Source organism: Streptomyces griseus subsp. griseus (assembly GCF_000720255.1).
In the GTDB taxonomy this organism is placed as follows: domain Bacteria; phylum Actinomycetota; class Actinomycetes; order Streptomycetales; family Streptomycetaceae; genus Streptomyces; species Streptomyces griseus_I.
In genome coordinates this window covers 172,282-286,960 of record NZ_JOJE01000005.1, presented here as the reverse complement: position 1 = coordinate 286,960, position 114,679 = coordinate 172,282, and the positions used below count along the sequence as shown (strand labels likewise).

General features: G+C 70.6%; 99 protein-coding genes and 1 pseudogene (2 of these 100 running past the window's edge). 43 read left to right on the top strand and 57 right to left on the bottom strand.

Translation table 11 applies throughout. The annotated features are described in order from the left end of the window. From IG99_RS09590 to IG99_RS09580, 3 genes are all read right to left on the bottom strand, one after another. A protein-coding gene (locus tag IG99_RS09590; RefSeq protein WP_037671878.1) for a thiolase family protein crosses the window boundary here: on the bottom strand, window positions 1–619 show its 5' portion. The gene continues 602 nt to the left of window position 1, outside the view; the window shows 619 of its 1,221 coding nt (coding positions 1–619); the start codon lies at window positions 617–619; the stop codon falls past the left edge of the window. Window positions 620–742: 123 nt separating this feature from the next. Then, window positions 743–1,771 carry a LacI family DNA-binding transcriptional regulator gene (locus IG99_RS09585; protein WP_037671876.1) on the bottom strand — a complete coding sequence of 343 codons (1,029 nt, stop codon included), beginning with the start codon at window positions 1,769–1,771 and terminating at the stop codon, window positions 743–745. Continuing rightward, window positions 1,768–4,140 carry a glycoside hydrolase family 2 protein gene (locus IG99_RS09580; RefSeq protein WP_037671874.1) on the bottom strand — a complete coding sequence of 791 codons (2,373 nt, stop codon included), beginning with the start codon at window positions 4,138–4,140 and terminating at the stop codon, window positions 1,768–1,770. Before IG99_RS09580 ends, IG99_RS09585 begins: the two co-directional genes overlap by 4 nt. 157 nt (window positions 4,141–4,297) lie before the next feature. Here IG99_RS09580 and IG99_RS09575 point away from each other — a divergent pair, with 157 nt between their 5' ends. Genes IG99_RS09575 through IG99_RS09565 form a run of 3 tightly spaced genes read left to right on the top strand, consistent with a single transcriptional unit; the run spans window position 4,298 to window position 7,385 of the window. After that, the gene (locus IG99_RS09575; protein WP_037671872.1) at window positions 4,298–5,611 is read left to right on the top strand and encodes an ABC transporter substrate-binding protein; all 1,314 of its coding nucleotides are present in this window, start codon (window positions 4,298–4,300) and stop codon (window positions 5,609–5,611) included. Beyond that, the gene (locus tag IG99_RS09570) at window positions 5,611–6,558 is read left to right on the top strand and encodes a carbohydrate ABC transporter permease (RefSeq protein WP_037671870.1); all 948 of its coding nucleotides are present in this window, start codon (window positions 5,611–5,613) and stop codon (window positions 6,556–6,558) included. The genes IG99_RS09575 and IG99_RS09570 overlap by 1 nt, the downstream gene beginning before the upstream one ends. Further along, window positions 6,555–7,385 carry a carbohydrate ABC transporter permease gene (locus IG99_RS09565; RefSeq protein WP_037671869.1) on the top strand — a complete coding sequence of 277 codons (831 nt, stop codon included), beginning with the start codon at window positions 6,555–6,557 and terminating at the stop codon, window positions 7,383–7,385. The genes IG99_RS09570 and IG99_RS09565 overlap by 4 nt, the downstream gene beginning before the upstream one ends. Window positions 7,386–7,491: 106 nt before the next feature. On the opposite strand, the gene IG99_RS09560 is transcribed toward IG99_RS09565, so the two are convergent. Continuing rightward, a complete protein-coding gene (locus IG99_RS09560; protein WP_078947597.1) occupies window positions 7,492–8,793 on the bottom strand; it encodes a ribonuclease D in 1,302 nt (433 codons plus the stop codon). Window positions 8,794–9,017: 224 nt separating this feature from the next. On the opposite strand from IG99_RS09560, the gene IG99_RS09555 reads away from it, so the two are divergent. Next, the gene (locus IG99_RS09555; protein ID WP_037671865.1) at window positions 9,018–10,292 is read left to right on the top strand and encodes a carboxylate--amine ligase; all 1,275 of its coding nucleotides are present in this window, start codon (window positions 9,018–9,020) and stop codon (window positions 10,290–10,292) included. 164 nt (window positions 10,293–10,456) lie between these two features. Here IG99_RS09555 and IG99_RS09550 read toward each other — a convergent pair whose 3' ends face one another. Both IG99_RS09550 and IG99_RS09545 read right to left on the bottom strand, forming a co-directional pair. After that, the gene (locus tag IG99_RS09550) at window positions 10,457–11,119 is read right to left on the bottom strand and encodes a response regulator transcription factor (protein ID WP_037671863.1); all 663 of its coding nucleotides are present in this window, start codon (window positions 11,117–11,119) and stop codon (window positions 10,457–10,459) included. A gap of 354 nt (window positions 11,120–11,473) precedes the next feature. Next, window positions 11,474–12,151, bottom strand: coding sequence for a DUF3000 domain-containing protein (locus IG99_RS09545; protein ID WP_078947596.1), 678 nt, complete (start codon window positions 12,149–12,151; stop codon window positions 11,474–11,476). A 107-nt stretch (window positions 12,152–12,258) separates the two neighbouring features. Here IG99_RS09545 and hemE point away from each other — a divergent pair, with 107 nt between their 5' ends. After that, window positions 12,259–13,326, top strand: coding sequence for a uroporphyrinogen decarboxylase (gene hemE / locus IG99_RS09540; RefSeq protein WP_037671859.1), 1,068 nt, complete (start codon window positions 12,259–12,261; stop codon window positions 13,324–13,326). A 221-nt stretch (window positions 13,327–13,547) separates the two neighbouring features. Here the strand turns inward: hemE and rfbB are convergent, their stop codons facing one another. Both rfbB and IG99_RS09530 read right to left on the bottom strand, forming a co-directional pair. Beyond that, complete coding sequence (gene rfbB / locus IG99_RS09535) at window positions 13,548–14,534, bottom strand: dTDP-glucose 4,6-dehydratase (protein WP_037672251.1); 987 nt, start codon at window positions 14,532–14,534, stop codon at window positions 13,548–13,550. Window positions 14,535–14,551: 17 nt separating this feature from the next. After that, window positions 14,552–14,986 carry an ester cyclase gene (locus IG99_RS09530; RefSeq protein WP_078947595.1) on the bottom strand — a complete coding sequence of 145 codons (435 nt, stop codon included), beginning with the start codon at window positions 14,984–14,986 and terminating at the stop codon, window positions 14,552–14,554. Window positions 14,987–15,174: 188 nt separating this feature from the next. On the opposite strand from IG99_RS09530, the gene IG99_RS09525 reads away from it, so the two are divergent. From IG99_RS09525 to IG99_RS09485, 9 genes are all read left to right on the top strand, one after another. Continuing rightward, window positions 15,175–15,543, top strand: coding sequence for an antibiotic biosynthesis monooxygenase family protein (locus IG99_RS09525; protein WP_051865078.1), 369 nt, complete (start codon window positions 15,175–15,177; stop codon window positions 15,541–15,543). Continuing rightward, window positions 15,528–16,796, top strand: a complete 1,269-nt coding sequence (locus tag IG99_RS09520) for a beta-ketoacyl-[acyl-carrier-protein] synthase family protein (protein ID WP_037671855.1) — start codon at window positions 15,528–15,530, stop codon at window positions 16,794–16,796. The genes IG99_RS09525 and IG99_RS09520 overlap by 16 nt, the downstream gene beginning before the upstream one ends. Beyond that, the gene (locus IG99_RS09515) at window positions 16,793–18,046 is read left to right on the top strand and encodes a ketosynthase chain-length factor (RefSeq protein ID WP_037671854.1); all 1,254 of its coding nucleotides are present in this window, start codon (window positions 16,793–16,795) and stop codon (window positions 18,044–18,046) included. Before IG99_RS09520 ends, IG99_RS09515 begins: the two co-directional genes overlap by 4 nt. Further along, on the top strand, window positions 18,039–18,314 hold the full coding sequence (locus IG99_RS09510) for an acyl carrier protein (protein ID WP_037671851.1): 276 nt from the start codon (window positions 18,039–18,041) through the stop codon (window positions 18,312–18,314). Before IG99_RS09515 ends, IG99_RS09510 begins: the two co-directional genes overlap by 8 nt. 25 nt (window positions 18,315–18,339) lie before the next feature. Then, window positions 18,340–19,125, top strand: a complete 786-nt coding sequence (gene fabG / locus IG99_RS09505; RefSeq protein ID WP_037671849.1) for a 3-oxoacyl-ACP reductase FabG — start codon at window positions 18,340–18,342, stop codon at window positions 19,123–19,125. 31 nt (window positions 19,126–19,156) lie between these two features. Beyond that, entirely contained in the window at window positions 19,157–20,110 is a 954-nt protein-coding gene (locus IG99_RS09500; RefSeq protein WP_037671847.1) for an aromatase/cyclase, read from the top strand. 18 nt (window positions 20,111–20,128) lie between these two features. Further along, on the top strand, window positions 20,129–21,445 hold the full coding sequence (rfbH, locus tag IG99_RS09495) for a lipopolysaccharide biosynthesis protein RfbH (RefSeq protein WP_037671845.1): 1,317 nt from the start codon (window positions 20,129–20,131) through the stop codon (window positions 21,443–21,445). Between the two features lie 136 nt (window positions 21,446–21,581). Continuing rightward, window positions 21,582–22,667: a nucleotide disphospho-sugar-binding domain-containing protein gene (locus IG99_RS09490; protein WP_199815473.1), complete on the top strand. Its 1,086-nt coding sequence runs from the start codon at window positions 21,582–21,584 to the stop codon at window positions 22,665–22,667. 25 nt (window positions 22,668–22,692) lie between these two features. Then, window positions 22,693–23,130 carry a nitroreductase family deazaflavin-dependent oxidoreductase gene (locus IG99_RS09485; RefSeq protein ID WP_037671842.1) on the top strand — a complete coding sequence of 146 codons (438 nt, stop codon included), beginning with the start codon at window positions 22,693–22,695 and terminating at the stop codon, window positions 23,128–23,130. Here IG99_RS09485 and IG99_RS09480 read toward each other — a convergent pair. From IG99_RS09480 to IG99_RS09470, 3 genes are all read right to left on the bottom strand, one after another. After that, window positions 23,111–24,010, bottom strand: a complete 900-nt coding sequence (locus IG99_RS09480) for an SDR family oxidoreductase (protein ID WP_051865075.1) — start codon at window positions 24,008–24,010, stop codon at window positions 23,111–23,113. The genes IG99_RS09485 and IG99_RS09480 overlap by 20 nt on opposite strands. 66 nt (window positions 24,011–24,076) lie before the next feature. Beyond that, window positions 24,077–25,342 (bottom strand): activator-dependent family glycosyltransferase, encoded by a 1,266-nt coding sequence (locus IG99_RS09475; protein ID WP_037671841.1) that lies wholly within the window; start codon window positions 25,340–25,342, stop codon window positions 24,077–24,079. A 35-nt stretch (window positions 25,343–25,377) separates the two neighbouring features. Continuing rightward, window positions 25,378–26,640, bottom strand: coding sequence for a cytochrome P450 family protein (locus IG99_RS09470; RefSeq protein ID WP_158973164.1), 1,263 nt, complete (start codon window positions 26,638–26,640; stop codon window positions 25,378–25,380). A 140-nt stretch (window positions 26,641–26,780) separates the two neighbouring features. Between IG99_RS09470 and IG99_RS09465 the strand changes: the two genes are divergently transcribed. Beyond that, a complete protein-coding gene (locus tag IG99_RS09465) occupies window positions 26,781–27,632 on the top strand; it encodes a class I SAM-dependent methyltransferase (RefSeq protein WP_037671839.1) in 852 nt (283 codons plus the stop codon). Window positions 27,633–27,647: 15 nt separating this feature from the next. Here the strand turns inward: IG99_RS09465 and IG99_RS09460 are convergent, their stop codons facing one another. Both IG99_RS09460 and IG99_RS09455 read right to left on the bottom strand, forming a co-directional pair. Continuing rightward, entirely contained in the window at window positions 27,648–28,409 is a 762-nt protein-coding gene (locus IG99_RS09460; protein ID WP_199815472.1) for an SDR family NAD(P)-dependent oxidoreductase, read from the bottom strand. A 61-nt stretch (window positions 28,410–28,470) separates the two neighbouring features. Then, window positions 28,471–28,923 (bottom strand): nuclear transport factor 2 family protein, encoded by a 453-nt coding sequence (locus IG99_RS09455; protein ID WP_037671835.1) that lies wholly within the window; start codon window positions 28,921–28,923, stop codon window positions 28,471–28,473. Window positions 28,924–29,113: 190 nt separating this feature from the next. Here IG99_RS09455 and IG99_RS09450 point away from each other — a divergent pair, with 190 nt between their 5' ends. Both IG99_RS09450 and IG99_RS09445 read left to right on the top strand, forming a co-directional pair. Then, entirely contained in the window at window positions 29,114–29,899 is a 786-nt protein-coding gene (locus tag IG99_RS09450; protein WP_037671833.1) for a cyclase family protein, read from the top strand. Beyond that, window positions 29,899–30,609, top strand: a complete 711-nt coding sequence (locus IG99_RS09445; protein WP_037671832.1) for a class I SAM-dependent methyltransferase — start codon at window positions 29,899–29,901, stop codon at window positions 30,607–30,609. The genes IG99_RS09450 and IG99_RS09445 overlap by 1 nt, the downstream gene beginning before the upstream one ends. A 9-nt stretch (window positions 30,610–30,618) precedes the next feature. On the opposite strand, the gene rfbA is transcribed toward IG99_RS09445, so the two are convergent. Further along, a complete protein-coding gene (gene rfbA / locus IG99_RS09440; RefSeq protein WP_063768296.1) occupies window positions 30,619–31,503 on the bottom strand; it encodes a glucose-1-phosphate thymidylyltransferase RfbA in 885 nt (294 codons plus the stop codon). A 164-nt stretch (window positions 31,504–31,667) separates the two neighbouring features. Between rfbA and IG99_RS09435 the strand changes: the two genes are divergently transcribed. Beyond that, complete coding sequence (locus IG99_RS09435) at window positions 31,668–32,777, top strand: DegT/DnrJ/EryC1/StrS family aminotransferase (RefSeq protein ID WP_037671831.1); 1,110 nt, start codon at window positions 31,668–31,670, stop codon at window positions 32,775–32,777. On the opposite strand, the gene IG99_RS09430 is transcribed toward IG99_RS09435, so the two are convergent. From IG99_RS09430 to IG99_RS09400, 7 genes are all read right to left on the bottom strand, one after another. Continuing rightward, window positions 32,743–34,194 (bottom strand): NDP-hexose 2,3-dehydratase family protein, encoded by a 1,452-nt coding sequence (locus IG99_RS09430; protein WP_037671829.1) that lies wholly within the window; start codon window positions 34,192–34,194, stop codon window positions 32,743–32,745. The two genes, IG99_RS09435 and IG99_RS09430, sit on opposite strands and share 35 nt — an antisense overlap. A 12-nt stretch (window positions 34,195–34,206) precedes the next feature. Beyond that, a complete protein-coding gene (locus tag IG99_RS09425) occupies window positions 34,207–35,139 on the bottom strand; it encodes an NAD-dependent epimerase/dehydratase family protein (RefSeq protein WP_037671827.1) in 933 nt (310 codons plus the stop codon). Beyond that, a complete protein-coding gene (locus tag IG99_RS09420; RefSeq protein ID WP_037671825.1) occupies window positions 35,136–35,756 on the bottom strand; it encodes a dTDP-4-dehydrorhamnose 3,5-epimerase family protein in 621 nt (206 codons plus the stop codon). Before IG99_RS09420 ends, IG99_RS09425 begins: the two co-directional genes overlap by 4 nt. A gap of 52 nt (window positions 35,757–35,808) precedes the next feature. Then, a complete protein-coding gene (locus IG99_RS09415; RefSeq protein WP_037671824.1) occupies window positions 35,809–37,155 on the bottom strand; it encodes an activator-dependent family glycosyltransferase in 1,347 nt (448 codons plus the stop codon). A gap of 167 nt (window positions 37,156–37,322) precedes the next feature. After that, window positions 37,323–38,174, bottom strand: a complete 852-nt coding sequence (locus tag IG99_RS09410; protein ID WP_037671823.1) for an ABC transporter permease — start codon at window positions 38,172–38,174, stop codon at window positions 37,323–37,325. After that, the gene (locus IG99_RS09405) at window positions 38,171–39,115 is read right to left on the bottom strand and encodes an ATP-binding cassette domain-containing protein (protein ID WP_107055864.1); all 945 of its coding nucleotides are present in this window, start codon (window positions 39,113–39,115) and stop codon (window positions 38,171–38,173) included. Before IG99_RS09405 ends, IG99_RS09410 begins: the two co-directional genes overlap by 4 nt. Window positions 39,116–39,316: 201 nt before the next feature. Next, a complete protein-coding gene (locus IG99_RS09400; RefSeq protein WP_037671819.1) occupies window positions 39,317–39,880 on the bottom strand; it encodes a PadR family transcriptional regulator in 564 nt (187 codons plus the stop codon). 358 nt (window positions 39,881–40,238) lie between these two features. Between IG99_RS09400 and IG99_RS09395 the strand changes: the two genes are divergently transcribed. Beyond that, window positions 40,239–41,861, top strand: a complete 1,623-nt coding sequence (locus tag IG99_RS09395; protein WP_234311784.1) for an FAD-binding oxidoreductase — start codon at window positions 40,239–40,241, stop codon at window positions 41,859–41,861. Between the two features lie 70 nt (window positions 41,862–41,931). Here the strand turns inward: IG99_RS09395 and IG99_RS09390 are convergent, their stop codons facing one another. Genes IG99_RS09390 through IG99_RS09380 form a run of 3 tightly spaced genes read right to left on the bottom strand, consistent with a single transcriptional unit; the run spans window position 41,932 to window position 44,841 of the window. Further along, the gene (locus IG99_RS09390; protein WP_037671818.1) at window positions 41,932–42,759 is read right to left on the bottom strand and encodes an NAD(P)H-binding protein; all 828 of its coding nucleotides are present in this window, start codon (window positions 42,757–42,759) and stop codon (window positions 41,932–41,934) included. A gap of 56 nt (window positions 42,760–42,815) precedes the next feature. Further along, on the bottom strand, window positions 42,816–44,087 hold the full coding sequence (locus tag IG99_RS09385) for an activator-dependent family glycosyltransferase (RefSeq protein WP_037671815.1): 1,272 nt from the start codon (window positions 44,085–44,087) through the stop codon (window positions 42,816–42,818). A 43-nt stretch (window positions 44,088–44,130) separates the two neighbouring features. Next, window positions 44,131–44,841, bottom strand: coding sequence for a class I SAM-dependent DNA methyltransferase (locus IG99_RS09380; protein WP_051865161.1), 711 nt, complete (start codon window positions 44,839–44,841; stop codon window positions 44,131–44,133). 169 nt (window positions 44,842–45,010) lie between these two features. Between IG99_RS09380 and IG99_RS09375 the strand changes: the two genes are divergently transcribed. Continuing rightward, the gene (locus IG99_RS09375; protein ID WP_234311783.1) at window positions 45,011–45,430 is read left to right on the top strand and encodes an ester cyclase; all 420 of its coding nucleotides are present in this window, start codon (window positions 45,011–45,013) and stop codon (window positions 45,428–45,430) included. A gap of 87 nt (window positions 45,431–45,517) precedes the next feature. On the opposite strand, the gene IG99_RS09370 is transcribed toward IG99_RS09375, so the two are convergent. Together IG99_RS09370 and IG99_RS09365 are read right to left on the bottom strand one after the other, a co-directional pair. After that, complete coding sequence (locus IG99_RS09370) at window positions 45,518–46,510, bottom strand: Gfo/Idh/MocA family protein (RefSeq protein ID WP_234311782.1); 993 nt, start codon at window positions 46,508–46,510, stop codon at window positions 45,518–45,520. Window positions 46,511–46,561: 51 nt separating this feature from the next. Beyond that, window positions 46,562–48,550 carry an AfsR/SARP family transcriptional regulator gene (locus tag IG99_RS09365; protein ID WP_158973163.1) on the bottom strand — a complete coding sequence of 663 codons (1,989 nt, stop codon included), beginning with the start codon at window positions 48,548–48,550 and terminating at the stop codon, window positions 46,562–46,564. 521 nt (window positions 48,551–49,071) lie between these two features. Between IG99_RS09365 and IG99_RS09360 the strand changes: the two genes are divergently transcribed. Next, window positions 49,072–49,374 carry a hypothetical protein gene (locus IG99_RS09360; RefSeq protein WP_078947592.1) on the top strand — a complete coding sequence of 101 codons (303 nt, stop codon included), beginning with the start codon at window positions 49,072–49,074 and terminating at the stop codon, window positions 49,372–49,374. 78 nt (window positions 49,375–49,452) lie between these two features. Here IG99_RS09360 and IG99_RS09355 read toward each other — a convergent pair whose 3' ends face one another. Both IG99_RS09355 and IG99_RS09350 read right to left on the bottom strand, forming a co-directional pair. Next, window positions 49,453–50,865, bottom strand: coding sequence for an FAD-dependent oxidoreductase (locus IG99_RS09355; protein WP_037671809.1), 1,413 nt, complete (start codon window positions 50,863–50,865; stop codon window positions 49,453–49,455). A gap of 66 nt (window positions 50,866–50,931) precedes the next feature. Beyond that, window positions 50,932–51,978 (bottom strand): DUF4349 domain-containing protein, encoded by a 1,047-nt coding sequence (locus IG99_RS09350; RefSeq protein ID WP_037671808.1) that lies wholly within the window; start codon window positions 51,976–51,978, stop codon window positions 50,932–50,934. Between the two features lie 199 nt (window positions 51,979–52,177). Here IG99_RS09350 and hemG point away from each other — a divergent pair, with 199 nt between their 5' ends. Both hemG and hemQ read left to right on the top strand, forming a co-directional pair. Next, window positions 52,178–53,632, top strand: a complete 1,455-nt coding sequence (hemG, locus tag IG99_RS09345; protein WP_037671806.1) for a protoporphyrinogen oxidase — start codon at window positions 52,178–52,180, stop codon at window positions 53,630–53,632. 5 nt (window positions 53,633–53,637) lie between these two features. Continuing rightward, on the top strand, window positions 53,638–54,369 hold the full coding sequence (gene hemQ, locus IG99_RS09340; RefSeq protein WP_037671804.1) for a hydrogen peroxide-dependent heme synthase: 732 nt from the start codon (window positions 53,638–53,640) through the stop codon (window positions 54,367–54,369). Between the two features lie 66 nt (window positions 54,370–54,435). Here the strand turns inward: hemQ and IG99_RS09335 are convergent, their stop codons facing one another. The 5 genes from IG99_RS09335 to IG99_RS09315 all read right to left on the bottom strand — a co-directional run bounded on the left by IG99_RS09335 (window position 54,436) and on the right by IG99_RS09315 (window position 60,899). Beyond that, the gene (locus IG99_RS09335) at window positions 54,436–56,022 is read right to left on the bottom strand and encodes an alpha/beta hydrolase (protein ID WP_037671802.1); all 1,587 of its coding nucleotides are present in this window, start codon (window positions 56,020–56,022) and stop codon (window positions 54,436–54,438) included. A 117-nt stretch (window positions 56,023–56,139) separates the two neighbouring features. Then, on the bottom strand, window positions 56,140–56,919 hold the full coding sequence (locus tag IG99_RS09330) for a TIGR04222 domain-containing membrane protein (protein WP_037671801.1): 780 nt from the start codon (window positions 56,917–56,919) through the stop codon (window positions 56,140–56,142). A gap of 98 nt (window positions 56,920–57,017) precedes the next feature. Continuing rightward, window positions 57,018–57,803, bottom strand: a complete 786-nt coding sequence (locus tag IG99_RS09325) for a DUF4142 domain-containing protein (protein WP_037671799.1) — start codon at window positions 57,801–57,803, stop codon at window positions 57,018–57,020. A 250-nt stretch (window positions 57,804–58,053) separates the two neighbouring features. Further along, the gene (locus IG99_RS44090) at window positions 58,054–59,934 is read right to left on the bottom strand and encodes an MbnB/TglH/ChrH family RiPP precursor modification enzyme (protein ID WP_051865069.1); all 1,881 of its coding nucleotides are present in this window, start codon (window positions 59,932–59,934) and stop codon (window positions 58,054–58,056) included. Window positions 59,935–60,104: 170 nt separating this feature from the next. Then, entirely contained in the window at window positions 60,105–60,899 is a 795-nt protein-coding gene (locus tag IG99_RS09315; protein ID WP_037671797.1) for an SAM-dependent methyltransferase, read from the bottom strand. A gap of 289 nt (window positions 60,900–61,188) precedes the next feature. Here IG99_RS09315 and IG99_RS09310 point away from each other — a divergent pair, with 289 nt between their 5' ends. After that, window positions 61,189–62,151: a YihY/virulence factor BrkB family protein gene (locus IG99_RS09310; protein ID WP_037671794.1), complete on the top strand. Its 963-nt coding sequence runs from the start codon at window positions 61,189–61,191 to the stop codon at window positions 62,149–62,151. Between the two features lie 57 nt (window positions 62,152–62,208). Here IG99_RS09310 and IG99_RS09305 read toward each other — a convergent pair whose 3' ends face one another. Further along, complete coding sequence (locus tag IG99_RS09305; protein WP_051865067.1) at window positions 62,209–62,949, bottom strand: peptidyl-tRNA hydrolase; 741 nt, start codon at window positions 62,947–62,949, stop codon at window positions 62,209–62,211. Here IG99_RS09305 and IG99_RS09300 point away from each other — a divergent pair. Both IG99_RS09300 and IG99_RS09295 read left to right on the top strand, forming a co-directional pair. Next, a complete protein-coding gene (locus tag IG99_RS09300) occupies window positions 62,944–63,819 on the top strand; it encodes an ABC transporter ATP-binding protein (RefSeq protein WP_037671792.1) in 876 nt (291 codons plus the stop codon). The genes IG99_RS09305 and IG99_RS09300 overlap by 6 nt on opposite strands. Before the next feature lie 70 nt (window positions 63,820–63,889). After that, entirely contained in the window at window positions 63,890–64,561 is a 672-nt protein-coding gene (locus tag IG99_RS09295; protein ID WP_037671790.1) for a hypothetical protein, read from the top strand. On the opposite strand, the gene IG99_RS09290 is transcribed toward IG99_RS09295, so the two are convergent. From IG99_RS09290 to zapE, 10 genes are all read right to left on the bottom strand, one after another. Further along, entirely contained in the window at window positions 64,553–64,741 is a 189-nt protein-coding gene (locus tag IG99_RS09290) for a hypothetical protein (protein WP_037671787.1), read from the bottom strand. The two genes, IG99_RS09295 and IG99_RS09290, sit on opposite strands and share 9 nt — an antisense overlap. 18 nt (window positions 64,742–64,759) lie before the next feature. After that, on the bottom strand, window positions 64,760–65,632 hold the full coding sequence (locus IG99_RS09285) for a polysaccharide deacetylase family protein (protein WP_037671785.1): 873 nt from the start codon (window positions 65,630–65,632) through the stop codon (window positions 64,760–64,762). A 106-nt stretch (window positions 65,633–65,738) separates the two neighbouring features. Further along, a complete protein-coding gene (locus IG99_RS09280) occupies window positions 65,739–67,259 on the bottom strand; it encodes an FAD-dependent oxidoreductase (protein WP_037671783.1) in 1,521 nt (506 codons plus the stop codon). Between the two features lie 17 nt (window positions 67,260–67,276). After that, a complete protein-coding gene (locus tag IG99_RS09275; protein ID WP_037671782.1) occupies window positions 67,277–68,146 on the bottom strand; it encodes a PPK2 family polyphosphate kinase in 870 nt (289 codons plus the stop codon). Window positions 68,147–68,176: 30 nt separating this feature from the next. Beyond that, window positions 68,177–69,565: an alkaline phosphatase PhoX gene (locus tag IG99_RS09270; protein WP_037671781.1), complete on the bottom strand. Its 1,389-nt coding sequence runs from the start codon at window positions 69,563–69,565 to the stop codon at window positions 68,177–68,179. A gap of 89 nt (window positions 69,566–69,654) precedes the next feature. Beyond that, window positions 69,655–70,536, bottom strand: a complete 882-nt coding sequence (locus IG99_RS09265; RefSeq protein ID WP_037671778.1) for a slipin family protein — start codon at window positions 70,534–70,536, stop codon at window positions 69,655–69,657. A 112-nt stretch (window positions 70,537–70,648) separates the two neighbouring features. After that, window positions 70,649–72,139, bottom strand: coding sequence for a SulP family inorganic anion transporter (locus tag IG99_RS09260; RefSeq protein WP_051865064.1), 1,491 nt, complete (start codon window positions 72,137–72,139; stop codon window positions 70,649–70,651). An 8-nt stretch (window positions 72,140–72,147) separates the two neighbouring features. After that, complete coding sequence (locus tag IG99_RS09255; protein WP_037671777.1) at window positions 72,148–72,729, bottom strand: carbonic anhydrase; 582 nt, start codon at window positions 72,727–72,729, stop codon at window positions 72,148–72,150. Window positions 72,730–72,808: 79 nt separating this feature from the next. Continuing rightward, window positions 72,809–73,210, bottom strand: coding sequence for a hypothetical protein (locus IG99_RS09250; protein ID WP_037671776.1), 402 nt, complete (start codon window positions 73,208–73,210; stop codon window positions 72,809–72,811). A 209-nt stretch (window positions 73,211–73,419) separates the two neighbouring features. Then, a complete protein-coding gene (zapE, locus tag IG99_RS09245) occupies window positions 73,420–74,541 on the bottom strand; it encodes a cell division protein ZapE (protein WP_037671775.1) in 1,122 nt (373 codons plus the stop codon). Between the two features lie 36 nt (window positions 74,542–74,577). On the opposite strand from zapE, the gene IG99_RS09240 reads away from it, so the two are divergent. The 5 genes from IG99_RS09240 (at window position 74,578) to IG99_RS09220 (ending at window position 79,669) form a co-directional block, all read left to right on the top strand. Continuing rightward, window positions 74,578–75,486, top strand: coding sequence for a pyrimidine reductase family protein (locus IG99_RS09240; protein WP_037671774.1), 909 nt, complete (start codon window positions 74,578–74,580; stop codon window positions 75,484–75,486). Between the two features lie 104 nt (window positions 75,487–75,590). Further along, on the top strand, window positions 75,591–76,046 hold the full coding sequence (locus IG99_RS09235; RefSeq protein WP_037671773.1) for a hypothetical protein: 456 nt from the start codon (window positions 75,591–75,593) through the stop codon (window positions 76,044–76,046). A 155-nt stretch (window positions 76,047–76,201) separates the two neighbouring features. After that, complete coding sequence (gene murC / locus IG99_RS09230) at window positions 76,202–77,590, top strand: UDP-N-acetylmuramate--L-alanine ligase (protein ID WP_037671771.1); 1,389 nt, start codon at window positions 76,202–76,204, stop codon at window positions 77,588–77,590. Window positions 77,591–77,612: 22 nt separating this feature from the next. Further along, window positions 77,613–78,020 carry a peptide-methionine (R)-S-oxide reductase MsrB gene (gene msrB / locus IG99_RS09225; RefSeq protein ID WP_037672235.1) on the top strand — a complete coding sequence of 136 codons (408 nt, stop codon included), beginning with the start codon at window positions 77,613–77,615 and terminating at the stop codon, window positions 78,018–78,020. Between the two features lie 56 nt (window positions 78,021–78,076). Further along, entirely contained in the window at window positions 78,077–79,669 is a 1,593-nt protein-coding gene (locus IG99_RS09220) for a glycoside hydrolase family 3 N-terminal domain-containing protein (RefSeq protein ID WP_037671769.1), read from the top strand. Window positions 79,670–79,683: 14 nt separating this feature from the next. Here IG99_RS09220 and IG99_RS09215 read toward each other — a convergent pair whose 3' ends face one another. Next, the gene (locus tag IG99_RS09215) at window positions 79,684–80,934 is read right to left on the bottom strand and encodes a glycoside hydrolase 5 family protein (protein ID WP_037671767.1); all 1,251 of its coding nucleotides are present in this window, start codon (window positions 80,932–80,934) and stop codon (window positions 79,684–79,686) included. Between the two features lie 58 nt (window positions 80,935–80,992). Between IG99_RS09215 and IG99_RS09210 the strand changes: the two genes are divergently transcribed. Together IG99_RS09210 and IG99_RS09205 are read left to right on the top strand one after the other, a co-directional pair. Beyond that, entirely contained in the window at window positions 80,993–82,135 is a 1,143-nt protein-coding gene (locus IG99_RS09210) for an N-acetylglucosamine kinase (protein ID WP_051865062.1), read from the top strand. Window positions 82,136–82,177: 42 nt separating this feature from the next. Further along, the gene (locus tag IG99_RS09205) at window positions 82,178–84,457 is read left to right on the top strand and encodes a glycoside hydrolase family 3 N-terminal domain-containing protein (RefSeq protein ID WP_107055863.1); all 2,280 of its coding nucleotides are present in this window, start codon (window positions 82,178–82,180) and stop codon (window positions 84,455–84,457) included. Here IG99_RS09205 and IG99_RS09200 read toward each other — a convergent pair. The 6 genes from IG99_RS09200 to IG99_RS09175 form a co-directional block, all read right to left on the bottom strand. Beyond that, window positions 84,447–85,325 carry a carbohydrate ABC transporter permease gene (locus IG99_RS09200; protein WP_037671761.1) on the bottom strand — a complete coding sequence of 293 codons (879 nt, stop codon included), beginning with the start codon at window positions 85,323–85,325 and terminating at the stop codon, window positions 84,447–84,449. The genes IG99_RS09205 and IG99_RS09200 overlap by 11 nt on opposite strands. Next, window positions 85,322–86,341 (bottom strand): carbohydrate ABC transporter permease, encoded by a 1,020-nt coding sequence (locus IG99_RS09195; RefSeq protein WP_037671759.1) that lies wholly within the window; start codon window positions 86,339–86,341, stop codon window positions 85,322–85,324. Before IG99_RS09195 ends, IG99_RS09200 begins: the two co-directional genes overlap by 4 nt. Window positions 86,342–86,343: 2 nt before the next feature. After that, complete coding sequence (locus IG99_RS09190; RefSeq protein ID WP_037671757.1) at window positions 86,344–87,720, bottom strand: ABC transporter substrate-binding protein; 1,377 nt, start codon at window positions 87,718–87,720, stop codon at window positions 86,344–86,346. Between the two features lie 141 nt (window positions 87,721–87,861). Further along, window positions 87,862–88,518, bottom strand: coding sequence for a hypothetical protein (locus IG99_RS09185; protein WP_051865059.1), 657 nt, complete (start codon window positions 88,516–88,518; stop codon window positions 87,862–87,864). Next, window positions 88,515–92,780, bottom strand: a complete 4,266-nt coding sequence (locus IG99_RS09180; protein ID WP_037671754.1) for a glycoside hydrolase family 38 N-terminal domain-containing protein — start codon at window positions 92,778–92,780, stop codon at window positions 88,515–88,517. Before IG99_RS09180 ends, IG99_RS09185 begins: the two co-directional genes overlap by 4 nt. A 109-nt stretch (window positions 92,781–92,889) precedes the next feature. Continuing rightward, complete coding sequence (locus IG99_RS09175; protein WP_037671752.1) at window positions 92,890–93,774, bottom strand: MurR/RpiR family transcriptional regulator; 885 nt, start codon at window positions 93,772–93,774, stop codon at window positions 92,890–92,892. 163 nt (window positions 93,775–93,937) lie between these two features. Here IG99_RS09175 and IG99_RS09170 point away from each other — a divergent pair, with 163 nt between their 5' ends. Next, a complete protein-coding gene (locus IG99_RS09170) occupies window positions 93,938–94,720 on the top strand; it encodes a sugar isomerase domain-containing protein (protein ID WP_037671751.1) in 783 nt (260 codons plus the stop codon). A 46-nt stretch (window positions 94,721–94,766) separates the two neighbouring features. On the opposite strand, the gene IG99_RS09165 is transcribed toward IG99_RS09170, so the two are convergent. Further along, a complete protein-coding gene (locus tag IG99_RS09165) occupies window positions 94,767–95,087 on the bottom strand; it encodes a GYD domain-containing protein (protein ID WP_037671749.1) in 321 nt (106 codons plus the stop codon). A 292-nt stretch (window positions 95,088–95,379) separates the two neighbouring features. Between IG99_RS09165 and IG99_RS09160 the strand changes: the two genes are divergently transcribed. The 3 genes from IG99_RS09160 to IG99_RS48645 all read left to right on the top strand — a co-directional run bounded on the left by IG99_RS09160 (window position 95,380) and on the right by IG99_RS48645 (window position 97,757). Then, window positions 95,380–96,177 carry a bestrophin-like domain gene (locus IG99_RS09160; RefSeq protein WP_037671746.1) on the top strand — a complete coding sequence of 266 codons (798 nt, stop codon included), beginning with the start codon at window positions 95,380–95,382 and terminating at the stop codon, window positions 96,175–96,177. 288 nt (window positions 96,178–96,465) lie between these two features. Next, entirely contained in the window at window positions 96,466–97,581 is a 1,116-nt protein-coding gene (locus IG99_RS09155; RefSeq protein ID WP_037671745.1) for a radical SAM protein, read from the top strand. After that, complete coding sequence (locus IG99_RS48645; RefSeq protein ID WP_158973161.1) at window positions 97,569–97,757, top strand: hypothetical protein; 189 nt, start codon at window positions 97,569–97,571, stop codon at window positions 97,755–97,757. The genes IG99_RS09155 and IG99_RS48645 overlap by 13 nt, the downstream gene beginning before the upstream one ends. Here the strand turns inward: IG99_RS48645 and IG99_RS09150 are convergent, their stop codons facing one another. Further along, window positions 97,758–98,624: a hypothetical protein gene (locus IG99_RS09150; protein ID WP_158973158.1), complete on the bottom strand. Its 867-nt coding sequence runs from the start codon at window positions 98,622–98,624 to the stop codon at window positions 97,758–97,760. Window positions 98,625–98,986: 362 nt separating this feature from the next. Here IG99_RS09150 and IG99_RS09145 point away from each other — a divergent pair, with 362 nt between their 5' ends. Beyond that, window positions 98,987–99,823, top strand: coding sequence for an AAC(3) family N-acetyltransferase (locus tag IG99_RS09145; protein ID WP_051865057.1), 837 nt, complete (start codon window positions 98,987–98,989; stop codon window positions 99,821–99,823). Window positions 99,824–100,051: 228 nt separating this feature from the next. On the opposite strand, the gene IG99_RS09140 is transcribed toward IG99_RS09145, so the two are convergent. After that, window positions 100,052–102,571, bottom strand: coding sequence for a tetratricopeptide repeat protein (locus tag IG99_RS09140; RefSeq protein WP_037671739.1), 2,520 nt, complete (start codon window positions 102,569–102,571; stop codon window positions 100,052–100,054). 178 nt (window positions 102,572–102,749) lie between these two features. Further along, entirely contained in the window at window positions 102,750–106,736 is a 3,987-nt protein-coding gene (fxsT, locus tag IG99_RS09135; protein WP_037671737.1) for an FxSxx-COOH system tetratricopeptide repeat protein, read from the bottom strand. Between the two features lie 202 nt (window positions 106,737–106,938). On the opposite strand from fxsT, the pseudogene IG99_RS52350 reads away from it, so the two are divergent. The 4 genes and pseudogenes from IG99_RS52350 to IG99_RS09120 all read left to right on the top strand — a co-directional run. Beyond that, a pseudogene (locus tag IG99_RS52350) lies at window positions 106,939–107,114 on the top strand (transposase); the annotation flags it as partial. Between the two features lie 96 nt (window positions 107,115–107,210). Continuing rightward, window positions 107,211–107,897 carry a hypothetical protein gene (locus tag IG99_RS09130; protein ID WP_324606129.1) on the top strand — a complete coding sequence of 229 codons (687 nt, stop codon included), beginning with the start codon at window positions 107,211–107,213 and terminating at the stop codon, window positions 107,895–107,897. A 402-nt stretch (window positions 107,898–108,299) separates the two neighbouring features. After that, window positions 108,300–109,514, top strand: coding sequence for a serine hydrolase domain-containing protein (locus IG99_RS09125; protein ID WP_037671733.1), 1,215 nt, complete (start codon window positions 108,300–108,302; stop codon window positions 109,512–109,514). A gap of 402 nt (window positions 109,515–109,916) precedes the next feature. Further along, window positions 109,917–110,639, top strand: a complete 723-nt coding sequence (locus IG99_RS09120) for a hypothetical protein (RefSeq protein WP_234311780.1) — start codon at window positions 109,917–109,919, stop codon at window positions 110,637–110,639. 34 nt (window positions 110,640–110,673) lie between these two features. Here IG99_RS09120 and IG99_RS09115 read toward each other — a convergent pair whose 3' ends face one another. Further along, a complete protein-coding gene (locus IG99_RS09115; RefSeq protein WP_037671731.1) occupies window positions 110,674–111,627 on the bottom strand; it encodes a helix-turn-helix domain-containing protein in 954 nt (317 codons plus the stop codon). 248 nt (window positions 111,628–111,875) lie between these two features. Here IG99_RS09115 and IG99_RS09110 point away from each other — a divergent pair, with 248 nt between their 5' ends. Next, window positions 111,876–113,366 carry an MFS transporter gene (locus tag IG99_RS09110; protein WP_078947590.1) on the top strand — a complete coding sequence of 497 codons (1,491 nt, stop codon included), beginning with the start codon at window positions 111,876–111,878 and terminating at the stop codon, window positions 113,364–113,366. 441 nt (window positions 113,367–113,807) lie between these two features. Here IG99_RS09110 and IG99_RS09105 read toward each other — a convergent pair whose 3' ends face one another. Beyond that, window positions 113,808–114,679, bottom strand: partial view of a sensor histidine kinase gene (locus IG99_RS09105; protein ID WP_037671727.1) — the 3' portion only. Its footprint extends 574 nt past the window's final position; 872 of the gene's 1,446 nt are visible here — the last part of the coding sequence; the start codon falls outside the window, past its right edge; the stop codon is at window positions 113,808–113,810.

Here is a 114,679-nt window from a genome sequence, read left to right as displayed (position 1 = left end):
GGTTGGTGCGGCGCACGGAGATCGGCACCAGGTCGGCCTGGATCTTGCCGTTGGCGTACGCCTTGGCGGCCTTCTCCTGCGAGCGCACGGCGTATTCGTCGGCGCGCAGCTTGGTGATGTGCGGGTAGCGGTCGTGCAGGTTCTCCGCGGTCATGCCCATGAACAGGGCCGACTCGTCGACCAGCTTCTCGCTGACGAACCGCGGGTTGGGGTCGACGCCCTCGCCCATCGGGTGGCGGCCCATGTGCTCGACACCGCCGGCGACGGCGATGTCGTAGGCGCCGAAGGCGACGGAGCCGGCGACCGTGGTGACGGCGGTCAGGGCACCGGCGCACATGCGGTCGATGGAGTAGCCGGGGACCGACTGGGGGAGACCGGCCAGGATCCCGGCCGTGCGGCCGATGGTCAGGCCCTGGTCACCGATCTGCGTGGTCGCGGCGATGGCGACCTCGTCGATCTTCGCCGGGTCGAGACCGGGGTTGCGGCGCAGCAGCTCCCGGATCGCCTTCACGACGAGGTCGTCGGCACGGGTCTCGTGGTAGATGCCCTTCGGGCCCGCCTTGCCGAACGGGGTGCGGACGCCGTCGACGAAGACGACGTCCCTGACGGTACGAGGCACGATGGCTCTCCTCCAGGGTGCGGGAATCTGCACTGCTGCTGCGATGCGCTGAGCGCGCGCTCAGGACCCATGCTACTTATGGGTAACGTAGCTGCCCAGTCCTGCCCCGTACAGCGGCGAACGTCACACCGATGGCGGAGCCGTGGACCCCCGCGGAGTCAGCACGGGCGTGGGCACCGGATGCGACCCCGGTCCCTTTCTCATGATCACCCCGAACAGCGTCCGCGCGGCCTCCGCCCCGAAGCCGTGCACGTCATGGCTCATGGCGGACAGAGGCGGATGGGTGATGCGGCACAGCTGCGAGTCGTCCCAGGCCAGCAGGGAGACGTCGTCCGGGACCTTCAGGCCCATCTCCGCGGCCACCGCGAGACCGGCCACCGCCATGATGTCGTTGTCGTAGACGATCGCCGTGGGCCGGTCCGGCGGTGCGGTCGCGAGCAGCGACCGGGTGGCCCGGGCACCGGCCTCCCCGGAGTAGTCCGTGGCGACCTGCCAGGCCCCCGCCAGCCCCACCGAACGAGCCGCCCCGTCGAACGCGGCGGTCCGCATCACCGTGTGCCCGAGCCCCGCCGCGCCGCCCACCCGCGCGATCCTGCGGTGCCCGAGCGCCGCCAGATAGCGCACGGCCTCCCGCACGGCCGTGGCGTCGTCCGTCCACACCGAGGTCAGCCCGCCGGTCAGCGACGGATGCCCCACGGCGACCACGGGCATCCCCAGCCGCTCCACGGCCGCCACCCGCGGATCGTCCGCGCGGAAGTCCACGAGTATCGAGCCGCCGACCTGCCGCCCCCGCCACCACGACTCCTGCAGCCCGATCTCTTCCTCCAGGTTCCGCACCAGCCGCAGCAGCAGCGAGCAGGAGTGCTCGGTCAGCACGCTCTCCACGCCCGAGACGAACTCCATGTAGAACGGCTCCAGGCCCAGCATCCGGGCCGGCCGACAGATCGCGAGCCCCACCACGTCCACCCGCGAGCTCGACAGCGACCGGGCCGTCAGGTTCGGCGACCAGCCCAGCTCCCGCGCCGCCGCGAAGATCCGCTCCCGGGTCGCCTGCGACAGCCCCGGCTTGTGGTTGAAGGCGAGCGACACGGCACCCTTGGACACGCCGGCGCGCGCGGCGACGTCCTTGATGGTGACGCGGGGTGTCGTCATCCGGTGGGCTCCACGCAGTACAGGGCGGCACGGGCGGCGGCCGCGTCCGGAGTCTTCCAGCCACCGACCCCGATGGTCACCCACTCCCCGGGAAGCAGGGTCACCAGCCCCCGGTCGGCCCGCGCCTCAGGGCCCAGCCGGTCGGCCTGCAGCAGCAGATCCCGTACCAGGGTCCGCGCCGTCACCGTGACCTCGCCGGGCGCCACGGTCACCTCGAACTCGGGCCGGGGGTAGGGGATGTCCCGGTCCGGCGCCGGGAAGTGCAGGGCCCGCAGGCGGTCCGCGTCGGCGACCAGGAACTCCTTCGGCCCGGCCGGCACCAGCTCCCCGGGCACGCGCACCTCGGCCACGGCCCGTCGCCCCGCGGTGAAGCCGGTGCTCGCGTGGCCGATCACCTCACCGTCGACGGACATCCGGCGCAGGACCAGCGCACCCGTCCACTCCTCACCCGTCTGGTTCACGGCCGCCAGCACCAGGTCCCCGCCGCGGGACTGGACGGTGAGCAACCGGTCCGCGTACAGCCGCCGCAGCTCGTGGTACAGCGGCTTCTCACGTCCTTCACCGTCGATCGCCGCCCAGGACGTCACCGGCCAGCAGTCGTTCAGCTGCCAGACGACCGTGCCCGCGCACACCGGCCAGTGCGACCGCCAGTGCTCGATCCCGGCGGCCACCGCCCGGGCCTGGTTGACCTGCGTCAGGTAGTGCCAGCGGTCGAAGTCCCCCTCGGGGAACGTGAAATGCCGTTCCAGACCCCGTCGGAGCTTGCCGTTGCCGTCCTCGGCCTTCTGGTGGTGCAGCATGCCGGGGGAGTCCGCCGCGAGCTCCTCACCCGGCAGGGCGCGCCGCAGGGTGGAGTACGCGGGCGGCGCCTGCCAGCCGAACTCCGCCACGAACCGCGGCACGTTCGCCCGGTACTCGGCGTAGTCCTCCCGGTTCCACACCTCCCAGGAGTGGTGCGTGCCGTGGGCCGGGTCGTTCGGGTGATGGTCCCAGGACCCCGACCAGGGACTGCCCGGCGTGTACGGCCGCGTCGGGTCCGACTCGGCCACCACCCGCGGCAGTACGCCCAGGTAGTACCCCTCGCCCCAGGAGTCCGAGCCGAGCCCTTCCTCCCAATCCCAGTCCCGGAAGCCCCACAGGTTCTCGTTGTTGCCGTTCCACAGCACCAGCGACGGATGCGGCATCAGCCGTACGACGTTCTCCCGGGCCTCCGCCTCCACCTCGCCCCGCAGCGGCTGTTCCTCCGGGTAGGCCGCGCACGCGAACGGGAAGTCCTGCCAGACCAGCAGCCCAAGCTCGTCGCAGGCGTCGTAGAAGTCCTCGCTCTCGTAGATCCCGCCGCCCCAGACCCGCACCAGGTCCACCCCGGCATCGGTCGCCTGCCGCAGCCGTTCCCGGTAGCGCTCGCGGCTGATCCGGGACGGGAACACGTCGTCCGGGATCCAGTTGACGCCCCGCGCGAAGAGCCGCTCGCCGTTGACGACGAGGGTGAAGCCGGTGCCGTACGCATCGGGCGAGGTGTCCAGTCCCACGGTCCTGAAGCCGACGCGCCGCCGCCAGGAGTCGAGCGGACCGTCACCGTTCACCAACGTCAACTCGACGTCGTACAGCGGCTGTTCTCCGTATCCGCGCGGCCACCACAGTGCCGCGTCCGGTACTTCGAGACGTACGACCCCGTGTGTGCGGTCGATCTCCGCGCGCGCCCGCACCCCGGCGACCCGGGCCTCGACGGCGAGTTCGGCCTCGACGCGGCTGCGTTCGACGTCGACGTGCAACTCGACGGTCCCGGTGGTGCCTTCCACGGTGACGAGGGGGCGCACCCGGGCGATCCGGGCCGTCGACCAGTGCTCAAGACGGACCGGCCGCCAGATCCCCGCCGTCACCAGGGTGGGCCCCCAGTCCCAGCCGAACGAGCAGGCCATCTTGCGGATGTACTGGAACGGCTCGGCGTAGGCGGCCGGGCGCTCGCCCAGCCGCTCGCGGACCGCCGCCGCCTCGGCGTACGCGGAGGCGAACCGCACCGACAGCCGCCCGCTCAGCCCCGTCACGTCGAAGCGGTAGGAGCGGTGCATGTTCCGCACCCGGCCCAGGAGCCGGCCGTCGAGCAGGATCTCCGCCGCCGTGTCCAGCCCGTCGAAGACGAGATCGGTCTGCTCGTGCCCGTTCGGCACGGACCGCAGCTCCGTCTCGTACGTCCACTCCCGCCGCCCCACCCAGGCGACGTCGGTCTCGTTCCGGTCGAGGAAGGGGTCCGGGATCACGCCCGCCGCCAGCAGATCGGTGTGCACACAGCCCGGCACCACGGCCGGGAGCGCGTCCCGCCCGTGCCGCAGGGTCCATCCCTCGGTGAGCGGTGTGGCCTCCAGCATGCGCACTCCCTAAACCGGTCAAGGGGCAGTATTCAGCGCCATCGCTGCATCGTTGGCGGGAATCGGACTTTACCGGTTGAGGAAAGCGCTGTCAGAGTGCCGAATCAGCCATCCCGCAAGTGCTCGTCCGTCCCTCCCGTGAACGGAGCTGATGCACATGAACCGCCGTACAGTCCTCGCCCTGGCCGTCGGAGCCGCCCTGTTGCTCCCCGGCTGCACCGGTACCGGAGGCACCTCGAAGGGCGCGGACGCCAAGGCGCCCGACGACCCGGCGAAGGTGAGCGGAAACATCACGGTCCTCACCGTGCGGACCGACCTCGTGCAGGACGGCACGATGAAGAAGTACGCCGCCGAGTTCAACAAGATCTACCCCAAGGTGAAGGTCGAGTTCCAGGCCCTCACCAACTACGAGGCCGAGATCAAGATCCGGATGAACACGGAGGACTACGGCGACGTCCTGCTGATCCCGGGCGTCATCAAGAAGAGCGACTACCCGAAGTTCTTCGCCTCCCTGGGCACCCAGGCCGAGCGCAGCAAGAAGTACCGCTTCACCGACTTCACCACCGTCGACGGCAAGGTCTACGGGCAGACCCCGGTCGGCGTCATGCCCGGCTTCGTCTACAACAAGAGAGTCTGGAAGGAGGCCGGGGTCACCAAGTGGCCCACCACCCCGGCCGAGTTCCTCGCCGGCCTCAAGGCGATCAAGTCGAAGACCGACGCGATCCCCTACTACACCAACTTCGCAGCCCAGTGGCCGCTGACCTCCTGGACCTTCGTCAACGGCTCCGTCCACTGCGACCCGCAGGCCACCACGAAGATCGCCGAGGGCGACCCGTGGGCGAAGGGCTCCGACCTGCGCGTCGGTGACACGCTGCTCTACGACATCGTCAAGCAGGGCCTCGCCGAGAAGGACCCCACGACCAGCAACTGGGAGGAGTCCAAGCCCCGTACGGCCAAGGGGGAGATCGCCACGCAGTGGCTCGGCACCTGGGCGATCGTCCAGTTCCAGGACGCCGCGAAGAAGGCCGGGGTGAACCCGGACGACATCGGCTTCATGCCCTTCCCGGCCCAGACGGACGGAAAGTACTGCTCGACCATCGGCCCCGACTACAACCAGGCCGTCAACGTCCACTCCAAGCACAAGGAGGCGGCCCGCGCCTGGATCGACTGGTTCACCGACAAGTCCGGCTACGACAAGGACAACCTGGCCATCTCCCCGCTCAAGGACGCCGCCATGCCGGAGGTCCTCGAGCCGTACGAGGAGGAGGGCGTGAAGCTGATCGAGTTGGACGACTCGGCGGGCGCCAAGGTCAAGCTGATCGACGACGAGTCCGAGGTCGGCATCAACAAGCCCGAGTACCGCCAGGACCTCGTCGACCTCGCGCGCGGCGCCAAGAAGGGCAGCCTGGACGACTTCCTCGCCGGCCTCGGCAACAAGTGGACCGAGACGCAGAAGACCGTGGGCGACTGATGACGGACACCACCGAGAAGGCGACCCTCGGGGCCACCCCGGCCACGAAGGTCGCCGCCCCCGCACCGGCCCCGCGCGGCGCCCGCGTGTGGCGTCTGCTCACCCCCTGGCTGTTCCTGCTCGCCCCGCTCGCCCTCCTGATCACCTTCACCTACGCGCCGATCGCCAACATGGTCGCGTACAGCTTCACCGACTGGGACGGCGTGAGCCCCGAACTGCACTACACCGGCGGCGAGAACTACGAGGAGATCTTCACCAGGGAAGACCTCTTCCAGGTCTTCTTCGTCAGCGGTTACTACCTGGCCGCCTCCGCCGTCCAGATCGCCGCCGCCCTCTACTTCGCGACGATCCTCAGTTTCAACGTCCGCTTCCGGAACTTCTTCAAGGGCGTGCTCTTCTTCCCGTCGCTGATCAACAGCGTCGCGATCGCCTTCGTCTTCCTCTACTTCTTCCAGGACGGCGGCACCTTCGACACGGTGCTCGGCCTGTTCGGCTACCACACGGACCACGCCTGGCTGGGCACCCCGGTCTCCGCGAACGTCTCCCTCGCGAGCGTCTCCGTCTGGCGCTACATGGGCATGAACTTCGTCCTGTTCCTCGGCGCGATCCAGTCCATCCCCGGGGAGGTCTACGAGGCGGCCGAACTGGACGGCGCCAACCGCTGGCACCAGTTCCGCCACATCATCGCGCCCGGCATCAAACCGGTCCTGACCCTGACGGTGATCCTCTCCGTCTCCGGCTCGCTGTCCGCCTTCGAGATCCCGTACATCATGACCGGCGGGGCGACCGGCACCGAGACCTTCGTGATCCAGACCGTGAAGCTGGCCTTCCAGTTCAACAAGACGGGCCTCGCGTCGGCGGCCGCCGTGGTCCTGCTGCTGATCATCCTGGCGGTGACCTGGCTCCAGCGGCGCATCGTCCCCGACGACAGGGTGGACCTCGTATGACACGCCGAGCCGTTGCCCGCACCCTCGTGTACCTGTCGCTGGTCCTCGCGTCGCTGGTGGTCCTGCTGCCGCTCGGCGTCGTCTTCCTGACGTCGCTGAAGACCCCGGAGGAGACGGCGAAGGGCGGCGGGGCGCTCACGCTCCCGCACGACCTGCTCAACTTCCACAACTACGTGACCGCGTTCCAGGACGGCCGGATGCTCGCGGCGTTCGGCAACACCGCCTTCATCCTCGTCGTCGCGATCGGTGGCACGGTCCTCATCGGCTCGATGACGGCCTACGCCATCGACCGCTTCACCTTCCGCTTCCGGAAGCTGGTGCTGGCCCTCTTCCTGGTCGCCGCCCTGGTCCCGGGTGTGACCACCCAGGTGGCCACCTTCCAGATCGTCCACAGCTTCGGCATGTTCGACACCCGCTGGGCCCCGATCGCCCTCTACATGGGCACGGACATCGTCTCGATCTACATCTTCCTGCAGTTCGTCCGCTCGATCCCGACCTCCCTGGACGAGGCGGCCCGCCTCGACGGCGCCAACGCCTTCACCATCTATCGGAAGGTCATCTTCCCGCTCCTGAAACCGGCGATCGCGACGGTCGTGATCGTGAAGGGGATAGCCGTCTACAACGACTTCTACATCCCCTTCCTCTACATGCCCTCCCAGGACCTTGGCGTGATCTCGACGTCCCTCTTCCGCTTCAAGGGCCCCTACGCGGCCCACTGGGAGACGATCTCGGCGGGAGCGGTCCTGGTGATCCTGCCGACTCTGATCGTCTTCCTGTGCCTCCAGAGGTACGTGTACAACGGCTTCATGAAGGGTGCGAGCAGGTGAGTTGCCTTCAGGGGCGCGGGGCTCTGTCGATGTGCGGCTCCGCCGCGTGGGCGCGACAAGCCACGACCAACCCGCAGCCGCCGTACGACACAACGCTCTACGGCGGCTAGGCCCCCTTCGCGGACAGCGCCTCCACCAGCACCGGCGTCACCAACTCCACCTGCCAGGCCCGAGCCCCGTACCCGGCAAGGGCAACCCCCACCGACTCGGCGTCAACGAGTTTCGGCGGCTCCCAGCAAACCCGCCTCACCGTGTCCGGCGTGATCAGGTTCTCCTGCGGCATGTTCAACCGCTCGGCCAACCCCGACACCCCGGCCCGCGCAGCGGACAGCCTCGCCGCCGCCTCAGGGTCCTTGTCCGCCCACGCCCGCGGCGGCGGCGGCCCCGTCACCGGCTGCCCCGGCTGCGGCAGCTGACCGTCGGACAACGCCTTCGCCCGGTCGACGGCCGCCTGCCACTGCTCCAGCTGCCGCCGGCCCGTCCGGTGCCCGAACCCGTTCAACGCGGCCAGCGCGTGCACATTGGCCGGCAGCGCGAGCGCCGCCTCGACGATCGCCGCGTCGGACAGCACCTTGCCGGGCGACACGTCCCGCCGCTGGGCGATCCGGTCGCGCGCCTCCCACAGCTCCCGCACGACCGCGAGCTGCCGGCGCCGGCGCACCTTGTGCATACCGGAGGTCCGCCGCCAGGGATCCTTGCGCGGCTCCGCGGGCGGCGCGGCCGCGATCGCGGCGAACTCCTGCCGGGCCCACTCCAGCTTGCCCTGCCGGTCCAGCTCCTTCTCCAGCGCGTCCCGCAGGTCGACGAGGAGCTCGACGTCGAGCGCGGCGTAGCGCAGCCAGGGTTCGGGCAGCGGCCGGGTCGACCAGTCGACGGCGGAGTGCCCCTTCTCCAGGACGAAGCCGAGGACGCCCTCGACCATCGCGCCGAGGCCGACACGGGGGAATCCGGCGAGGCGTCCGGCCAGCTCGGTGTCGAACAGCTGGTTGGGCACCATGCCTATCTCGCGCAGGCACGGCAGGTCCTGGGTGGCGGCGTGCAGCACCCATTCGACGCCGTCGAGAGCTTCGCCGAGGCCGGACAGGTCGGGACAGGCCACGGGGTCGATCAGTGCCGTCCCCGCGTTCTCGCGGCGCAGCTGGACGAGGTAGGCGCGCTGGCCGTAGCGGTAGCCGGAGGCGCGCTCGGCGTCGACGGCGACGGGGCCGGAGCCGGCGGCGAAGGCGGCGATCACCTCGGCGAGCGCGGCCTCGTCGGCGACCACCGGCGGAATGCCCTCGCGGGGCTCCAGCAAGGGGATCGGATCGGGAATCGGCGCCCCCGTAGCAGTAGATCCGCCGTCGTCCGGAGGGGCGCCTCCGGTGGTTCGCAGTGAACTGTCTGCTGCGGTGTCTTGGGCGTCGGTCACCTGTCAAGGGTATCCGTCCGAGACGAGCTGTTGACCTGCGCTTTCAGCCGAGCTGTGAGTGACCTGCGCAAACGAGCGGCCGGAGGTGCGCGTGGTGCCACCGATCGGCGTGCACTCCGCCTGGGATGCCTGGTTCATTCCTTTGCTCTTGACTTGCGAACGAAACGGCGTAAACGTGTATGTATACGACGTAAACGTGCGGGCGGTGACGAACGGGAGCCATCATGGATCACGATGTGCCCGCGCTGCTGGTGAACGCGGTCCACTGCCCGCAGCAACACGGCAATCTGGGCGCCCTGCGCACTCTGGGCAGGGCAGGGGTGCCCGTCTACGCCATGGTCGAGGACCACTTCGCCCCCACCGCTGTCTCCCGTCACCTGGCGGGCGGGTTCGCCATGCCGGCGAGGGGGCTGGTGGAGCCACGGGAGTTCGTGCCGACGCTGCTGGAGTTCGGCCGCACGATCGGCCGCAGGACGGTGGCCGTCGCCGCGGACGACGAGGCCGCCATCCTGCTCGCCGAGCACTCCGAACGCCTCGCGAAGTGGTTCCTGCTGCCCGAGGTACCTCCCATGCTGCCCCGCGTGCTGGCCAGCAAGGAGGCCCTGGACCGGATCTGCGCCGAGCACGGCGTGGCCACCCCGCGGTCCCGCGCACCCGCCGACCGTGTCGAGCTCGTCCGGCTGGGACGCCGCTGGGGGTACCCGATCGTCCTGAAGAACCGGGAGGCGTTCACGCGGCTGCGGGCCCCGGTCGTGACCCACACCACCGTGGTCCACGACGAGGGAGAACTGCTCGACCTCCTGGGATCCGTCCGCGCCCCCGCCGTGCTGGCGCAGGAGTACATCCCCGACGACGTCGCCGAGGACTGGATCACCCACCTCTACTGCGGCGCCGGAGGTGTCCCCCAAGCGGTGTTCACCGGCTACGAGGTCCGCTCCTGGCCGCCGTACAGCGGAGCCACCACCCGGGCCTGGAGCCGCCCGAACCCCGAACTCGCCGAGCTTGCCGGTGAGCTGTGCCGGCGGATCGGCTACAGCGGGGTGGCGGATCTCGGCTGGCGTTTCGACCGACGGGACGGCCGCTACAAACTCGTCGACTTCAACCCCCGGATCGGGGCCCAGTTCCGGCTGTTCGAGACCTGGCACGGAGTCGACGTGCTCCGTGCGATGTACCTGGACCTCACGGGCCAGCCGATACCCGACGCGCCGCAGCGCTACGGCCGGATGTTCGTGGTCGGTCAGCTCGATGTGCTCTCGGCCGCCGCCACGGCCCGGCGCGAGCACCGGCTGCCACAGGCGCTGCTGCCTCGGCGGGGCACGGAGCGGGCATGGCTGAGCCGGGACGATCCGATGCCCGCCGTGGCCGAGGCGGTGCGTTTCGGCGGCACGGTGACGCGCCACTTCGCCCGTGTCACCGCCGACTCATGGCGCTCCTGCGCCCGCCGACGGAACGTTCCGTCGACGGGCGTCAAGGTGGTGGTGAACCGGTCGGGTCGGTGAGCAGATGGTTCATCGTCAGGGGGTGACGCGGGCGGGGCGTGGCTGTCGGCCCCGGTCACGTCGGTGAACAACTGCAGGGAATCGAAGGTACGCGCAGGGAAACGAAAAGACGCGCAGGGAATCGGACGGAGAGGGAGGGGAGAGGGGAGGGGCAGGGGTGGGGGTCAGTGGATGATGCCGGTCCGCAGGGCGACCGCGACCATCCCGGCCCGGTCGCCCGTGCCGAGTTTGCGGGCGATGCGGGCGAGGTGGCTCTTGACGGTCAGTGCGGACAGGCCCATCGAGACGCCGATCGCCTTGTTGGACTGGCCCTCGGCGACGAGCCGCAGCACCTCCACCTCGCGGCCGGACAGCTCGCGGTAGCCGCCCGGGTGGCTCGGGGCACCCGGGGGGCGGCGGTGGAGGCGGGCGGCGGCCGCGCCGATGGGGGCGGCACCGGGTCGGGTGGGGAGCCCGAGGTTGGTGCGGGTGCCGGTGACCACATAGCCCTTGACCCCGCCCGCGAGGGCGTTGCGTACGGCGCCGATGTCGTCGGCGGCGGAGAGGGCCAGCCCGTTGGGCCAGCCCGCGGCGCGGGTCTCCGACAGCAGGGTCAGACCTGAGCCGTCGGGCAGGTGGACGTCGGCGACACAGATGTCGCGGGGGTTGCCGATGCGGGGACGAGCCTCCGCGACGGACGAGGCCTCGATGACATCGCGCACACCGAGCGCCCAGAGATGACGGGTGACGGTGGATCGAACGCGCGGGTCGGCCACGACCACCATGGCGGTCGGCTTGTTCGGGCGGTAGGCGACCAGGCTTGCGGGTTGCTCGAGGAGAACGGACACCAGGCCTCCTGGGGTGAGGGACGGGGCCGGCTGCTGGGGATGAAGCCGGGACGAACCGTGCTTTCAAGGTCACAGTCGTCTTCGGCAGCAACCCCCTCCGCCTTTAGAGAATGATCACGATCTGGTGAGTAACAATCCGTGCAATTCGGACACGCGATCGATCATCCGAAGATCGAGTCGGTTCGGTCGGGTCCTGTTGGGGTTCGGAAAGTGGCCGTATCGACAAAGAGATGGTCAACGGGACACCCGGAAGGCCCTCAATGGGGTGATCGTCGGATGGTCCGTCAGGAGTTCGGCGCACAAAGAAGCGCCCGGCGCGAGGAGCGCCGGGCGCGACAGGGGCGGTTCGGACGGTCAGCGTGACTGGGGCCCCCGCCGTTGCGGCAGGCTCACCACCGAGGCGTCGCCGGGGCCGGCCGGTGGCAGACCGGCGACCTGGGCCAGCAGATCGCACCACGCGGAGAGATGGGCCGCCGTGTCCGGGACCCCGCCCAGCCCCTCCCGGGGCGTCCAGGAGGCACGGATCTCGATCTGCGAGTTGGCCCCACGCTCCGCCAGCCCGCCGAAGTAGTGCGAGCTCGCGCGCGTGACGGTGCCGCTGGGCTCGCCGTAGGCCATGCCGCGCGCCTGGAGCGCACCGGTCAGCCAGGACCAGCACACGTCGGGCAGCAGCGGGTCGGCGGCCATCTCGGGCTCCAGCTCCGCGCGCACCAGGGTCACCAGCCGGAAGGTGCCCCGCCAGGCCTCGTGCCCGGCCGGGTCGTGCAGCAGCACCAGCCGGCCGTCGGCCAGGTCCTGGTCGCCGTCGACGACCGTGGCCTCCAGCGCGTGCGCGAACGGCGCGAGCCGCTGCGGGGCCGGAGTCGCCTCGACCTCGATCTGCGGCCGCAGCCGCGCCGCCCTCAGCGACTCCACGGCGGCCCGGAACGGCGGCGAAGCCGCGTCGCCCGCATCCCGCTCCCCCTCCCCGGTGTCCTTCGCGTCGTCCATTCCGCCAGCGCCGTCCGACAGTCGTCCCTGAGCCGCAGCCATGCGGGGAAGAGTAAGGGGAACAGGGCCCGAGCGCAGGGAGGGACACCCCCTGCGGCCCCACCTGCCCGCAGCCGCGTCGGCTTTCGGGCCGTGCGAGACTTGCCGTCGTGAGCGTGAACGAGGGCCCCGCGGGCCGGCAGCCGACAGCGACGTACGACAGCCCCTTCCTGAAGGCGTGCAGGCGCGAGCCCGTGCCGCACACGCCCGTGTGGTTCATGCGTCAGGCCGGGCGCTCGCTGCCGGAGTACCGCAAGGTACGCGAGGGCATCCCGATGCTCGAGTCCTGCGAGCGGCCCGAGCTGGTCACCGAGATCACGCTGCAGCCGGTGCGCCGGCACAACGTGGACGCGGCGATCTACTACAGCGACATCGTCGTCCCGCTCAAGGCCATCGGCATCGACCTCGACATCAAGCCCGGCGTCGGCCCGGTCGTCGAGCACCCGATCCGCACCCGCGCCGACCTCGCCCAGCTGCGCGACCTGACCCCCGAGGACGTCTCCTACGTCACCGAGGCGATCGGCCTGCTCACCCGCGAGCTCGGCGCCACCCCGCTCATCGGCTTCGCCGGAGCGCCCTTCACCCTCGCGAGCTACCTCGTCGAGGGCGGCCCGTCGCGCACGTACGAGAACGCCAAGGCGATGATGTACGGCGACCCCGAGCTGTGGGCCGACCTGCTCGACCGCCTCGCCGACATCACGGCCGCGTTCCTGAAGGTCCAGATCGAGGCGGGCGCCTCCGCCGTCCAGCTCTTCGACTCCTGGGCCGGCGCGCTGGCCCCGGCGGACTACCGGCGCTCGGTACTGCCCGCCTCCGCGAAGGTCTTTCGCGCGGTCGAGTCCTACGGCGTCCCGCGCATCCACTTCGGCGTCGGCACCGGCGAGCTGCTGGGCCTGATGGGCGAGGCCGGCGCGGATGTCGTCGGCGTCGACTGGCGCGTCCCGCTCGACGAGGCCGCCCGCCGCGTCGGCCCGGGCAAGGCGCTCCAGGGCAACCTCGACCCGACCGTCCTGTTCGCCGGCACGGACGCCGTCGAGGCCAAGACCCGCGAGGTCCTCGACTCCGCCGCCGGTCTGGAGGGCCACGTCTTCAACCTCGGCCACGGCGTCATGCCGTCCACCGACCCGGACGCGCTGACCCGCCTCGTGGAGTACGTGCACGCGCGCACGGCCCGGTAGGGGCGGCCCGCACCCGGGCCCTCGGTTCGTCCGCAGCCTGCCTGCTCCCCGGTGGTGACGACGGTGGGCCCGCTCGGGGCGGGGCCACCGTCATCGCGCCGTCCGGTGCGAAGGCACGGTCCTCGCCGCACACGATGTACGTCGACGACAGGTGCCGCCGGACGGCCGCCCGCACCTCCTGCTCGGCGCGCGCCGGTCCGCGGCTGCGGCGCCCTCGGGCATCACTGCTTCCTCGGTACGAGGCCCGCTTCGAGTGACTCCCACCATGCGCGGTGCTCCCGGTACCAGCGCACGGTTTCGCGGAGCCCCTCCGTGAAGGGGACCTGCGGCCGGTAGCCGAGCTCGGTGCGGAGCCGCCCGGCGTCCAGCGAGTAGCGGCGGTCGTGGCCCTTGCGGTCGGCGACATGGCGCACCCGCTCCCAGTCCGCGTCGCACGCCTCGAGGAGCAGCGAGGTCAGCTCCCGGTTCGTGAGTTCCGTACCGCCGTCGATGTTGTAGACGGCGCCGGGGCGACCGGACTCCAGGACGAGCTGGATCGCCCGGCAGTGGTCATCGACATGGAGCCATTCGCGGACATGCAGGCCATCTCCGTACAGGGGTACGTCGGCCCCGTCCAGAAGCCGGGTCACAAAGAGCGGAATCACCTTCTCGGGGTACTGGAAAGGGCCATAGTTGTTGGAGCAGCGAGTCGTGCTGGTCCACAATCCGTGAGTGCGATGGAAGGCTCGGACAAGCAGATCACTGGCCGCTTTCGACGCCGCATAAGGCGAATTGGGTTCCAGTGGGTGTTCCTCGGTCCAGGAACCGTTCTCAATGGAGCCGTACACCTCGTCCGTCGAGACGTGAATGAATCGGGACACTGAAGTCGCCAGGCAGCACTCGAGCAGGTTCTGGGTGCCGAGAACGTTCGTCCGGATGAATTGCTCTGAATTCTCGATGGACCGATCGACATGTGATTCGGCGGCGAAGTGCACGACCGCATCGTGACCGGGAAGCACATCCATGAGGAGATCCCGGTCGCATATGTCGCCGCGGATGAACGTCAGCCGCGGATCATCGAGGGGCAGCCGGTCCAGGTGCCCCGCGTACGTCAGCTTGTCGACCACCGTGATATCGACGCTCGCATATTCTGAACGGCGTCCGTCCAGCAGTCGGCGCACATAGTGGGAGCCGATGAATCCCGCGCCCCCCGTGACCAGGATCCGCACAGTCGCGCCCCCGCCGCCTATGGACGCCAGCCCGCCGGCTCCGGCCACGGATCACCGAGCTGGCGCAGCGTGCCTTGGAAGTCGGGCCAGTCCCGGTGGTCGCGGATCTTCCCGTCCACGAAGCGCAGCAGGTGGATCTGCTCACCGGCGAACCGCCGCCCGGTCGGTGCGATGCCGACGAGCGTGCCGACGTGGCGGCCGTAGAGCACCAGGTGCGCCCGCACCCAGTCACCGCGCTCCTCGAGCCGGACCTCCTCCAGGTGGGCGTCCTCGGAGAACGTTCGCTTCACCCACTGCACCACCATTCCGAATGCGGTCGGCCCCTGGTTGATGCCGTGCTCCAGGGTGGCGGGGTTGAGGTATTCCTCGTGGATGTACTCATCGGCATCGTCAATCTTGCCCGTGTTGAAGGCGTTGATCATTCTACGGGCAGCCTCGATCTGCTGGCTCATGGACACTCCTTTTCCTCATCGCTGATGCCAGCCTCGCTGCGCTCAGTCGCCGTGCCCTTGACGACGGCTCGACGTCCGGCGGTAGAGACATCCAGAGATCGTCGAGTTGGATGCGAGAGCCGGCGCGCACCTTGGAGCAGATAGTCACCGGATTATCAAGACGCGATCGGACAGGGGGAATTCGAAGAGTGTCGGAGAATAAGCCGGACAGTCCGACGGAGATCACGTTCGTCAATAGATTTACCTTGCACGCCGCCCCCGAGGAGTTCGAGCGGATATTCGCGGAGACCTCTGCTTTCATGGCGCGCCGGCCGGGTTTTGTACGCAACACACTGCTGCGTCATGTCAACGACGAGACGATCTACATAAATATCGCGCACTGGCAGAGTGCGGATGCGCTCAGGCAGGCCATCGCGCACCCCTCGTTCCAGCCGCACGCCGCCGCACTCCGCGCGATCAGCACCAGCGATCCCCACAGCTATACGCCCCGCCAGGCCTTCTCGGCGGACGGCCCGCCCACCCCGGGCGAAGCGGAGGACCCATGGACCGTCGGGTAGTGATCACCGGCATCGGCGTCATCGCGCCCAGCGCACTGGGCACCAAGCTCTACTGGGAGCTGCTCACCAGCGGCCGCACGGCCACGCGGCGCATCAGCTTCTTCGACCCCTCGCCCTTCCGGTCGCAGGTGGCCGCCGAATGCGACTTCGACCCGGAGCGTGAGGGCCTGTCCCCGCAACAGATCCGCCGGATGGACCGGGCGGCGCAGTTCGCCGTGGTCAGCGCGAGGGAATGCCTGACCGACGCGGGCTTGTCGCCGCGGTCGCTCGACCCCGCTCGCACCGGTGTGGTGGTGGGCAGCGCGGTGGGCTGCACCATGGGGCTCGAGGAGGAGTACCGGGTTGTCAGCGACGACGGCCGACAGTGGGAAGTCGATGGCGACTACGCCGTTCCGCACCTCTTCAACTACCTGGTGCCCAGCTCGATCGCCGCGGAGGTGGCGTGGGACATCGCGGCCGAGGGCCCGGTCTCACTCGTCTCCACCGGGTGCACCTCGGGCCTCGACTCCGTAGGCCGAGCCGTGGAGCTGATCCGCGAAGGAGCCGCCGACGTGGTCCTCTCCGGGGCCACGGACGCGCCCATCTCTCCCATCACCATGGCCTGCTTCGATGCGATCAAGGCCACCACACCCCGCGTCGATGATCCGCCGGCCGCCTCGCGGCCGTTCGACCGGTCACGCAACGGCTTCGTCCTCGGCGAGGGCTCAGCGATGCTGGTCCTGGAGGAGCGGGAGCACGCGCTGGGACGCGGAGCGCACATCTATGCCGAGATCGCCGGCTTCGGATCGCGCTGCAATGCCTTCCACATGACGGGTCTGCGCCCGGACGGCCGGGAGATGGCGGAAGCCATCAGGGCCGCGTTGGCCGAGGCGGGCCGCAACCCCGAGGACGTCGACTATGTCAACGCCCATGGTTCCGGCACCAAGCAGAACGACCGGCACGAGACGGCGGCGTTCAAGCGCAGCCTCGGCGACCACGCCTACCGCGTCCCCGTGAGCGGGATCAAATCCATGATCGGGCACTCGCTGGGCGCGATCGGCTCTCTGGAGATCGCGGCCTGCGCGCTCGCCCTCGAACACCAGGTCGTTCCGCCCACGGCCAATCTCCACGAGGCCGATCCCGAGTGCGACCTCGACTATGTCCCGCTGGAGGCGCGCGAGCAGCGGCTCGACACGGTGCTGACGGTGGGCAGCGGATTCGGCGGTTTCCAGAGCGCCATGGTGCTGTGCGGCCCGGAAAAGGCCACCCGATGACCGTACGTACTGTGGTGACGGGCTTGGGCGTCATCGCCCCGACCGGGTTCGGTTCCGACGCTCACTGGGAGAGCACCACCCGGGGCCGGTCGGCCATCGGGCGGATCACCCGGTTCGACCCAGGCACCTATGCGAGCCGGCTGGCCGGTGAGATCCGGGAGTTCCAGCCGGAGAAGCATCTGCCCAACCGCCTCCTCCCTCAGACCGACCACATGACGCGGCTGTCCCTGGTGGCCGCCGACTGGGCCTTCGCGGATGCCGCTGTCGAGGCCGGGGCGGTGCCCGAGTTCGGCGTCGGTGTCGTCACTGCCAGCTCGGCCGGGGGCTTCGAGTTCGGGCAGCGGGAACTGCAGAAGCTGTGGAAGGACGGGCCGGAGTACGTCAGCGCCTACCAGTCCTTCGCCTGGTTCTACGCGGTGAACACCGGGCAGATCTCGATCCGGCACGGCCTGCGGGGGCCCAGCGGAGTGCTGGTCACGGAGCAGGCCGGCGGCCTGGACGCGCTGGCCCAGGCCAGGCGGCACATCCGCAGGGACACCGCGATGGTGATCGCCGGCGGGGTGGACGGCTCGCTGTGCCCCTGGGGCTGGGTCGCCCGGACGGCGCAGGGCACCACGAGCACCTGTGAGGATCCCGCGCGGGCCTATCTGCCCTTCGACGCGCGGGCCTCCGGCTCCGTGCCGGGCGAGGGCGGGGCGCTCTTCGTCGTCGAGTCCGAGGAGTCGGCACGCGCCCGGGGCGTGACCTCCGGCTACGGCGAGATCGCCGGCTACGCGGCCACCTTCGATCCGCCGCCGGACTCCGGCCGCGAGCGGACCCTGCGGCGCGCCGTGGAGCAGGCGCTCGACGAGGCCGAGGTCGCCCCCGCCGAGGTCGATGTCGTGTTCGCCGATGCCGCGGGGGTCCCCGAGCTGGACGCCGCCGAGGCCGAGGCCCTGAAGGCTGTGTTCGGACCGCACGGCGTGGCGGTGACGGCCCCCAAGACGATGACCGGACGGCTGAGCGCCGGCGGCGCCGCCCTGGACGTTGCGACCGCCCTGCTCGCCATGCGCGAGGGGACGATCCCGCCCACCGCCAATGTGTCCGCGGCCGCACCCGAGTACGAACTCGACCTCGTGCTGGAGCCGCGTCGCCGCCCGATCACCACGGCACTGGTGGTCGCCCGGGGCACCGGTGGCTTCAACGCCGCGATGGTCGTCCGCAAACCCAGAGGGCAGGCAGGCCCGGAAGCAGGAGGAAGAGATGGCTGACCTGACGCTGATCCGGCTGATGGAAGTGATGAAGGCGTGCGCGGGGGAGGGCGAGGGCCTCGACCTGAACTCCGACTTCGGTGACCGGACGTTCGCGGACCTGGGCTACGACTCGCTCGCCGTGATCGAGACCGTGACCCGCATCGAGCGGGAGTACGACGTCCACCTGGACGAGGGGGAAGTGATGGACGCCCCGACCCCCGCGGCGCTCCTGGGTCTCATCTCACAGGCATTCGGGACGGCCGTCGAGCCGTCCAGCGGCCGCTGACATTCAGGAACTCGAGGGAGAGAACATGTCCAGCCAGGACAACAGGCACGCCATCGTCACCGGCGGCACCAGCGGCATCGGGCTCGCCGTCGCCCGACTGCTCGGTGCACGTGGCATGCGCGTCTTCATCTGCGCCCGGGACGAGGACCGGCTCGACGCGACGGTGAAGCAGCTGACCGAGGAGGGGCTCGACGTGCACGGCCGACCGTGCGACGTGCGCTCCCCGGACGAGATCCGTGAGCTGGTGCGGTCCGCCGTGGACCGCTTCGGACCCGTGGACGTGCTGGTCAACAACGCGGGCCGGAGCGGGGGAGGGCCGACCGCCGGGATCCAGGACGAACTGTGGCTCGATGTCATCGAGACCAACCTCAACAGCGTCTTCCGGATGACCCGTGAGGTGCTGAACACCGGCGGGATGCTGGCGCGTGAGCAGGGCCGGGTCATCAACGTCGCCTCGACCGCCGGCAAGCAGGGGGTCGTGCTCGGCGCGCCCTACTCGGCGTCCAAGCACGGGGTGATCGGGCTGACCAAGGCGCTCGGGCTGGAGCTCGCAAAGAGCGGAATCACCGTCAACGCCGTATGCCCGGGCTATGTCGAGACCCCGATGGCCCAGCGTGTCCGGCAGGGCTACGCGCAGGTCTGGGACACCACCGAGGACGACGTGCTGACCCGCTTCGAGGCCAAGATCCCGCTGGGTCGCTACGCGACTCCGGAAGAGGTCGCCGGACTCGTCGAGTACCTCATCACCCCCGCGGCCACGTCGATCACCGCCCAGGCCCTGAACGTCTGTGGCGGGCTCGGCAACTACTGATCCGGTGATCACCGGCAAGGAGCCCATACATATGCCGTACCCCCATGAGACCGAGCATCAGATCCGTGTCCGGGCGGACGCGGACACCGTCTTCGGCCTGCTCGCCGACGTCTCCCGCTGGCCGTTGATCTTCCCTCCCACGGTGCACGCCGAACAGATCGAGCGGGAGGGCGACACCGAGCGGATCCGGATCTGGGCCACCGCGAACGACAAGGTCAAGGGCTGGATCTCACGACGCACCCTGGACCGCTCGGGCTTGCGCATCCGCTTCCGGCAGGAGGCCTCCCAGGCGCCGGTCGCCGGCATGGGCGGGACTTGGCTGATCGAGCCGGTCACCGACGACGAGGTCCGTGTCCGGTTGCTGCACGACTTTCGAGCCGTCGGTGACTCGGCGGAGAACATCGCCTGGATCGAGCAGGCCATCGACCGCAACAGCGATGCCGAGCTCGCGGCCCTCAAGCGCGCCGCGGAGAGCGCCGGCGAAGCGCACGAGCTGGAGCTGTCCTTCAGCGACGCCGTGCGCATCGCCGGCCCGGCAGAGGCGGTCTATGACTTCATCAACGAGGCGGACCGCTGGCAGGAGCGGCTCCCGCATGTCACCGGGGTCGACCTGACCGAGGAGGTCCCCGGGGTGCAGATGCTGACGATGGAGACCAGGACGGCCGACGGCAACAGCCACACCACGACGTCCGTGCGCGTGTGCCGACCGAGCAGCCAGATCCTCTACAAGCAGCTCAAGACGCCTGCGCTGATGGCCGTGCACACCGGCGAGTGGCGGCTCGAGGAGGACCAGGGCTCGACCCTCGCCACCTCCTTTCACACCGTGGTCGTCAAGCCGGAGGCCATCGCCGACATCCTCGGCCCGCAGGCCACGGTCGGCGACGCGCGGACGTATCTGCGCGACGCTCTCGGCCGCAACAGCACCGCCACCCTTCGGCACGCCAAGGCGTACGCCGAGGCATCCGTGACATCCCGGCTGCCCTGACCTGAGGACGTGACGTACATGAGCGACACCAAGTCGTCCATCCTGGAGGCGGTCGAGCGGTATCACCTGGAGCAAGCCCCGGAGATGGAGTTCGTCCCGGGTGAGACTCCGGTATGGCCGTCCGGTGCGGTGCACACTCCCGAGGACCGGGTCGCCCTGGTGGCGGCCGCCCTGGACATGCGGATCGCGGCCGGCGGCATCTCCCGGGAGTTCGAGCGGCGGTTCGCGAAGACCGTAGGACTCCGCAAGGCCCATATGACCAACTCGGGCTCGTCGGCGAACCTCCTCGCCCTCTCGGCGCTGACATCACCGCAGCTGGAAGATCGCAGGCTCCGTCCTGGAGACGAGGTCATCACCGTCGCGGCAGGGTTCCCCACGACCGTCAACCCCATTCTGCAGAACGGGCTGATCCCCGTCTTCGTGGACATCGAGCTCGGCACCTACAACACCACCGTAGAGCGGATCGCCGAGGCGATCGGCCCCCGGACCAGGGCCATCATGCTCGCGCACGCCCTCGGCAACCCCTTCGAAGCCGAGGAGGTGGCCTCGCTCGCGGAGGAGCACGGCCTCTTCCTCATCGAGGACAACTGCGATGCCGTCGGCTCCACATACCGGGGGCGGAACACCGGTACGTTCGGGGATCTGTCGACCGTGAGCTTCTACCCGGCCCATCACATCACCACGGGAGAGGGCGGCTGCGTGCTGAGCGACAACCTCGCGCTGGCCCGGATCGTGGAGTCGCTGCGGGACTGGGGCAGGGACTGCTGGTGCGAACCGGGCGAGGACGACACCTGCCACAAGCGCTTCGCGTACAAGCTGGGCGCCCTGCCGCTCCGGTACGACCACAAGTACACCTTCTCCGAAGTCGGCTACAACCTGAAGGCCACCGACATCCAGGCAGCACTCGGGCTCAGTCAGCTCAACCGGATCGAGGAGTTCGGCGAACTTCGGCGGCGCAACTGGCAGTTGTTGCGGGATGCCATGGTGGACACGCGCTACCTGCTGCTGCCCGAGGCCACGCCCGAGAGCACTCCCAGCTGGTTCGGCTTCGCCCTGACCCTCACGGACGACGCGCCGTTCGAACGGTACGAGCTGCTGAAGTTCCTCGGTGCCCGCATGATCGGCGCGCGGCTGCTGTTCGCCGGCAACCTGACCCGGCACCCCGGGTATCTGCACCGGGACTACCGGGTCGTGGGCGATCTGACCAACAGCGACATCACCACCGAGCGGACCTTCTGGCTCGGCGTCTATCCCGGTCTCACTCCGGTGATGATCCAGTACGTGGCCGATTCGATCAACGAGTTCGTGGCGTCGAAGGGCCTGCGGGGTGCCTGACCTCCGGGTTCTGTTCAGTGTCTCCTCATGGCCGACGCATTACGCCGCGATGGTGCCGCTCGGCTGGGCACTTCAAGCCTGCGGCCACGAGGTGCGGGTCCTGTGCACGCCCTCGCAGGTCGGTCCCCTGACACGGGTGGGCCTCATCCCGGTCCCCGTGCTGGACGGCATGCCGGACGTCGTACGTCTGCGGCTGCAGTACCACGCGGAGGCGGTCAGCGGCGTCTGGCCCAATCCGTGGCTTCCCCCACATCCGGTCGACGGCGTCCCCCTGCGCAAGCTGGGGGACTTCGACCGGGAGCGGTACGAGCGGGAGCAGGCTCCCGAGTACGCGCGGCGGGCCGAGCGCAGCTTTGACGCCGCCGTCGCCTTCGCGCGCCGCTGGCGTCCGCACCTCGTGCTGCACGACCCGGCGAGCCTGGAGGGGCTACTGGCCGCCCGAGTCCAGGACGTGCCCGCGGCGCTGTGTCTGTGGGGGCCGGTCGGCACGCACGAGCGCGAGCACATGCGGATCGTCCCCACCGACCACAGCGGTGCGTTCGCGCGGTACGGGCTCGGCGACTTCACACTCGAGATGATCGACACGGTCATCGACCCCTGCCCCGCCGGGCTGTCCCCGCCGACGACCGCACGTCGGCTGCCCGTCCGCTACGTTCCGTACAACGGCTGCGGCCCTCTGCCGCCGTGGCTGACGCGTCCGCCGAATCGTCCGCGGTTGTGCGTGACGTGGTCGACCGCGCTCTCGACGATGTCGGGGCCGCGGGCCAATGCCCTGCCCGAACTGGTCCGGGCCCTTGACGGTCTGGGCCACCAGGTCGTCGTCACGGCCACCCGGCAGGACGCGGCCGCGCTGCGCGGCATCCCGCCGACGGTCCGCGTGCTGGAGCAGGTGCCGCTGCGGCTGCTGCTGCCGGGCTGCGCGGCCGTCGCCCATCACGGCGGCAGCGGCAGCACCATGACATCGGTGTGGGCGGGAACTCCCCAGCTGGCGCTGACGTTCGCGTCCGAGCAGGCGGTCGCCGGCGAGCGCGTGGCGGGGACGGGGGCGGGTGTGCACATCCCGGGCGGATACGCCGATCCCGACGCGCTCCGCGCCGCGATGCGTAGGCTCACTGAGGAAGCGTCGTTCGTCCAGGCGGCCGCGGCGCTGCGCGCGGACCTGCTCGACCGCCCGAGCCCTGCTCGCCTCGTGATGACTCTGGAGGAGCTGGCGGCCGCCTGACCGACTCATCGAGCCGAGGAGAACCATGGATGCCCAGGAAGAGATCGTGGACAGCCCGGTGGGCTGGGTGAACAAGCACATCAAGCAATACGTGGACAGTGGCGGTACCGAGGGCCACCGCTTCCAGGGGCAGCAGACGCTGCTCCTCACCGTCCGCGGGCGGAAGTCCGGTGTCCTGCGCAGAACGGCCCTGATCTATGCCCGGGACGGCGAGCGCTACGTCGTGGTCGGTTCCAACGGCGGCAAGGACGGACACCCGGCGTGGTATCTCAACGTGCTGGCGGAGCCGTCCGTGTTAGTCCAAGTGGGTACCGAGTCCTTCGCCGCCCGTGCCTGTCCGGCTGCGGCGGAGGAGCGGGAGCGCCTGTGGCAGCTCCTGGTCACCATGTTCCCGTCGTACAAGGGGATGCAGAAGAAGACCGACCGGGTACTGCCCGTGGTGGTCATCGAGCCGGCGGCGTGAACCCGGCGAAGTCTCCCGCGTGTTCGGTGAGCCATTCCTGGTAGGTGCGGGCCCGGCGGCCGAGCAGCCGCTCAGTCGCCGGGTCCGGCCCTCCAGGGTTGTCATGGAAGATCTTCATCGCCCACAGGGACACATCGATGGCGGAGTCGGACCAGCCTCGAGTGCGCCAGTACCGACGGGCCTGACCAGGCGTCAGCTCCTCGAAGGGGATCTCCCTGCCCAGCGCCGCACCGATCAGACTCAGTCGCTCGATGGCGCTGACCGGCGTCCCGGTGACCTCCACGACGGACCGGGCGTGCTCATCGGTGAGCAGTGCCGTGACGGCTACGGCCGCCAGGTCGTCCTCGTGCAGGAACGGGTAACGGGCGTGTCCGTACGGCTCGCGGATGACCTCTCCGGCGCGGATGAGTTCGGCCCACGACGACCCGGATGGCGGATAGCCACCCACCACAGTGCTGGCCATGAGGGGCGACGGGCGCAGATGTGTCCAGATGGCGCTCGATGCCTCGGCGGCGCGCTCGATGGCCAGCCAGTGCCACGTCCGTGGTGGCTGGTGGATCTCGAACTCCGGCCCGTGCGATGACAGCACCACGATCCGGCGGGCCCCACCGTGCTCGGCCAATCCGATGGCTTCCGCCGCCGTCCCCGGGGCCGCACCGGCCAGGAACAACCCGTCGATACCGGAGAAGGCGGAGGGGAATTCCCCTGGGCGGGTGACATCCCCTTCGATGAGCTCGACGCCGTCCGGCCAGCCGTCCGGATCGGCGGCGAGCACCCGTACCGGTTCGCCGGCCGCCAGCAGCCGGGCGGCCAGACAGCGGCCGGCGGGCCCGGTGGGAACGGCTCCGAGGAAGGCGACAGGAGGGACGGAAGTCACCATGATTGTCACATTCCGGAGCCTAACACGGGAGCACAACGGACCTTGACTGACCATCAACTCCCTTGATCAGCAACGGTGTTCGACCGTCAGTGCCTCCAGGGTGGGCACGATGTCGTTGGGCGCCGGGGCGGCGAGGATCTCCTCCCGCAGGTGGCCGGCGTTCACGGTGAAGGCGTCGTCCTTGAGCAGGCGCACCAGTTTGCCGCGCAGCCCTTCGGCGGTCAGTTCGGCCGACCCCAGGTGCAGTCCGGCCCCCAGCTCCTCGAGTCGCCGGGCCCGGTAGACGGCGTCCCAGATCCAGCCGAGCGCCACCTGGGGCACCCCGTGGGCGGCGGCGGTCGCCCAGGTGCCGGCACCGCCGTGGTGCACGATCGCGGTACATGTCGGCAGCAGTGCGTCGAGGGGGACGTGCTCCACGATGCGGACGTTGTCGGGGACGGTGCCCACGTTCTCCTGCTCCGTCGCGTCCAGCGTGGCGACGACCTCGACGTCCAGGTCGGCGATGGCGTCGCAGACCTCATCCACCGAAACGGCGTTGGGGAAGTCTGTCTTGCGTACGGTCAGCCCCAAGGTGACGCAGACGCGGGGCCGGCCGGGATCGTCGCGGAGCCAGTCGGGGACGACGGTGGGGATCAGTCCGTTGTAGGGGACGTACCGCATCGGGACGGTCAGCCCCGTGGGCGTCAGACGGATGCTCGGCGGCATCTGGTCGATGGACCAGTCGCCGGTCGTCATGGTCTCGTCGTAGGAGTGGCCGAAGCGGGCGAGCGTCCAGGTCAACCACTCCCGGATGGAGTCCTCATGGTGCTCCGCCGGGCCGCTCGACAACCGGTCGAAGAATACCTGTCGGGCCCTTTGGAACAGATCCGGGAAAGAGAGGATGCGGGCGTGCGCGGCGCCGGTGACACGGGCCGCGACCGCGCCCGCGAAGGTGAAGGGCTCCCAGATGACGAGGTCGGGCTGCCAGAACCGGGCGAAGTCCACGAGATCGTCGATGAGCGCGTCATCGTTCATCTGGGAGTAGAACAGCCCGGTCATGATGGTGTCGTGGCCCTTGAGGAATTCGAGATCGAGCCGTTCGTGGCGGTTCTCCAAGTAGTCCGGGTCCTGGTGGAAGGCGAAGATCCCGGCGCCCGCCCGCCGCAGCATCGCGTCGTGCGTGTGGTCCCGGCCCACGGCGACGGCGGTCAGACCGGCTCCGGTGATTCCGTCCGTCATGGCCGGATGGCTCGCCACCCGCACGTCGTGGCCCGCGTTGCGCAGGGCCCAGGCCAGGGGCACGAGGCCGCCGAAGTGGGCGTCCATGGCGAATGATGTCAGCAGTACCCGCATAGGTGTGTCCGTCCGTCCCGGTGAGTGCGAAGGATTCAGGCCGCGACCGGCATGCGGAAGGCGCGCCTGAGCACGGGAGATCGCGGGTGCCGCAGGAGGGGGCCGGTGGACCGCAGGGCGGGCAGGGCGGCGGCGACCGCCGTCAGGGCCGTGGTGGCCTGCAGCCGGGCCAACGGGGCGATCAGTCCGGTCGCCAGGTCGCCGGAGCACGCCAGAGGCTCACGGTCGGTGGCGCGGGCCGGGACGAAGCGCTCCGGCTCGTCGTACGCGGCAGGGTCGCCGCCGGCGGAGTCGAAGAAGACGACCACCTGGTCACCGGACGCGATGGTCTCGTCGCCCAGCCGGACCTCCTCGGTGGCCCAGAGGTTCTCACAGCGGACGGGCGGTGCGGCGCGGAGGGTCTCCGCCACGGCGCCCGCGGCGAGCCCTGGCTCCTCAACGAGGCGCGCCCACTCCTGCGGACGGTCCAGCAGCGCTGCGAACGCGTTGACGGCCAGGCTGACCGCCACCTCCGTGCCGGCGATCGCGACGAGCAGGCACAGTACGGCCACGTCCTGCGGCGTCGAGCCGGGCTCCCACACCAGCCGCCCGATGAGATCCTCGCCAGGAGCCGGAGACCGTTCGGCGATGAGCTTTTCGAACAGCTCGGACATGCCCTCGACCGACTCCAGCAGGAGCCTGCCGGTGGCCAGTTGCGGAGGGCAGACACGTGCGTCCAGCGCGGGCGCGGTCCCGGCGCACAGTTCGGCGAAGCGCGCGACCGCCTCGCCCCTGAGGCCGAAAAGACCGGCGGTCGAGGTGACCACAGCGGGGCGGACGACGTCACCCACCAGGTCGAAGTCACCGCTGATGCCTCGCAGCGCGGCCTCGTGGTCGCGCCGCAGGTCCGCTTCCCGGGCGCGGACGGCCTCCGCGCCCAGGGCCGGTTCCGCCAGCTCACGCAGCCGGGCGTACTCGGCGCGCGGCAGCCCGAGACCGGCCCGGCCGAGCGGCAGCAGGTCGGACAGCGTTGGAGCCGCCCATTCCTGCGCATCGTCCTCGTTCCCCACGGCCTTCGGCGGACTCGTATCCAGTCGGGGGTCACGCAGCGCGGCCTCGGCCGCGGCGTAGGTACCGGTGACCCAGGCGTCGGCGGCGCTGCGGTGCAGCGCTCCGCGCTCACGCGCCTGCCGGCCGAGTTCCCGGGGATCGGCGCTCTCCGCGCGCAGCAAGAGCGCGTACGGATCGCCGCCCGTGCCCAGGATCCACTGGAAGCCCCGCAGCGTGAGCAGGCCTCGCCCCAATTCACTGTCAGTCACATGTGTCGTCACACGCCCAGTGAAATGCCCGTCGTTCAACAGCCTCTCGAATTCGTCTGTAAGGGCCGTTCGAGTCACGGTCCATCGAAAGTCGGCGAGCGTGCGGGTGAATGGGCGAACGTCTCTCCCCAGGAGGATCAGTGGACAGCGGGGCATACAAACTGCAGGTGGCCGAGGCCTTCGACGAGGCGGCGGCCGCCTACGACCGACTGGTCGGCTTCTTCACGCCCATGGGCAGGCAGCTCGTGGAGCGGGCGGCACCGACGGCCGGTGAACGGGTGCTGGACGTCGGATGCGGCAGGGGCGCGTGCCTCTTCCCCGCCGCGGCCCGGGTCGGCGCGTCGGGGCGCGCCGTGGGTATCGACATCGCGCCGGGAATGATCGAGGAGGCGGGCAAGGAGGCGCGGCTGCTGGGACTCGACCAGGTCGAGTTGCACGTCATGGACGCCGAGCGCCCGGAGTTCGCGGACCGGACCTTCGACGTGGTGATGGGCAGCTACAGCATCATCTTTCTGCCCGATGCCCCCGCCGCGCTCGCCCGGTACGCCCGGCTGCTCGTCCCCGGCGGGCGGATGGCGTTCACCAGCCCGGTGTTCGTCGCCGGCACCTTTCCGTTCCTGCCGCCGGTGTTCACTGATCTCATTCCGATGTCGCTGCTCAGCAAGCTCCCGCAGGAGTGGCGTCCCGAACGGCTGCAGGAGCGTTTCAACAGCTGGCTCGAGGACCCGGCCGAGCTCGCGGCGACCGTGCGGGGCGCGGGCTTCACCGATGTCGAGGTCACCGATGTGCCGATCGACATGGTCGCTCCGTCGGGGGAGACCTGGGTGGAGTGGTCGCACACCCAAGGGATGCGGCTGCTGTGGCAGCACCTCCCGGCGGACGAGGCCGCGGCGCTGCGCGAGCGGCTCATCCCGGCGCTGGACGCCATGCGGACCGACGGGGGACCGCTCCGGATCCCCACGCCGGTCCGCTTCGTCACCGCCGTGCGATGACCGTCGGCAGGCTGTTCAGGTGAGGGAGAGGCCCCCGTCCACGGGTATCACCGTTCCGGTGACATAGCCCGAGGCGGGGGCCGCGAGGCGGGTGATCCACCAGGCGATCTCCTCCGGATCGCCCACCCGCCCGACCGGCGTGCGCTCACCCATCTGCGCGAGGAAGCCGTCGTAGGCCTCCCGCGTCATGCCCGAGCGCACTCCGATGCCGGTGTCGGTCACGCCGGGGGCGACGCCGACCACCCGGATGCCGCGCGGCCCCAGCTCCGCCGCCCACGTCCGGGTGAGGAAGTCCAGGGCGACCTTGCTGGCGCCGTACACGCCGTTGCCCGGCCAGGGACGCAGGCCCAGTGAGCCGGCCGTGCTGATGTTGATCACCACGCCCCGGGTCTCCTCGAGCGCGTCGAGCGCGCGTCGAGTGAGCATCAGCGGTGCCAGCAGATTGGTGGCGAACTGGGCCTCTGCCTGCGCGCGTTCGGTCTCCGCCAGCGTTCCGAACCCGGACACGGCGGCGTTGTTCACCAGCACGTCGATCCGGCCGATCTCCGACAGCGCGGTCTCGACGATGAGGTCGGCCGCGCGAGGATCGGTGACGTCGGCCTCCAGCGGGACGATGGCCGGATAGTCCTTGGCCGCCTCGACGAGCGTAGAGGCGGTACGGCCGACGATGAGGACTCTGGCGCCGTCGTCTGCGAAGGCGCGGGCGGCAGACCGGCCGATGCCGGTGCCCCCGCCGGTGATGATCACGCCGCGGGGCGCTGATGCGTCAATAGTCATGGGCGCAGGCTAGGCAGCGGCACTCGAAGGCCGGACGAATCCGCCACGGCCGTCGCGCACCTCATGGCCGGTCGTCCCGGGTGACCCGGCGCTCCTTGACGAGCAGTCGGCCGCCCTGCCGCACGAGGATGTCCTCGCACACGCACATCAGGAACAGGGCGGGCGTGCCCCCGTGCGGTGTGGCGACGATCTGTGCGTAGGACCGTACGGCCAGCGAACCGTCGGAGCACGTCCGCACAGCCAGCATGGTGAGGATGTGACGGCGCGTCTCGCCTGCCTCGGCCAGCTCCTTCACCGCCTCACGCACGCCCTGCGCCAGGGCCGCCCGGCCGCGGACCGGCTCGGGCGCGGACGGCGGTGCGAAGACACCGTCCGCCGTGAACGTCGCGGCCCACTCCTCGGCCTCGCCGCGGTCCAGGTGGTGCATGTGCTGGGCGTAGAACTGCTGGACCTCGGCGTAGAGCGCAGCGAGATCCGTCCGCTCGGCGCGCTGGGTCATGTCCTCCACCGACATGTGAACTCCCCTGTCTTCCGGACGGGCGGCGCGCATGCCGTCCGCTGCCGGTGACGATGGCCCATCGCGCTCGATTTCCGCTCAGGCGCCGTACGCGCCCGCGCCACCGTCCGCTAGCCATGCTCCAGCGCTCTGCGGGACAGGGAGGCGAGGATCTGGCGAACCGTAGGTCGACCAGGGAGGGCCCCGGATGAAGATCATCGATCTGTCGGCACCGATCGACGCGTCCGGCTGGGAGCCGGACCCCGTCGTGCACGAGGTGCTGACACCACGTGAGGGCGCTCGGCACATGAGTGCGGAGATGCGCGAGCACTTCGGGATCGAGTTCGATCCTGACGAACTGCCCGACGGAGAGTTCCTGTCGCTCGACACGCTCACCCTGACCAGCCACACCGGCACACATGTGGACGCGCCCTCCCACTACGGATCGCGCGCCCAGTACGGCGACGGAGTGCCGCGGAACATCGACGAACTCCCCCTCGAGTGGTTCTTCCAGCCCGGCGTGGTCGTCGATCTGACCGGGGCCGGGACCGGTGCGGTGGGGGTGCCGGAGCTGGCGAAGGAGTTCAGCCGGATCGGTCATGTGCCGGGACCTTTGGAGATCGTGCTGCTGAAGACCGGCGCGTCGGACCGGGCCGGGACGCCGTCCTACTTCACCGAGTTCACCGGGCTGGACGGTGCGGCCGTGCACTACCTGCTGGATCTGGGTGTCCGGGTGATCGGCACCGACGCCTTCAGCCTCGACGCGCCGTTCGGCGACATCATCGCGCGCTACCGCGCCACCGGGGACCGCTCGGTGCTCTGGCCCGCCCACTTCGCCGGCCGTCAGCGTGAGTACTGCCAGATAGAGCGCCTGGACCAGCTGGACGCGTTGCCGGACACGGGTTTCCGCGTCGCGTGCTTCCCGGTGAAGATCGCCGGCGGGGGCGCCGGCTGGACCCGCGCGGTGGCGCTGATCGAGGAGGAGCATTCCTGATGTACGGAGCGGAACTCGCCGAGGTGTACGAGCTGATCTACCGCAGCCGCGGCAAGGACTGGGCGCAGGAGGCCCGGTTCGTGACGGACTTGATCCGATCGCGCTGCCCGGACGCCGACTCACTGCTGGACGTCGCGTGCGGCACCGGAGCCCATCTGAGCGCGCTCGCCGGGATGTTCAAGGTGGCCGAGGGGCTTGAGCCGGCACCGGCGATGCGGAAGCTGGCAGCGGAGCGGCTGCCCGCCGCCGCGCTGCACGACGGGGACATGCGCCGGTTCCGACTGGGCACCCGCTACTCCGCCGTGACATGCATGTTCTGCGCGATCGCCTATCTGGGCACGGTCGAGGACCTGCGCGACGCGGTCCGCTCGATGGCCGGGCATCTCCTTCCCGGTGGCGTCCTGGTGATCGAGCCCTGGTGGTTCCCGGAGGATTTCATCGATGGCTACGTCGCCGGAGACCTGGCCACCGAGGACGGGCGAACGGTGACGCGGATCTCGCACTCGACGCTGCGGGGCAGGGCCACGCACATGGAGGTGCGCTACATGGTCGGGGACGCCATGGGCATCAGGGAGTTCACCGAGCACGATGTGCTCACGCTCTTCACCAAGGAGGAGTACCTGTCGGCGTTCGAGGACGCCGGGTGCCCGGCGGAGTTTCTCCCCGGCCCGCCGACGGGCCGGGGCATCTTCGTGGGTGTCATGTCCTGACGGTGCCGGTCAGGCCGGGAGAGCGCCCAACTCCTCCGCGATCTCCATGACATACCGGCCGTAGGCCGATGACGACATGGAGATGCCGAGCCGGTAACAGGCCTCGGCGTCGATGAAGCCCTTGCGCAGAGCGATCTCCTCCACACAGGCGATCCGGACCCCCTGTCGCTCCTCCATGGTGCGGACGTACTGACCGGCCTGGAGCAACGATTCGGGGGTCCCGGTGTCCAGCCACGCGTATCCGCGGCCCAGTTCGATCAGCCGTGCCTGGCCGAGCCTCACATAGGCCCGGTTCACATCGGTTATTTCCAGCTCGCCGCGGGCCGAAGGGCGCAGCCCGGCTGCGATGTCCACGACCGAGTTGTCGTAGAAATACAGCCCTGTGATCGCGCGATTGGAGCGCGGCCGCATGGGCTTTTCCTCGATGGCGACGAGCCGGCCGGCCGCGTCGACTTCGCCGACGCCATAGCGCTCGGGATCCTGCACCGGGTATCCGAAGACAACGCAGCCGACGAGATCCCGCGAATTCTCCGTAAGTATCTCGGAGAATCCGTGCCCGTGGAAAATGTTGTCGCCGAGCACCAGGGCCACGGAGTCGTCTCCGATGTGGTCCGCTCCGATGACGAGTGCCTCGGCGATTCCCCTCGGCTCGGACTGTTCGGCATAGGTGATGGTCAGCCCCAGCGAGGAGCCGTCGCCAAGCAGTCTGCGGAACTGCGGCAGATCGGTCGGCGTGCTGATGATCAGGATTTCCGTGATGTCGGCGAGCATGAGCACCGACAGCGGATAATAGATCATCGGCTTGTCGCCCACGGGAAGTAGCTGCTTGGAGACGGTTCGGGTAATCGGGTAAAGCCGAGTACCGGAGCCGCCCGCAAGGACAATGCCTTTCATCCGCAACCCCCAAGATACGGTGAGGTTGACGACGATAACCAGGCTGACGGTCGGGATACAACCTGGGAATCCCCGGCTTGAGGAATGTTCGAGGTGCCTGCGAGCGCACTACGCTGTGATTTTATCGCTGAACTCTGGAGCCAGGAGCAATAGGGGGTGCCCTCATGACTATTAACGTCTGGGACTATCTGCCGGAATACGAGAAGGAGAGGCAGGACATTCTCGATGCCGTGGAAACGGTCTTCAGCTCCGGCCAGCTCGTTCTCGGCGAAAGCGTGCGCTCGTTCGAGCGGGAGTTCGCAAAACGCCACGGAATCAGCCACTGTGTGGGCGTCGACAACGGCACCAACGCCGTCAAGCTGGGGTTACAGGCCCTCGGCGTCGGCCCCGGGGACGAGGTCATCACCGTCTCCAACACGGCGGCGCCGACGGTCGTCGCCATCGACTCCACCGGGGCGACCCCGGTCTTCGTCGATGTGCACGAGGACAGCTTCCTCATGAACACGGACGCCGTGGCCGACGCCATCACCCCGCGCACCAAGTGCCTGCTCCCCGTCCATCTCTACGGTCAGTGCGTCGACATGGACGCGCTGGGGGAGCTGGCACGGAGGCACGGCCTGACGGTCCTGGAGGACTGCGCACAGGCCCACGGGGCGACCCGGAACGGCCGGCCGGCCGGGACGATGGGCGATGCCGCGGCCTTCTCCTTCTACCCGACGAAGGTACTGGGCACATACGGTGACGGCGGGGCGGTCCTGACCTCCGACGAGCGCGTGAACCAGAGTCTGCGCAGGCTGCGGTACTACGGTATGGAGGAGCGTTACTACGTCGTCCAGACCCCCTGTCACAACAGCCGGCTGGACGAGGTGCACGCCGAAATCCTGCGGCGGAAGCTTCGGCGGCTCGACGCGTACGTCGCCGCGCGACGGGCCGTGGCCGACCGGTACGCCGAGGGCCTGCGCGACACCGGGCTCGTCCTGCCGCAGCCCACGACCGGCAATGATCACGTGTATTACGTGTACGTGGTGCGCCACCCGCGCCGGGACGAGATCCTCGATGCGCTCAAGGCCCAGGACATCGTGCTCAACATCAGTTACCCCTGGCCGGTGCACACGATGACCGGGTTCGCTCACCTCGGCTACGCGGAGGGGGCGCTCCCGGTCACCGAGGCGCTCGCCAAGGAGATCTTCTCCCTGCCGATGTACCCCTCGCTCCCCGTGGAGGTGCAGGAGAAGGTGATCAGCGCGCTGCGTGAGGTCCTGTCGTCCCTGTGATGCCGCCCGCCACCAGACTGTGCAGGCACGCGACCAGACTGCGTGCCTGCACATTCAGATAGTGGCTGTGACGCAGCAGTGCCGCGAGCTGATGAACGGCCATCCAACGGAAGTCCGGGTCGTCCCGGGCGACGTCCGTGTCCGTCTCCACGATCATGTACCGGTTCAGCGCGTGGAAGAAGCGGCCGCCTTCCTCGGACAGAACGCTGTCGAATCTGATCCGTTCCGGGTCTGCGCCCAGGACGTCGTCGAGGAAGCGGGGTCGGGCCCCGGCGGGCAGGACGTCGTAGTTCTCGGGCACGCACTGCACCGTGGGGCCCAGTTCGACGGCGTCCGAGAAGCCCACTTCCTCGCGGGCGCGCACCAGGACGTGCAGGACCCCGTCGAACTCGCGCACCAGGAAAGCGATCACACCGGTGCCGTACGGCTCGATCATGGGCTGGCCCCAACTCGTCACCTCCCGGCCGCCGGCGGTGACCTGCACGCCGATGACCGAGAAGAACCTGCCGCTGTCGTGGACCATGGCGTCGGCCGTGTCGTGCCACCCGGACAGCCCCCGCAGCGGTGTCCACCGGGTGCGCAGCTCGCAGCGGGTCCGGGCCTCGGTCACCCAGCTCTGGATCTCCCGTTCCGTCGACAGCGCACCCGAGTGTGCGTCGAGCGAGCGCAGCAGCGCCGCCTGGAACGAGTTCCGCCCGGCTCCGAAGCCCCGCTCCACACCGAGCCCGGCGAAGGGCAGGCAGGACAGCACCGTGCGGGCGTCCATGTTCACCAGGTCTTCCTCGGCGAGGAGGTCATGGATCTCACCCAGCGTCAGCCAGCGGAAACCGTCCCGGACCTCAATCTCCTCGTTCACCTGGACGATCATGTTCCGGTTGCGCTTGCGATAGAACCAGGAGCCCTGTTCCGACTGCCGGACATCGGCGACGACGCGCCGGGACGGGGTGCGCTGGAAGTACTCCAGGTAAGGGACAGCACGTCCTCGGTGCACTCCTGTGTAGTTGCTGCGGGTGGCCTGGACCGTCGGTGACAGCTGCAGTCCATTGCGGTTGCCCGGCTCGACCTTGGCCTGCATCAGCAGATGCGGCACCCCGTCGAAGTCTTTGATCAGGATGCCGAGGATGCCGACCTCCGGCTGATGGATGATCGGCTGGTTCCAGCACTGGTCCGGGGATTCGACGGCCAGGCCCTTCACACTGAAGAACTGCCCGCTCCGGTGCCGGAGTTCACCGGTGCCGGCGTCCCGTTTCCAGCCGTCTATCGCATGCAGTGGCATCCGTTCCACCGTGGTGTAGGCGCGGACGCGGAAGTCGGTGAACCAGGCGAGGAAGTCGGACACCTTCCCCTCACGGGCGACCGCCGACCTGGCGAGCGCCTGGGACAGCGCGTCATGGGCGCCGGTCGTAACGTCCAGCATGGGTCCTCCGTCTCAGGGGGTTGCCGCTTCCCACATCGCTCTCATCGAGTCGCGCAGGGTGATGTGGGGGCGCCAGCCCAGCAGTTGGCCGGCCAGCCGGATGTCGGCCCTGGTCCAACCCGCGCCCTTGCTCTGGACCGGCGCCTCCTTGAGGGTGAGCGCTTCGGGCGGGAAGCCGGAGGCCTCCGCGAGCAGGTCCACCAGCTCACGGATCCCGACCGCCTGCCCCCTGCCGATATTGATCACCTGGCCGGCCACGGGGGCCCCGGCGGCCAGCACCACGGCGTCGGCCAGATCGCGTACGTCGATGTAGTCGCGCCGAGCGTCGGCGACGGCGAGGGTGATCCCGGTGCTCGGGTCCGTGTCCCTCAGTCGCGCGAGCACCATGCCGAGAAAGCTCGCCTCGGTGGTGTGCGGTCCGCAGACGTTGACCGCCCGCAGCACGACACCCTCCACCCGGCCCTCGCGGTCGGCCCGGAGGATGGCCTCGCTGCCCGCCAACTTGGTCCGGGCGTACGGCGTCTCGGGCCGGGGGACCACGGCCTCGTCGATGTCCTGTCCGGGCGGGACCGCGCCGTACTCGTGAACGGAGCCGACCTGGACGATCCGCGGTGGGCGATCCATCAGACGAACCGCTTCCAGGAGGCGGTCGACCAGCCGGACATGGGAGTAGACCATCGCCTCCTCGGTCGTGTCCCAGCCTCCGGTGGCGTTCACCACCACCTCCACGCGCCGGGTGTCGAAGAGCTGCGCGATCTCGCGCACCTGCGCACCCGCCACGTCCAGCGGGACGAAGTCGGCCTCGCGCACATGTGGGGCCGGGTGCCGCGCGACGCCCAGCACGGAGTGGCCCGCCCGGGCGAAGGCCGCACTGACATGCCGGCCGACGCATCCGGTGGCGCCCAGGACGGCGACGCTCCTGCCCGGCGCCGGGCGGGCGCTCATGTGCGCACCCGGGTGTGGCCGTACAGGGCGTCCTCCAGCCGGAGACACTCCTGGTAGTCGGGCAGCATGCCGCCTGACAGGGCCTGCTCCAGCGTCGGCGCGGCCCGGTCGCGGTCGGACATCACGGGCTCGATGTCCTCGGAGATGGGCAGCCCCAGGGCCGGGTCGAGCGCGTCGAGGGCGAGTTCGTGCTCCGCGCGGTAGCGGCCGGACAGCATGTACGACACGACCGTGTCGTCCTCCAACGCGACGAAGGCATGCCCGACGCCGACGGGGAAGTACATCGACCTGAAGTTCTTCTGGTCCAGCAGGACGGAGTCCACCGCGCCGAAGGTCGGGGACCCCCGCCGGATGTCCACCACGATGTCCAGCGCCCGGCCGCGCGCGCAGTAGACGTACTTGGCGACCCCTGGCGGCGTCACGGTGAAGTGCACCCCTCGCACCACCCCCCGCTGTGACCTGCTGTGGTTGGTCTGGGCAACGGGGAACAAGGGGTGGCCGAGCGCTTCTTCGAAGGCGGCTTCCTGGAAGGGTGAGACGAACAATCCACGCCGGTCGCGGAATATCTCCGGGCTGAACTCGACCGCTCCGGCGACGGCTAGGGTGCGTGACTGCATGACAGACCTCCGAACGTCCGTGGAGATGCGCTGGTAGGGGGGCGGGCGCCGCTCAGGCGACGGGCCGGCGGTGCTCGGCAGTCAGCCGCTCCAGCACCGGGACGATGTCGTTGGGCCCGGGTGTGCCGCGCATCTCGGTGCGCAGCCGGCCGGCGTTCTCCGCGAACGACGGCTCACGCAGCAGCCGGAGAAGAAGAGAGCGCAGTTCGCCGTCGGCGAGTCGATGGACGTCGCGGACGTACAACCCGGCCCCGCGGCGCTCCAGAGCGTATGCCTTGTGGATGGTGTCCCAGACGAAGTCGGGGACGATGAGCTGCGGCACGCCGTGGGCCAGCGCCGTCTGGAATGTCCCGGACCCGCCGTGGTGGACGATGGCCGAGCAGGTGGGGAGCAGCACGTCGAGCGGGACGAAGTCCACGGCCCGGACGTTGTCGGGCAGCTTGGGCAGCGACTTGAGCTGACCGGTGTCGAGTGTGGCGACGACCTCGATATCAAGGTCTGCGACCGACTCGAGCAAGCCGACGATCGGCGCCTTGTCCACGCCCCGGACCTCGCGCTTGGCCAGGCCCAGGGTCAGGCAGACGCGGGGGCGTTCGGCCGGTTCCCGGAGCCAGTCGGGCACGGAGGCCCGGCCGTTGTACGGGATGTAGCGAACGGGTACCGAGGGCAGGTCGACGGCGAAGCGCAGGGAGGGCGGCACCGGATCCACGGTCCACTGCCCCACGACCGCGTCCTCGGTGAAGTCCAGACCGAAACGGCGGAATTCCGCGCCGAGCCACTCAGCCAGGGGATCGTCACGCAGCTCGGGAGGGCGCTCGGCCAGCAGCTGAACATGGGTGGCGCGCATCCGGCCCACCTGGTCGAGCGCGAACAGCAGCCGGGCGTGCGCGGCGCCGCTGGCCCGCGCGGCGACCGGGCCGGCGAAGGTCATGGTGTCCCAGAGCACCAAGTCGGGCTTCCACCAGCGGGCGTAGGCCACCAGATCGTCGACCATCCTCGGCGGGCAGATGTTCTGGAAGACCATCGAGGTCATGACGGTGAAGACGCCGCGCACGTACTCGTCGGTCAGCCGGTCGGGACGGATCTCGCTCATGTCCGTCCAGTACTCGAAGTCCGCCGCGCCAGGGTGCCCGCCGTCGGCGGCCTCCTCCCACGCCTCCGCCTCAGCGCCCTCGGGCGCGTGCGACGGTGTCTCGTCCTGGCGTCGGCTCTCCTGCTCGTCGAGCTCCAGCGGGTCGCCGACCGGGACCGCGGTGAGCCCGGCCTGCGTGATCGCTTCGGCAAGGTCCGGCTGGCTGGCGACACGCACCTCGTGCCCTGCCGTCCGCAAGGCCCAGGCCAGCGAGACCTGGGCGTGCATATGTGACTTCGCTGCGAAGGTGGCGAACAAGACTCGCATGCAGTGCTTCCCGTCCCGTCAAGTGCCCGATGGCCGCGGCCAGCGTCGCAGGGGGTTCTCGCACTCGGGTCGAACGCAGTTGAGGTCTGGGTTGACTGCGGCTGGAGTGCGTCGGGGGCCCGGCCACCGCTCGGCCGGGCCCCCGCGTGCCGTCCTGCCGCCCCTTGTCAGCGGGCGCCCTTGCTGCGGTACAGGTGCATGGTGAGCGGGGCGAAGATCCCGGTGATCACAGCGCACAGCAGCAGCAGTGCGGCGATCTGTCCGCCGGTGGCGTTCCCGTGGGTCAGTCCGCGGGCGGCGGTGGTGGCGACACTGATCGGGTTGACCTTGACGATCGCCTCGAGCCAGCCGGGCATCGTCTCGGGCTGGGCGAAGATGTTGCTCGTGTAGATGAGCGGGAAGAGCACCATCATGCTCGAGCTGGAGATGGTCTCCGGCCGTCCGGCCACGACGCCGAGCGCGGCGAAGATCCAGCTCACCGAGGATGCGAAGACCACCAGCACCAGGACGGCGAGGAACATGCCGAGGGCTCCGCCGTCCGGCCGGAAGCCCATGAGCAGGCCGACCGGGATGGTGATCGAGACGGCCACGAAATAGCGCGGCAAGTCCGACAGGAGATTGCCGACGACGGTGGACGGCTGCCAGAACGGCATGGCCCGGAATCGGTCGTAGATCCCCTTGGTGATGTCGACGTTCAGCATCGTCCCGGTCCACACGGTCACGATCACCACCGCCTGCACCATGATGCCCGGCAGGACGTACTGCAGATATTCACCTGTGGAGCCGGAGAAGGCTCCGCCGAAGAGGTAGGTGATCGTCACCAGGGTGATGATCGGCATGAACGAGACTTCCATCAGCGTGGCGATCGCGTAGTGGCGCATTTTCCGCATGCCTCGCCAGGCGTGGGCCAACGAGGCGCCGACGGCTCCGATGCGCGCCGGGTGCTCGCGCTGGACGAGGACCGCGGCCATCGCCTCGCTGATCCCCTCGCGCGGTGCGTGAATGGTGGAAGTGCTCATGCGACCTTCTCCCCTTCCCTGACGTCGGTGTTCTCGGAGGCGGAGTGCCCGGTCAGGGCGAGGAACACCTCGTCCAGGCTCGACTGGCCCACGGTGAAGTCGGTGACCAGCACGCCCTCGCTCGCGAGTTCGCCGAGCGCGTGTGCGGCAATGGCCGGGTCGAAGATCGGCGCGGAGAGCAGGGCGGGGTCGGAGTGCAGGCGGATGGGCACGTCCAGGACGCGGGTCAGGACGAGCTTGGCCGCGGGGCGGTCGGATGCGGAGTGCACCCGCACGCGCAGCGTGCCGGGGCCGACCGACGCCTTCAGATCGCCCGGAGTGCCCTCGGCGATGACCTTGCCGCGGTCGATCACCGCGATGCGGCCGGCGAGCTGATCCGCCTCTTCCAGGTACTGCGTGGTGAGGAGCACCGTGGAGCCGCCCTCCACCACGGCTCTGATGATCTCCCACACCTCATTGCGGCTGTGCGGATCCAGCCCGGTGGTCGGCTCGTCCAGGATCATCAGCTCCGGGCTGGCTATCAGGCTGACGGCGATGTCCAGCCTGCGCCGCATCCCGCCGGAGTAGGTCTTGACCTGACGTCCGGCGGCCTCATCGAGGCCGAACGGGCCGAGCAGCTCGGTGGCCCTGCTCCGGGCCCGTTTCCAGGTGTAGCCCATCAGACGGGCGAGGAGGGTGAGATTCTCCTGTCCCGTCAGATCCTCGTCGACGGAGGCGAACTGGCCGGTCAAACTCACTTTGGCGCGCACCGCGTCGGCCTCGCGGACGACGTCGTGGCCGAGAACGCTGGCGTGGCCCGAGTCCGGGCGCAGCAGGGTCGAAAGAATGTGGATGGTCGTGGTCTTGCCCGCCCCGTTCGGGCCGAGAATCCCGTACACCATGCCCCGGTTGACGGCCAGGTCGATCCCGTCGACCGCCTGCACTTCGCCGAACGCCTTCATGAGACCCGAGGTCTCGATCGCTAAGGACGCGCGTGTCTCCAAAGTCCCGCTCCCCTCCGTTACTCAAGTTTGGGTACCGAAGGACCATACCCCTCGTTACTCAAGTTTGGGTACCGGTGGGCCGAACACGGCGCGAGGGTCTACCGGTCAATCGTGAGTGCCGAGGCTCGAAGGGGCCGTCGAAGAGCGCTCGAGGGCCTGTCAGCCCGTGTGTTCCTCGTCGGCCAGGTGGTACTCGCCCGCTTCGAGCCGCTCGATGAGACCCCGCGTCCAGGCGATGGCGGAGTCGGCGTTGTACGCCCACAGCACCGTCAGCTCACGTAGGTGCGTGCCCGGTTCGGCACCCTTGCCCAGCAGATCGAGCCGCTCGAGCGTCTGCGCGCGCTGCTCTTCGAGGGCCGCCAGCCGCTCGTTCAGCAGCGCGACCGCCTCGTCCCGCGGGAGTTCCGGCAGCAACGCGAGTCCCGCCGCCAGCATGTCCTGCCGCTGGGCCGGCTGCCGGAGGGCGTCCCGGAGCAGAGTGCGGAACTCCTTGCGGCCTTTCTCGGTGATCTCGTAGTCCACCCGGCCCGGCCAGTCCGGGCTGGTCGTGGAATCCAGGAAACCCATCTCGGCGAGCTTCCGCAGCGCGTGGTAGAGCGAGCCCCATTTGACGTTGGCCCACTCCTCCGCACCCCAGGACACCAACTCGGAGCGAACCAGATAGCCGTGTGCCGTGCCGAAGCGCAACACCGCGCCGAGCACGAGCAATCGCGTCGCGGACATCCCCGTCGTCCTCCCATCGCTTCGTCCTGGCTGCCGAGCGGCGCCCGGGCGGGGACATCCCCCTCGCTCATACGCAGGTGACCGACTCTAGCCTCGATCTTGGCAGCCGCATCACCTGCTCCGGTACGCACGGGCTGACGAGCGCTCAGGGGAAATCGAGACCGGCTTGAGAGCCGATCGACGACGCCTCGAAGAACCCCGTAGACCCAGGTGACCAGCCTGCCACGCGGCGGCAGTCGGCGGCCGAGGGCTCTCCTCGGGGATGAGCGGGGCTAACGGTCTACGAGGGAGATCCCAAACGCGGCTCATAGTGTCCCGCCTGGAACGTCCAGATGAGCATGAGAAGGGTGTGCTGGCATTGAGCAATACATCACGTCGCGCTTTCCTGGGGGCCGGGACCGTCGTCGGCGGGGCCACCGTGGCCTTGGCGACCGGGGGGCTGGCGGAGGCGCTGGCGGCGCCGACGACGAAGAACGCAGCATGTGGCCCGGTGGCGGACGCCGTGACAGTCGGCCCTGGCGACCCCCGCTACGTGGAACTCACCACGCGCGGCGACAACGGCAGATTCATCGGCAGCCCGGACAGCGTCCACGTAGTCCACTCCACCGAGCAGATCGCCCGCGTGGTCCAGCAGGCGGTGGCGGAGAACAAGCGGGTCGCCATACGCAGCGGCGGCCACTGTTTCGAGGGTCTCGTCGACGACCCCGCGGTGAAGGTCCTCATCGACGTCTCCGAGATGAAGGGCATTTCCTACGACCGGGGCCGCCGGGCGTTCTGTGTCGAGGTGGGTGCCACCCTCGGGCAGATCTACCGGACCCTCTACTTCGACTGGGGCGTCACCCTCCCCGGCGGCCTGTGCCCGCCGATCGGAGCCGGCGGTCACATCGTGGGCGGAGGTTACGGCCCGCTCGGCCGCAAGTACGGCCTGACCATCGACTATCTCTACGCCGTCGAGGTCGTGGTGGTGACCCGCAGCGGCAAGGTGCGGAGTGTCATCGCCACACGCGAGGCGGACGACCCCAACCGCGACCTGTGGTGGGCGCACACCGGAGGCGGCGGCGGCAACTTCGGCGTCGCGACGCGCTACTGGTTCCGCGCCCCGGACGCCACCGGCAGCGACCCCACCCAGCTCCTTCCCAAGCCGCCCGGCTCGCTGCTGAAGACCCACATCGAATGGCCCTGGCGGGAGCTCGACCAGGAGTCGTTCAGCCGCCTCGTCCGCAACCACGCGCGTTTCTACGAGCGCAACAGCAATGTGGGCAACGCGTACGAGTCGATGTGGAGCCAGCTCTTCCTCAACCACAACTCGGTCCTGGACGGGCTGTTCGTCGAGTCGCAGATAGACAATGGTCTGCCGAACGCCAGGCAGCTCATCGACCGGTACATCAGCGAACTCAACGAGGGGGTGGGCTTCGCGCCGTCGGTGACGCACTCGACCGGGCCCTGGTTGAAGGTCACGCTCTCCCCGACGTACGACCACGGCATCTACACCCGCAGCAAGTCCAAGGGGGCGATGATCCGCAAGCCGTGGACCGACCGCCAGATCGGCGTGATGTACAAGCACCTCAACAACGAGGGCTACTACTACGGGCAGTACTACGTCGCGTCCTACGGCGGCAAGATCAACGACGCGGACCCCGGGGACACCGCGTACCACGCCCGCGGCTCGATCATGCGGACCTGGATGTCCACCTACTGGGCGGACAAGGCCGACGACGAGGCCCAGTTCAAGTGGGTTCGTGACTTCTACCAGGAGCTCTTCGCCGACACCGGCGGCATGCCGCTGCCGGGTGACCGCTACGAGGGCACAAGCATCAACTACGCCGACGTGGACGTCAGGGACCCGAAGTGGAACACCACGGGCAAGCCGTGGATGTACATCTACTACGGGGAGAACTACAAGCGGCTGCAGCAGGTCAAGAAGCGGTGGGACCCCACGAACTTCTTCCGGCACCAGCTGTCCATCCCGCTCCCCGACTGACGCCGGCCCGGCATGACGAAGGAGTCCCGAAGATTCTTCGGGACTCCTCTCGCATGTCCGCCGAGACGCCTCAGCGGAAGTCGGCGACGTGGTCGGCGGCCCACCGCGCCAGCGACAGCGCCGGACGGCCGATGAGGTCCGGCACGGTGGTCGCCGCGACCGGTGGCTCGTCGACCCAGCGCGCCTGGAACGCCAGGATGTAGTCGGCCACCGGAGGCGGACACCCCTGCTCGACCATCCCCTCGCGGGCCTCCTCCGGCGTGAGCTCCTCGAACGCGATGTCCTGTCCGATGCCTTCGGCGATCGCACTCACCTGCTCACGGACCGTCAGCGCCTGCGGCCCGGTGACCCTCAGCGCGGCCCCGGCGAGCCCGTCCTCCCGCAGCGCCGCCACGGCCACGGCGGCCACGTCGATCTCGTGCACGGGAAGGCCGCGGGAGGAGGCGTAGGGGGCCCGCACGACGCCTTCGGCCGCGATGGACGGAGCCCAGACATCCAGCTTGTTGAGCGCGAACTCGCCCGGGCGGACATGCGAGTAGTGCAGCCCCGACATCTCCACCGCGCGCTCGACGACGGTGTGGTGGCCGCTGTCGGTGCCGTCGGTCACCGCGTCCGACGACAGCACCACGATCCGCTGGACACCGGCCTGCTTGGCCGCGTCCACGAACTCAGCCGCTGTCTCCGGGACGGGGAAGAGATAAAGCCGCTCGATGCCCTTGAGGGCCGCCGCCCAGGTCTCGGCGCGTGTGAGGTCCCCCTCTCGCACCTCCACTCCGTCCGGCAGGTGCGCGGCCGCGGGATCGCGGGTCAGCGCGCGTACTGTCGCGCCCGCCTCGATCAGACCGTCGACCACGTGCCGACCGACATGGCCCGTGGCACCGGTCACCAGAAACGTCATCAATCCTCCTACTGGGCAACGGAATCCTGTGTGATGGGAGGGGCCGGCCCGGTCCCTCAGCGACTGCGGGGGCGGTGCTGGGCGGTGAGCCGCTCAAGAACCGGAACGATGCTGTTCGGGCTGGGCGAACCGAGCGCCTCGGCGCGCAGCCGCGCCGCGTTGCGGGCGACGGCAGGGTCATCGAGGACCCGGCGGAGATGGCCGCGCAGCAGCTCGGTGGTGAGCGCGGTGCCGTCGGGCACGTGGACGCCGGCCCCGAGTGCGTCCAGGCGGCGTGCCTTGTGGACGGTGTCCCAGATCATGTCCGGGAAGATGATCTGGGGTACGCCATGGACGAGGGCGGTGCCGAAGGTGCCCGCGCCGCCGTGGTGGATGATGGCGGAGCAGGTGGGCAGCAGCGCGTCCAGTGGCACGAAGTCCACCACCCGGACGTTTTCCGGGATCTCCGGCAGCGATGTGCGCTGCCCCTCGTCGAGCGTCGCCACGACCTCGATGTCCAGCCCGGACACCGCGTCCAGCAGGTGGGCGATCGGAGCCCGGTCGTCCCCGATGATCTCCCGGTGCCCGAGGCCCAGACTGATGCAGACCCGTGGGCGGCCGGGATCCGCGCGCAGCCAGTCCGGAATCGTGGCCGCCCCGTTGTACGGCGTGAACCGGACGTTCACGTAGGGAAGTTGCACGGGAAGGCGGAGTGAAGGGGGCACGGAGTCGATCGTGAACTGGCCGACCGCCACCTCTTCGTCGTAGGAGGAGCCGTACCGATCCAGGGACCAGCCGAGCCACTCGGCCAGCGGGTCCTCGCGCAGCGGCGCCGGGCGGCTTTCCAGGAGCCTGCGGTAGGTCTGCCTCATATGGCCCACCAGGTCGAGCCCGAAGAGCAGCCGGGCCTGAGCGGCACCGCTGGCCCGGGCGGCCACCGGACCGGCGAAGGTCATCGTGTCCCAGATCACCAGATCCGGTCGCCACCACCGGGCGTACGAGACCAGGTCGTCGACCATCGCGTCGTCCGACGCGCCCTGATAGACGAACGGGGTCATGGTCGTGAACATGCTGAGCATGTAGTCCCAGGTCAGAACCTCCGGGCGGATTTCGGAGGGGTCGGTCTCCGGCTCCTCCATGACTCCCGCGGCGTCTTCGCTCATGCGCTCTTCGAGCAGCAGCGGCGCACCGACCGGCACGGCAGTGAGGCCGGTGCGGGTGATGTCCTCGGCCAAATCGGGCTGACTGGCGACGCGCACCTCGTGCCCCGCCGTGTGGAGCGCCCAGGCGAGCGGCACCTGAGCGTACATGTGCGACTTCGCGGCGAACGTCGTGAACAGGACGCGCATGGGGGCTCACTCTCCTCGGCGTGCGATGGACGGTTCTGAGGCGTCAGGCGGTCGCGATGAACAGGCCTCGGCCGTCCTGGAACTCGGGCAGGTACTCGACGTCGAGGCCGGCGGCGGCGAACGCGGACTCGTACTGGGCACGACTGAAGAGCGAGATGAGATGGGTCTCGCTGAAATGGCCGATGCCGGAAGCCGCGTCGGCCACCAGATAGTGGACCTGCATGCGGGACGCGTCGCCCTCCCGCGCCGAGTGGGACACCCGTGTCACCGTGCGGCCTTCCAGCGTCACCACGTCGGCGGAGACATGACCGTCGAGGAAGTTCTCGGAGAACCACCACGGATCGACGACGACGGCTCCCCCGGGGGAGAGGTGCCGGGCGACGCGGCGCAGGGCGTCCGCCAGCTCCCGTGTCGTCGCGAGGTAGCCGATCGAGCCGAACATGCACGTGATGACGTCGAAGCGACGGCCCAGGTCGAACGAGCGCATATCTCCTTGATGGCAGCGCACCCGGGGCAACCGAGCCCGGGCGACCGCCAGCATCGGCTCGGAGAGCTCGAGACCGGCGACCTCGCTGAACAGCTCCGCGAAGCAGCGCAGATGCTGTCCGGTGCCGCAGGCGAGATCCAGCAGCGAGCGGGCGCCGGGCATCCGCGCCCGGACCAGATCGGCCACCTGCTCGGCCTCGACCCGATAGTCCTTGCCCCGGCCCCGGTGTACGAGGTCGTAGATCTCGGCGAGTTCGGCACCGTACATGTCCATCTCCCCTTCGGCGGGCCGTTCGGATCACCCTCTCCGGCCCGCCTGGAGGATCTGGCGACGCGGAGTGGATCCCTCACCGAGTGCCTCTAGCCGGACTGTAGAGCCCTTCGAACGGCCGGTGTGAGGCTCGGGCCGAAGCAGAGGCGGAGTGGGAGGAGGCAGGGTGCACCTGGCGAGGAACAAGGAACGATGCCTGCAGATGGTCGCCGCGTGGAATCGCGCCGACCCGCAGGGCGTCATCGCACACTGGGCACCGGAGGTCGTGCACTACGACGAGGACGGGCAGCCCTACGAGTCGGCCGACATGGTCAAACTGATGGAAGGCGGGATGGCGGCCTTCCCCGACCTGCGCCTGGAGGTCAAGAGCATTCTCGCGGAGGGGGATCTGGTCAGCCTGCGCATCACCTGCACCGGCACCCACCAGGGGACGTTCGCCGGCATCGAGGCCACCGGGCGCAAGCTCACGTGGCACTACGTCGAAGAACTGCGGTTCAACGAACAGGGCATGGTCATCGAGCACTGGGATGTCATGAACTGGATGCCGCTGCTGCGCGAGCTGGACTTGGTCTCGGCAGAGCTCTGACAGCGATGACGGTCGTGGTGACGTCAAGGCGAAGTCCGACCCGGACTCGACGTCACCACGCACGCGGGGGGACCCACACGGGGTGGATCAGGTGTGGACCGTGGCGGCGGCCCGGATCTGCTCGATGACGAGGGCCTGGCGCAGCGTGGTCTCCTCGGCCTCCCTGGAGGGTGTCATGGTGAGGGCCATGTGCACGAAGGCTTGGACGGCATTGCGGACCTGATGGTCGGCGGGGAGTGCCAGTTCGGTGAGCCGGTCCTGCTGTTCGATGCGGACCAGGGGCTTCATGTCCTCGGGTGGGGTGAAGGCCCGGGTGACCGTCAGACGCCCCCGGGAACCCCACAGGGTGTAGGTGGACTGGTAGGAGTGCTCGAAACCGAAGGCCAACTGGACGGCCACCCCGTCGGGGGTGGCGAGCAGAGCGCTGCCCGCCACGTCCACGCCCGTCGCGGGATCCACCCGAAGCGTCGCGGCCAGCACCTCCAGTTCGCCCGCCAGGTGGAGGTGTGCGGCCCGCAGAGGGTAGACGCCCACATCCAGCAGGGCACCGCCCCCCAGCTTGGGGTCATAACGCCAGGTGGCGGGGTCCAGTGGGGGGATGGCGAAGGAGCTGGAGAAAACCTGGAGCCGCCCCACGGAGTCCTCGTCCAGCAGCGTACGGACGGCGTTGTGCTGGGAATGGTGGAGGAAGATGAAGTTCTCCTTCAGCACCAGACCGAGTTCGCGGGCCAGGTCCATCAGCTCCACCGCCTGCGCGTAGTCCGTGCACAGTGGCTTTTCCGCGAGGACGTGTTTACCGGCACGGAGCGCCTTCGTGATCCACTCGTAGTGCAGTCCGGGCGGGAGTGGAATGTAGACGGCATCGATATCGGGCCGGTCAAGCAGGTGATCGTAGTCTACCGTGGCCTCACAGCCGAAGCGCTCACCGATACGTACCGCCTTCTCTTCGTTCCTGCTCGCCACCATGACCAGTTCGGCTGCATCACTTGCTCGAAGGACGGGCAGCAGCCGCCGTACGGCGATATCGGCACAGCCGATGACGCCCATGCGCAGGGAGCGCTTCGGGCCGCTCTCAGACATCGGTCACCTCATTGCTCAAGTACGGGTCGTTCCCGTGCGGATCGGTGTCGGTCAAGCGGTGAAGGCCGTCTCGCGCCGCTCCCGGGCGTACATCCAGAGCAGTGCATGGAACCCATATCTGGCGCCCGATTCCTCGTAGCCGGCGATTCTGAGCAGATGGTCGTCGGTGAACTTCTCCACGGTGCTGCGGACCGACGCGATATTCAGACCGGTCAGTTCCACCGCGGCAGGCAGGGTGAACTCGGTCGAGGGTGCACGACTGAGCCGTCGAAAGACGCCCTGCTCGAAACTGGTGAGATTCTCGTAGCTGGCGTCGAAGCGGGAGCGCACGTCGAGGTCCCCCAGCCGAAGGCTGTCCAGAAGGTGCGGCGTCTGCGCGAGCTCACACGCCAGAGTCTCGATCGGAAGGCGGGGCTGCGCGGCCAGCCGGCTCCCTATGCTCCGCACCGCGAGCGGGAGTCCGGCGCTGACCGCGGTGAGCCGCTCGGCCGCGAGCCGGTGGTTCCTCACCCGCTCGCTGCCCGCGATCCTGGACAGTAGCTCCATGCTCTCCGTCGGCTCGAACACGTCCAGATCGACGGTCCGGGTCGCCGCGATTCCGTGCAGCCGACGCCGGCTGGTGACGATGACGGCGCAGTGGGGGCTGTTGGGCAGCAGCGGGAGGACGTCGGCCACGGACGAGACGTCATCCAGGAGCAGGAGCAGCCGCTTGCTGGAGGTCACGGAACGGAAGAGCTTGCTGCGTCGCTCCAGTCCCTGTGGGATCCGGGCGCGTGGCACGCCGAGATCCTCCAGGAGGGCGAGGAGTTGGCCCGAGAGGTCCTTGGGCCGGCGGAGGGAGACGGCGTACTCGATGAACAACTGGCCCTCGTCGTACAGGTGGCGCAGTTGATGAGCCAGACGCACCGCGAGTGTCGTCTTGCCGATGCCCGGCATGCCGCTGATCAGCACGACCCGGGGAGCGGACCGGTGCGACACCGGCTCGCCATCGAGGAACCACGTCTGTGCGTCCTTGACGACATCGGACCGGCCGGAGAAGTCGGCGATGTCCGCCGGCAGTTGCGCTGGAATCGTCCCGCGGGAGGCTGCGACCCCGATGCCCGCGTTCGGCGCGGGAGTGGGGGAGTGCGCGGGAGCGGGAGCAGGAGCAGGAGCAGGCGCGAGAGTGGCAGCCGACGCGGGGGCCGACGCGGCGACCAGTGACGCCGGGGCAGGTCGGCCGGCGCGCTCGGCGCCTGCGGAGCGGCCGGCCCCCATGGCCACATGGCTCGCGGAGAGCGAGGCGCGCCGGCGGGACGGCAGGTTCTCGCCGGAGGAGAAGGGGTGGTCGAGCGGCGCGTCGGCGAGCAGCGCACTGTGCAGATCCTGCAGCTCCTTGCCCGGCTCCAAGCCCAAATCCTCGATCATGTTCGACCGCAGAGTCTGGTAGGTCTCCAGGGCCTCGTGCCGTCGGCCCGACCGGTGCAGCGCGGTCATCAGGAACGCGTGCAGACGCTCGTGCAACATGTGGGTCAGGACAAGGGATTTCAGCTCGCTGATGAGCTCCCGGTGATGGCCCAGCAGCAGGTCGGCCTCGATGCGCTGCTCCAGGGTGCGGACCCGCAGTTCCTCGAGACGGGTGACGTAGGACGACAACCGTCTGCCGGGCGTCAGGTCGGCGAGGACCGGGCCGTGCCACTGCGACAGGGCCTGACACAGCGCCTCGCGCGCACGCTCCGGATCACCACCCAGGAGTAAATCGTTTCCCTTCCTCGCATTCTGCTCGAACCGATGAAGGTCGATCGCGGAGTCCGGAATGGAGAGCGTGTAGCCTCCCGGCCGCGTGAACAGCATGTCGGCAGCGCTGTGCCTGATCAGCATTTTGCGGAGCTTGTAGACGTACGTTTGCATGGTGGTCATGGCGCTCGCCGGTGGCCCACCCTCCCATAATTCATCGAGAATTTCGGAGGTTTGAACCGTGGCATTTCGGCGAAAGATCAGTAAGGCCAGGACCTGTCGTGGTTTGGGTGCGGTCGGCGCGATGTTCAGTTGCCCCGTCATTACAGCCAAAGGGCCCAGAACTCGAAAATCCATGAATCTTCCCCAGTCCCCCGTAGACGCGACCGACGCTACCAAGCCACTGCCCGGCCTCGCAAGAAGGTTCTAAGGCTGAAAATTACGAGTACGCGGGCTGAATTTTTGATTCCGGTGAGTCGATCGTTCCTGATTCAAGATCAGGCTGTGGGCGGGGCGCGTCTTTCGATCACATGGCGCCGGTAAAGGATCTTCTTTATTTCCCACGGATGACACGGGTCAAGTGGGAGGCCGGCGGTGAAGTCGGCTGGGTGCGCTTGCCTGCGGATCGAATGCGGGTTCCCTGACGTGCCGTACGTTCAGGTCGTCCGGGCGGCGGACAACCGGGATGCCGAGCCGCATGCGGGTCATGGCGATCAGTCGTGGTACCGGCGTGAGGGGACGGCTTCGAAGAAACCTGTGAACGCGGCCGTCCCGGTGTGCGTATGAGTCGGCAACCGCCCGCGGCGCGGGGAAGGCGTATCGCGGGGACGACGTGAGGACAGGCGATGAACGACCGAGTTACTCCTCCGATGCACGCCCTGCCCGACGGCGAGGCTGAGCTCTCCCTCGTGGTGCGACTGCCGTGGGAGGACGTGGCGCGGCTGGGCCAGGAGGCGGGGCGGCTCGCTTCACAGATGCAGCGGCCGGTGACGCTGGACGAGGCGGTGAGCCACCGGTTGAGGTCGGCTCGGGCCGCGGCGGCTCATGCGCGGCCCTCCGGGGGGTCGGGTGAGCAGCCCGCTGCCGCGCCGGCCGCTTCGAGCGGTCCGTCGGTGACTTCTTTGCCGCGGCTCACCGGGACGGCTTAGCCCGTCGCGGGGGGCGCGGGTCGACTGTGGCTTGTCGCGCGGTTCCCGCGCCCCTCGGGTGGGTTTCCCTGGCGCCTGCTACACGTTCCGCACCTTCGCTGCCGCCTTTCTCGCGGCTACCAGGATCGGGTCCCACACCGGGGAGAACGGAGGGGCGTAGCCGAGGTCCAGGGCCGTCATCTGCTCGACCGTCATCCCCGCCGTCAGGGCCACCGCCGCGACGTCGACGCGCTTGCCCGCGCCCTCCCGGCCGACGATCTGGACGCCGAGGAGGCGGCCGGTTCGGCGTTCGGCGAGCATTTTCACGGTCATGGGGGAGGCGCCGGGGTAGTAGCCGGCGCGGCTGGTGGACTCGATGGTGACGGTTTCGAACTGGAGACCGGCGCGGCGGGCGTCCTTCTCGCGGAGGCCGGTGCGGGCGATCTCCAGGTCGCAGACCTTGCTCACGGCGGTGCCGACGACGCCGGGGAAAGTGGCGTAGCCGCCGCCGACATTGGTGCCGATGACCTGCCCGTGCTTGTTGGCGTGCGTCCCGAGAGGGATGTGGCGCTCCTGGCCGGAGACCAGGTCGAGGACCTCGACGCAGTCGCCGCCCGCCCAGATGGCCCCGTCGGCAAGGGGCCCGCGGACGCGCATCGACAGGTCGGTGAGGAGCCCGCCGTGGGCGCCGAGGGGCAGACCCGCGGCCTCGGCGAGCGTGGTCTCGGGGCGGACGCCGATGCCGAGCACCACCACGTCCGCCGGGTACTCGGCGTCCTCGGTGGCCACCGCCCGCACCCAGCCGTCCTCACCGGTGAGCAGCTTGGTGACCGTGGAGTCGTCGACCATGGTGATGCCCAGGCCCTCCATGGCCTCGTGGACGAGGCGGCCCATGTCGGGGTCGAGGGTCGACATGGGTTCGCTGCCCCGGTTGACGACCGTCACCTCGTAGCCGCGGTTGATCAGCGCCTCGGCCATCTCCACACCGATGTAGCCGGCGCCCACGACGACCGCCCGTCGGCCACGCGCGTGTGCCAGTGTGTCGAGCAGCGCCTGGCCGTCATCGAGGGTCTGCACCCCGTGCACCCCGGCCGCGTCCATGCCCGGCAGGTCCGGCCGGATGGGCCGGGCGCCCGTGGCGATCACGAGCCTGTCGTACGACGTCCAGGACTCGGCGCCGGAATCGACGTCACGCGCGCGTACCCGACGCCCGGCCACGTCTATCTCCACGACCTCCGTGCGCATGCGCAGGTCGATGTCGCGCGCCCGGTGCTCCTCGGGAGTGCGGGCGATCAGCCGGTCCCGCTCGGGGACGTCGCCGCCCACCCAGTACGGGATGCCGCAGGCGGAGAACGACGAGAAGTGACCGCGCTCGAAGGCCACGATCTCCAGTTCGTCGGAGCCTTTCATCCGGCGGGCCTGCGACGCCGCGGACATGCCCGCGGCGTCACCGCCGATCACGACCAGCCGTTCCACCCCGGTGTCCACACGGTTCGCACCACTCATGCTCATGCGAACACGCTACGGGCCTGGGGCATTTCAGTCCCGCGCATCAGTGCCGCGCATCAGCCCGGCGCATCAGCCACGCGGACCTCCCTGCTCGCCTCCCTGCTCGCCTTCCTGCTCGCCTTCCTGTTCCGCCTCCCCGCGCGCGGGCTGCGGGGCGGGCCGCGCGTGGGGCAGCGGACCCAGGGTGCTCGCGACGGGCGGGGCGGCCGGACGCGGGGTGCGCCGAGGCTTCACCACGCGCAGCCACACCAGCAGGATCAGGGCCGCCAGGGCGGCGAACGGCAGGACCGCGCCCAGCGTCATCGCCAGCCAGCGCAGCATGGTGACGAACGCGTCCCAGCCGCCCTCCAGCGCGTCCATGAACCCGGGGTCGTCGTCCTCGGCGGCCTTCACCACCGGCTTCTGCGCCAGGGAGAGGGTGATGGTGGCCATGCTCGTGCGGTCCTTCAGGGAGGACTGCTGGGCGAGGAGCGCCTCCAGGTCGGACTGACGGCGGCTCAACTCGCCCTCCAGCTCGACGACGTCGCTGAGCCTGGTGGCCCGGTCCATCAGCTCGCGCACCCGGGCCACGCTGGCCCGCTGCGAGGCGATGCGGCTCTCCACGTCGACGACCTGGTCGGTGACGTCCTGCGCCTTCGCCGTGCGGTCGAGGAGCTTGCCCGCGCCCTGGAGATCGGTGAGGACCTCGTCGTACTTCTCGGTGGGCACGCGCAGAACCACGCGCGTGCGTTCGTCGCCCGCGTCGTCCCGGGTGGTGGTCTCGTCGCCGACATAGCCGCCCGCGTTCTCGGCGGTGGTGCGGGCCCGGTCGAGGGCCTTCGGCACGTCCTTGACCTGTACGGTCAGGGAAGCCGTGCGGATGATCCGGTTGGCAGTGATCTTGGTGGGCGCGGTGGCGGTGCCGCTCTTGCCGCCGTCGGTCCTTCCGGCGGCCGCCTTTTCGCCGCCGGCACCGTTCCCGGCGACCTCCGGGGCGGCGGCCCCGGCCCGGTCGTCGGCGGCCGAGGCGGACGCGCCGGAGTCGTCCGCCGCACTGCAGCCGGTGACGGCGAGGGCGGCGGCGAGCAGGAGCCCGGCCAGGGCCGTGCCCGGCCGTGCGGAACGTCGTGTGCGCATGTGGTGTACCCCCGAGGGTCGTGACGACTGACACTCCTTCGACGCCGGACCGGGGCGTGCTGACGACAGCCCGGGGCGTGCTGACGACAGCCCGGGGCGTGCTGACGACAGCCCGGGGCGTGCTGACGACAGCCCGGGGCGTGCTGACGGAAGTCCGGGGCGGCGAGGGGCTGTCAGTGAGGTCTGAGAGAGTGGGGACATGAGCGCAACGGGTACGGGCACGGGGCATGTCGTCGTTGTCGGAGCCGGTGTGGCGGGCCTGGCCGCGGCCCATCGCCTGCTGGGGCACGGCACGCGGGTGACCGTCCTGGAGGCGTCCGACCGGGTCGGCGGCAAGCTGCTTCCCGGCGAGATCGCGGGCGTCCGGGTCGACCTGGGAGCCGAGTCGATGCTGGCCCGCCGCCCCGAGGCCGTGGCCCTCGCGCGCGAGGTGGGCCTCGACGCCGCCCTCCAGCCGCCGGCCACCGCCACCGCCTCGATCTGGACCCGCGGCGCCCTGCGCCCCATGCCCAAAGGCCACGTCATGGGCGTTCCCGGCAGCGCCGCCGCCCTGACCGGCGTCCTGTCCGACGAGGGCCTCGCCCGCATCGAGCGCGACGCCGACCTGCCCCGCACGGAGGTCGGCGACGACGTGGCCGTGGGGGAGTACGTGGCGGCCCGGCTCGGCCGCGAGGTCGTCGACCGGCTCGTCGAACCCCTGCTCGGCGGCGTCTACGCGGGCGACGCGTACCGGATCTCGATGCGCTCCGCCGTCCCCCAGCTCTACCAGGCCGCCCGTACGCACACCTCCCTGACGGAGGCGGTCCGCGAGATCCAGGCCAAGGCCGCGGCCAACCAGCAGACCGGCCCGGTCTTCATGGGCATCGAGGGAGGCGTGGGCCGGCTGCCGCTCGCCGTGGCGGAATCGGTCCGCGCGCGGGGCGGCGAGATCCTCACGAACACGCCGGTGACCGAACTGCGCCGGGAGGCCGCCGCGGGCTGGCGGATCGTCGCGGGCGACCGCGTCCTGCACGCCGCCGCCGTCGTGGTCGCCGTCCCCGCCCCGGCCGCCGCCGCCCTGCTGCGCCCCGAGGCCCCGGCCGCCGCCGCCGAGCTGTCCGCCGTCGAGTACGCCTCGATGGCCCTGGTCACCCTCGCCTACCGGCGCGCCGACATCCGCCTCCCCGAGGGCAGCGGCTTCCTGGTCCCGCCCGTCGACGGCCGCACCATCAAGGCGTCGACCTTCGCCTCCCAGAAATGGGGCTGGATCGCCGAGGAGAACCCGGACGTGATGGTCCTGCGCACCTCCGTCGGACGGTACGGCGAGACGGAGGTCCTCCAGCGCGAGGACGCCGACCTCGTCGACGTCTCCCGGCACGACCTGCGCGAGGCGACCGGCCTGGACGCCACGCCCCTGGAGACCCGCGTCGTCCGCTGGACCGACGGCCTGCCCCAGTACCCGGTCGGCCACCACGCGCGCGTGGCCCGCGTCCGTGAGCACCTCGCGGGGCTTCCCGGCCTCGCGGTGTGCGGCGCCCAGTACGACGGCGTCGGCATCCCGGGGTGCATCGCGAGCGCCCACGCGGCGGTGGACCAGATCCACGGCGACCTGCGCGCTGTGCAGGAGCTCACCGCGCACCCGGTGCAGAGCCTCCACGGCGGCGCGGGAGAATGAGAACCATGAGTGACGACGCCCCCACCACCGAGTCCGGCAGGGTCCCGAACAAGGGCAAGCTGGCCAAGGACCTCAACGAGGTCATCCGCTACACGCTGTGGTCGGTCTTCAAGCTGAAGGACGCGCTGCCCGAGGACCGCGCCGGTTACGCCGACGAGGTCCAGGAGCTGTTCGACCAGCTCGCCGCGAAGGACGTGACGATCCGCGGCACCTACGACGTGTCGGGTCTGCGGGCCGACGCCGACCTCATGATCTGGTGGCACGCCGAGACCAGCGACCAGCTCCAGGAGGCGTACAACCTCTTCCGCCGCACGAAGCTGGGCCGCGCGCTCACCCCCGTCTGGTCGAACATGGCGCTGCACCGCCCCGCCGAGTTCAACCGTTCGCACATCCCGGCGTTCCTCGCCGACGAGACGCCCCGCAACTACGTCAGCGTCTACCCCTTCGTGCGCTCCTACGACTGGTACCTCCTGCCCGACGAGGACCGCCGCCGCATGCTGGCCGACCACGGCAAGATGGCCCGCGGCTACCCCGACGTCCGCGCCAACACGGTCGCCTCCTTCTCCCTCGGCGACTACGAGTGGATCCTCGCCTTCGAGGCCGACGAGCTCTACCGCATCGTCGACCTCATGCGCCACCTCCGCGCCTCGGAGGCCCGCATGCACGTCCGCGAGGAGGTCCCCTTCTACACGGGCCGCCGCAAGGACATCACGGAACTGGTAGCGGGCCTGGCCTGAACGCCCCAAGGGGCGCGGGGAACTGCGCGACCAGCCATACACGGCCCGCGGTTCCCCACAGCCTCGTCACGACGTATCCGGCTCCGCACGCGCAGCGCACGCCGCGTGCCGAGCCGGAAGCCGCCCCTCCAACAGGTACGCCTCCACATACCCGTTGACACACGCGTTGCGTCCGCCCACAACCCCGTGCGTACCGGCGTCCCGCTCCGTCACCAGCACCGCCCCCGACAGCCGCCGCCGCAACTCCAGCGCCCCGGTGTACGGCGTGGCCGCGTCCCGCTCCGCCGCCACGATCAGCGTGCCCGGGACCTCCCCGGGCCCGGTCCGCACGTCCAGCGGTTCCCGCCGCGGAGCGGGCCAGTACGCACACGGCAGATTGGTCCACGCGTTGTCCCACGTCTCGAAGGGCGCCACCCGCGCGAGCCGCGTGTTGTCGCGGTCCCACACGGAGAAGTCCGTCGGCCAGGGCGCGTCATTGCACTCCACGGCCGTGTAGACCGCCCTCGTGTTCTCCGCCTCGGCGGCCGCCTCCGTGACCGGCGCCGCCTGCTCGACCAGCGGCTGCGGATCGCCCTTCAGGTACGCCGACAGCGCCCGCGCGCGGTGCGGCCAGTAGAAGTCGTAGTACCCGGCCTGGAGGAACGCGTCCTGCAGCTGTCGGGGCCCGACCTTCCCGCCCGCCGGCCTCCGAGCGAGCCGCGCCCGTGCCCGCTCGTAGCTCAGCAGCACCTCCTCGGGGGTGTCACCCAGCCCGTACACGGCGTCGTGCCGGGCGACCCACTCCCGGAAGTCCGCCCAGCGGTCCTCGAACGCGACCGACTGGTCGAGGTTGTTGCGGTACCAGACACGCGCCGGGTCCGGGTTCACCGCCGAGTCGAACACCATCCGCCGCACATGGGAGGGGAACAGCGCCGCGTACAGCGCCCCGAAGTACGTGCCGTACGACGAGCCCACGAAGGTCAGCCGGTCCTCACCGAGCGCGGCGCGCAGCACATCGAGGTCCCGGGCGTTGTTGAGGGAGGTGTAGTGCCGCAGCGCGTCGCCCGCCCGCTCCGCGCAGCCGCGTGCGTACGCCTTCGCCTCCGCGACGCGCTCCCTCTTGTACGGCTCCGAGGGGTACGTCGGGGCCTGCGCGGGCCCCTTGAAGAAGTGCCGGGGCTCCTGGCAGGACAGGGGCGCGGAGCGGCCCACCCCGCGCGGGGCGTAGCCGACCAGGTCGTACGCGGCGGCGACGCGCCTCCACTGGGGAAGCCGCCCGGCCAGCGGGAAGAGCATCCCCGAGGCGCCCGGCCCGCCCGGGTTGTACACCAGGGCACCCTGCCTGGGCACGCGCCGCTTGCTGTTGTGGGGGTCGCCGTGGGTCGCCTCGACGCGGCTGACGGTGAGCTTGATCTGCTTGCCGTCCGGGCGCGCGTAGTCGAGCGGGACGGTCACCGTGCCGCACCGCATGCCGTCCGACGCCTCGGGCTCCTCGGCGCACGTGCCGAAGTCGATCCCCTCCTCCTCGGCGCGCGCCGCGGCGACCGCGGTGCCGTGCCGCTCGGCCGCCGCGCTGGGAACGCCGGTGGAGCCGGGCGCACCGCCCGCCGGGGCGGTGGTGAGGGTCGTGAGGAGCAAGGACCCGGCGGCCGAGTAGAGGGCGGCAGCTCTCATCGCGTATCCCTTCGATGCACGGCGGCGACAGAAGGGATGGTTGGCTCGCCCGCCGGGGAAGGCAAGCACCGCCCGCGGGTGTCGGCGCCAATGCCCCTGTGCGCCCCCCGCGGTCCGTCAGTCGCGCGGCTCGGGGTACTCGCGGTGTGCGAACGCCGCCCGCAGGTTCGGCTCGCCGATCGCGCGGACACCCCGTACGGCGACGGAGGTGAGGAACCCACGGTCGTCCCCGGCGCCCTCGGTGCGCCGGGACAGGGCGCCCAGCAGCCGCTGTCCGGCGGGGGAGGCCCAGCGCGAGTACGGGTGCACCTCAACCCGCGTGATCGCCAGGCAGCTCAGGGTGAGCGCGAGGGGCAGTGCGAACCAGACGGCGATCAGGTCGCGCGGCATGTCGGACGGAACGGGCGCCAGCAGCGCGGCCGCGCCCAGCGCGAGGACCACCACCGCGGCGAGCCGCACCTGGCGCACCCCGGCCCCGACCGTCGTACGCGCCCCGTCGGGCACGGCGAGGCCGGCGCTCACGAGCCGGTCGGCGAGGCCGCGCACCGCGTCGGCGGCGGCCGCGGCGGCCCGCACCGGCGCGATGCGGGACTGTCCCTCCGGGCCGATGGCCCCGATGACCGACCGCTCCATGTCGTCCTGGCCGCGTGGGTCCACGACGGTCGCCCACCCGGTGTGGGCGAGCAGCAGCCGGCACTGCCGCGCCATGGACACCAGCGTCAGCTCGGCGACCCGCGCGGGGCCGCCGGACAGGAAGGCCGCCTCATACAGCGTCAGGTCGTGGGCCGGGCCCGTGCTCTCGTCGACGGTCGCCGCGCGTACGGCGGCCAGGCACAGCCGCGTAGACGCCGTGCCCGCGACGGCCCAGGCAAGCAGCAGGAGAAGGACCCAGAACATGCCGTGTTTCTATGTCAAGAACCCATGTGAGCGCCATGCGTTGTTCACAATCCGGACGGAGCGTTGCCGGTATGTGATGTGACGTTCCGCGGGGCGGGTCAGCTCGGCGGCGGCCCGGACGCGGCCGGCGGAAGCGTGTAGGTCGGTGACACGGACCCCGCCGGGGCCGGCGTCACCGGCACCATCTCGCCGGGGTTCGCCCCGAAGCCGGGCGGTGCGGGGGAGTCGGCGGCCGTCGGCGTGCTCGGCGCGGCCAGATCGCGGGCCAGGGCGCCGTAGTCGACGTACCCGGTGGCCTCCAGGACCTTGATGTGGTCCAGCACGGTCGTGTTGGCGTCGTCGGCGAGGTCGCGCACCAGCGAGTTCTGGGTGCTCGCCCGCACCTGGGCGACGACCGAGAACACCCGGCCGTGGGCCAGCCGCAGGATGTTGGCGAAGGCGCGGTCGTAGTCCACGCCCTGCGCCGCGTCGAGCTCCCGCAGCCAGCCCCGCTGCTGCTCGTTGGGTTCGTCGGGCAGTGTCAGCCCGAGCCGTGAGGCGACGTTGCGCACGCGCTCGTCCAGGAACGTGTGCCCCTCGACGAGGTGCTGCCCGGCGATGCGTACGGCCTCGGTGGTGCCCTTCTGCTGCGCCTGCCGGCCGGCGGGCAGCTCCCAGAGCCCGGCCAGCCGCACCTTGGTGATGAAGTCCTGGTCGAGCGCGGACATCGGCCCGTACTGCGTCGCCACGGTCTGCGCGTTCAGTACGTCGACGTCCGTGCCCGGGCGGTCGCCGTACGACCAGATCGGGAAGGCCAGGGCGGCGAGGGTCGCCGCCATGCCGGCGATGATGAGTCCGGTGCCACTGAAGATGCCTCGGCCTCGGACGGGGGGTCGGGGTCGCATGGTGCCTCCTGCTCGCGGCACCGCACGCTAGTGCGCTTCGGGTGCGGCGTTGGCATATTACTGCGGGGTTTACGCCAACTTCCGTACGGGGGCGAAGCGTTGTTTATGTGGGGATTCGGGGCGAACAGGGGGGTGGGGGCGGGCGGCAAACGGGGGCAACGCGGCCGAACCGGGCGCGGGCCGGCCGGCAGGTGGCCGCCGTGTTAACCCGAGCACACCGGACGGTGGACGAACGCGTCGCCGAGTCCGGTCACCTCCGCAGCAGGACCCGCCGGGTGGCCCGGGCGAGACGGGCCGCCGGTCGCGGCGCGTGCGGCGCGGGACCCGACCGCTCCGTCCACCACTCCCACAGCTCGCGCCGGACCCTGCCCTCCGGCAGCCGCCCGTCACGCAGCGTCCGCTCGGCGAAGTCCAGGGCGTCCTGCCGGTAACCGCCGGTCATCGCGTGCCGGTGGGCGTACGCGAGGAAAGTCGGCCGGTATCCGTCGCCCAGGATCTCCGGCAGCTCCGGCGCCACCTTCGCCACGACGTCCGCCCGCTTCCCCGCCAACGCCCGTGCCTGCACCGCCAGCCGCGCCCGGTCGAACCCCTCCGGCACGGGCGTCCCGGCGACCAGCGCGGACAACAACGCGGCCTGCGCGAGACCGAGCCGCTGGCGCGCGGGATCAGTGCCGTCCGCCGGGTGCCCGGGAGCCGAGCGGTCGTCGAACGCCCGGAGTTCCCGGCTCGACACACCGCCCGCCACAGCCCCCCGCTGCACCTCCGCGACTCCCGCGGCCTGCCCGGCTTCCGCGGTCTGCGTGGCTGCGGCGGCTGGCGTGGCTGCGGCGGCCTGCCCGGTTTCCGCGGTCTGTGTGGCTGCGGCGGCTGGCGTGGCTGCGGCGGCTGGCGTGGCTTCCGCGGCCTGCCCGGCTTCGGTCTGCGTGGCTGCGGCGGCCTGCCCGGCTCTCGCGGCCTGCGTGGCTTCCGCGGCCTGTGTGGCTCCCGCCGCCTGACCGGCTTCCGCGGTCCTGGCAGTTGCCGCCGTCTCTGCGGTGCCCGCCGTCCCCGCGGTCCCGGTGGCTCCCGTGGTCCCGGTGGCTCCCGTGGTCCCGGTTGCTGCCGCCGCCTCCGCGACCTCCGTCCCGACCGTCTCCGCGGTGCCCGCCGTCTCCGCCGTCCTCGCCGTCCTCGCCGTCCCCGCGGTCCCGGTGGCCCCCGTGGTCCCGGTCGCTGCCTCCGCGACCTCCGTCCCGACCGTCTCCCCGCCTGCCCCCTTCTCCCAGGCCCCCGCCCTCTCCTCCGCTCCCGCCCTCCTCGCTTCCGTCCGCCCCCTGGACACCGCGTCCCGAATGGCGTCCAGCTCCTGCTCCAGTTCCCGCGGCTCGGGGAAGTTCTCGTCGCGTTCCAGGAGGACGCCGGGCGGGGAGACGCGGGACGCCAGGTCGGTCAGGACGTCCAGGACCGGCTGAGGGACCGGGTGGGCGTGGCTGTCGTGCCAGACACCGTCCCGCTCGAAGCCGCCGGCGACATGGACGTAGGCGATGGCCTCCAGCGGCAGCTCGGCGAGCGCCTTCGCGGGGTCCTCGGCGCGGTTGACGTGGTTGGTGTGGAGGTTCGCCACGTCGATCAGCAGCCGCACCCCCGTCCGGTCGGCCAGCTCGTAGAGGAACTGTCCCTCGGTCATCTCCTCGCCCGGCCAGGAGATCAGCGCGGCGATGTTCTCGACGGCGAGCGGCACGGGCAGGGCGTCCTGCGCGATCCGGATGTTCTCGCACAGCACGTCTAGGGCGTCCCGGGTGCGCGGCACGGGCAGCAGATGGCCGGCCTCCAGGCGCGGGGAGGCGGTCAGCGGGCCGCCCGCCCGGACGAACGCGATGTGCTCCGTGACCAGTGGCGCGCCCAGCGCCTCGGCCCGCTCGGCGAGGGCGGTCAGCCGCCCCTCGTCAGGCCGCTCCGCGCCCCCGAGGCCCAGCGCGACACCGTGGGGGACCACGGTGGCCCCGCGCTCGCGCAGCCGGAGCAGCGAGTCCGGGAGGTGGCCCGGGCACACGTTCTCCGCGACGACCTCGACCCAGTCGATGCCCGGCATCCGTTCCACGGCGTCCGCGATCTCCGGCCGCCAGCCGATTCCCGTCCCCAGTCGCTTCATGGTCCCCTCCCTTTGTGACGGGGGTATGGCCCCGCCCACCGGGACCGAACCGCCTGCCGGGCACCTTCAGAGCAACATTTGAGGTTCGGCCGGCGGCTTCAGCAGCTGCCCGCAGATACGTACGGGAGCCCCCAGGTGTTCAAAGGGAACACATATGTCAGGTCCGGAGGTCACACCTTGCGGGCCACCCCGCCGAAGCTGTCCACGTCCCCGCGTCCGCCGGTGGCGGCCGGGTCGGCGCGCCACTCGGCGACCGGGACCAGGCCCGGCTCCAGCAGCTCGAAACCCTCGAAGAACCCGGTCAGTTGCTCGGGGGTGCGGTTGACGCGGGGGTTGTCGCTCGCCTCGTTCCAGCGTTGGACCATCGCGCGCATCTCCACCGGGTGGAACACCTCGGTGCTGTCGCAGAACACGAGGTAACTCCCCACGGGCAGCGCGTCCTTGAGGCGCTCCACGGCCGCGTAGGCGATCTCGTCGGGCACGTGGGCGGCGATGCCGAGCAGCATGAGCGCGACGGGCCGGTCGAAGTCCAGCGTGTTCCCGGCGCCGCTCAGGATGGTCTCCGGTTGGCGCAGGTCGGCGTCGATGTAGGCGGTGGCGCCCTCGGAGGTGCTGGTGAGCAGGGTGTGGGCGTGCTGGAGCACCACCGGGTCGTGGTCCACGTACACGATCCGCGCTTCCGGGGCGATGCGCTGGGCGACCTCGTGCGTGTTGTCGAAGGTGGGCAGGCCGGTGCCGACGTCGAGGAACTGCCGGATCCCGGCCTCCGTCGTCAGATGCGTCACCGCACGCTTCAGGAACGCCCGCTGGGCGCGCGCGATGTCGACGATCTCCGGGTTCAACTCCCGTATCTGGTCGCCGACCTGACGGTCGATCTCGTAGCAGTCCTTCCCGCCCAGCCAGTAGTTCCAGATGCGCGCGGAGTGCGGCACATGGCTGTTGATCAGCGGACGGTCCAGTGACATGGCGACTCCCGGGAAGCGAACGGCCCTGCGTGGTCAGTGCGTTGCCGCTCACACCGTAGCCCCATGATCCCCGGATCCACCCCGCGACCCCCACCGCTGAGACGCACCAGACACCGGACGCTCCCCGCCACGCCGGTGGCGGGATGGGCCGGGCGGGTTGTGGTGGGGCGGCGCGCCGGGGGCCTGAATCACCGGGGGCCGGGGACACGGTATGCCGGGACCCGCGACCGGCGGGTGCCTCGGTGGGTGCGCTCGCCGTCGGCCCGACACGCGGGGGAGGACGCAGACCATGGGGACGGCCGTACACGTTCCGCAGACGCGGGACATGATCGGGGAAGAGCTCTCCGGCGACGAAGCCCTCACCGCGCTGCGGCGCTACGGAGGACTGCGGCTGCTGGTCGACGCGTTCTCGCGGTTCCGGTACGCGGACGGCTTCACCAACGCACGCGCCCTCGGCTTCCAGGTCGTGCTGGGCATGGTGCCGTTCACGATCGCCCTCGTCGGCGTCGCCACCGCCGCGCACACCGAGAGCGTCGGACGGATCATCGAGCTGACCCTGGGCAGGATCGTGCCGGGCGCCAGCGCGGACGTGGTCGGGGAGGCGCTGCGCGGTACGCGTCGCACCGCCCACTCCGACGTCTGGAGCACCGTCGCGCTCTGGCTCGGCCTCGCCTTCTCGGTCCTCAACCTGGCCTCGGCCATGGGCCAGGTGGAACGAGGCGCCAACCGGATCTACGGCATCGAACGCGACCGGCCCTTCCCTCGCAAGTACGGCCGCGCCCTGGTGCTCGCCTTCGCCGCGGGTCTTCCCATGGTGCTGGGTTTCCTCGTCCTCGTGGCGGGTGAGGCCGTCGGCCGCTCGACGGCCGAGGCCTTCGGCTGGGCCGACGTGCCGGCGTGGTGGGGCGCCCTGCGGATCCCGCTGGGCACGGCCCTCGCCTGGGTCGCCTCCGCCGTCGTCTTCCGCTGGTCACCGCGCCGGGACCAACCCGGTTACACCTGGCTCGCGTTCGGCTCCGCCGTCCACCTGGTGCTGTGGGTCGGCGCCACCTGGCTGCTGACGCTGTACGTCGCCAAAAGCGGTTCCTTCGGAGCCGTGTACGGGCCCCTCACCGCGTTCGTCGCGCTGCTGCTGTGGGCCAACCTCACGGGCGTGGCGCTCTTCCTCGGCATCGCCTTCGCCGCGCAGCTGGAGGCCGCCCGGGCCGGCCTGTCCTCCGCCGTCGAACCGGACCCCGGACCCGGCCCCTGATGCCGGTCCACGGCGCGCTGCCGCGGCGCCGGACGACGTCACCGCCGTACGACCGCCCTACCGCAGCGCCGGATGGTCCGCGACCACCGTGCAACTGCCCGGCGCGATCTCGGTGAAGCCCGCGTCCCGCACCACCGGCAGCCCGCTGCCGGTGAGTCCGGCCCACCGGTCCGGGGCGGCGGTGAGCACCGCGAGCGGGAACCCCGCGTCCCGCCAGGCCGTCCGCTCCGTCTCCGACAGCTCCCACCACGCGAGTTGGGCACCGTGCCCGGCCTGCGCCATCGCCTTACCGGCCGACATGTCGAGGTCCGGACTCATCCACAGCACCGGTGTGCCCGGGTCCGCCGCCGCCGGAGGCTCGGGATCGTCGAGGTCGGTCCCGGACACCTGGAGCCGCGCCAGGTCCTTCGGCCACCCGTCCAACGGGACGGGCGGGAACACCCGCACGTCGGCCGCCTTCCCCGTGACCGTGATCCCGGGCAACGCCTCGGCCCGCCGCCACTCGGCGCCCCGGGCCCGCCGTACGACCTTCCTGATCCGCGCGTCCTGCCAGTCCCGCACGGCCTGCGCCCACTCGCCGTCGCCGATCGACCGCTCGTCGCTCAGCATCACCAGCACGGCACGGGCGGCGGTCTCCAGGGCGTCGGTGCGGGCCGGAGGGGCACCCCGCTCGATCCGGACCACCAGGGGCAGGACGAACTGCGGTGCCTCGTCACGGACACTGACTTCGGACTGGAAGGGACTCTCACTCACGGGCGCAGAGTACTTGACCCACCGGGAGATGATGACTCCATGCATCGCGATCTTCGGCTGGACAACGTGGGCCGGCGATATGCCCTCCGCGGCCCCTGGGTGTTACGCGGCGTCGACCTGACCGTCGCCCCGGGCACCCTCATCCGCGTGGAAGGCACGAACGGCACCGGCAAGTCCACCCTTCTCCGCCTGCTCGCCGGCATCGACGCCCCCACGGAGGGCCGCATCACCGGCCGCCCCCGAACCGCGTACGTCCCCGAGCGCTTCCCCTCCGCCCTGCCCTTCACCCCCCTCGGCTACCTCACCCACCTCGGCACGGTCCACGGTCTGGCCCGCCCGACCGCCGAGCGCGCCGCGGGCGACTGGCTGGAGCGCTTCGGGGCCGCGGCGTACGCCCGCACCCCCATGGCCCAGCTCTCGAAGGGCAGCAGCCAGAAGGTCGCGGTCGCCCAAGCCCTCCTGGCCGACTCGGAGTTGCTGGTCCTCGACGAGGCCTGGACCGGCCTGGACGAGGATGCGCGGGCCGAGCTGGAACGTGCGGTCGCCGAACGCACCGCGGCCGGCGGCGCCGTCGTCTTCGTCGACCACGACCCGCGTCGCCTGGCAGGCGCCGCGGACGCGACATACGCCGTGCGCGAGGGCACCGTCGTGCGCCGCGCGGAGGAGGGACCGCGGACCGCGCCGGCCGGCCCCCAGGTGCTGGTCGAGGCGCGGGCGCCGGTCGCCGGCCCGCCGCCCGCCGAGGCGGCCCGGTGGATCAGCGCCGCCGAGGAGCCGACACCGGGTACGCACCGTCTCACCGTCCCCGCCTCCCACTCGGACATCGTTCTGCGCACCCTTCTCACCGCCCACCCCCCGTGGCACGTGATCGGCGTCGGCCCGGCCGCCGCCGCCGACGACGGGGAGGCCGGATGACCACCCCCGACCCGTCCCGCCCCGCACCCACGTCCGCCCCCTCCGCCCCCACCTCCGACGAGAGCCGCAGATGACCGCACTCCTCCGTTACCAGGCCGCCCTGCTCGTGCGTTCGCAGCGGTGGTTGCCGCCCGTCATCCTGTACGCGGCATTCCTGGCCGTGGGGGTGCAGGGCGGGCAGCCGGTGCTCGACTCGCTGGGCTACTCGGCCGCCGCCGTGCTGCCCGTAGCGGCCTGGCTGGTGCGGATCTGTGTCACGGGCGAGCCGCCCGCCGCCCGGGCCGTGGTCGCCGCGGCGGCGGGGCCCGCGCGGGCGCACCTGGCCGCCCTGCTGGTGGCGGCGGGCGCGGCGGCGCTGCTCGGCGCGGTCGCGACGGTCGTGGTGACATCGATCAGCGACTGGGTCAGCGCCGACCACCAGCGGCGCGTCCCGCCCCTCGAAGCCGGCGGCGCCGGTCTGCTCGCCGCCCTGACCTGCGCGCTGCTCGGCACAGCGGTCGGCGCGCTGACCGCCTGGCCGGTGCTGCGCTCGCCCGGCCGGGCGGTCCCTGCGCTGCTGCTCGCGGCCCTGCTGACGCTGGTGGTGTCGGGCTCCCCCGCGCAGGCGGCGGTCAGTGGCCTGGTCACCGGCTCGCGCTCGGGCACGGTCCCGCTGCCCCTGCTGCCCACGGTTGCGGCCGCCCTGCTCGGGACGGCGGCCTGCGCCGCGGCGTGCGCGCTCAGCTCCCGCAGATCAGCCTGAGCAGGCCGTGCGCTGGGCCTCCTGCCACTCGCACACCGGGCACAGGGTGATCCCCTTGTACGACTCCGGGTACTCCGTCGGCTTCCGGCACAGCACGCACTCGGCGTACGGCGGCCCGTCGGCCTTCGGGGGCCTCGTCGCGTCGATCAGGCAGTAGGAGGTGTCGCTGTCGTCGCTCATACCTCCAGCGTACGAGCCTCAGCGCCGCCCGCCCGAGGCCCCGATCAGTTCGGACACCTTGACGAACCGGAACCCCCGCGCCCGCAGCTCGGGCACGATCGTGCGCACGGCCCGCTCGGTCGCCGGGGCGGCGCTGCGGGTGCAGTGCAGGACCACCACGGACCCCGGCCGCACCCCGTCCAGCACCTGCTGTGCCACCGCGTCCGGGTCGGTGGCGAAGGCGTCGCCGCCGACCACGTCCCACTGCACCGCGGTCACCCCGGTACCGGTCAGCGCACGCAGCGCCCGTTGGTCGTAACAGCCGCCGGGAAAGCGGAAGTACGGCATCGCGTCCGGCACCCCGGCCGCGCGGAAGGCGGTGTACGCCCGCTCCACGTCCGACCGCATCCGGTCCTCGGAGACGGTGGGCAGGCCGTAGCAGTCACCCGTGAAGGCGTAATGGCTGTAGGAGTGGTTGGCGACCTCGAAGAGCGGGTCCCGGCCGATGGAGCGGGCCTGGACGGGGTACTGCTCGGCCCAGCGTCCCGTCATGAACACGGTGGCCGGCACCTGGAGTTCCCGCAGCGCCGCGATCAACTCCGGGTTGTCGAAGTGCTCGCCCGCCGCCGCCCGGGGCCCCTGCGCCGCGGTCATGTCGGCGTCGAAGGTCAGGGCGACGGCCTTGTCCGGTGTCCGCGGCCCGTTCTTGAAGACGGGGATCAGGCCGGCGGGCCCCGGCGCCAGGGTGGGAGGCCGGGGGACGGTGACGGAGGGGGACGGAGAGGGGGAGGGGGAGGGGGCGGCCGTGCGCGGGGCGCGCGGTGCCTCCGCGGCGATGTCCGAGCCGCAGGCGGTGAGCGCGGCGCCGCCGAGGGCGCAGACGGCGATGAGGCGTCGTACGAGTGGGATCACCGTACGAAAGTATGGCTATCCGTCTTATCCGTCCGGCATTCGGCGCCGCCAGGTCACCCGCTCGGAGTCACCGGGCCGGACCGGCGAACCGCGGGTAGCCCCGCGCTCACGGCTCCCGCCGCTCCAGCGGGCTCGTCGCCGGGCCCTGCACCACCTTGCCGTCCGTGTCGAAGCGGGAGCCGTGGCACGGGCACTCCCAGGCGCGCTCGGCGGCGTTGAAGGCGACCAGACAGCCCATGTGCGTACAGCGGGCGGACAGGGCGTGCACCTCGCCCTCCTCGTCGCGGTAGACGGCCGCGTGCTTGCCGCGGACGCGGACGACGGCGCCCTCGCCGGGTGGTACGGCGTCCACCTCCGGAGTCGTACGCAGTCGGTCGCCGACGAAGTGCCGGGCCACCTGTGCCTGGTGCTTGAGGAACGCCGGCGCCTCCCGTACGGCGGACAGCACACGGCGCGGGTCGTACAGCTCGCTCCACGCGCACTTCTCGCCCGTGATCAGCGCGGTGAGCAGGCGGCCCGCCATCACCCCGCCGCTCATCCCCCAGCCACCGAAGCCGGTCGCGACGTAGGCGTGCCGGGTGCCGGGGTGCAGCGGGCCGACCAGGGGCACGGTGTCGGTGGAGTCGTTGTCCTGCGTGGCCCAGGCGTGGGTGAGGCCGACGCCGGGGAAGTGCTCGGTGGCCCAGTCCGCGAGCCGCTCGAAGCGGGCCGGGGTGTCGCCGGTGCCGGGCGTGAAGTGCTCCCCGGTGACGACGAGCAGCCGTCGGCCGTCCTCGCCGTAGGGAGCGGTCCGTACCGAGCGGGTGCCCTGCTCCGGCGTGATGTACATGCCGTCCGGGTCGTACTCCGTGTCCAGGGCGCCGGCGACGACCAGCTCGCGGCGCGGGGAGAGCCGGGTGAAGAGCATGGCCCGGTCGAAGATCGGGTAGTGCGTGGCCACGACCACGTCCCGGGCGGTCACCGTCGCCCCGCTGTCCGTCGCCAGCCGGCACGGCTCGCCCTCGTCCAGCCCCACCACGGTGGTGTCCTCGTACACCAGCGCACCCCGCGCGGCCAGATCGTCGGCGAGGGCGAGCAGGTACTTGCGCGGGTGGAACTGCGCCTGCCCGGCCACCCGTACCGCGCCCGCCACGGGGAACGGCAGCCCGGTCTCCGTCACGAACGACGCCGGCAGCCCCGCCTCCCGTGCCGCCTCGGCCTCCGCCCGTACCTCCGCGACCCGGCTCGGGTCGTGGACGTAGGTGTAGGCGTTCCTGCGCTCCCATTCGCAGTCGACGCCGAGCTCGTCCGCGACCTCCGCGATGTGCTCGACCGCCTCCGTCTGCGAGCGGGCGTACAGCCGCGCCCCTTCCGCGCCACGGGTGCGCCGCAGCCGGTCGTAGATCAGCGTGTGCAGCGCGGTCAGCTTGGCGGTGGTGTGCCCGGTGACCCCGGCGGCCACCCGTCCGGCCTCCAGCACGGCCACGGAACGCCCCGCCCGGGCCAGCTCCCACGCCGTGCTCAGCCCCGCGATCCCGGCGCCGATCACGGCCACGTCCACCCTCAGGTCCTCCGCCAGCACGGGACGCGACGGCCCGGGAGCCGTCTGAAGCCAGTACGAACCCTTGACGTGCCGGTAGTCGGTCATGTCGGGCGAGTACCCCTTCAGCCGCCCTTCAGCAGCCGTTCCCGGCACGCCTCCACGTCGAAGCCGGCCTCCGGGTAGCGCGGGTCCAGTTCCTCCAGGTGTTCGAGGAGGAGGGTGCCGACCGCCCAGTTGCGGTACCACTTGTGGTCGGCGGGGATCAGGTACCAGGGGGCGGCCGGTGTCGAGCAGCGCTCCATGGCGATCTCGTACGCCTCCCGGTACGCGGGCCGGCGGGCGCGTTCGTCGATGTCGCCCGGGTCGAACTTCCAGTGCTTGCGGGGGTTGTCGAGACGCTTGAGCAGGCGGCGCCGCTGCTCGTCGTAGGAGATGTGCAGGAAGCACTTGAGCAGCGTGATCCCCTCGTCGGCGAGGGACCGTTCGAAGTGGTCGATCTCGCCGTAGCGGTGGCCGACCTCCCCGGGCGGGGCGAGGCCGTGGACACGGGCGATGAGGACGTCTTCATAGTGCGAGCGGTCGAAGATGCCGAGCTCGCCCGGCTGGGGGAGTTCCTTGCGGATGCGCCACAGGAACGGGTGCTCCCGCTCCTCCGGCGTGGGCGCCTTGAACGCCTTGATGCGACAGCCGGCCGGGTTGAGCCGGCCGATGACGTGCTTGACCGTGCCGCCCTTGCCGCTGGTGTCCATGCCCTGGAGCACCAGGAGGACCCGGCGGCGGTCACCGGCCGAGCCCGCCGCCCACAGCCGTTCCTGCAGTTCGGCCAGGCGCTTGCCCGTCCGGGCGGTCGCCTCGCGTCCGGCCGCCTTGTCAGGTGGGCCGCCGGGGGTGCCCCCGGCGTCGTACGCCGACAGGTCGACCGGTTCACCCGCGGGCAGCCGCAGCAGCTCCCGCAGGCCGGCCGTCCCGTTCGGCGCGTCCTCGTCGGTCATGGGGGCACCCCCCGTCGTCACGGTGTGCTGCTACCCCCGCCACGGCCCCCTCACCGCGAACGTCGTGCCCGGGGTGTAGCAGTTGACGTACATCGTCCCGCCGTCGGGGGAGAAGGTGACGCCCGCGAACTCGCCCCACTCCGGTTCCTCCGGCGTGCCGATGTTCTGGCGGCCGCGGGCCATCGCGTAGACCTCGCCCTGCCTGGTGACGCCGAAGACGTGCTGGGCGCCGTTGCCGTCCTCGCAGACCATGAGGCCGCCGCCGGGTGCCAGGCAGATGTTGTCCGGGGACTCGCCGGGGAGCTGCACGTCGGTGTCCGGGCCGAAGACGATCACCAGCGTCAGCCGACGGCGGGCCGGGTCGTAGCGCCACACCTGGCCGAAGTGGTCGGCGGCCGAACCGTCCGCGGCGATGGCGAACGACGACACGAAGTACACGCAGGCGCCACCCCAGTAGCAGCCCTCCAGCTTCTGCGCGTGGGTGATGCCCTTCGGCCCGTAGTCCTGGAGGCGGGTGGGCGTCTGCGCGGCCAGCGGGTCCGGTACGTCCACCCACTCGATGCCGTCGAAGGTGGCGCCCGTCTCCTGGATCGAGGACAGGTCGGGCACGCCCGGCACCCGCATCGCCTGGAGTCTGCCGCCCGCGCGCAGCGATCCGACGCCTCCGAGCGGCCTGTTCGGCAGGAAGCGGTAGAAGAGGCCGAACGGCTTGAGGAACGCGTCCTCCGTCTCGTACACCACCCCCCGGTGCGGGTCGATCGCGATCGCCTCGTGCTGGAAGCGGCCCATCGCGGTCAGCGGTACGGCACCGGTGCGCCGGGGGTGCGCCGGGTCGACCTCGAAGATGAACCCGTGGTCCTTGGTGTAGCCGTTGGTGCCGGCCTTGTCCTCGGTCTCCTCACAGGTCAGCCAGGTCCCCCAGGGGCTCGGGCCGCCGGCGCAGTTGACGGCCGTACCGGCGATCGCGACCCGCTCGGAGAGCACGTCGCCGTCGGTGTCCAGTGTCAGGGCCGTACAGCCGCCCTTGCCGGCCGGGTCGTAGGTGAGGCCCTCGACGGTCGGGACGGGGATCCTCGCCGTCGGCCGGTTCTCGTGGTTGCGGACCAGATGTACGACGCGAGCGCCGTCGCGGCGGCCGGGCAGCGCGGTCATGCCGTCGTGGTTGGACGGGACCGGGCCCTCGCCGGAGCGCAGTGGGTCCCCCTCACGGGACAGCACCCGATAGCGGAATCCTCTCGGCAGATCGAGCAGGCCCTTGGGGTCGGGCACGAGGGGGCCGTAACCCGTGTGGCCCAGGGTCCGTGCGGCGGCGGTGTTCGCGAAGAGGTCGGAGAGGTTTCCGGCGAAGGCGATCGAAACGCCCAACGCCCCGGTACGGGCGAACAGTTGACGCCGTGTGGAGCCACTGAGGGTGGACATGGGGCAACCTTCCTGCTGGCGGACAGGACTGTGACCCCGCTGTGTGTATCACGGGCCGACGATCACCGGAACCACGCGTGGAGCACGTGTCACGGGTCGAGGCCCTTCAGCTTCGGCGGCCGGGGCGGCTCCGGCGGGGGCTGCTGCTGCGGTGTCTGCGGCGCCCGCTGTGCCTCCTCGTGCGACGTCTGCTGCGGTGCCTGCATCGAGATCTGCGGTGCGCGCTCCAGGAACCGCAGCAGCTCCACCGGGAACGGCAGCACCAGCGTCGAGTTCTTCTCGGCGGCCACCGCCACCACCGTCTGCAGCAGCCGCAGCTGGAGCGCGGCGGGCTGGTCCGACATCGCCTGCGCCGCCTCGGAGAGCTTCTTCGAAGCCTGGAGTTCGGCGTCGGCGTTGATGATCCGGGCCCGTCGTTCACGGTCGGCCTCGGCCTGCCGGGCCATGGACCGCTTCATCGATTCCGGCAGTGACACGTCCTTGATCTCGACCCGGTCGATCTGCACGCCCCAGCCGACGGCCGGGCTGTCGATCATCAGCTCCAGGCCCTCGTTGAGCTTCTCCCGGTTCGAGAGCAGGTCGTCCAGCTCGCTCTTGCCGATGATCGAGCGCAGCGAGGTCTGCGCCATCTGCGAGACGGCGAAGCGGTAGTCCTCGACGTTGATGATCGCGGCGGCCGCGTCCACGACCCGGAAGTACACGACGGCGTCGACCCGCACGGTCACGTTGTCGCGGGTGATGCCCTCCTGGGCGGGAATGGGCATCGTCACGATCTGCAGGTTGACCTTGTGCAGCCGGTCCACGGCGGGGACGACGAGGGTGAACCCCGGCGCGCGCACATCGCCGCGCGCCCGTCCCAGCCGGAAGACCACCCCGCGCTCGTACTGCTTCACGACACGCGCGGCGGCCCCGATATAGACAACGCCCGCGGCGCAGACCGCCGCGGCCGCTCCCAGCAGCTCCTGGAGCATGACGACCCCCTCGTCGAGAGGCCCTGTATGTCTGCTCCTGTAACGATATGCCCAGCCCGAGATCCTGGTCGAGCGCAGGGTCCCGGGCCGGGCATCGGCGTGTGGGGTGTGCCTAGGCCGGTTCGGTCACCTTCACCGGCTCCGTACCGACCGCGCTGTGCCGTTCGGCCCAGTTCTCCAGCGCCGTACGGCAGGCGTGGTCCAGGTGGTGCAGGCCGGACAGGTCCAGCTCCACCGGCCGGTCCTGGGGCAGCGCCTCCAGGCTGTCGAGGATCTTCGGCAGCCGCAGGAAGGTCGCGTTGCCCGACAGGTACGCCTGGACGGGGCCCGCGCCCTTGTCGACGACCTCCAGCCTGATGTGTGAGGCCTCCCAGGCCGTCTTGACGACGGCCAGCGCGAGACCGATGAGCACACCCTCGAACATGCTGACCGCGACGATCGCCACGGCCGTGACGACGAGTATCAGCGCCTCACCGCGGTGCTCGCGCCACAGCGTGACGATCTGCCCGACGGGGATGAGCTTGGCACCGGCGTGCACCAGGATGCCGGCCAGGGCCGGGAGCGGGATGTACGCCAGCACGTCCGGCAGCAGGGCCGCGAACAGCAGCAGCCACACGCCGTGCATCACACGGGACGCCTTGGTCCGCGCACCCGCCCGGACGTTGGCCGAGCTGCGCACGATCACCGCGGTCATCGGCAGCGCGCCGAGCACACCGCACACCGCGTTGCCCGCGCCCTGTGCCACCAGCTCCTTGTCGTACTCGGTGCGCGGACCGTCGTGCAGCCGGTCCACGGCCGCCGCGCTGAACAGCGACTCGGCGGACGCGATCAGCGTGAACGCGACGACGGTGCCGATCAGACCGACGTTCGCGAGCTCACCGAACCCGCCCAGTGACGGCGGCTGGATGGAGCTCAGCAGGCCCTTCACCTCGACGGTGGCCACCGGCAGGCTGAACACCAGCACGGCCAGCGTCGCGAGGCCCACCGCGGCGAGCGGACCGGGGACCGTGCGCAGCTGCTTCGGCATGCGCGGCCACAGCACCAGCACGGCTATGGTGCCCGTGCCGACCGCCAGCGAGGTGAGCGCCTCGGTGTTGCCGAGGGCGCCGAACAGCGCCTGGGGCAGGCCGGCGATCTTCGCCAGACCGGACTCCGGGGCCTTGTCGCCGATCACCGAGTACAGCTGCCCGGCGATCAGCACGAGACCGATTCCGGCCAGCATGCCCTCGACGACGGAGACCGAGATGGCCCGGAAGTAGCGCCCCAGCTTCAGGACGCCCATGAGGATCTGGAGGGCGCCGCAGAGGAGCACGATGACTCCGAGGACGGGCAGCCCGAACTCCTGCACCGCTTCGAAGACCAGCACGGTCAGACCCGCGGCCGGGCCGGACACCTGCAGGCTGCTGCCGCGCATGAGTCCCGTGACGAGGCCGCCCACGATGCCGGTGATGAGCCCGAGCTCGGCCGGCACACCGGAGGCGACGGCCACGCCGACGCACAGCGGCAGCGCGACCAGGAACACCACGAGGGAGGCCAGGAAGTCCTGCTTGAGATGGGGGAACTTGCTCTGCTTGGTCGCTTGCTGAATCGTCTGCTCGCTCATCGGGGCGCTCACAGCGCCTCGAAGACGTCGGTGTCCGTGCTGTGTTCGCGCACGGCACCGGTGTGCACCTCGTAGTACCAGCCGCGCAGCCGCAACTGGTCGTTGGCCAGCCGCTTCTCCACGCAGGGGTAGGAACGCAGGCGCAGCAGCTGGGCGAGCACGTGGTTCTGGACGGCCGCGGCGACGGCCGGGTCGGCCGCGTCCACCTCTCCCGGCTCGTCGGCGGCGTGCGCGAGCCAGTCACGCACGGCGGGTACGGCTTCCAGGTCGTCGCCGCGGACCAGGGCGCCGACCGCGCCGCAGTGCGAGTGACCGCAGACGACGATGTCCTGGACGCCGAGGACCTCCACGGCGTACTCGATGGTGGCGGCCTCGCCGTAGCAGCGGTCGGAGCCGTACGGGGGGACGATGTTGCCCGCGGTGCGCAGTTCGAAGAGCTCTCCGGGACGGGCGCCCGTGATCAGGGCGGGGACGACCCGGGAGTCGGAACAGGTGATGAACAGAACCTGGGGGGACTGGCCATGGGCGAGCTGGGCGAACTCCTCAGGGCGCTGTCCGAACGTACGGGCGTTGTCGATGAGGGGCTGCATGACGTAGTGACTCCTCCTGGCGCGCCGTGGGGGCGCGTCGGACGTGCAGGACAGGGTGGGGGGGGACTGCTCTGCTGTCTCAGCAGCGGAAGACCTGGAGTGCTGCCGGAGTGTGGGCGGTCGAGGATCTCGACTCGCCCTGGTACGCGACGCCGGGCACCGCTTGTCGGCGGTCGGGCGCGGGGTCCTCCGCCCGCAGGGGGCGCTCGGGCGCCTGGGACGTCGAGTCGGCCGTGCCGCGGAAACGGTCGCGGGTGCGCGCCGGGCTGGTGGTGCCGCCCGAGTGCGCGCAGTTGCCGGATGTCACCCGTTCGTCGCGCAGCGTCTTGCCCTTGGGTTTGATTCCGGGCTCGGCGGTGGCCTCGACGTGACGCGATGAGTGCGCGGGTGCGAATGACGGTGCCAGAGTGAAGAACGGGAGCGCGAGCAGGACGGCGGCGAGGATCCGGACCAGCGTCCGGGCTGTCGTACCTCGGAACATGCGCCCCCCTTCCGGAACTTCACGTCTCTAGTCCAGACCATCGGTTGGTCAACGACTGGTCAAGAAACACGTTAACCCTGCGAGGCCGTTTGCAGGGTTAACACGACGTTTCGAGTTCAAGAGAGCGTGAAAAGCACAGGTTTTCTGGCGTGATCTTACCCTTGACCCGAGGTGGCGTATTCGGTTATTGGCTCGATCGTGCGTTCGAATTACGAGGGTTCGGCGAGCCGCTTGGCGTCCCGGGCCAGCGCGGTGAGCCGCGAGATCGCCCGGAAGTACTTCTTGCGGTAGCCGCCGTTCAGCATCTCCTCGCTGAACAGCTGGTCGAAGGGCAACCCCGAGGCCAGGACGGGCACCTCGCGGTCGTAGAGCCGGTCCGCGAGGACGACCAGCCTCAGGGCCGTCGACTGGTCGGGCACCGGCCGCACGTCGGTGAGGCAGACGGCCTTCAGTCCGTCCGTCAGCGCGCCGTACCGGCTGGGGTGGACCCGGGCGAGGTGCTCCAGCAGGTGCGGGAAGTCGTCGAGCGAGGCGCCCCCGGTGGCGTACGCCGCCTTGGTCACCGCTTCGTCGGAGTGCGGCGCCGGAGCCTCGGGCAGCCCGCGGTGGCGGTAGTCCTCGCCGTCGATGCGCAGCGCCCGGAAGTGCGCGGACAGGCCCTGGATCTCCCGCAGGAAGTCGGCAGCCGCGAACCGGCCCTCGCCGAGCTTGCCCGGCAGCGTGTTGGAGGTGGCGGCGAGCGCGACGCCCGCCTCCACCAGCTTGCCCAGCAGGGTCGAGACCAGGACGGTGTCCCCGGGGTCGTCCAGCTCGAACTCGTCGATGCACAGCAGGCGGTGCCCGGAGAGGGTGCGCACCGTCTGCTGGAAGCCGAGCGCGCCGACGAGGTTGGTGAGCTCGACGAACGTGCCGAACGCCTTCAGCGCCGGCTCGGCCGGAGTGGCGTGCCACAGCGAGGCCAGCAGGTGGGTCTTGCCGACGCCGTACCCGCCGTCGAGGTAGACACCGCGCGGCCCGGCCGGGGCCTTGGGCGCCCTCGCCTTCCCGAACCCGAACCCGAACAGTCCGCGTTTGCCGGCGCCGGTGGCGTGCGCCCCGCCGAGCCCGCCCGCGAAGCCCTCCAGGACCCGCACGGCCTCGGTCTGGCTGGGCTGATTCGGGTCCGGTATGTACGTGCCGAAGCGTACCGAGTCGAACCGCGGGGGCGGCACCATCTCGGCGACCAGCCGGTCCGCCGGGACGTACGGCTCACGGGAGCACAGGGACACGGGGGCCGCGTCGGCCGCGGGGCCGAGGCCGCCGGACGACGGGGCGGAGGTGGAGGAGGACACGCTTACCCATGCTAGAGGCCGTGCCACACTGCACGGATGCGACGCCTGTTCCCTGTGACCGACCAGACAGCGACGAGGGCCTCCGGCGAGAGCGGCGGGGGCGGTGCGGGAGAGACGGTGGGGGCACCCGGTGGGGTCTCCGGCAGCGAGGGTTCCCGTGCGGTCCCGGCGGTCGATTTCGGCCACGGCGGCCTTCCCGCCGGTGACCTCGTCGACCGCGAGTGGAGTCTCGACGAGCTCGCCGCCGCGTACGCCTATCCCGAGCCCGGCCCCACGGGGCGTGAGCCGTGGCTGCGCGCCAACATGGTGTCCACGCTCGACGGTGCCGCCCAGCACGACGGCCGCTCACAGCCCATCTCCAGCGCGACCGACATGCGCGTCTTCGGCACCCTGCGCGGACTCGCGGACGTGATCGTCGTCGGCGCGGAAACCGTCCGCCACGAGGGCTACCGCCCGGCGCGCGTGCGTGCGGAGTTCGCCGAGCTGCGGGAGGCGGCGGGGCAGACCCCGGCCCCGGCGATCGCCGTGGTCAGCGCGAGCCTGGAGCTGGACTTCACCCTCCCCCTGTTCACCTCACCCGTGACCCCCACCCTCGTCCTGACCGGCGCGGCCGCCGCCCCCGACCGGATCGCGACCGCGGAGAAGGCCGGCGCGCGCGTGGTGATCGCCGGTGACGGCGTCGGCGTCGACCCGGCCCGCGCCGTGCGGGCCCTCGCCGACCTCGGCCACACCCGGCTGCTCACGGAGGGCGGTCCGCGGCTGCTCGGACAGCTCGTGGCGGCCGGGGTGCTCGACGAACTCTGCCTGACCGTCGCCCCCCTGCTCACCGCCGGTGACGCGCAGCGCATCGCGGGCGGGCCGTCGGTGGGGGTGCCGCGACACTTCGAGCTGGTGTCGCTGCTGGAAGAGGCCGGGTTCCTGTTCAGCCGCTACCGTCGGTCCTGAAAACGACGGGCTCGAGTTGGAGGCCTGCTACGGCTCACGGAGGGAAGAGGGTCCCCCACGGGATCCTCGGAGGAGAAGGGGCGCTGGTGTTCAGAAGCGTTTTGATGATCGAGAAGGCCCTGACGTCCGCCGACGTGGAGTTCGTCACCACCTTGCACGGGGAGGAGCAGGTCTACTTCCACGTGCTGCTCCAGCCGCGCGGCGACCAGGCGGACCGGCTGCTGCGGGCCATCGACGACGTCGCGCTCGGCGAGCTCGACGAGGCGGCGCGGGAGCGGGAGACGCCGGAGGGGGAGGAGGCCAAGGGGTTCGGAGAGAGAGCCCTCGATGTGTCCCTCCAGGCGCTGCACGCGTCGGGGAGCGAGGCGGAGGGGCGGCTGGTCGAGGACCATCCGCTGGATGCGCTGAAGTCCCTGGTGGGGGAGGTCTCGGCGGACGAGGTGATCGTCCTGACCGATCCCCATTACGTGGAGGAGTTCTTCCATCGGGACTGGGCTTCCCGGGCTCGGCACAAGGTGGGGGTGCCGGTGCTGAAGCTGTTCTCGCACAGCAAGGCGTAGGGCTCCGCCGGTCGGCGGGTGCGGGTTCGTGGGGGTTGCCCGCGCCCCGCGGCGGAGCCGCGGATCGACCCAGCCCCGCGCCCCTTGGGTCGGCCCCCTGCCCCGCGCAATAAAGTGGGCCTTTCATCGTCGTAAGCACCCTGGGAGACACACACATGGCACCCGGCCTTCCTACCGCCATGGAACGACCGCACTTCATCGGGATCGGTGGGGCCGGAATGTCCGGGATCGCGAAGATCCTGGCTCAGCGTGGGGCCAAGGTGGCCGGCAGTGACGCCAAGGAGTCGGAGACGGTCGCGGCGCTGCGGGCGCTGGGTGCGACCGTGCACATCGGGCATGCCGCCGCGCACCTCGCCGACGACGCGAGCTGTGTCGTCGTGTCGTCCGCGATCCGGCAGGACAACCCGGAGCTGGCCCGCGCGGCCGAGCTGGGCATCCCGGTGGTGCACCGGTCGGACGCCCTGGCCCGGCTGATGGACGGGCTGCGGCCGATCGCGGTCGCGGGTACGCACGGCAAGACCACGACGACGTCGATGCTGGCGGTCTCGCTCAGCGAGCTGGGGCTGAAGCCCTCGTACGCCATCGGCGGCGACCTGGACGCGCCCGGCTCCAACGCGTTGCACGGCGAGGGGGAGATCTTCGTCGCCGAGGCGGACGAGTCGGACCGCAGCTTCCACAAGTACGCCCCCGAGGTCGCCATCGTCCTCAACGTGGAGCTGGACCACCACGCCAACTACGCCTCGATGGACGAGATCTACGAGTCCTTCGAGACCTTCGCGGGCCGGATCGTGCCCGGCGGCACCCTGGTGGTCTCGGCGGACCACGAGGGCGCGCGGGAACTGACGCGGCGGCTGGCCGGCACGGTGCGGACGGTGACGTACGGCGAGGCGGAGGACGCCGACGTACGGGTGCCGTCGGTGCTGGCACAGGGCCTCAAGAGCCAGGTCACCGTGGTCATGGACGGGCGGGAGCTCACCTTCGGGGTCTCCGTGCCCGGCCGCCACTACGCGCTCAACGCGGTGGCCGCGCTGGCCGCCGGTGCGGCGCTCGGCGTCCCGGCGGACGAGCTGGCGCCCGCGCTGGCCGCGTACACGGGCGTCAAGCGGCGCCTCCAGCTCAAGGGCGAGGCCGCCGGCGTCCAGGTCATCGACTCCTACGCGCACCACCCGACCGAGATGACGGCCGACCTGGAGGCGATGCGGGCGGCGGCCGGTGAGGCGCGCATCCTGGTCGTCTTCCAGCCGCACCTCTTCTCGCGCACCCAGGAACTCGGCAAGGAGATGGGCCAGTCCCTGGCCCTGGCGGACGCATCGGTGGTCCTGGACATCTACCCGGCCCGCGAGGACCCGATCCCCGGGGTGACCAGCGAGCTGATCATCGAGGCGGCGCGCGCGGCGGGCGCCGAGGTGACGGCCGTGCACGACAAGGACGAGGTGCCGTCGCTGATCGCGGGAATGGCACGGCCCGGTGATCTCGTTCTCACCATGGGCGCGGGCGATGTCACCGACCTCGGCCCGCGGATCCTGGACCGTCTCGCGAAGTAACAGCAGTAAGGGGTTGGCCTTCATGTCGTACGACGTCGAAAAGCCCGACGAGCAGTGGCGGGCGGAGCTGACCCCGGCCGAGTACCAGGTGCTGCGGCAGGCCGGCACGGAACCCGCCTTCACCGGTGAGTACACCGACACCAAGACCACGGGCGTCTACTCCTGCCGCGCCTGCGGCGCCGAGCTGTTCACCTCGGACACCAAGTTCGAGTCCCACTGCGGCTGGCCGTCGTTCTTCGACCCGAAGGACAGCGACGCGGTGGAACTCCTCCAGGACCGGTCCTACGGCATGGTCCGTACGGAGGTGCGGTGCGCCCGGTGCGGCTCGCACCTCGGGCACGTGTTCGAGGGTGAGGGGTATCCGACGCCGACGGACCAGCGGTACTGCATCAACAGCATCTCGCTCAGGCTGACACCGCGGGAGGGGTGAATCGGCAAGCCGGGGGCTTGTTGACTTTCGGCTCGATCAACCAGAGTATTCCGGGGGTGACCCACACCGCGCACGAGTCCGTCGGTCCCTTCCTTCCCTCCGCTCTCGACGAGGCGGCCCACCGCTGCCTCGTCGCGGGCTTCGACGGCACCACGACCGTCCCCGACACCCTGAAGCGGCTCATCGACCGCGGACTGGGCGGCGTCATCCTGTTCACCCGGAACGTGCGGGACGCGCGGCAGGTCCGCGAGCTCACCGACACGCTCCGGGCGATCCGCCCGGACCTGCTCGTCGCCATCGACAACGAGGGCGGCGGCATCGGGCACCTGGTCGGGGCGGGCGCGCCCGACGTGCCCGGTTCCTGGGCGCTCGGTGTCGTCGACGACCCGGCCCTCACCGCCCGCTGCGCCGACGCCCTCGCCGGGCATCTCCTCTCGCTCGGCATCACCGCCTCGTACGCGCCCGTCGCCGACGTCCAGCGGCGGCCGGAGAACCCGATCGTGCGGACCCGGTCCTTCGGCGCCGACCCTGAGCTGGTCTCCCGGCACCTGTGTGCCTGGATCGCCGCGACCGAGGCTCGCGGGGTCGCCTCCTGCGCCAAGCACTTCCCCGGCCACGGCGGTACGGTCACCGACAGCCACCACGAGATCGCGGTCGACCCGCGGCCGTACGACGCGCTCGACCTCGCGCCCTTCCGGGCCGCCGTCGACGCGGGCGTGCCGATGCTGATGAGCGCGCACGTCGTCTTCCCCGCGCTCGACCCCGACCGGCCCGCCACGCTCAGTCCCGGCATCCTCGGCGGCCTGCTGCGCGACGAACTCGGCTTCGACGGGGTCCTGGTCAGCGACGCGCTGGAGATGCGGGCCATCGCCGACCGGTACGGCGAGGCGGCGGGCGCCCGGCTCGCCCTCGGTGCCGGAGCGGACCAGGTCATCGTCGCCGTACCGGACCTGTCGACCACCCTCGCCTGCCGGGACGCGGTCCTCGACGCGCTCAGCGCCGGGGAGCTGGCGGCGGAGCGGGTGGAGGAGGCCGCGGGGCGGGTACGGCGGCTGGCGGAGCGGTACGCGGTCCGGGCGGGCGTGGGTGTCGTGGCGGCTGGGCCGGCGGGCGTGGGCGGGGCGGGCGTCGGGTCGGTCGGTGCCGGGGTGCTGGGCGTGGGGGCGGTGGGCGGCGGGCCGGGTGCCGCGGTGTCCTGGGACGTGGACGCCGGGCTGACCGCGGCGCGGCGGGCCGTCCGCGGTCGCGGGCCGCTCCCTGCGCCCGTACCCGGTGCGCACGTGGTCGACCTCTTTCCGCCGCCGCACCCCGCCCTCAACTGGGGCGGCGAGGACCTGCTGAGCGAGCTGCGCGCCCTCGATCCGACGGCCACGGGGGCGGCCGTCCCCGGAGAGCCCGCCGATCCGGCCGGTGTGGCGGAGGAGGTGCTGCGTCTCGCCCAGGGGCGCCCGCTGGTGGTCGCGGTGTGCGACGCCGGGCTGTATTCCTGGCAGCGGCGCCTCAGCGACACCCTGATGGCCGCGCGGCCGGACGCGGTGCGGGTCTCGACAGGCCTGCCGGAGGCGTCGGAGGGCGCTGAGGTCCTCTGCTCGTACGGCCGCGGGCGGGTCAACCTGCGGGCGGTGGCGGAGGTGCTGGCGGGGGCGTGAACCGCCCCCGGCGCTCACTCCGGCCGTAGTACCTCCTTGATTCCGCGGGCCGTGAGGTGGTCCTCGTCCTCCGCGTGTCGGGCCAGGACGACGGCCGGACGGGCTCCCTCCGTGCGCAGGCGCATCCAGGTCTCGAAGAAGCTGCCGCCCGGGCCGGAGACGGAGCGGGTGGACGGGGTGCAGTCCAGGACCAGGGCCGTCTCGCGTGCGGGGGCCGGGCGGGGGTCGGCGCGGAGGTCGGCGACCGTGCCGGCGAGGGCCTCGGCGATCGGCTTGGGGCGGCCCGCGGAGTCGAAGAGGCCGAGGGTGTACTCGAGCTCGGGGTAGTCGGCCAGGGCGCGGTCCACGTCGTGGGAGCACCACCAGGTCACGCCCCACACGTCCGCGCAGCCGGCCGCGTTGCGCAGGGTCGCCCGGGCGAACTCCGGGGCGTCGGCCGCGGGGATGTGCGGTTCGGGCGCGCCGGTCTCCTGGACCCAGACGGGGCGGCCCGGGGCGGTGGCGTAGGCGTTGGCGAGCTCGACGCCGTACTCGGCGAGGTGCAGCACCTGCGGGGAGCGCGGGCCGTAGCGGCGGGCGCAGTCGCCGGAGAACACCCAGGGGTGGACGGTGGTCAGATCGCCCTTGCGGGCGGACGCCTCGGGGGTGAAGGGGTGGTCGTCGCCGTACCAGGCGGCGTCGTACGCGGAGTGGGTGACCAGGCCGCCGCCCTCGCCCAGGCCGTCCCGGGCGGCGGCGAGCAGGGTGTCGAGGTAGTGGTCGACCTGGTCCGTGGTGACGGGGTTGTGCTCGACCAGGTTGTTCAACTCGTTGCCGAGCTGGAGCCCGAGGACGTTCGGACGGCCGGCGAGGGCGCGGCCCAGCGTGCGCAGGAGGGTGGCCTGGGCCTCGATCGCGTCCGGGTCGGTGAACACGTTGCGGTGGTGCCAGGAGCGGGTCCACTCCGGGTAGAAGTCGAAGCTCGACAGATGGCCCTGTACGCCGTCCACGAGTACGTCGAGATCGAACTCGGCGGCCAGGTCGACGAGTTGTACGACCTGGTCGACGGCGGTGGCGCGGACGAGAGTACGGTTCGGCTGCAGGAGCGGCCACAGGTGGAAGACCCGGACGTGGTCCAGACCGAGTCCGGCCATCTGCGCCAGATCTTCACGGGCGTGTGCCGAATCGAAATCGTGCCAGGCGTGGAACCAGCCCCGTCGAGGCGTGTAATTGACGCCAAACCGGAGCGGCGGTGCGGGCACGGTGGACGCGTGGGGAGCGGCGATGGGGTCCTCCTCCGGTCAGGCTTGTCTCCGCCGAATGTATCAACCACCATGGGCGCCAATGAATAATGATTTGAACCAGGATTTCGTCGCCGGTGAGTACGTCGTGGGGATCGACGCCGGCGGCACCCGTACCCGCGCCGTCGTGGCGGCCGTGCGGGGCGGTGATCCGCTCGGGGAGGGCGGCGGCGGGCCCGGGAACGCGCTGACCGTCGCGGTGCCGCAGCTCACCGAGCACCTCGTGGAGGCGTTGGGACGGGCGGTCCCGGAGCGGCTGCGGCGCGGTGTGGTCGCGGTGGCGGGCGGGTTCGCCGGGGCCGCGCGCACGGCGGACGAGCCGGGCCGGACCAGGGCGCGGGCCGCGCTGACCGAGGCCCTGCGACGGCTCGGCATCCCCGCCCGCTCGGTCGAGATCCACAGCGACATCGAGGTCGCGTTCGCCTCCGCGCCCGGACACCCCGCCGACGGGCTGGCGCTCGTGGGCGGGACGGGCGCGGTCGCGGCCCGGATCGAGGACCGCGTGTGCGGGGCGATCGCGGGCGGCGACGGATGGCTCCTCGGCGACGACGGCAGCGGCTTCTGGATCGGCCGGGAGGCGGCCAGGGCGGCCCTCCGCATGGCGGACGGACGCGGACGGCCCACGGCACTGGCCGCCCTGGTGGGCCGGGAACTGGGGGTGCCGGGAGAGGTGTTGCCCGGCGGGGAGCCGCCGGGCGGCGGCCGGGTGCCGGGGATCGGACCGGGCGGCGTCCTGCCGGGCGAGGTCTCGCTGGGCGACTCCCTCATGGGGGAGGCCGACCACGGGGGAACAGGACTCTCCTACGGTGATGAGGGTGGCCCCGGCTGGACGCGTGCGCAGCGATCGGCGTACCGCATGTACGTGCTGCCCGCCGTCATGGACCGGCCGCCGGTGCGGCTCGCCGGCCTCGCCCCCCTGGTGACGCTGGCCGCGCAGGACAAGGACCCGGTGGCCGAGGCGATCCTCCAGGAGGCGGCCGACCATCTCGCCGACACGGTGGAGGCACTGGCTCCCCGGCCGGGTGAACGGCTCGTCGTCACCGGCGGCCTGCTGGGCCCCGACGGCCCGCTCCTCGCCCCCGTCGCCGAACGCCTGCGCGTCCTCGGCCTCACGGTAGACCGCGTGACCGACGGCTGCCCGGGAGCGATGGCCCTGGCCCGCCTCGCCCTCGCCGACGAGGACTGACCCCCGAACAAGAACAAGCCCCTCAAAGAAGGGACCGGCCGCATGCCGACCCCGCACCCCACGGCCGGCCCGGCCCGGTCCTCACCCCCGCACGCGGCCCCACCCCCCTACCGCGACCCCGCCGCCCCCCTCCCCGCCCGCGTCGCCGACCTCCTCTCCCGTATGACCCTGCGCGAGAAGGTCGGTCAGCTCAACCAGCGGATGTACGGCTGGGACGCCTACCGGCGCACCCCCGACGGGGGCTTCGAGCTCACCGAGGCCCTGTACGCCGAGACCGACCGTTTCGAGGGGCTGGGGGCCCTGTACGGGCTGATGCGGGCCGACGCCTGGTCCGGGGTCGACCACGGCAGCGGGCCCGGGGCACGGGACGGCGCCGAACTCGCCGACCTCGTGCAGCGGCACGTCGTCGAGCGCAGCCGCCTCGGCATCCCCGCGCTGTTCGTCGAAGAGGTACCGCACGGCCACATGGCCCTGGACGGCACCGTCCTGCCGGTGAACCTCGCGGTCGGCGCCGGCTGGGACCCGGCGCTGTACGAGCGGGCGGCCGCGCACGCCGCCGCCGAACTGCGGGCCCGCGGCGGCCACGTCGCGCTCGTCTCCGCCCTGGACATGTCGCGCGACCCGCGCTGGGGCCGTACGGAGGAGTGCTTCGGCGAGGACCCGTATCTCGCCGCCCGGCTCACGGAAGCCCTCGTCCACGGCATGCAAGGTGAGCCGGGGGAGCACTTCGCCCCCGACAAGGCACCCGTCGTCCTCAAGCACTTCGCCGGCCAGGGCGCCACCGTCGGCGGCCGCAACTCCGCCGAGTCCGAGCTCGGCCCGCGCGAACTCCACGACATCCACCTCCCCGCCGCCCGGGCCGGCGTCCGTGCCGGAGCCGCCGCGGTGATGGCCGCGTACAACGAGGTCGACGGCGTGCCCTGCTGCGGCAACCGTGCCCTGCTCGACGGGCTGCTGCGCGGGCGCTGGGGGTTCGAGGGGCTGGTGATGGCGGACGGCCTGGCCGTGGACCGGCTGGCCCGGATCACGGGGGACCAGGTCTCCGCCGGTGCGCTGGCCCTGAACGCCGGTGTCGACCTCAGTCTGTGGGACGAGGGGTTCACCCACCTGGAGGAGGCCGTCGAGCGGGGCCTGGTCAGCGAGGAGACCGTCGACGCGGCCGTGGCCCGGGTACTGCGCCTGAAGTTCCGGCTCGGGCTGTTCGAGCGGCCCCACGGCCCGCACCCGAAGCCTCCGTCGGCCGAGCTGGGGCGTGAGGTGAGCACCGCGCTCGCCCGCGCCGCCGTGACGCTCCTGCACAACGACACCGGTGTGCTGCCGGTCCGCCCCGAGGTCACCCGGATCGCCGTCCTCGGCCCGCACTCCGACACCACCGCCCACCAGCTCGGCGACTACACCGCCCCGCAAGGCCCCGGCACGGGCACCAGCGTGCTCGACGCCCTGCGCCACCTCGCCCCGCCCGGCCTCGACATCCCGCACGCTCCCGGCTGTGCCCTCACCGGCGACGACCGCACCGGCATCCCGGAGGCGGTCGCCATGGCCGCCGCCTCCGACCTGGCCGTGCTCGTGCTGGGCGGCAGCAGCGCCCGTACGCCGGACACGGAGTTCGACGCCAACGGGGCCGCGCGCACGGCCCTCTCGCACATGACCTGCGGCGAGGGCGTCGACCTGGCGGGACTGCGCCTCGGCCCCGCCCAGCACGCGCTCCTCGACGCGGTCACCGCGACCGGTACGCCCACGGTGGTCGTCCTGGTCCAGGGCCGCCCGCACGCCGTCCCGGAGGCCGCGGACCGTGCGGCGGCGCTGCTCACCGCCTGGTACCCGGGGCCGTGGGGCGGCGAGGCGATCGCCGAGGTGCTGCTCGGCCAGGCGGAACCGACCGGCCGGCTGCCCGTCTCCGTGCCCCGCTCGGCGGCCCAACTGCCCGTCTACTACAACCACAAGGACACGGAGTACGGCGGCTACGTCGACGACAGCGCCGAGCCGCTGTACTCCTTCGGACACGGGCTGGCGTACACGACCTTCGAGTTCGGCACGCCACGCGTGTCGGGCCGCGAGGTCGCCGTCGACGTCACCAACGCCGGGGAGCGGCACGGGCGTACGGTCGTGCAGGTCTATCTGCGGCGCCTGATCACGCCGGTCTGGCCGCGCACCCTCGAACTGTGCGCGTTCGAGGCTGTCGCCCTCGCGCCGGGTGAGCGCCGCACGGTCACCATGACCCTGTGCGCCGAGCCGGCCTGCGCCGCCGCCGAGATCCGGGTCGCTGAGTCGGCGCGGGCCGCGCTGTCCGCCGCACCCGTCGTCCTCGACCTCAGAACTTGACGGCCCCCGCCGACACTCCCTTGTAGAACCACCGTTGCGTGATCACGAACAGCAACAGCACCGGGATGATGGAGATCACCGACCCGGCCATGACCATCCGCTGGTCGTAGCCGAACGACGAGCTCTGCAGCCGCGACAGGCCCAGCGTCAGCGTCATGTGGTTCTCCGAGCGCAGCACGATCAGCGGCCAGAGGAAGTCGTCCCAGGCGCTGATGAAGGTGTTGATGACGACCACCATGATCGCGCCCCACGCGGACGGCAGGTACAGGTACCGGAAACGCTGCCATTCGCTCGCGCCGTCGAGCATCGCCGAGTCCTCGATCTCGCGCGGCACCGCCAGGAACGCGCCGCGCATCAGCAGCACGTTGATGGCGCCGACGAACCCGGGCAGCCACACGCCCACCAGGTTGTCGACCAGTCCCAGGTCACGGATGCTCAGGAAGAGCGACACCATGATCGACTCGAACGGGAACATCATGGAGGCGGCCAGCACGATCCAGACCGCCTTGCGTCCCTTCCAGCCCGGCTTGGAGAGCATGTAGCCGGCCATCGTGGAGAACACCAGCTGGCTGGTGATGGACAGGACCACCACGATCAGGCTGTTCCTGATGTACGTGGCCACCGGCACCTGCTCGAAGATCGCCTCGTAGGCACGCAGGGTCGGGTGGCGCGGCAGCAGGGTGGCGCTCGCCCCGAAGACGTCCTCGCTGGTGCTCTTCAACGACGCCAGGAGCTGCCAGAGCAGCGGTCCGACGGTGATGACCAGCACGAAGAGCAGCAGCAGGTAGCGGACGACGAGTTCGCGGGGGCGGCCGTAGTCCCTCCAGCGGGGCATCAGGCGCCGGCGCCTCTCCACAGCGGTCGTCATGACTCGTCCTCCTTCGTCAGGCGCTGCGCCAGCAGGGTCAGCCCCAGGGTCAGCAGGAACAGCGCCACACTGACCGCCGAGCCGTAACCGGCGTTGCCGGTCATCGGGTCCAGGCCGACGTCGCGGATGTAGAAGGGCAGGGTGCGGTCGGCGCCGCCGGGGCCGCCGGTGTAGCTGCCGAGCATGAAGATCTCGGTGAACACCCGCAGTGAGCCGATGCCGGTGAGCGTGCCGACCAGCATCATGGCCTGCCGCACGCCCGGCACGGTGATGTGCCAGAAGCGCCGGATCGCCCCGGCGCCGTCCATGGCCGCCGCCTCGTGCAGCTCGTTGGGCACGTTCCCCAGGGCGGCCAGGTAGAAGACCATGTACCAGCCGAGCCCCTTCCACAGGGTCAGGCCCATCGCGCACAGCAGGATCAGCCACGAGTCGGACAGGAACGGGATGGCCTGCTTGATCAGATGGGCCTTCTGCAGCCAGGTGTTGATCAGCCCGTCGTCGGCCAGCAGCCACTGCCAGCTCAGGCCCACGACCACGCTGGAGGCCAGCACCGGCGTGTAGAAGGCCGATCGGAAGAAGCCGATGCCGGGCAGCTTCTTCTCCACCAGGACGGCGAGCATCAGCGGCAGCAGCACCATCAGCGGCACCACGATCACCGCGTACAGCACGCTGTTGCGGGTCGCCAGCCAGAAGTCGGAGTCGCCCAGCATCCGCCGGTAGTTGGACAGCCCGACGAAGCTCGCGGCGCCGCCCAGCGGTTTGGCGTTGGTGAACGACAACAGGACGGTGTTGAGGAACGGGAACACGCCGAAGACCGCAGCACAGAGGATGGCAGGGGCGGCCCACAGCCAGGGCAGCCACCAGCGGCGGTACAGCGCCGCGCCGTTGGCGCCGGCGGCGGGGCCGGGCAGGAGGGCCCGGCCCAGTCGGCTCAGGCGGGACGGGGTCGTGCCCGGTACGGAGGTCGTGCGTTCCGTACCGGGCACGGGCACCGGCTTCACGGTGTCGGTCACCACGGTCAGCCCTGCTTCAGCAGTTCGTCGGCCTTGGCCTGGGCGTCCTTCACGGCCTGCTCAGGGGTCTTCTTGCCCTGCATGGCCAGCTGCACCTGGCTCACGATGGCGTTCTGCACCGCCGGGGAGAGGTTGGTCTGGTTGGTGTCGGCCCTCTTGAGCTGGTCGGCGACGAGCTTGCGGGCCTGCGAGAAGGGATCGTCACCGGTCACGTTCTGGAAGAACGGGTCTTCCAGCGAGGCAGAGGTGGTCGGGAAGATCACCACGTTGGGGTCCTTGCACCAGGCCGTCTGGTTCTCGGCGTTGGTGAGGAACTCGGCGAACGCCAGCGCCACCGGCGCGTGCTTGCTGGTCGCGGCGACCGAGATGTACTGCGGGGCACCGGCGGAGGCGCGGCCGAGCGCGTCGTAGGGCTGCTGGCCGACGGCCGTCTTGGCGTAGATCGACGGGCTGTTCTGCTTCACGAACCGCACGAAGCTCGGGTTCGTCGAGCCGTAGGCGACCTTGCCCTGGCTGTAGAGCGTGGAGGGGTCGTTGCTGGAGGACAGCGAGTCCTTCGGCATCGCGCCTTCCTTGTACAGCTTCGCCATCCAGGCGACCCACTGGGTGGTCCTCGGGTCGTTCGCGAAGGTGGCGGTCTTGCCGTCGGCGGACAGCGTCTTGATGTTCATCTGGTCCCAGTCGGCCGGGATGCGCCAGATCGGGTTGGCCATCGTCGCGTAGAACTTGCCCTTGCCCGCCTTGGCGATCTTCTCGTAGTCGGCGAACAGTCCGAACAACGTCGTCGGCGGCTTCGCCGGGTCGATGCCGGCCTTGTTCAGCAGGTCCTTGTTGTACGTCAGCAGGACGCCGCCGGTGTACCAGGGGAGCGTGGCGTGGATCGCCTTCCCGGAGGCGTCCTCGAAGGTGGCGGACTTCCAGAACGACGGGACGAACGGCTTGGCGACGGCCGGGTCCTTCACGCTCAGGTCGAGCAGGTAGCCGGCCTTGGTGAGGGCGGTCGCGGTCGGGGCGTTGACGTTGATGACGTCCGGCAACGTACAGGCCTGCGCGTCGGCGACCGTGCGCTGGGTGAAGGTGTTGTCGCCGGGGTCGTCGATCCACTTGACCTGGGCGCCGGGGTGGGCCTTCTCGAAGGCCTTGATCACTCCGTTGAAGAAGCCGCCGAAGTCTTTCTTCAGGTTGGTGGTCTGGAAGGTGATCTTTCCCTTGACCTCGCCGGTGAGCTTCCCGGACCCGACATTGCCCTTGGCCACCTTGCACCCGCCCGCGGTGGCGGAACCGTCGCCGTCGGACCCGCCGCCGGACAGGCCGCACCCGGCGGCCGTCAACGACAGGACGGCGAGACAGGTGAGGGATCCGGAAAGTCTTCTCGCACGCATGATTGCTGCCTCCTGCTGGTTCCAGCCTGCTGGTTCAAATCACCAACTCTGACCCCGGTTGATGAAAATGTGGACCAGAATTAATCGGAGGTCAATGGTTTGCCGTGTTGCGTTTCCGTTCCGTGCGTCGCACGGGCGCGATCAGTGGCGGTGTTCGTGGTCCGGGTGGGACGGATCGCCCGGGTGCTCGTACCCCGCTGCGTACACCACCCCAGCGCGGGCCCGGTCCAGCCAGTCGAAGAAGGCGCGCTGCCCCGCCACCCGCCGCAGCTCGCGCGCGATGCCCTCGCGGGCGCGTTCGTACGGCAGGAAGTGCTCCGGGGCCGCCCCGCCGAAGGCGTCAACGCCCTGCCGTAGCGCCTCGGGGGTGAGGAAACGGTCCGGGTTGCGGTCGTAGTAGTCCCGTACGGCCGTCTCCGGGACCTCCTGCTCGCGCTCCAGCTCGGCCAGTAGGGCGCGCGCGGCCGGGGAGTGGGCGAGGGACGCCGCGACGATGCTGCCGAGGTCGGCGACGTCCGTCCCGGCCACCGCGAGCACCCGGATCGGCGAGACCTCGTCGGGCGGTGCCAGTCCGCGTTCGGCGCAGGTCCGGCGGGCGAGTTCGTCGGTGACGACGACCTGGGTCGCCCACCGCCGCCGCTGCCGCTCGGCGCGGGCCGGCACCTCGGGGCGCGTCTCGTGGTCCCGGGCCGGCACGGCCGTGAGCAGGGCGTCCACCCGCTGCCTGGGAACGGCCTCGCCGTGCACCAGGGCGGCGTGCCCCGCGTGAGCCGGCCCATGGGCCCCCGGTTCCCTCACGGCGTCACCTCCAGCGCCACGGCCTCCGTGTACGCCACACAGCCGTGCCAGGCGAACTTCGCCATCAGCCAGTACGTGCCCGGCGGCACCGCCGCGCCCTCCACCTCGATCGCGCACTCCGCCTGCTCCCCGGCCGCCACCGTGAACCCCTGGCAGCCCGGTGCCACTCCCGCCCAGGTGCCCCAGGACGACACGGCCCACAGAGTGCCGTTCACCGGACCCCTGGTGGGATTGCGCAGGCTCACCGGGACCCGCGCCCGCTCGCCCCGGCGTACGGTCACCCGCTCCACCCCGAGCCCGCACACCAGCGACGGCCCGGGTGGCTCTCCCGGCACGTCGAGCGCGACCACGTCCTCGTACGTCTGCCCGCCGTACGCCAGCCGCGCGGTCAGCCAGTGCCGGCCCGGCACCGCGTCCGGCGGCGGCACCACCGTGACCTCGCCGAGCGTGAAGCCGCCGGGGCCCAGCGCGTACGGCAGCTCGGCCGGCTCGACCGACCAGCCGGGCGGCGCCTCCAGACGCACCGCCCCCGACACCGGCGCGTCGGTCAGCTCCGAGCCGACCCGCACCGTGGCCGTGACGGGGCCGGACGCGGTGAGCGCGCTCGGGGAGAGGTACACCGCCACGGGCAGATTGCCACGGGGCGCGGGGCCGGAATTGTGCAGCCAGTAACGCGTGGCGACGGGCTGGGCGGGCTCGTGGGCGGCGACACCCGGGGCCGATCCGGCAGCAGCGGGCGCATCGGGTGTCGCGAGGATCGTGGCCACCTCGAAGCCCGTCAGCTGTACGTCGAGCCCACCGTCCCCCCGCGGCGACAGGGGCTCCCCGGGCCGTTCCAGTACGTCCGACCGGGCGCCGTCCGTCCAGCCGTGCGGCCCGCGCAGCCGGACCCGCGCCGGGCGGCCGTTGACCTCGTGCATCCGGACCACGACACCCCGCCCCGGGTCCACCGGTGCCGCGCCGCCCCGGGCGAGCGGTGAACCGGCCGGCTTGAGGGCGTCGAGCAGCACCGTGTCCGCCGTCGGGTCCGCCGGCTCCAGGTGCAGCAGGGTCGCGGCCCTCGGCAGCAGCGCGGCGTCCTCCGAAGTCCGCCTCAGCCGTGCTGTGAGCGGGTGGTTGAACGCATGCCCGGCCTGCGGCAGCCGCAGCCGACGCCAGTCGCCCTCGCCCGCGACGACGGCGTACTCGAACGTGTGGGACCAGCGCTGGAGCTGGAAGGCGGACCCGTCGGGGGCGGTGCGGCGGGGCGGGTCGACCCAGATGCCGGACGGCCAGCCGGTGCAGGAGCGCATCAGGGACATGTAGAGGTCGCCGGAGGAGGTGACGACACAGCCCGGAGTGCCCCGGTTGAGGAGGGCGAAGCTCCGGCCGTCCCAGGCGTCGCCCGGCGGCAGCGCCTCGCCGCCGCCCGCCGCGACGGCCCGCACGGTCGCCGTCTCGTCGAGCCGGCCCACCAGCGCGTCCACGGCCTCGGCGTCGTCCTCGGGCCGGGCGCCCGCCACCACGAGCAGCGGCAGCCGCTCCAGATCGCGCAGGTCCGCCCCCGGCACCCACTCCTCCCGCAGCGAGGCGCGCGGTGCCACCCACACGGCCGCGACCCCGCCGTCCGCGAGCTGGCGGCGCAGCTCGCGCGCGGCGGCCGGGTCCCAGCCGAGCGCCTCGGCGACCACGGGGTTGCGGTCGGGGCCGCCGACGGCCAGGCGGATGTCGGGGAGGTTGGAGTCGACCTCCAGGTCGCCGTACCGGGGGCCGCCCGCGATCGTCGAGGTGGCGGTGACGCCCGCGCGGACCAGGGCGGCCGCGAGCGGGGTGCCGAGGTCACCGGCCTCCTCCCAGGAGGCGAAGACCAGCTCGGCGACCCCGATCGCCCGGTGTCCCAGGAGCCGTTCGGTGTCGTCGTGGACCGCTACCCGTGCCGTGCAGCCCAGCCCGAACCAGGTGTTCGCCGGGTTGTCCAGCGTCCACGGGAACCGCTCGCTGTCCACGTCCACGAAGCCGAAGCCGCGCCCGATCACCGCGTCCGCCACCTCGTGCACCGGCAGCCCGCCCCGCACGTCCGACGGCCACCGCACCCGGATCAGCCGGTCGGAACCGTCATAACCGTCGAGGGTGGTGGACACGTCGAGGCGGTCGACGCCCGTCCACAGGGTGAGCCGCTGGGTGTAGCGGAAGAGGCCGAGGTCGGCGCGGACGGTGATCCGGGACCCGGCGGGGGAGTGCTCGACATCGATGTCGGCGCTCACGTCACGGCTGCGGGCGACGGTGGTGCCGGTCGGGGTGAGGTGCCAGGGGCCCTCGCCGAAGCGCGGGTGCCTCGGGTACTCCTCCTGTACGACGAGCTCGTTGCCGACGTCCCCGGCCCGCAGCAGCTCCCGGCCGCCACCGGCTTCCTCGAGTGCCCGCAGGCTGCTGACGGCGCCGCCGCGTCGCGGGTCGACCGTCACCTCGTAGAACTCGTTGCGGATCGTCGTCCCCTCGCCCCGGGTCCACCCGGGCACGGGACCTCTGGCGAGGGGGAGGGCCCTCAGGCCCGTGCCCGGTGTCTTCGGGGTCACGACCCGCACGCGTCCGTCGTCGTCGAGCACCGCGGGCAGCGGCTGGAAGCCGTCGTCCAGGGGGACGAGGTCCGGGTCGTCGACGGTGAGCACGTCCCGTCGTTCCCAGGTCGCCGGGTTGAAGACGACCAGGTCGGGTCCGCTGCCCGGGGTGACGCGGTCGGCGAGGGCCTGGGTGGCGTCGGCGTGCACGGTCCGCGCGAGGTCGTACAGCTCCCGCCAGCCGGTCAGCAGGTCGATGTAGACCTGGTCGGACTCGGAGCCGGTGATCGCGTCGTGGTGGGCGCCGTAGATCAGCTGCCGCCACGCCTTGTCGAGTGCCGCGTCCGGGTAGGGGTGGCCGGTGACCAGGGAGGCGAGCGTCGCCCAGGCCTCCGCGTCGGCGAGCAGGGTCTCGCCGTGGCGCTGGGCCTGCTTGGTGTCGATGTAGGAGACGTCCTTGCCGGTGTAGACCGGGTTCATGTCCCGGGTCTGCGGCGAAGCCGTGCGGCCCTCCTCGGCGAGTTCGCCCCGTACGGCGGCGAAGAAGTCGCGCGGGATCCCGCTGACGAAGCGGGGCCAGACGTAGCGGGCGTTCCAGTCGCGGTGGATGGCCATCACCCAGCGGCACGGCGGTGCGTAGTCCCCGCCGACCGGGAGCAGTACGTTGCGGGTGAGTGCGACCTTCTTCAGCCCCCGGAACAGCTTGAGGGCGGCCGCCTCCGCCTCGGGCAGGGCCGGCGCGTTGTCGATCGCCCAGCCGGCGCCGTAGTGGTTGACCATGTACGCGGTCAGCAGCCCGCGTCCGGAGGGGGCGATCCACTCGAACTCGGCCGGGAACTGCATCCGCTGCGGGTCCCTCGGTTCCTCGCCGAAGACGGACAGGGTCGGCCCCCACTGGTGGAACGGCCCGCGCGCCCACGAGCTGGAGGTGACCCCCGCGTCCGCCATCAGCCCCGGGAACTGCGGATCGTGCCCGAACGCGTCCAGCTGCCAGGCGGTCTCCGGGGACGCCCCGATGATCCCGCGCTGGAACCCGTCGCCGTACAGCGCGTTGCGTACGGTCGCCTCGGCGCCGGTGAGGTTGGTGTTGGGCTCGTTGTAGGTGCCGCCCATGATCTCGACGCGGCCGGTGCGGATCAGCTGGCGCAGGAAGGCGCGCTCCTCCGGGAAGGCGTCCCAGTAGGGCTTGAGGTAGTCGACCTCGGCGAGCACGAAGGTGTACGCCGGGTCGCGCCGGGCCAGGTCGCAGTGGGCGCGGACCAGGCTCATCCCGGACTGGCCGCGCGAGTCGAAGGTGCGGGCGGGCAGGCCGGTGAGGGCGGGGTCGTCTGCGACGTCCCAGGTCTCGGTGTAGGCGGCCTGGGTGTTCCACCAGACGGGGTCGTAGTGGAAGTGGCTGACCATGAACATGGTCCAGCCGGGCTCGGCGGCCGTGAACTCGGCGCTGTGCCGGACCACTCGGGTGCCGTCCTCCGGGTCCTCGGCGGTCACCGTGACAGGGCGGCGGTCGCCGGGGGCGAGGTGCGGGGCGGTCACGGGGACCTCGGCCCGTACGGTGCCGTCGTCGTCCGCCGTGGCGCGGACCTCTCCGGTGACGCCGGGACCCTCGACGGTGAGGCGGACGCTCCGGCCGGGGGCGTGGCTCAGCTCGACGGCCAGGACCTGGCGCGGCTGTTCGGCGGTTCCGACGAACAGCTCGGTCGACTCGACAGAGGTGACGCGCATGGGGCTCCTACGAGGGATGCTCGGCGGGGCCCCATCGTGCACCGTGCGGATGATTCAAACAACCATCCTCACAATATTTGGTTGGCTCAACCATACGCGGGTGAGTGGATCACCTGGCGCGCCGACTCCTCACCGCGTGCTGCCCCGCGATGTGGTCGGTCAGCGCCAGCGACGCGCTCGCACGCTGGTAGGAGAGCTGGGCCACCCGGACGTACAGGCAGTCGATCAGCACCAGGACGGAGTGGCGGGCGCCGATGCTGCCGGTGCGGAAGCTGGTCTCCGAGGAGGAGGAGATGAGCCGGACGTCGGCGGCGCGCGCGAGCGGCGAGCGAGGGTCGGCGGTGATCGCCACCGTGGTGGCGCCGCGCTCCTTGGCCAGTTCGAACGGCTCGATGGCCTCCCGGGTCGCCCCGGAGTGCGAGATGCCGATGGCGACGTCCGCGGGGGTGAGCAGGGCGGCGGAGGTGACGGCGGCGTGCACCTCCGTCCAGCCGCGCACCGCGCAGCCGATGCGGAACAGCCGGGTCTCCGTCTCCTGGGCCACGGCGCCACTGCCGCCTACGCCGTAGACGTCGATACGCCGGGCGCGGGCGGTGGCCTGCGCGGCCCGCTCGATCGCGTCGAGGTCGATGCGGTCGATGGTCTGCTGGACCGCCCGCAGGTCCGCGCTGCCGACGACCTGCACGACCCGTTCGAGGTCGTCGTCGGGGGAGATGTCGGGGCCGATCTCGGCGCTGCCCCAGTCGGACGCCTCGCCGCGGCCACGCTCCTGGGCCAGCTCGATCAGCAGGTGCTGGTAGGAGTCGAGACCGATGGCGCGGCAGAAACGGGTCACCGTGGCCTGCGAGGTGCCGGTGCGGCGGCCCAGTTCCGCGGCCGAGCAGTGGGTGACGGCGGCCGGGTCCTCCAGGATCAGCTCCCCGACTTTGCGGAGAGAGCCGGCCAGTCGTGGCAGTTCCGTGCGGATCAGGGTGGTGACGTCGGTCGAGGGCATGGAGAGAAGGTACCAGCCACCCTATGACGCGCTGATTGAATACCAGGACCGCATATGATTTATTGATTCATCGATAGCATGGCAGAGGGTGGTTCAATCCACCACCACCGCAGCACCGGCACCAGCCTCTGCCAGGGTCAGTGATCAGTGTGGGGAGTGGCGTGTGTCCGTCGAGCCAGTCGAGCCCGTCGAGTCCGTGAGTGCCGAGAACTTCGCGCGGGAGGGCCTGGCCGTCCTGCACCGCGTCACCGAGTCCGCCCGGGACGACGTGACCCGGGCCGCCGGACTGATCGCCGACTGCGTGCGCGCGGACGGCGTGGTCCAGGCGTTCGGCACCGGCCACTCCCAGGCCCTCGTCCTCGAACTCGCGGGCCGCGCGGGCGGTCTGGTGCCCACCAACCGGCTGAGCATCGCCGACCTCGTCCTCTACGGGGGCGATGCCCCCAGAGTCCTGGACGACCCGCTCCTGGAACGCTCGCCGGGTGTCGCCGCGCGGCTCTACGACCTCGCCGCCCCGCGCCCCCAGGACCTGTTCGTCGTCATCTCCAACTCAGGCGTCAACAACGTGATCGTCGAGATGGCCCTGCACGCCAAGGAGCGCGGCCACCGCATCCTGGCCCTCACCTCCCTCTCCCACACCCGGGCCGTCCCCGCCGGCCACTCCAGCGGCAAGAAGCTCGCCGACATCGCCGACGTCGTCCTCGACAACGCGGCCCCGCCCGGCGACGCCCTCCTCGAACTCCCCGGCGGCGGCTCGGTCTGCGCCCTGTCCACCCTGACCGGCGTCATGCTCGTCCAGATGACCGTCGCCGAAACCGCCGCCCAACTCCTCGCCACCGGCGACCGCCCCCCGGTCTACGTCTCCGCCAACGTCCCCGGCGGCTTCGAGGGCAACCTGGAACTGGAGCGGCGGTACGCGGGGCGGATCAGGCGGACGGCGAGCTGAGGGGGCGAGCCGACTGGTGCGGCAGCCGTGTCTCCGACGACCGAGTTCACGCGCCGGGGGAGCGGAAGGTGACCTGCCGACGGGCGGCCTCGTCGATCTCGTCGAGGGTGAGGAGAGGGGTGGCCCGGGTGCGGAGGGCCCCACTGGCCTTCACGGTGAGGCTGACGGCGGCCATGGAGACCGGGTCGGGAAAGTCGACGATGAGGACGATGTCGTCCTCCCCGAAGGCGAAGTACATGGCCTCGACCTTCCCGCCGAGGCCGGTGACGACCTGGTCGACAGCGGCGCGACGGCCACTCGCGCCTTCCTCGAGCAGACCCTTGGTGCCGTCGGGCGTGTAGCTGGCCTGGATGAGGAACTTCGGCATAGGGATCTTCCTGCCCATCGGTGGTCCGGTACGCGAGATGGCCTTCCCGCTGTCCCCCCGGCCGCTACTCGCGCGACGGCTGTATTCACTCGTTGGAACGGGAACACCGTTGGGCTGATCGCGGCGTAATGCTCACGAAATGAGATGCCGTGCCGGGCGTCGCGGGCGTCAGAGGCCTTCGACCTGTGATCATCGAGCGTTCATGGAAAGTGTTCGACGAGGAGCTACAGGTCGCTGGGCCGGATGTGCCGCCGCTGCGTGGCGCTCGCGGTGACGCGCTGGAGGTGATGCGGTGGGCTGGCTGACCTCGCTGCCGGCGGTGGTGCTGGTCGTGGGCTGGCTCTCCCTTGCCCTGCTGGTCGCGGCCGCCGCGCGGATCGGCGTCCGGGCGCTCGTACCGGTCGAGGAACGGGATCGGGTGCCTCAGATCGCCACCCCCCTGATGCCGACACTCGGCGCCGCCTTCGCGATCTTCGCGGCACTCACACTGGCCAGCGAGGCCGGCTACCTGCGCGCAGCCGAGGGGCTGGTCAGCGACGAGGCGGCCGCGGCCTCCCGGCTGGCATGGGCGGCGACCAGTCCGCGCGTCCATACGAAGCCGATCCACACGGCACTGCGTGAGTACTTGCAGAACACGCGTGCCAGGGAGTGGGAGGGTGCGGCAGCTGCGTCCGGTGACGATGCCGCGACCGCTCGCGCGATCGCACGACTGGAGCGGAGTGTGCGTGCCGAGGCGGCCCGACCGGAGGTGGGAACCCCGACAGGCACGGAGCTGGTGGTGTCCATGGACGCTGTCACCAGCAGTCGCCGCGCCCGTGTCGCGGCAGCCTCCCGTGACGTTCCCGCGCTCTACGTCGTCACGCTCGTCGTCAGCGGACTGGCCCTGATCGCGAACTCCGGCGCACTGGTCTTCCGCAGCAGCCTGCGAACGTCACTGCTGATCGTGGGTGTTGCCAGTGTCGTCGGACTGAGCCTGGCACTGCTCTTCGCACTCAGCGCGCCCTGGAGCGGACCGTTCATCGTCAGTGGGCGTCCACTCGACACCATCATCGGAAACCTGCAGTCCGGCTTCTTCGACGGGGGGACGTAGCGACGCGGGCGACGACCGGCATCGACTGGGGGTTCGAGCGCATGCCCTTCGGCCGGAACCTGGCGCCCGGCATGCTCCAACCGGCACGACTCCCACCATCAGGCCGTCGCCCGCATCACCTGGTGCATCACCTCGCGCCTGGACAACATCGGCGGCGGTACCGGGAAAGTCAATGTGTGAGCCGTGGATGAATGTGGATCAGCATCATCTGGCAGGTGCTATTGACAGGGGCGGTCGCGCCACCGTTCCATGTCAAGGCCCCTGTGCGACGACCTCAGGAGGGTCTGCATGCACGCCGTGTCCGGCGGTGTCAGCGGAACGGCTCTGGGGCTGCGGCCATCGGTCCTGGTGATGCAGCCGACAACCTTGTGCAATCTCAACTGCGGATACTGTTATCTGCCAGACCGGGGAAAGCGCCTCGGCATGCCGGCAGCTGTCAATCGTGCGGCAGCGGAAGCCGTGGCCCGCTGGAGGGATTCCGGACATCAGGTCGAGGTCCTCTGGCATGCGGGAGAACCGCTCGCGGTCGGGGTCCATAAGTTCGAAAACCTTCTTGCTGACTGGCCTCCAGGTACCGTCCACCACATCCAGACAAATGCGACTTTGATCGATGAAGCCTGGTGCGACCTATTCCACCGACATCATGTTCGGGTGTCCGTGAGTATCGACGGGCCAGAGCATATGAATTCGGGCAGGGTCACACGCGGCGGTGCCCCTGCCTGGCTGAGGATCACAGCAGGGATCGCGGTGCTGCGGCGTCAGGGCATTCCCTTCCACATGCTTTCCGTCGTGCAAGATCCTGCACCTGAGGTCGCCCAGTTGGTCTATGCTCACGCATGCGATATCGGAGCAGAAGTACTGGGGATTCTGCCCCAGGAAACGAAGGGCACTCACGGTGAATGCTCGTCAACAAGAAAAAGCCAATGGGTAAGCTTCTTCGCCGAACTCTTCACGCTCTGGCGTGCACATCCCGTGGTGCGGCTGCGAGACCTCGAGTCGGTGGCGAACTGCTACGACGCGGTGCGCTCGGGGATCACCGTAGATGACCTTCTGGACATACCCGTGGAGCCCATTCCCACCGTGTCGTACGACGGGGAGGTGACAGTCATGTCCCCGGATCTGGCGGGCTTCGCACACCCCCAACACGGGGCGTTCACCGTGGGCAACGTGCTGCGGCACCCCCTTGAGGATCTGCTGAGCAGGGCGGGTTCGGTTCCGTGGGTCCGTGAGGCGCTCGCCGGTGTGGACGCCTGCCGCCGGATCTGCCGCTATGCGGTCGGCTGTGGTGGAAGCTGGCCGGCGAACAAGTACTTCGAGCTTGGACGGCTCGATGGTACCGAGACGAATTTCTGCCGAAACCTCCATCAAGCGAAGATCGAAGGAGCGCTGTCGTGTCAACCCTGAACAGCGAACACACCTCGGACAAAAACCTCGACGAGGTTCTGCTCGCCAACGCAGAGCATTTCGAATGGCTTCTGAGTCCGATGCCCCGGAGCAGTACGCCGCCCGGCCATGAAGGTGGCCTCGTCTTCCACAAGTTCAATTCCATGAGCCAAACGTGGAGTCGCTCAGACGCCTGATCAAGTCCGGGAGAACGCACCCCGCGGAAATTTTCCGGCGAAGACCAGGGCGCTGGACGGAGACCGACGCCCCTCCATCGATCCGTCGTGCAGTGCGAGTCCGGCAGGCAGGACGACCAGGTCTCCCACCTCGATGGTCCAGACGACACAAACGATTTTGGTGACCTCCGCCGGGTGAGCAGTGAGGAATTCACGGAGCTGCTGCGTAGTCGGGATGTGGCGGTCGTCCCCGGGACTGACCAGGTCCGACACATGCAGGGCGGACATATTGAGCGCGAAGATCAGTGACCGGGTGCCCGGTCCAAGGTTGTGAATGACGCGCCGATCCGCACACGCGACGCGAACGCCGCGAGGATAGCGTTCGCCTTCGCCCTGACTGGTCCAGGCGTTGTCGTAGTGCATGCCGACCCAGCGGGCCACATCAGGCTCGGAATATTGTGTGATGCGCGGATCCATTGCCGTGGTGGTCCGCGTGCCGCCCTGCGCCGTGAGTACGTCCACGAGCCGTCCCGAATGCGGGCCGAGCTCGTAGCGGGAACCATAATGGGGTACGAAGTTCGGTCGGGCGGCCTCCGCGGCGGCGGCCGCCAGTCGGTTGTCGGAGCGCTCGAATTTCCCGAAACCGACACACAGGCCCGCGGGCGTTTGCGGGGATGCCAGGAACGGCGTGATGCGCTCGAACTGCCCGGTGGTCAGCGGTACAGGCGCATCCGGCACGATCGCATGCTCCGCGAATCCCCCAAGCGACGCCTCGTCCTCTGTCGCTACATGGACGCTGCACAACGACAGTTGATGATGGTGCCTCTGCAACCACTCGCTCGAGCAGTCGAGTCTGATCGACCTGTCGTCGATACGCAGAGAGTCCAATGTGGGCTCCACAGAAACCCTACTCATACCACGTCCTCACGATCGGCAATGGATGGTGCGGAACCTTGCCATTCAACGGTCATGGACCAACCGCAGTTTCGAAGGGGTCGGAGTGGGAAGGGGAGATGGTCGATGATGCCACGGTCTTCGGGCATCGGGGGCTGGTCACCGGGACGTGCGGTGCCGGCTCGACTCCTCGATGACCTACCCCCGGGTGACGGGGAGCTGACTGCCTCGTCGGCTACGCGGGTGGCCGCACCCACGATGCGAAGCGCTGACCAGGGAACCCCGGAACACGAGACTGGGACAGTCTGACGGATCCCGGACGCCGTACGGTCGCCCGGCTGAGGAGTTGATGACGGATGCCGACGGAGGCCTCACTCGCCGTTGATCTCCGGAGCCTGGGTTGTCCGGAGGCCGGCACGCTGCTGGTCCATGCCTCGCTGGCCGCCGTGGGCGCGGTACCCGGCGGTGCCCCAACGGTGGTGCGCGCCCTGCGCGCCGCGCTCGGCCCGGACGGCACTCTCGTCGTTCCCTCCTTCACCGCGGGCAACTCTCTGACGTCCCCGGCTTACGTGACTCGGACGCGCGGAATGACGGACCGTCAATTGCGCGCATATCACGACACCATGGAGCCCTTCAGGACGCTGTCCACACCCACCCAAGGCATGGGAAGGCTTGCCGAGGAGGTGCGTTGTACACCGGGGGCCCGACGCAGCGGCCATCCGCAGACCTCCTTCGCCGCACTCGGCTCCCGCGCGCAGTGGATCACCGCGCAGCACGCACGCGACTGCCTACTGGGAGAACGATCCCCGCTGGGCCGCCTGTACGAGCTGGGTGCTCACATCCTGCTGCTGGGCGTCGGATTCGACGTCTGTACCGCGTTCCATCTTGCGGAGTACCGTCCGCCCGGTTCCACCCGCCGATATGACTGCAAGGTCATGCTCGACGACGGCACTCCCGGATGGGCGAGCTTCATCGACGTGGACCTGCACGACGAGGATTTCGGTCGCTTGGGCGGTTGGCTGGAGACCCGGTCGGGCGACGACGGCCGGGTCGCACGCGGCCGGATCGGAGACGCCGAGAGTCGTCTGCTGCCGCTGCGCTGGGCGGTCGACGCCGCCGTCGAGTGGATGAACCTCAACCGTCTGTCACGCCCGAGGGGCCGCGGCCCGGCCACCGGGAGGGCGCGTCCCTGACCATGACACGAACACGCCCAGTGCGTCGGTGAGAAGCGGGGAGCCTGCCGAGGCCCGACCGGGGCCTGCCGACACCCGCCGAACGACTGTCGTCCGCCCCGGCACACGCCCGGTGGGAGGGCGGTGACGACGTGGAACCGCTGGTTCGCAGCCCTGCTCCCAGCCCGGTAGGGCCAGGCATCATGCGGCTCTCCGGTGCGGTGGTGGTGGCTCCCACGGGTACCTCTCTCACATCCCGGCGAGGAGGTCACGGACGTCCGCGCTCTGCGGGGCATTGAGCTGGGTGTAGAGCGTCAGAGCCGCATTGAGGTGGTTCCGTGCTTTTGCGAGGTCTCCCCGGCTGAGTTCGAGTCTGCCCAGCTCCAGCTGGACCCGCGCGTCACCGGAACGGTCACCTATGTCCTCGTAGACCCTCTGTGCCCGCCCGAATCTGCCGGCCGCCGAGATCAACTGGCCCTCCGCGGCATCGAGCGCCCCCAGTTCCAGCTCCGCCCATGCTTCACCCCGGCGGTTGCCCATACCGGCGTACATGTCGTGCGCGGCCTGAGCGTGCGGGCGTGCAGCGGCGAGGTCGCCCATCGCCCGGTGCAGGGAGCCGAGTTCGACCCGGGCGTCCGCCACGTTCCTCGGGCTGCCCAGGTCTTCGAACTCGCGCAAAGCCGCTTCGAGCAGAGAGCCGGCTTCGGCGTAGTGCCCGAGGCTCCTCTGTACGATCCCCATCTCGCGGCGGGCCCAGGCGCAGCCGTTGCGGTCCGCGGCGTCGGAGTAGATGTCCAGAGCCTCGGAGAACTGCGCCAAGGCGCGGTGCTGGTCTCCGGTGAGCCGGTCGATGGTGCCGAGTTCGATGAGGATCCATGCCCTGTTGCGATGGTTCTCCATGGCGGCGAAGATCGCATATGCCTCCGTGAGGGCCTCGCGGGCTCCTTGGTAGTCGCCGGTCGCTCTGCTGATCAGCCCGAGGTTACCGAGTCCGTTGGCCTCTCCACGCTGGTCGGACGTGTCGCGGTAAAGATCGACTGCCTGCTGCGTGAGGACGCGAGCGGGCACGTATTTCGCCAAGTGGTAGAGAATTACGCCCAGTTCGCTCGCACAATACGCCTGGTTGCGTGGCTCACCCGTCCGTAGATCGGCGAAGATGCTCATCGCCGTACGACTGTATTCCTCGGCCGAGCTGTACCGGCCCGACACCCGATGCAGGGTTCCCAGCTGGGCGCGGCAGTTGGCCTGACCGGACAGGTCTCCCGACACGAGGGCGATCTGCAACGCCGCCTTGTTCAGCTCCTCGGCCTGGACCAGGTTTCTCCGGATCCGCATGAAGTAGGCGAGCCCGGCGGTCAGCCACCAGCTCTTGGGCCAGGCGCACTCGATGGCCAGTCGCGCCACCGACCGCAGGTCGTCGAAGTGGTGGTCCAGCCACTCCAGGGCCTGTTGCTCCGTCATCGGGACAACAGGCCCCGCATGGACGCTGTCCGGCACAGGCAGCTCCATGGGCGCGGAGATGCAGGTGTTCGCCCGCTTCAGCAGGCACGCCATCAGTTCGAACAGCCTCCCTCGGGCCTGGGCGGACGCCTCGTCGTTCTGCACCGTGTCCTCCGGCTGAGCCAGCGATTGCATCAGATCGTGGAATCCGAAACCATGCGGGTCGGGTCTCACGAGCAGGCCCTGACGGTGGAGCACGGTGAGGGAGCGTTCGGCATCCCTGATGCTCAGGCTCGCCAGGGCCGCCGCGATCTCGGCCGTCACATGGGGCCCTGGGTGGAGCGCGGCCCGTCGGAAGACCAGACGGTGCGCCGGCTCGAGGGCCTGGATCGTCGCCAGCATCGGTTCGAGCCCGACACCGTGAAGGTGGCGGCCACCCGGGCCGGTATGGGGGCCTGACGGCACATGCTCGGCGACGATCCGGTCCGCGATGTGCCTCACCGTGAGCGGCAGCCGGTACGTCGCGACCAGTCCATCGATCATCGTGTCGTCGACGGTGTGAGATCCCCGCCGCAGGATGGTGCGGAGGACGGAGCGTGCGGCTTCCTCGGGCAGCGTGTCGATCGCGATGTGCACATCCGCATCGATTCCGGGAATCATGTGCCGACTGGTGAGCAGGACGAGGGAGTGGGGGGATCGGGGAAGGACCTCCAGCACCTGGGAGGTGTGGTCGACGTCGTCGAGCACGAGCAGGAACGGCTTGTGTCCCACTACGGACTGCCATTGCCCGCTCATGCCGGCCGGCCCCAGGCTCGCGGCGGTCTGGGCGGCCCCGACCGTGACCAGGAGCGCGGCGAGGGCGTCCAGCGGGTCGAGCCGGCCGGCCGAATCGGCGTGGCTGCGGTAGCCGACGAAAAGCTGCCCCGCCGGGTACCGCGCCGCGAGCAGGTGCGCGGCCTGGACAGCCAACTCCGTCTTGCCGCTCCCCGACCGGCCCGTGATGATGCAGACAAGGGGACGGGAGCCGCTTCTGGGCGGGCGAACGTCGAGGAGTCTGCGCAGTTCCCGGTCACGCCCGGCGAACACCGCGGCGCTCGGGGGGAGGGTGCACGGAGGGTTCTGGTAGGTGGAGCCGGCGCCGCCGGAACCGTTGCCGGGCACCAGAGCGGCGCCGGCGGAGGCGAGGGAGATCAGCACCAGAAGCGCGCCGAAGAGCCACCAATTCCAGGTGGAGGTGACCAGGTTGGTCAGCGCGCCTACGGCGGCCCCGAGGACAGGGCCCGAGGAGAGGAGCAGCGCTTCACGTCGTCGACCGACGAGGCTGGCCATCGACCCCCATTTCGACCCTGCTTCCGCTGAGCAGACTGTGTATGCCCACGGAGACGGTGCCGCATTCCCAGCCGCGCACTCCGAGTCCGGCGCGTCCTCATCCGCTCCGAGTCGACAGGGACTCCAACCGTGATCTCAGGACGGTCATGGTGAAGTCTGGAGTCCCGGCTCGTGGCTCTCAGATCGGGTGCGGCTCAAGGTCGAGACAGCTGAGTTTCCACTTCTGCAGGGCCAGCACGCGGGGGTGCTCCCCGCCGATGCGCTTGCTCAGCGAGGCCAGGGTGTCGTGGTGCTTGGTGCGGGCCTCTTCGGTCCGGCCCAGATGACGCAGGAGGACAGCGAGGTTTCCGGCACAGGTCAGCGTCGACGGGTGAGTCGGCCCGAGAACCTCCTTGAGCAGTTCGTAGGCGTCATGACTGCTCTTCCGGGCTTCCTCCCACTTGGCGAGCGCTGCCTCCGCGACGGCCAGGTTCGCACGGCAGATGAGCACATGAGGATGGTGCTCGCCATGGAGTTCACGGAACATCGCCCGGGCTCGGCGCAGCGCCTCCCACGCCTCGCCGGCCGCTACCGGACGGATGGATCCCATGTCGCCGAGCTGAAGGACCGCGTAGTTGACCGAGCAGGCCACAGCGTGGGGGTGCCTCTCTCCCAGGCTGTCTCTCAGATCGCCCAGAACCCTGCGGATCAGGCTCAGCGCCTCGTCGGCGCGGCCCTGGGCTGCCATGTCGCCGGCCAAACTCATCTCCAGCAGCAATCCCTCCGAGCACGATCCCCGTTCTCCCTCGGCTGTGCTCCTCAGCACATGGCGCACGAGCTCCTCGGCCTCCACCGGCCGACCCGCCTTTCGCAGCGAACCGGCCAGGGCCTTGGCCGTGTTGAGCACAGTCGGCGAGCCCTGGGTGAGGCGGGGGTTGCGCAGACAGCGCTCGTAGGCGCGCTTCAGCAGGGTGACAGATTCCTCGTAGTCACCGCAGTCCCGCAGATCGCGGCCCAGGTTCACCGCGGACTCGATGGTCAGCGGGTGATCGTGGAGCTGGATCGCCTCACGCAGTTCCAGCGTCTTGCGGTCCAGCGCGCGGGCCTTGTAGTAGTCGCCGGAGAGTCGCAGGGCGACGGCGAGGTTGTTGGCCGCGCTGAGGGTGCGCGCGTGATCCTCACCGTAGATGAGCTCGTACCTCCGGTACGTCTCCTCGTCGTACCGCAGAGCCTCCGTCAGCCGGCCAAGGCCCCGCAGGTCGGCCGCGATGCTACTGGTGGTCATGAGGACGTGCTGGTCGTCCACATCGTCGAGTACGGCGAGCTGTCGCTCCAGGACCTCCTGGTCGAGGGCGAGCGACTCCTCGTACCTGCCCTGGGCGCGCAGGATGTTGGCGATCTGGAAGCGCATGTGCAGCGTCCAGCGTCCTTCCGGCGCGCCCTCCGCGGACCAGGCGGCCACCCGCCGGAAGCTGTAGTCCAAGGCCTGGCTCAGCTCTCCCCGGCGGCGCAGCTGGCGAACCCGGTCCACGAAGAGTTCCCTGACGCCTTCGTCGGGCGCGGTCTCGGTCCACGGTGTGCCGAGGTGCGGCCAGATGATGCGGTACTTCTCCCAGGTGTCGGGGTTCTCGGGGTCGTCCCCGCTCGGTCTGGCGGCGATCAGCGAGCGATGGACCACTTCCTGTGCGGCCTCGCGCTCCGCGTCGGTCATCTCCTCGCGCATGGCGATCTGCACCATCCGGTGCATCATCACGCGCCGGACCTTGCGGTCCACCGTGACCAGGGAGAACTTGCTCAGCTCCTTGTAGGCGCGGGAGACCGTGTGGACACCGCCGAGTGCCCTGGAGACCTCGAAGCCTTCCAGCAGGTCCATGGAGATCGGATCGGAGCTGTAGTACGAGCAGATCTGCAGGAGCTTCACCGCCGGCGGAAACTTCTCCCGCAGCTGTCCGAGGGCGAACTCCCAGGTGTTGGTGCTCGACTTGACGACTTCGCCGACCGTGTGGTCGTCCAGGGCTCCGGTGGCCTGGGGCTGGAGCTGTTCGATGTAGCTGCGGACGTCGACTCTGGTCTGCTCGATGTAGGCCGCGGCGCGTTCGATCGCGATCGGCAGGTCGCCCAGGGCCTCCGCGATCTGGTCGGCCTCCGTCCAGCCGCAATCGGGCAGTCGGCTGTGCAGGTGGGCGATGCTCTCGTCCCTCTCGAACACGGGGACGTCGAGGGTGTCCACGAACCGTCCCCAGCCCTCGGCGCGCTGGCTGGTGATCAGGATGTGGCCCCGGCCGTTCATCATGAACTCGGGGAGGGAGTCGGCCTCCGTCACATTGTCCAAGATCAGCAGCCAACTGGCGTACCGCTCATCCTGGTTGAGCGCTTCGTACGCCGCCTTGGCCATGTCGGTCGGATTCGGGCGCATCGGCAGGCCGAGCTCCTCGGCCAGGGCCGCGTACTGCTCGACGGCCAGGATCTTCTGCTCGGCCTGGATGTGCCAGACGACGTCGTAGTCGCTCTTGTAGCGGTACGCGAACTCCTGGGCCAGCAGGGTCTTCCCGACCCCGCCCATGCCCTTGAGCACGAGGGCGCGGTTGTCCTCCTTCCACAGTTTCTCCCGGATGCCCTCCAGCAGCTCCGTGCGTCCGGTGAAGGACGAGGTGCGCAACGGGGCCGCGTAGACCTGAGGTTCGGCACCGGGGTAGCGGGGCAGCTTCTGCTCGCCTCCGGTGAACTGACTGCGGGTCAGCGACTCGGGGGTACGGCCGAAGCCGGCCAGCAGGGCCTCACGGGCCTCCTCTCCGGTGTCGCAGCGGGTCATGTCGGCCAGTCGTTCCGTGAAGGGCGCGTCCAGTGACAGCTTCCGGTCGACCTGTATCGAGACCAGCTGGTGCGAGCGCCGGTCGCCCTCCGCGTAGACCGCCTCCCAGGTGGTGCGGAAGCGGGACGACCTGACATAGGTCTCGGAGATGATGACCAAGGTGTGCGAGGCCGACTCGACGCCGCGCTCGATCTCGTCCCGCCGCTGAGCGCCCTCGGCCGTGCCCTCGGCCGCCAGGTGGACCTTGAAACCGGCCTGCGCCAGGACCGCACCCGCCCAGTTGGCCCAACTCCGGTCCTGGGGAACGAAGCTGACGTATACATCGGAGATGGGCGGCGGGCGGTGGCGGGTGTACCGGTCGAGGGTCTTGCGGCGCAGCGTCTCGTCGATGCGGGGCATCGAGTCGACCTGGCCGTCCGTGATGACCTCGGTGAGTCTCTCGTAGGCGGCGAGCAGGCTCTTGGGGTCCCCTGTCCGCTCGCGGAACGGGGCGAGCGTCTCCTCGTAGGAGTAGATGGGCCGGTAGGGGATCTCCACATTGCCCCAGTAGTCCTCAGGGGCCCGGTCGGTGATGTGCTTGCGCACGATCCGGTCGAAGCGGTACTGGATCTGCCCACGGGCGACGTCCAGCCGATCGGCTTCGGCGTTCTCGACCCGCATGGGAACCGGCAGGATCCGGATGTCCCGGTTGCCGTACATTCCGTCGATGCGCTCGGCCACGCCTGCCGCGCCCTCGATGCTCTGGCTGCTCGGGGTGAAGCAAGTGACCAAGGTGTGCGGCAGAATGACGGTGCAGATGTCGGAGATGTCGTTGAGTCCGGTGCGGCTGTCGATGAGGACGTAGTCGAAGTTTTCGACGAGCTCGCGCTTGAGCCCTTCCAGGAACCTGGTCGCCAGCGGCCCGTCCATGAAGGGCTTCCAGTCGAATTGGGAGAACGCCGGGAGGTAGCCCTTGTTCTTTGTGCCGGCCGGGAGGTAGTAGAGCTGGCCGCCTGCGGGGAATTCCCAGTCGACCTGGATGAGGCAGCTGTTGAGAGCGATTCCGTCGCTCGTCCAGGCGTCGGCCGCGGCCGACGGTGCGGAACCCAGTTCGATCTGGCGCGTCTGCTCGACCCTGTTCAGCGCCTGGATCATGGACTGGGTGGACCGGCTGATCAATTCGAGCACACCGGGTGTGGAGCGCAGCCGGCTCTCGCTCAGGAAGGGGTGCAGGAAGCGGTCCAGACCCGGAGCGTCCAGGTCCCAGTCGACCACCAGGACACTCTTGCCCGAGGAGGCCAGGATCCAGGCCGTGTTGGCCAGTGCCATCGTCCGTCCCGCACCGCCTTTGTACGAGTAGAACGTGATGATCCTGCCCGCGTCGTCGCCGGTCATGGCCTGCCCTCCATGAGGTCACGGGTTCGCTTGAGAAGCCGGATGAATCATGGAGTCGCGTGCCCCTCCCCGTCGGGGTCGGCCAGAGCGGGATGTACCACCCACCTGAACATGGAGCGGGAGTTGGACCCCATTACACCCCGAACGGCCCTGATCGGGCCACACCATCCAGCGTTTTCGCCTCGCTGGGGACGTTCGCTCGGACGGCCGCACCCGCTGCGCCGACGCCCGCGGCCTGAAGGCATACGCCGGCTCCTCGCCCATCACCAGATCCTCCGGCAAGAATCCGGCCATCACCCGACGGCATCCACCCGAGCCAACGCCCACTACCGGCGACGACGCGAGCGCGGCGAGTGGCACGCCGCAGCCCAGCGCGACTCGCGGCCGCAGCCGCGATCAGTGCACCGGTGCTGCCCATGCGTATAAGGATCGCGCCTGCGGGCCGTTCGGGCGATGATCTGTGGTGTGACAGGGATGGCGGGCTCGGGCGTCGACGACGGCCACGGGTGGACGGAGCGTTTGGCGTGGGCTTACGGACTGATAGCGGCGGACCCCGACGAACGTGCCGCTGCCCTCGCCCGACTGGCCAGTGCCCGACGAGAGGTTGAGGCTGCTCTTCTCCGGATCAACAAGGCGTGGCTCCCGACGCCCCGGTTGCGGTTCAAGGCACGGGACCGGAGAGCTGCCCACAAGGCATACGACGAGGCCGCGAGCCACTGTCTGCCCGAAGCCTTGTGGAGCAGGCATGCCTCCGGGGAGATCAGCACGTGGGCGGGGCTGCCTCTCGCCCTGCTGTTCCTGGAATGGGAGGCCCGGTACCCACAGGAGTGGACACAGCACGCGAAGGCGTGGGGTACGAAGCAGTCTCTGATCAGAGAGCTGGCCACTGCTGACCACGAGGACGAGGTGAGAGCGAAACTCGTCGATCTGGTCGACCTCGCTGTCCAGCGGGTCTATCGGTGCAAGGACCGTGAGTACGTGCGTGTGGCCCGGGCGGTGGACGGAGCCGAGCTGCGCGGCAGGCTCCACAAGGCTCATCGCTCGGGAAACCCCTGGGCACAGATCCACGCGGGCTACGTTCTCTGGCTCCTGGACAATCCCGAGGTGCCGAACACCCGGCATGTCTGGAGAACATGGCTCGCCGGTACCCGCCCCCGCTGATCACCTTCAGTGGCCCGGTCGGGGCACCGGGCAGCTATTCCGCACCGCTCCGCTCTCCCACGGGTCGGGCCGCTGCCCGTACCCGTCCGCATCTCGCCGCCGCCCGCGCTCCCGGACCTGCGCCGCGCGGCGGACCCGGTGCGGACGGCCGCCGGACAGCCTCCCAGGCCTGGTGCCGTACGCCATACGCGGGCGGACCGCGCGTCCAGCAGGGGCCCCGGCGCCCGCAACGCCTGTTCCGGCATCTGTCCGGGCGAGCACGCGACTGCCTCACATCAGGCCGTTGCTCCGGTCGCTCCGTCAGGGCGGGCCGTCCCACCGATCAACCCGGCAGCCCGCGTTCGGCGTCAACCGCATCGAAGGGGCACGCGGTGCCCTTTGACGACCAGGAGGCACACCATCATGAAGCAGCGGGCTGCACGCACCGTCTCACTCGCGCTGGCGTTGGCATCAGCCGCGGGAACGGTGGCACTCGCCCCCTCCGCACACGCGGCGTCGGAGCACGGCGGCCACGGGGCGACCCGGACCGCATTACGTGATCTCGTCGAGAAGGGCGGACTTCCCGGCGTGGCAGCCAAGGTCCAGGACCATAGGGGAAGTTGGTTCGCGACATCCGGTTACGCGGACACCAGCACGGGCCGCAAGCGTTCCCCCGGCGATCACTTCCGCGGGGCCAGCATCACCAAGACGTTCGTCGCGACCGTCCTGCTCCAGCTGGAGGCGGAAGGGAGACTGAGCCTGGACGACACGGTCGAGGCGTGGCTGCCCGGCTTGGTGCAGGGCAACGGCTACGACGGGAACAGAGTGACTCTCCGTCAGCTCCTCAACCACACCAGCGGCATCGCCAACTACACCGATGACCCCGCATTCCTGCACAATGCCGCCGGTCCCGGGTTCCCGGAGCACCGGTACGACACCCATACGCCCGAAGAACTCGTGGGGACAGCGCTGAAGTACCCACCCCGGCCCGCTCCGGAGAAAGCGCCGCTCTACTCGAACACCAACTTCGTGATCGCCGGGATGGTGATCGAGAAGGCGACGGGCCATTCGTACGGGCAGGAGGTCACGCGCCGCATCGTGAAACCGCTGAAGCTGACCGGGACATCGTTTCCCGGCACGGCACCAGGCTTGCCGAAACCGCACCCCGTCGGCTACTCCCGGCTCCACCAGGAGGACCCCGACGCCGAGATCCATGACGCCACCGAACACAACATGACCTGGCTGGGCGCGGCCGGCGACGTCATCTCGACCAGCGGCGACCTCAACCGCTTTCAACGTTCCCTGTTGGGTGGGCGGTTGTTGCCCGCGCGGCAGATGAAGGAGATGCTCGAGGAGATCCCGGTGGGGGACGGGACCGGGTACGGGCTCGGTGTCGAGTTCGCGCAGCTGTCCTGCGGAGTGAAGGTGGTGGGCAAGAGCGGCCGTACGAACGGCTCCTTGTCGGCTATGGTCGGCACGCTGGACGGGAAGCACCAGTTGACTTTCAACGCCAACGGTGACTGGTTGCGGGACGGATCGCTCTACGTGAACGTCATCGAGGCGGAGTTCTGCGGCAAGGCCCCGTCCCGGCCGGCGAACCGAGCCGGGGACGATCTCCGAACCGTTCCTCATGACTGAGCGGGAGTAAGTCCTGTCGTCAGGATTCGTGCTCAGCCGAACGCCCCGAACGGTGTTGGGTGTTCTGGTCCATCGCGTTCGCTCCGCCTCCGGCGCGTACGGATCGTGTCCGCGGTCCGGGGATGCGCGTGGATGCGGTGGGCGACGGCGCGGTGGGCGGTGACGCGGTCGCGCCAGGTGCGGTGCGGGCGTAGTCGTCGGTGGAGGCGCCGGCCGTCGCGTTGCCGATCGGGACCTACCGCTCGGAGCCCGGGCGTTTCCCGAGATGACCGCCGCCTGTCTCCGCCTTCTCTGGACGCCCACGACTACGGCTCGATGTCACCTGTGCCGGACGGTCGGCATATCGCACACTGTTCGACAGCATGCTTTGTCATGTTCGCGCCTCGATGGAGAGGATGCCCGGTGGAGAGATGTACGTTCACGCGGCGCGCGGCGTTGGCCGCGGCGGCAGGGGGGATCGCGGCGCTCGGTACGGGGGCGCTCGGCGGCACCGCCCAAGCGGCGACGGGATCGGCAGAGCGGACGGCCGCCGACCCGCCGACCGGGACAGTTCGAGTGTTCTGGCTCAAGCCCTCGGATGTGGCGAACGACTCGCGGTACCCCAACGGCATCACCGGGGTGATGCGGGAGTCACAGCGCTTCTACCGGCAGGAACTCGGTGTGACGTTCCAGCTGAACAACCCGGCGGTGGAGGTGGTCCAGGGCAACCACCCGCGGTCCTGGTACGAGAACACGCCGAACGGCGGTGAAGCGTACTGGTGGGTGGTCTTCAACATGCAGCAGGAACTGATGGCCAGGTTCGGTCTCGGATCCCCGGACCCGCGCTGGCTGTGCGTCGGCGAAGTCAGCGCGGAGAAGGCGGGTGTCTCCGGCGGCGGTGGAGGTGGCGGCTGGGTGATCCTCAGCGGCCATGACGCCGACGGCGCCGCCGGGATCAACGGCGCGATGAACCGGTGGTACGGCGGCATGGTGCACGAGTTGGGCCATGCCTTCGGTCTGCCCGATTCCACGCGTACCGACGGCACACCGATGTCCGCCTCGTTCTACGACTACCCGAACTGCCACTTCAGTCAGCAGCAGAAGAACGGGATACGGAACGGCCCCTACGGCCGCTTCCTGTCCTGAGCCGCCGGGCGCCCGCCCCAGGAACGGCACGGGCTCAACCGGCGGAGGCGTGGGCTGGGGAGGGCGTACTGGCCGGGCATGGCCCGGCGGCCTGCTCCGGCTGCTCCGGCTGCTCCGAGGGCGTCGACTCCGGTCGGTTGTCCGCAGACTCCAGGCTGAGCATGGCCGTCTCATCCGGGGTGCCAGGGGATGCCTGGTAGACCACCATGCGCTGGCCCCCCGTCCGGGCCAGTCGCATGACCTCGTAGGTCAGGGTCATCGGGCCGGCCTTCGGATGCCGGAAGGACTTCTGTCCGCCGCCGCGTTCGCAGACGTCGTACCGCTCCCAGAGTCGCGCGAACTCCGGTGATTTCAGGAGCAGTTCACCGACGAGCGCGGTCAGTTCGGGATCGTCCGGGTCGGCCCCGGCGACTGCCCGCAGATGCGCCACCGAGAGGGCGACGGTGTCCTCCCACGGCTCGTAGAGCGCCCGGCCGACCGGGTGGAGGAAGACGTAGCGGGTCAGGTTGCGCCGGTCCTCCGGCCAGTCCCAGAGCCCGGGCATCAGCCGTCGGCCGGGCAGGTTCGCGGCCAGTACGCGGTTGTAGCGACTCACCACGTAGGCGGGCAGCGGGCGCACGGACTCGAGCATCCGCAGTACAGACTCGCGGACGGTGTGGTCGGAGCTGGCCGGCAGCTCGGAGGACCGGCCGGAGGCCAGTTCCGCGAGCTCGTGCAGGCGTTCGTAACCGTCGCCACGCAGCCGTAGGGCACGGCCTAGGGCTTCCACCACGGCGGGGGAGGGGTTGGTCTCCCGGCCTCGCTCCAGGCGGATGTAGTAGTCGACACTCACTCCGGCCAGCGCGGCCAGCTCCTCCCGGCGCAGTCCGGGGGTGCGGCGCAGGCCCGCGCCGGCCGGGAGGCCGACATCCTCAGGGCGCACCTGCGCCCTGCGGGCCTTCAGGTACCGGCCGAGCTCCGTGCCTCTCGTATCCGCTGCTGCTGACATTCGGCCATTGTCGCAGGCGGTCAAGGAGCGTGGGGGGCCGTGTCATTGCCTGGAACGCCGCACCCCGGGTACAGCGTGGTCTGCCGGGCGGCCACGAGTTGGCGGAGAGTTGATGCCGGAGCGGGCGGCCGGGCCGCCGGGGCCCAGGGGGTGCGAGACACCGGACCGCGGCCTCCGGCGGGCTGCGACCGCCCGCCCGCCCGGTCCTCTCTGATGAGCCGTCACCCGCAGTTGCCGAGGAGTCCCCCATGCCGGCCACCCCTGCTCCGTCCCCGTCCCCCTCCCCAACCACGGTTTCCGTCCCCGGGCAGGCCTCGCAGCCGTCGACGCCCGGCCCGTGGCCACGACAGCCGGACCGGGCCCGACCAACCGCGCCGTCCGCGGAGGCCCCCGCCGCACCGCACCGGAGCGGTGTCGCCCTGGTCGCTTCGCTGCTCGGCTTCACAGTGATCACCATCGACGTCTCGGCCGTGAACATCGCGCTGCCTGCGATCCGGGACTCCCTGAGCGGTGGGATGGCCGGGCTGCAGTGGGTAGTGGACGCCTACACCCTGATGTTCGCGGCCCTGATGCTCTCCGCGGGCGCCCTCGCCGACCGCGCCGGGGCCCGCCGTGCCTACGCGTGGGGTATCGCCCTGTTCACCCTCGCCTCCCTCGGCTGCGCGCTCGCACCCGGCATCGGCGTGCTGGTCGGCTCGCGCGTGGCGCAGGGCGCCGCCGCGGCGATCGTGATGCCGGCCTCGCTGGCGCTGATCCGGCAGGCGTACGAGGACGCCCGGGCGCGTGCCCGCGCCATCGCGCTGTGGACGGTCGGCGGCTCGGTGGCGATGGCCGCGGGCCCGGTGCTGGGCGGACTGCTCACCGACTCGGCCGGCTGGCGGGCGGTCTTCCTGCTCAACCTCCCCGTGGGCGCGGTGACCCTGGGCCTGCTGGCCCGCGTGCAGCGTTCCCCGCGCCGGCCCGCCGCGCTGGACGGCGGCGGCCAGCTCACCGCCGTGGTGGCCCTCGCCGGTCTGGCCTTCGCGGTGATCGAGGGCGGCCATCTGGGCTGGACCAGCGGCCCCGTGCTGACCGCCGCCGCGCTGGCCCTCGCCGCCGGGTACGCCTTCCGCGTGGTGGAGGCCCGGCACCGCCAACCCATGGTCCCGCCGGGCATGCTGGCGGACCGCCGGGTGGCCGTCCCGCTCGCGGTCGGCTTCGCCGTCAACGCCGCCTTCTACGGCGGGATCTTCCTGCTCGGGCTGTACTACCAGCAGCTGCGTGGGATGTCGGCCGTCGCGGCCGGGCTCATGTTCGTCCCGATGTCGGCGGTGGTGACGGCGACCAACCTGGTGTCGCCGCGGCTGGCGGAGCGGATCGGGCGGCGGTCGGTGATCGTCGCCGGCCAGCTGATCTTCACGGGAGCGATGCTGGCCATGCTGCCGCTGGCCGCGCACACCCCGGTGTGGCTGGTACTCGTCCTGCTGCTGCCGCTGAGCGTCGGCGGGGCGCTCGCCGTGCCCGCCCTGACCGCACTGCTGATGGACGCCGCCCCGCAGGAACGCGCGGGGACCGCGTCCGGACTGCTCAACTCCCTCCGTCAAACCGGCGGTGCGCTCGCTGTCGCCCTCTTCGGCAGCTTGCTCTCCGGCCCGGGCGGGGGCTTCTCCCTGCCGGGCATGCGTATCGGCCTCCTCACCGTCGCCGCCCTCCTCCTCGCCACCGCCGCGCTCTCCCGCCTCCTCCTGCCCCGCGGCTGACCCCGACGACCGGCCGCACCCGCCCGCCCGCAGCCGCTTCTCGTCTACGAGCCCGACCGCGTCGTGCCGCCCCGACTCACGCGGCTCAAGATGGCCGTGGCGACGATCTCGTCCTCCGCGCGGGAGGGGTCCGTCGTCACCCCAGCGCGTAAGCGAGATCCGTCCTCCCTCACCCCGCATATGAGCGAGATCCGTCCCCCCACCCCGCATGTGAGCGGGATCCGTCCTCCTCACCCCGCATGTGAGCGAGATCCGTCCTCCCTCACCCCGCATATGAGCGAGATCCGTCCCCCCACCCCGCATGTGAGCGGGATCCGTCCTCCCCACCCCGCATGTGAGCGGGATTCGTCCTCACGCCCCGCGCGTGAGATCGGGGTCCGTTCTCACCCCCCGAGCGTGAGCGGGACCCGCCGCCACCCTCCGAGTCAGCCCACCCCGCCCTCAACTCCCCCGCGTAAGCGGGATCCGCATCGTGAACACCGTCGCCCCCGGCCCCCCGCCCAGTTCCAGCGTGCCGCCGTGTGCGTGGACGAGGGAACGCGCGACGGAGAGGCCGAGGCCGCTGCCGCCGCGGTCGCGGCTGCGGGCCTTGTCGACGCGGTAGAAGCGGTCGAAGACGCGCTCGCGGTCGGCGGGCGGGACGCCGGGGCCGGCGTCGGTGACGCGGACGACGGCAGCGTCGTCCGCGACGGCGATCTCCACGAGCACCGGGGTGCCGGCCGGGGTGTGGACGGCCGCGTTGGTGAGGAGGTTGTCCAGGACCTGGCGGACGCGCTGTGGGTCGACGCGCAGCAGGAGCGGGCCGGGGCCGGTGTTGACCTTCAGGGGGCGGTCGGGGCGGCTCGCGCGGAAGGCATCGGCCGCCTGCTGCGCCAGCTCCACGAGGTCGGTGTCCTCCATGCGCAGTGGTGTCTCCACCTCGGCGGCGTCCAGGCGGGCCAGCAGCAGGAGGTCGTCGAGGAGCACCCCCATGCGCGCGGCCTCGGCACGCAGCCGGGCCAGGTGCTTGTCGCGTTCCTCGGGGGCGTTGGCGGCCGCGTACTGGAAGAGGTCCGCGTACCCCCGAACCGACATCAGCGGGGTGCGCAGCTCGTGGGAGGCGTCGGCGACGAAGCGGCGCAGCCGCTGCTCGGCCTCCGCGCGGACCGCGAGGGAGGCGTCGATGTGCTCCAGCATGGTGTTGAACGCGGTGCGCAGCTCCTCCACCTCCGGGCCGCCGCCCGGGCCGTCCGCGCGCAGCGGCAGCCGTGCCGCCGACTCGGTGAGGTCGTGCGACGTGATGCCGTGCGCGGTGTGCGCCATGTCGCTCAGGG

Coding starts and splice junctions, on each gene's coding strand:
- IG99_RS09175 (WP_037671752.1), bottom strand. CDS start 93,774: ATGCCCTCGACCGACGTCACCACCCTGATCCGCACGGAACTGCCACGA.
- IG99_RS09530 (WP_078947595.1), bottom strand. CDS start 14,986: ATGAGCCAGCAGATCGAGGCTGCCCGTAGAATGATCAACGCCTTCAAC.
- IG99_RS09455 (WP_037671835.1), bottom strand. CDS start 28,923: ATGTCGGTGGAGGACATGACCCAGCGCGCCGAGCGGACGGATCTCGCT.
- IG99_RS09435 (WP_037671831.1), top strand. CDS start 31,668: ATGACTATTAACGTCTGGGACTATCTGCCGGAATACGAGAAGGAGAGG.
- IG99_RS09140 (WP_037671739.1), bottom strand. CDS start 102,571: ATGGCCAGCCTCGTCGGTCGACGACGTGAAGCGCTGCTCCTCTCCTCG.
- IG99_RS09365 (WP_158973163.1), bottom strand. CDS start 48,550: ATGACGGGGCAACTGAACATCGCGCCGACCGCACCCAAACCACGACAG.
- IG99_RS09295 (WP_037671790.1), top strand. CDS start 63,890: ATGACCGCACTCCTCCGTTACCAGGCCGCCCTGCTCGTGCGTTCGCAG.
- IG99_RS09585 (WP_037671876.1), bottom strand. CDS start 1,771: ATGACGACACCCCGCGTCACCATCAAGGACGTCGCCGCGCGCGCCGGC.
- IG99_RS09270 (WP_037671781.1), bottom strand. CDS start 69,565: ATGTCCACCCTCAGTGGCTCCACACGGCGTCAACTGTTCGCCCGTACC.
- IG99_RS09480 (WP_051865075.1), bottom strand. CDS start 24,010: ATGGTGACTTCCGTCCCTCCTGTCGCCTTCCTCGGAGCCGTTCCCACC.
- IG99_RS09265 (WP_037671778.1), bottom strand. CDS start 70,536: ATGCTCCAGGAGCTGCTGGGAGCGGCCGCGGCGGTCTGCGCCGCGGGC.
- IG99_RS09580 (WP_037671874.1), bottom strand. CDS start 4,140: ATGCTGGAGGCCACACCGCTCACCGAGGGATGGACCCTGCGGCACGGG.
- IG99_RS09335 (WP_037671802.1), bottom strand. CDS start 56,022: ATGAGAGCTGCCGCCCTCTACTCGGCCGCCGGGTCCTTGCTCCTCACG.
- IG99_RS09500 (WP_037671847.1), top strand. CDS start 19,157: ATGCCGTACCCCCATGAGACCGAGCATCAGATCCGTGTCCGGGCGGAC.
- IG99_RS09240 (WP_037671774.1), top strand. CDS start 74,578: ATGCGACGCCTGTTCCCTGTGACCGACCAGACAGCGACGAGGGCCTCC.
- IG99_RS09400 (WP_037671819.1), bottom strand. CDS start 39,880: ATGTCCGCGACGCGATTGCTCGTGCTCGGCGCGGTGTTGCGCTTCGGC.
- IG99_RS09350 (WP_037671808.1), bottom strand. CDS start 51,978: ATGCGCACACGACGTTCCGCACGGCCGGGCACGGCCCTGGCCGGGCTC.
- IG99_RS44090 (WP_051865069.1), bottom strand. CDS start 59,934: ATGAAGCGACTGGGGACGGGAATCGGCTGGCGGCCGGAGATCGCGGAC.
- IG99_RS09130 (WP_324606129.1), top strand. CDS start 107,211: ATGGCGGGCTCGGGCGTCGACGACGGCCACGGGTGGACGGAGCGTTTG.
- IG99_RS09515 (WP_037671854.1), top strand. CDS start 16,793: ATGACCGTACGTACTGTGGTGACGGGCTTGGGCGTCATCGCCCCGACC.
- IG99_RS09210 (WP_051865062.1), top strand. CDS start 80,993: ATGAATAATGATTTGAACCAGGATTTCGTCGCCGGTGAGTACGTCGTG.
- IG99_RS09190 (WP_037671757.1), bottom strand. CDS start 87,720: ATGCGTGCGAGAAGACTTTCCGGATCCCTCACCTGTCTCGCCGTCCTG.
- IG99_RS09370 (WP_234311782.1), bottom strand. CDS start 46,510: ATGTCTGAGAGCGGCCCGAAGCGCTCCCTGCGCATGGGCGTCATCGGC.
- IG99_RS09575 (WP_037671872.1), top strand. CDS start 4,298: ATGAACCGCCGTACAGTCCTCGCCCTGGCCGTCGGAGCCGCCCTGTTG.
- IG99_RS09390 (WP_037671818.1), bottom strand. CDS start 42,759: ATGACGTTTCTGGTGACCGGTGCCACGGGCCATGTCGGTCGGCACGTG.
- IG99_RS09445 (WP_037671832.1), top strand. CDS start 29,899: ATGTACGGAGCGGAACTCGCCGAGGTGTACGAGCTGATCTACCGCAGC.
- IG99_RS09405 (WP_107055864.1), bottom strand. CDS start 39,115: ATGAAGGCGTTCGGCGAAGTGCAGGCGGTCGACGGGATCGACCTGGCC.
- IG99_RS09260 (WP_051865064.1), bottom strand. CDS start 72,139: ATGAGCGAGCAGACGATTCAGCAAGCGACCAAGCAGAGCAAGTTCCCC.
- IG99_RS09520 (WP_037671855.1), top strand. CDS start 15,528: ATGGACCGTCGGGTAGTGATCACCGGCATCGGCGTCATCGCGCCCAGC.
- IG99_RS09430 (WP_037671829.1), bottom strand. CDS start 34,194: ATGCTGGACGTTACGACCGGCGCCCATGACGCGCTGTCCCAGGCGCTC.
- murC (WP_037671771.1), top strand. CDS start 76,202: ATGGCACCCGGCCTTCCTACCGCCATGGAACGACCGCACTTCATCGGG.
- IG99_RS09385 (WP_037671815.1), bottom strand. CDS start 44,087: ATGCGCGTCCTGTTCACGACGTTCGCCGCGAAGTCGCACATGTACGCT.
- IG99_RS09415 (WP_037671824.1), bottom strand. CDS start 37,155: ATGCGAGTCTTGTTCGCCACCTTCGCAGCGAAGTCACATATGCACGCC.
- IG99_RS09305 (WP_051865067.1), bottom strand. CDS start 62,949: ATGCATGGAGTCATCATCTCCCGGTGGGTCAAGTACTCTGCGCCCGTG.
- IG99_RS09380 (WP_051865161.1), bottom strand. CDS start 44,841: ATGTACGGTGCCGAACTCGCCGAGATCTACGACCTCGTACACCGGGGC.
- hemQ (WP_037671804.1), top strand. CDS start 53,638: ATGAGTGACGACGCCCCCACCACCGAGTCCGGCAGGGTCCCGAACAAG.
- IG99_RS09280 (WP_037671783.1), bottom strand. CDS start 67,259: ATGACCGACTACCGGCACGTCAAGGGTTCGTACTGGCTTCAGACGGCT.
- IG99_RS09565 (WP_037671869.1), top strand. CDS start 6,555: ATGACACGCCGAGCCGTTGCCCGCACCCTCGTGTACCTGTCGCTGGTC.
- IG99_RS09510 (WP_037671851.1), top strand. CDS start 18,039: ATGGCTGACCTGACGCTGATCCGGCTGATGGAAGTGATGAAGGCGTGC.
- IG99_RS09325 (WP_037671799.1), bottom strand. CDS start 57,803: ATGCGACCCCGACCCCCCGTCCGAGGCCGAGGCATCTTCAGTGGCACC.
- IG99_RS09460 (WP_199815472.1), bottom strand. CDS start 28,409: ATGACTATTGACGCATCAGCGCCCCGCGGCGTGATCATCACCGGCGGG.
- IG99_RS09200 (WP_037671761.1), bottom strand. CDS start 85,325: ATGACGACCGCTGTGGAGAGGCGCCGGCGCCTGATGCCCCGCTGGAGG.
- IG99_RS09300 (WP_037671792.1), top strand. CDS start 62,944: ATGCATCGCGATCTTCGGCTGGACAACGTGGGCCGGCGATATGCCCTC.
- IG99_RS09180 (WP_037671754.1), bottom strand. CDS start 92,780: ATGCGCGTCACCTCTGTCGAGTCGACCGAGCTGTTCGTCGGAACCGCC.
- IG99_RS09155 (WP_037671745.1), top strand. CDS start 96,466: ATGCACGCCGTGTCCGGCGGTGTCAGCGGAACGGCTCTGGGGCTGCGG.
- fxsT (WP_037671737.1), bottom strand. CDS start 106,736: ATGACCGGCGACGACGCGGGCAGGATCATCACGTTCTACTCGTACAAA.
- IG99_RS09165 (WP_037671749.1), bottom strand. CDS start 95,087: ATGCCGAAGTTCCTCATCCAGGCCAGCTACACGCCCGACGGCACCAAG.
- IG99_RS09115 (WP_037671731.1), bottom strand. CDS start 111,627: ATGTCAGCAGCAGCGGATACGAGAGGCACGGAGCTCGGCCGGTACCTG.
- IG99_RS09330 (WP_037671801.1), bottom strand. CDS start 56,919: ATGTTCTGGGTCCTTCTCCTGCTGCTTGCCTGGGCCGTCGCGGGCACG.
- IG99_RS09125 (WP_037671733.1), top strand. CDS start 108,300: ATGAAGCAGCGGGCTGCACGCACCGTCTCACTCGCGCTGGCGTTGGCA.
- msrB (WP_037672235.1), top strand. CDS start 77,613: ATGTCGTACGACGTCGAAAAGCCCGACGAGCAGTGGCGGGCGGAGCTG.
- IG99_RS09310 (WP_037671794.1), top strand. CDS start 61,189: ATGGGGACGGCCGTACACGTTCCGCAGACGCGGGACATGATCGGGGAA.
- IG99_RS09475 (WP_037671841.1), bottom strand. CDS start 25,342: ATGCGGGTACTGCTGACATCATTCGCCATGGACGCCCACTTCGGCGGC.
- IG99_RS09450 (WP_037671833.1), top strand. CDS start 29,114: ATGAAGATCATCGATCTGTCGGCACCGATCGACGCGTCCGGCTGGGAG.
- IG99_RS09275 (WP_037671782.1), bottom strand. CDS start 68,146: ATGACCGACGAGGACGCGCCGAACGGGACGGCCGGCCTGCGGGAGCTG.
- IG99_RS09355 (WP_037671809.1), bottom strand. CDS start 50,865: ATGAGCATGAGTGGTGCGAACCGTGTGGACACCGGGGTGGAACGGCTG.
- IG99_RS09420 (WP_037671825.1), bottom strand. CDS start 35,756: ATGCAGTCACGCACCCTAGCCGTCGCCGGAGCGGTCGAGTTCAGCCCG.
- fabG (WP_037671849.1), top strand. CDS start 18,340: ATGTCCAGCCAGGACAACAGGCACGCCATCGTCACCGGCGGCACCAGC.
- IG99_RS09145 (WP_051865057.1), top strand. CDS start 98,987: ATGCCGACGGAGGCCTCACTCGCCGTTGATCTCCGGAGCCTGGGTTGT.
- rfbA (WP_063768296.1), bottom strand. CDS start 31,503: ATGAAAGGCATTGTCCTTGCGGGCGGCTCCGGTACTCGGCTTTACCCG.
- rfbH (WP_037671845.1), top strand. CDS start 20,129: ATGAGCGACACCAAGTCGTCCATCCTGGAGGCGGTCGAGCGGTATCAC.
- IG99_RS09110 (WP_078947590.1), top strand. CDS start 111,876: ATGCCGGCCACCCCTGCTCCGTCCCCGTCCCCCTCCCCAACCACGGTT.
- IG99_RS09360 (WP_078947592.1), top strand. CDS start 49,072: ATGAACGACCGAGTTACTCCTCCGATGCACGCCCTGCCCGACGGCGAG.
- IG99_RS09425 (WP_037671827.1), bottom strand. CDS start 35,139: ATGAGCGCCCGCCCGGCGCCGGGCAGGAGCGTCGCCGTCCTGGGCGCC.
- IG99_RS09255 (WP_037671777.1), bottom strand. CDS start 72,729: ATGCAGCCCCTCATCGACAACGCCCGTACGTTCGGACAGCGCCCTGAG.
- hemG (WP_037671806.1), top strand. CDS start 52,178: ATGAGCGCAACGGGTACGGGCACGGGGCATGTCGTCGTTGTCGGAGCC.
- IG99_RS09290 (WP_037671787.1), bottom strand. CDS start 64,741: ATGAGCGACGACAGCGACACCTCCTACTGCCTGATCGACGCGACGAGG.
- IG99_RS09410 (WP_037671823.1), bottom strand. CDS start 38,174: ATGAGCACTTCCACCATTCACGCACCGCGCGAGGGGATCAGCGAGGCG.
- IG99_RS09235 (WP_037671773.1), top strand. CDS start 75,591: ATGATCGAGAAGGCCCTGACGTCCGCCGACGTGGAGTTCGTCACCACC.
- IG99_RS09570 (WP_037671870.1), top strand. CDS start 5,611: ATGACGGACACCACCGAGAAGGCGACCCTCGGGGCCACCCCGGCCACG.
- IG99_RS09485 (WP_037671842.1), top strand. CDS start 22,693: ATGGATGCCCAGGAAGAGATCGTGGACAGCCCGGTGGGCTGGGTGAAC.
- IG99_RS09545 (WP_078947596.1), bottom strand. CDS start 12,151: ATGGCTGCGGCTCAGGGACGACTGTCGGACGGCGCTGGCGGAATGGAC.
- IG99_RS09315 (WP_037671797.1), bottom strand. CDS start 60,899: ATGTCACTGGACCGTCCGCTGATCAACAGCCATGTGCCGCACTCCGCG.
- IG99_RS09250 (WP_037671776.1), bottom strand. CDS start 73,210: ATGTTCCGAGGTACGACAGCCCGGACGCTGGTCCGGATCCTCGCCGCC.
- IG99_RS09205 (WP_107055863.1), top strand. CDS start 82,178: ATGCCGACCCCGCACCCCACGGCCGGCCCGGCCCGGTCCTCACCCCCG.
- IG99_RS09555 (WP_037671865.1), top strand. CDS start 9,018: ATGGATCACGATGTGCCCGCGCTGCTGGTGAACGCGGTCCACTGCCCG.